Below are 80,853 nucleotides of genomic sequence, written 5' to 3' on the forward strand. Positions count from 1 at the left end.
CCATCTTGACCATCGGCACCGTCCGCGCCTTTTAGATACTTGATTAAGTCCTGTACTGTCGAGCCTACAGGTAATTCACCCGCTTCAATCAACACTTCAAGCGCTGACTTTCCATCTGCTCCAGTAGCGCCTGTTCCACCAGTATCACCAGTAGCGCCCGTTGAACCCGTTCCACCTGTAGAGCCTGTTTCACCCGTCGCACCCACTTCCCCTGTAGTACCAGTAGGTCCTGTTTCACCTGTGGCACCAGTAGGTCCTGTTTCCCCAATAGAACCCGTTATATCTGCGGTAATTGTTTCTTTGCCTGTATTGCCTGAGCCATCTGTAACTTCAACAGTGACTTCTTCTCCATCAATTAATGGTCGTGTTAAATCAATATCAACACTACCATCTTTAGTTACATTCCCTTCACCAATAACATGACCGTTTTGATCTTTAATGACAACTTTACCGTTTTCATTTGACTCGACACTAATTGTATCTTGATCTTTTTGGGTCACATCAATGACTGGCGGCGTTGTATCAAGAATTGGTGAAGTCGTATTGTTCGCTTGATTATCATTATTGTTATCGTGGTCGCCAGCCCAAGCGACAATTCCTGCAGCAGCTAATGGTATTGCTGCCCATAATAAAGGATTCGCTATACCATCAGAATATAATAAAAGTTCAACTTCCTCTAAATTGCTATAAACAATAGGGTCTAAAAACACCCCTTGTTCATCTGTAAACCGAACCCAGAGCAACTCATTCTGATCAGAATGTAATACCAAGCTATGATCTGCTTTAAAAAAGCCATTTAAGGTAATAACTTCGCCATTTTTTAAAACAATGACAGCATTATCATATTCTTTTCGTATCTCTAAAATGTCCTCTTTTGATAGGTTCAACCTGACGACTGTTGGCGTGTTAGTAAGATTAATATTTTTTATATCTGCTGATAAGTTGCTTTCTATATGAGAAATCTTATCAATTAAGACATTTTCATTCATACATCTACCCTCTTTTAAAAATTATTATTTAGAAATGTAGTTTTATTAAAATTAAAATGATTAACAGAAAACATACCATTTCAGTCAGGTTTTAAAACGGTTTTTAACAATAATTTACATTTGTAAATTTTAAAAATAAGATATTGATTTTTATTATTAATTTAAAAAATAATCAGTTAAAATAAAATTTTAAATAACCAAATATTTTATTTTTATATCCAAAAGTAAAAAAAATTAGTCAAAATATTTACGATAAATTCCTTCTCATGCCACTTAAATTCGCTCTATTTATGCTCAATAGATTGCTCTTTAAATAAAAAGTTCGATGAGATTTTGAAAGAGAGTCATTTCATCATCTGACAAAGCACCCCATCAATTTTCGCCATAAATAATGACGGACTCATAGGAAGGGATCTAAACGATTGAAAAAAGAAAATGATCAAATAATGACTGAGGGTTCAATACAATAATTTCATCAAAAAATAGCCCGTATGCTTATTCCGCGTTTTATACAAAAACAGCTTAAAATCGGACAAAGCATTATTATTTTGCATAAGCTTGTCATTATTTATGCATTTCAAATGTTTAAAGATTAGTCACAATGTCGTCTTTTTAAAATAAAGCCCTCTTTTCAAGCATTCTACGACTGTGTATAACAATGGGCTGTTTAGGGAAAACTGATAAGCATAGGCAAAGAACGTCAAAACACGTTAGACTATGCAACAATCAATACAAGCAAAATGTCGTTTGAGACAAAAAGAAGGTGAAGATTGATGCCGCTCAATACCGTTGAAGAGCTCGTAGCAGATATCCGTGCAGGAAAAATGGTCATCCTGATGGATGATGAAGATCGTGAAAATGAAGGTGATTTAGTTATTGCTGCGACACATGTACGTCCAGAAGATATCAACTTTATGATCACCCACGCACGTGGTTTAGTTTGCTTAACGCTTAGTCGCGACCGTTGTCAGCAACTGAATCTTCCTCTTATGGTCGATGCGAACGGCGCACAGCATGGTACGAATTTCACGCTTTCTATTGAAGCAGCAGAAGGGATTTCAACAGGTATTTCACCTGCTGAGCGTGCACACACCATTCAAACAGCTGTTGCAGCGCATGCTAAACCTGCTGACATTGTTCAGCCGGGTCATATTTTCCCACTCATGGCACAACCCGGTGGCGTATTGCACCGTGCAGGTCATACCGAAGCTGGTTGTGACTTATCTCGTCTTGCAGGGCTTGAACCAGCCTCTGTGATTTGTGAAATCATTAATGAAGACGGCACCATGGCGCGTCGTCCAGACCTTGAAGTTTTCGCAGAAAAACATGGTTTGAAAATAGGGACAATTGCGGATTTAATTCATTACCGCATGACCAATGAACAAACGGTTGAACGTATTGATCAACAAACCCTAGACACTGAATACGGTACTTTTGATTTGTACCGTTACCGTGAATTGGGTAATCCAGATATTCATTTGGCTTTAGTGAAAGGTCAGCCTGCTGAGGGCGTAACCACAGTTCGTGTACATGGCTTTAGCCCAGTTCGTGATTTATTGAAACTCAATAAACAAGATGGTGAACCCGCATGGAACTTAGACCGTGCATTAAAAGAAATTGCCAACAGTGATCGTGGTGTTTTGGTGTGGATTGGTCAACGCCATTTACAAGATTTAGGTCCTGCTTTAAGCAACTTAACGGCACCCAAACCAAGCAAATCAAATGCAGCACTTTCTCAGCAATATCAAACGATTGGTGTAGGTGCGCAAATTTTACGTGATTTAGGCGTAGAAAAGATGAAGCTGCTCAGCTCACCTTTACGCTTCAATGCCCTATCAGGCTTTAATTTAGAAGTGGTGGAATATATCACCGCAAATCAAACAACTTAAGAAATCATCGAGGTTGCTATGGCAGTTCGCCGTATTGAAGGTATGTTACATCTCGCGAGCGAAGGCCGTTACGCGATTTTAGTGGGCCGTTTTAATAGCTTTGTTGTCGAACATCTATTAGAAGGTGCAATTGATACATTGAAACGTCATGGTGTATCAGAGGATAATATTACTGTTGTTCACGCGCCTGGCGCATGGGAACTTCCTGTGGTTGCAAAAAAACTTGCCGCTTCAGATCGTTTTGATGCGATCATTGCACTTGGTGCTGTGATTCGTGGCAGCACACCGCACTTTGATTTTGTTGCTGGTGAATGTGCTAAAGGTTTAGGCGTTGTTGGTCTAGATACTGGCTTACCAGTGATTAACGGTGTACTCACTACGGATAGTATTGAACAAGCGATTGAACGCTCTGGTACAAAAGCAGGTAATAAAGGTGGCGAAGCTGCCCTTACTGCAATTGAAATGGTTAACTTGTTAAAGGCTATTTAAAGCATGTCGCAAACACTTCAAGCTACTTATGCAGCGAAACGTAAAGCACGTCGCTTTGCTGTACAAGGAATTTATGAATGGCAGATGAGCCACAATCCGGTCCATGAAATTGAAGCACGCACGCGTGTGGAAAATGCCATGCACAAAGTGGATCTCGGCTATTATCATGAATTGTTAACTCAAGTGGTTGCCAATCATGAAGCATTGGATGCGCTCCTCATCCCTGTGCTTGACCGTGAACTTAATGCCTTAGATGGTGTTGAGCTGGCGGCACTTCGTCTAGGCGCATATGAACTCAAGGATCATCTTGAAATTCCATATCGCGTTGTTTTAGATGAATCGATTGAGCTTGCTAAACACTTTGGTGGTGCTGACAGCCATAAATACATCAATGGTGTATTAGACCGTTTAGCAACCAGCTTACGTGCAGCAGAAAAGCAACAAGCCGACTAATTTTTCAGTAGATTTGTTGTATGGCTGAGTTTTCCATCATTGACACTTATTTCAATCGACAGACTGTTACATCTAAAGATGGCAACACTGTCGACTTAGGTGTCGGTGATGACTCAGCCCTGCTCACTCCCCCACCCAACCAACAATTGGTCATCTGTGCCGATACTTTGGTTGCGGGTCGACATTTCCCTTTAGACACCTCTCCCCATGCCATTGGCTGGAAATCTGTTGCCGTCAATTTATCCGATATTGCCGCAATGGGTGCCAAACCGCATAGCATTTTGCTGGCCTTGAGCTTACCCCAAATTGATCATGACTGGCTCAAAGGCTTTAGTCAGGGTTTATATGAGTGTTGCGATCAATTTGGGGTCAGTTTAATTGGTGGTGATACCACGCAAAGTCCACATCTCACCCTTTCGGTGACCGCACTGGGCTGGATTGAAACAGGTCAAGCAGTAACGCGTTCAGGCGCGCAAATCGGTGATTATATTTGTGTCAGTGGTCATGTTGGTGATGCTGCTTTTGCTTTACAGCACCTTGGTCATGCACTGCAAAAACGTTTGGATTATCCGACACCGCGTTGTCAACTCGGACAACAGCTGAAAGGCTTAGCCTCAGGCATGATTGATGTATCGGATGGTTTAGCCCAAGATTTAGGTCATATTCTCAAAGCATCCGATGTCGGTGCTCAAATTCAATTGGATCAACTTCCAATCAGCGAAGCACTTCGTATTTTACCTCAAGAAAAACAATGGCATCACGCTTTGGCGGGTGGCGATGATTATGAATTATGTTTTACAATCAGTGCACAAAATTATCATCGACTTTTGCAACAACAATTAGATATTAATATTACGATGATTGGACAAATTACCAAACAAAAGGGATTAACTTTTGAGCTGGATGGTGCACACTATCCACTGCAATTTCATGGATACCAACACTTTGCATAAACCCGCAATCAATTTTAAAAACATGTCTTGGTTCAACCGCTGTATCGTGTTTTGCGGTGTTGGATTTGGCTCTGGACTGCTTCCAAAAGCACCAGGCACCTTTGGTTCTGCTTTCGCATTGTTGTTTATTCCCATTTGGCTGACATTGGGGTTTTTGAACGCCACATTAGCTATAATCCTCATGTCTGTTGTTGGCATCTATATTTGCGGGCAAACTGCGAAAGTGATGGGGGTTCATGATGATGGGCGTATTGTTTGGGATGAGTTTGCTGGACAATCGATTACCTTTTTACCGCTCATTTATTTAGGGGCAATGAACTGGTATTGGGTCTTGATTGGATTTGCTTTATTTCGTTTGTTTGATGTATGGAAACCTTGGCCTATCAGCGTGATTGATCGTCAAGTTGCTGGTGGTTTCGGCATTATGCTGGATGATATTATCGCTGGCATTTGGGCCGCTCTCTGCATCTGCATTTATTTATATTTTGTGATTGGCTTAAGCTAAAACTTGTAGGATTGCATATGTCTACTAACGTTATTATTCTTGCTGCAGGTAAAGGAACACGTATGCGTTCAACTTTACCGAAAGTATTACAACCGCTTGCAGGACGTCCTTTATTGGGACATGTGATTGAAACTGCAAAAAAACTCAATGCCGCAAATATTATTACCATCTATGGTCATGGTGGAAATCTGGTTCAACAAGCCTTCGCCCAAGAAAATATAGAATGGGTTGAACAAGCCGAACAACTCGGTACAGGTCATGCAGTGAAAGTGACTTTGCCCGTGTTACCTACGGACGGCGTATCGCTGATCCTCTCGGGTGACGTGCCGTGTATTACTGAGGCGACCTTAAAAAAACTACTACAAGCATCCGTAGAAACGGGGATTGGTATTGTCACCCTGACAATGGATGACGCCACAGGTTATGGCCGTATTGTGCGTAAAAATGGTGAAATTCAAGCCATTGTTGAACATAAAGATGCCAACGATGAACAACGAAAAATTAAAGAATTTAATACCGGTATTTACTGCGTCAATAATGCCAAATTGCATGAATGGTTACCCAAACTTTCCAATGAAAATGCGCAAGGTGAATATTACCTAACGGACATTATTGCCATGGCAATTGCCGATGGTTTAAGCGTCGCTTCGGTTGAACCGGAATTGGCTTTTGAAGTTGAAGGCGTCAATGACCGCGTGCAACTGGCAACATTGGAACGTGAATTCCAAAACCACCAAGCCAAAAAACTGATGCAGCAAGGGGTACATTTAATGGATCCTGCACGTTTTGATTTACGTGGTCAGTTAAGCGCCGGTCAAGATGTGCGTATTGACATCAACGTGATCATTGAAGGTGATTGTGAATTTGGTGATCAGGTCGAAATTGGTGCTGGTTGCGTGATTAAAAATACTAAAATTGCAGCAGGCACAAAAGTGCAACCGTATAGCATTTTCGATAATGCTGTTGTCGGTGAAAATGCCCAAATTGGACCATTTTCACGTTTACGCCCGGGTGCTAAACTTGCTAATGACGTGCATATTGGTAACTTCGTTGAAGTAAAAAACTCCAGTATTGGTCTAGGCTCTAAAGCCAATCACTTCACTTATTTAGGTGATGCTGAAGTCGGTGCAGGTTCAAATATTGGTGCAGGTACGATTACCTGTAACTACGACGGTGCGAATAAATTTAAAACCATTATTGGCGACTCGGCTTTTATCGGTTCAAATAGTTCGCTGGTTGCTCCAGTTAATATTGGCAATGGTGCAACGGTTGGTGCCGGATCGGTAATTACCCGTGATGTTGCAGAAAATAGTTTAGCTTTCGAGCGTTCAAAACAAGTGGCCAAAGAAAACTATCAACGCCCCGAAAAAGTGAAAAAATAAGAGGATTTAAATATGTGCGGAATTGTTGGTGGCGTTGCTGAACGTAATATTATCAATATTTTAATTGAAGGTCTTAAACGCCTTGAATACCGTGGCTATGATTCAGCAGGGGTTGCGCTGATTAATCAAGGCCAAGTTTTACGCGAACGTCGTGTCGGTAAAGTGGTTAATTTAGAACAAGCCGTCAATGAAGCAAATATCGAAGGTTCATTAGGCATTGCCCATACCCGTTGGGCAACGCATGGCAAACCGACTGAAAATAACGCCCATCCGCATATTTCCGGTACAGTTGCAGTGGTGCATAACGGTATCATTGAGAACTATCAAGAACTTAAAGATGAGCTTGAAGCCCTCGGTTATGTCTTCACCTCGCAAACAGATACCGAAGTGGTTGCGCATTTAATCAATGATGCCCTGAAATCGACTTCTAGTCTTTTAAGCGCAGTGCAACAAGTCGTGCCACAACTCAAAGGGGCTTATGCGCTCGGAATCGTGCATACAGATCATCCTGATGAATTGATCACAGTGCGTGAAGGCTCGCCGCTGGTGATTGGTGTTGGTATTGGCGAAAACTTTATTAGCTCGGATCAATTGGCTTTGCTGCCGATCACGAATCGTTTTATTTACCTTGAAGAAGGTGATATCGCACGCTTAACCCGTAGCAGCATTGAAGTCTTTGTTGAAGGTCAATTGGTTGAGCGTCCCGTGAAAGAATTAGATGCAACCGTGAGCACGGTGTCTAAAGGTGAATATAAACATTACATGCTCAAAGAAATTTATGAGCAACCCGAAGCCATTCAACAAACCATTTCCCAAGCGCTCAATAGCAATGCATTACGTGCCGATTTCTTAGCCGAAGCGGTTGCCGATTTTGAAAGCATTCAACAAATACAAATCATTGCCTGTGGTACCAGCTACCATGCAGGCATGATTGCAAAATATTGGTTTGAACAACTGATTGATTTACCTTGTCAGGTGGAAATTGCCAGTGAATTCCGCTATCGCACACCAGTCATTGTCAATCACACGCTGTATGTGTGTATTTCTCAATCAGGTGAAACCGCCGATACTTTAGCCGCGCTACGTGATACGCAAAAACGTGCATTGGCAAAAAATTTAGACATTGTCACCATGACTATTTGTAATGTGGCAACCTCTTCAATGGTGCGTGAAACCAAGCATAGTTTACTGACTTTGGCAGGACCTGAAATTGGGGTGGCTTCAACCAAAGCTTTCACCACGCAACTTGCCGCACTGATGCTGTTGGTTTTAAAAATTGGTCAAGTCAAGCAAAGTATTGCTGCTGAACAAATGACAAAAATCATTACTGATCTATGGCATACACCGAAAGTTATTTTAGATACCTTGCAGCAAAATAAAGATATTTTACGTTTATCTGAATTGTTTGTTGAAAAACAACACTGCCTATTCCTTGGCCGTGGCACCGAATTCCCGATTGCACTTGAAGGTGCATTAAAGCTGAAAGAAATTTCTTATATTCATGCAGAAGGCTATGCAGCAGGCGAACTGAAACATGGCCCGCTTGCACTGGTCGATAATGACATGCCTGTGGTAATTCTTGCACCGCAAGATGACATGCTGGATAAGCTGAAATCGAATATGGAAGAAGTCCAAGCCCGAGGCGGAGAGTTGTTTGTCTTTGCCGATGAGAACAGCGGTATTAAAGGCAAAGACCGTCAACACGTGGTCCATGTTCCGAGTATCAATCCAATTCTTGCGCCAATTGTTTACAGCATCCCAGTGCAATTACTGTCTTACCATGTCGCTGTACTTCGTGGTACCGATGTTGACCAGCCACGTAATCTGGCAAAATCAGTCACTGTAGAATAACTTCAGATCAAAAGGCCAGTTTAAACTGGCCTTTTTCTTCTGTCTCAATGAGAAAAAGTCATGACCCAACTTACCTGTTTTAAAGCCTACGATATTCGTGGCAAACTTGGTACAGAACTGAATGAAGACATTGCCTATAAGGTTGGTCGCGCTTATGGTCAAATTTATCAGCCCAAAACAGTGGTGATTGGTTGTGATATCCGCCTCAGCAGTGAAACATTAAAACAAGCCACCATCCGTGGTTTAAATGATGCAGGCATTAATGTCCTCGATTTAGGCATGACAGGCACAGAAGAAGTCTATTTCGGTGCATTCCATCTCGATGTTCAAGGTGGCATTGAAATTACTGCGAGCCATAATCCAATGGATTATAACGGCATGAAATTGGTCCGTGAAAATGCACGACCGATTGGTGCCGACTCAGGTTTAAAAGAAATTCAAGCACTGGCTGAATCTGGTACATTTATAGACGTTGAAAACAAAGGCACTGTGCAAAATTATAATATTTTGCCTGAGTTTATTGAATATCTGATGACCTATATTGAGCCTGAAAAAATCAGTCCTTTAAAACTGGTGGTCAATGCAGGTAATGGTGCGGCAGGCCATGTAATTGATGCCATTGAAGAAAAATTTAAGCACCTTGATATCTCGGTTGAATTTATCAAAATCAATCATCAGCCAGATGGCACTTTTCCAAATGGTATTCCCAACCCTATTTTAGTGGAAAATCGTGCCAGCACTTCTGAAGCAGTGATCGCACATCAAGCCGATATCGGTATTGCGTGGGATGGTGACTTTGACCGTTGCTTCCTTTTTGATGAAAAAGGTCAATTTATTGAAGGCTACTATATTGTCGGTCTACTGGCTCAAGCCTTCCTATTGAAGCAGTCAGGCGAAAAAATCGTGCATGATCCACGCTTGGTTTGGAATACCTTAGCCATCGTCGATGAACTGCAAGGCATTGCCGTGCAATCGCAATCTGGGCATTCATATATTAAACAGAAGATGCGTGAACACAATGCCATATATGGCGGTGAAATGAGTGCACACCATTATTTCCGTGATTTTGCCTATTGTGATAGCGGTATGATTCCATGGTTATTGGCGATTGCCGTGTTATCAGAAACCAAACAGTCTCTTTCTACCTTGGTAGAAAACATGATTACTAAATTCCCATGTTCAGGTGAAATCAACTTTAAAGTTGCTGATACTCAAACTACGATTCAAAAGATTTTTGATCACTATGCCGAGCAAAATCCTGAAATAGATCAAACCGATGGGGTCAGTCTTAACTTTGGCACATGGCGTTTTAATGTCCGCGCCTCCAATACTGAACCCTTACTGCGTTTGAATATTGAAAGTCGCTTAGATCACAATCCTAAACCGATGCAAAATTATGTAGATGAACTAACCCTATTAATTCAGGGCTAATCCTAGAGTTGAAATTAAAATGGGAGCAACTTTGCTCCCATTTTTAATGGATATCGCTAGTTTTTATAACCTGTTGGGTTTTGTTTTTGCCAATTCCAACTGTCTGCCAACATATCCTCTAGGCCATATTGCGGCTGCCAGCCCAATTCTGCTACAGCACGTGCATTATCCGCAAATGACGTTGCCACATCACCTGCACGGCGTGCTACAAATTCAAAAGCAACGGCTACACCCGTGACCTGTTCAAAGGTATTTTTGACTTGTAAAACCGATGAACCATTGCCTGTACCAATATTCCATGCACGACAACCGTGAGCATTTAAACGATTATTCAACGCACATAAATGCGCACGGGCTAAATCGACCACATGGATATAATCACGCACGCCAGTCCCATCAATCGTATCGTAATCATTGCCAAAAATAGCCAATTTTTCTCGACGACCGACTGCAACCTGAGTCACATAAGGCATCAAATTATTCGGAATGCCTTGTGGATCTTCGCCAATGCGACCACTTTTATGTGCACCAACGGGATTAAAATAACGCAGTAATGCAATCGACCAATGCTCATCTGCGATGCACAGCTTTTGTAATAATTGCTCAACAATCAGCTTGGTATAACCATAATTATTATTGGGTATGCCTGTTGGCATATCTTCATTTAAAGGCGATATATTGGCTTCATCATAGACCGTTGCCGATGAGCTAAACACTAAATTAAATACCTTTGCGCGTTGCATGGCTTGTACTAAACAAATCGAACCCGCAATATTATTGTCAAAATACTTGAGTGGAATCTGCTGACTTTCACCTACGGCTTTTAAACCAGCAAAGTGAATGACGGCATCAATCTGATGTTCAGCAAAGACTGTATCCAAAGTTTGAGCATCTCGAATATCCCCTTGCATAAAGGTCAACGATTTTTCTGTCAGTTCTTGCACACGTGTTAAAGACTCGGCAGAACTATTAGATAAATTATCCAGCACCACAACCTCATGCCCTGAATTTAACAGTTCAACACAGGTGTGTGAGCCAATATAACCTGCACCACCCGTCACTAAAATTTTAGCCATGTGCTTTTCCTAATAATATTTGAATTAAACCTTGCGTAGAAACATCTAAAGTTGAAAGATCTTTCTCATCACCATTTAAAATTGGCAACAGTTGATTGGCAATTTCTTTACCCTTTTCTACGCCCCATTGGTCAAATGGATTAATATTCCAAAGTACTGATTGCACAAATACTTTATGTTCATACATGGTAATCAGCATACCCAAACTATAAGGATTCAATTCTTGTAATAAAATAGTGGTACTTGGTTGATTGCCACTATATTGTTGATATAGCGGTAAATCTGCTAATTCTTTTTGATCCAAAGCTTGATTGCCAAATGCCAATAAACGTGATTGTGCCAAGCAATTCGATAGTGCTAAATGGTGCTGTTCAATTAAGGCCTCTGCATTTTCAACATAGGTAAATTGATTGGCATTATAGCGTTTCACAGGTGCAATAAAGTCACAACTGACTGAATGGCTGCCTTGATGTAACAATTGATAAAATGCATGTTGCGCATTCGGTCCAACCTCCCCCCAAACAATCGGGCAAGTATCCAGTTGTACTTTTTCCCCATTACGCTGAACCGACTTACCATTCGATTCCATTTCTAATTGTTGTAAATAAGCTGCAAAATATTTTAACCGGCCATCATAAGGCAAGACTGCATGGGTTTGAATATTCAGAAAATTATTATTCCAAACCCCCAGTAAGCCCATCAACACTGGTATATTTTTTTCAAACGGGGCATTTTGAAAATGCTCATCCACCGCATAAGCACCGGCAAGCAACTGCTTAAAGCCCTCAACCCCAATACTTAATGCAATAGGCAAACCAATACACGACCACAGTGAATAACGCCCCCCCACCCAATCCCAAAGCAACAACTGGTTTTCAGCAGCAATCCCCCACTCGGTCATTTTTTCAGGCTTGGTCGATATACCAATAAAATGATTTTTTAACAGGCTCTCGCTTTTTCCAAGCGACTTTTCCAACCATTGTCGCACCGTTTGTGCATTTGAAAGTGTATCAATGGTGCCAAAAGATTTTGATGAAATAATAAATAAGGTAGTTTCTGGGCGCAGCTGATGCAGCAACTCAGAAAGCTGGCTGCCATCCATGGTGGATACAAAATGTACCGCCAATGGCTTAACTGTCTTCACTTTATAATCCGAAAGCGCATGACTGACCATGAGCGGACCTAAATCGGAACCACCAACACCAATATTGACCACATCTTGAATCACTTCACCCGTTGCACCACGATATTGACCAGCGTGAAGTTTATCCACCAAAGCATACATACGGTCTAACTGTTGATGCACTTGCCGATTGATCTGTGGAAATTTTTTATGATCCACGGGTTGGCGCAATGCCCAGTGCATGGCTGCACGCTGTTCTGTATAGTTGATTTTTTCTTCAGAAAAAAATCGCTGAATCCAAGCCGCTAATTCATTGGATTGAGCAAAAGCCAATAAACTATCTAAAACCTGTTGATCCATACGATGCTTGCTATAATCAAATACGATTTGATCGCACTGCACTGAAAATTTTTCAAAGCGATTTTTCTGAGTAAACAATTCATTTAAATGAAGACTATTATGCCGATTTGCAGCATCACGTAATTGTTGCTTTAGGGCTGTTTTACGTTTTGAATCGTGTTCAATATTTTCACTCATACACGACCTACGCCTTGGTAAGCAAAGCCCTGTGCTTTGACAAATTCAGGGTTAAATATATTTCGGCCATCCAAAATCAATGGATGCCTCATTTTCTGTTGTATCTGTTTAAAGTCAGGACTCCAATACTGCTTCCATGCGGTCATGACACATAAAGCATCGGCATGTTCAACCGCCTGGTATTGTTCATCACATAGAATTAAATCGTCTCGATGACCATAAACTTTATGTATTTCATCCAGTGCTTGTGGGTCATGCAATTGAACTTTCACGCCCTGCGCCCATAATGCAACCAGCATAGTATGAATTGGAGAATTATGAATACTCGACGTGTTCTCTTTAAAAGATGCACCCCAGATAGCAACCGTTTTGGCTTTTAAATTACCATGATAGTAATTCCAAAGTTTCCGAAACAAGATTTCTTTTTGTTGTTGGTTAATTTCCCAGACTTGTTCTAATAGTTGGCTCCGCACCCCAGTATCCGATACCGTATGCGATAAAGTCAGAATATCATGTGAAAAATTCTCACCACCAAAACCCACACCAGATGACAAATATGCCGCACCGATACGGCTATCCGCAGCTAAACCTTGTCTAACATTGGCAATATCAATTCCCAGCTTTTCTGAAACGAGAGCAAGATCATTCATATAACTAATACGAGTTGCCAACATGCCGGAAATACTGAGTTTGGTAAATTCAGCATCTAAAATGGGCATTATCAAAAATTGCTGTTTGAATTGAAAAAAAGGACGCAGCAACTCTTGCATGAGTTGTGCAGTTTGATCCTGATCGACCCCAACGATCACTTGTTTGGAATCTGTAAAGCTGCGAATCGCATTGCCTTCTTGAATAACATCAGGTAAATATGCCCAGTGATCCAAAGGAAGTTTCTGCTTTAACTGATCTGTACCACGTAAACCAAAAGTTGAGCCATTGATCATTAATTTTGGATGAATAATCGGTAATAAACTAATTTTTTCAGCAATCGTTAAAGCTTGATTTAACTCAGATGGGCTATAAGAAAATAAATAAGCATCCTGATCATGAAAGAGTTGATCAATCGAGATCATCTTTAAAAAATCAGTGTGCAGCTGCTTTAGAATCAAACGATTGACTGAATCATCTTGATATTGTGGTGCTTTGGGTACTGGTAAATCTGATGCCAAACACCAAGACACTTGATGTCCAAAATCGGCCATCAAGCCAGCTAATACACCCGCTTGTAGGGTGGTGCCAAAAACACTAATTTTCATGATTCACCCAAATTTAATCTAAGTTTAAATCTTGAATTAATTGCTTAAATTCAGCACCCAACTGGGGGTGTGCAAGACCATAATGCAATACCGCTTTTAAATAACCCAACTTACTTCCACAATCAAAAGTTTGACCTTTCATTCGGTAAGCTTCAACCGCTTCCGTTTTCTGTAACATCGCAATTGCATCAGTTAGTTGAATTTCATTGCCTGCACCTTTAGGCGTTTGTTCCAAAATTTGCATAATGTGAGCAGGCAGTATATAGCGCCCCACCACCGACAAATTGGATGGTGCAGTACCCACTGCTGGTTTTTCCACAATCCCTTGCATGACTATGCTTTCACCCTCAACAGGCGATACTTGTACATCGACTATACCGTACTGATCAACGAGATGCTCGGGTACTGCTTCCACCATAATTTGTGCAGCTTGATTTTGATTAAAACGATCAATCATCAAAGATAAATCATTCTCAGCAGCTTTATTTTGCACCAGTACATCCGGTAGCAGTACAGCAAAAGCATCATCACCAATCACAGATTTAGCACACAGTACAGCATGTCCTAAACCTAAAGGTTGCGACTGACGAACACTAATAATACTGACATTTTCTGGTAAAATTTCAGTGATTTCTTTAAGTAAATCAAACTTTTTCTTTTGTACTAAAGTGGTTTCAAGCTCAAAATTGCGATCGAAATAATTTTCGATCGATGCTTTCGATGAATGCGTCACCAAAATAATTTGCTCAATACCCGCTGCAATTGCTTCTTTAATGACATATTCAATAGCTGGACGATCAACCACCGTCACCATTTCTTTAGGAATCGATTTACTTGCAGGTAAAAATCGTGTCCCTAAACCAGCAACGGGAAGAATGGCTTTTTTGATCATCGTCATACCTAAACACTAATTTACTTTAACTTCTTTACCACGTTGATAGCCATCAACATAATGTTCTAATTGTGCCAATGCCCAATCCACATCACTATCAATTGCTGTTAACGCATTTAAACGCTCAAAAATTTCAACTAACTCATCCAAAGGATAATGTTTTTCTATCGAACGTAAAATACGACTATGTTGGGTAATTTCTGTATCTTCATGGTCGATCAATAACTCTTCATACAGTTTTTCACCCGGACGTAAGCCTGAATATTGAATTTCAATATCGCCATTATTAGAGCTTTCTTCACGAACTTTCAAACCACTGAGTGAAATCATTTGGCGTGCAAGATCTTGAATACGAACAGGTTCACCCATATCCAACAAGAACACATCACCTCCTTGTCCTAAAGCCCCCGCCTGAATCACCAACTGTGATGCTTCTGGAATCGTCATAAAGTATCGTGTGACATCAGGATGGGTCACCGTAATGGGACCACCTTTGGCAATTTGTTGCTTAAACAATGGAACAACGGAGCCTGATGAACCCAAAACATTACCAAAACGTACAATACTGACCTGAGTCTGGTTTTGTGCCTCAGCCATAGCCTGACAGTACAGTTCAGCCATGCGTTTTGACGCCCCCATGACATTGGTTGGGCGTACTGCTTTATCGGTTGAGATTAAAACGAAGGTCTCAACCCCTTTTTTAACTGCTGCATTAAGGCTAAATGCGGTACCAATTGAATTATTTTTCAACCCAGCCAGTGGATTACACTCAACCAAAGGCACATGCTTATATGCCGCTGCATGATATACGGTTTGTACTTGATATTGTTCAATCACACGTTCTAATTTACGTTGATCCAGTACCGTACCTAATATGGGAATAATTTCAATATCACTATTTAAATTCAATTCTTTATCAATAGCATACAGTGCAAATTCCGTAAGCTCATAAATCACTAATTTATTTGGCTTATTTTTAACAATTTGTCGACAGAGTTCTGAACCGATTGAGCCACCAGCCCCTGTGACCATGACCACTTTATTTTGAATATTTTTAGCCAATAATTCTTGAATTGGCGGTACAGGGTCGCGGCCTAATAAATCAATAATATCTACTTCTTGGATATCTGAAACGCGAATTTCACCATCCACCAATCTGGTCAAACCTGGAATTTCCGTGATTTTAAGATGTGCTGGCTCTAAAAACTTAATAATTTCGCTTTTTCGCACCCGCCCTACCGAAGGTAACGCAATTAATATTTCATCAACATTTTGTTTAGAAAGTAAATTTAAAGCATAGGTAGGATTATAAACTTTAAGTCCACCCATCATTTGACCGAATAATGATGCATCATCATCAATAAAAAATATCGGTAAATGTTCGTCTGACCGATAGAGTGTAGCAGCGACCTGCTGCCCAGCATACCCAGCACCATAAATTGCCACCCGCTTACGTGGAATATCCGATTGGAGATATGATTTTACCACTGAACGAATGATCACTCGACTAAACCATACCCACATAAACATCAAAAAACCAAACATAAATGGAATAGATGTGGGAATAAAAGCATGCGTCCAATAGGCCATCGCATATAAACCGACCACTGTCAGCGTCGTAGCAAGTGCCAATTTAGCAATAAAAACTTCGTTAAATGTACGAACAATAAAACTATAAACACCACAAATCAATAAGGCAAAAACCGCCAAAAAACTGACCCATAAGGAGCCAAAAGCTAAGTTGGGAACAACTTCTGTACCCAAATTAAATGCACGAAGGGCGTAACAAAGCCAAATTAAAATAGGAAAGACCATGAAATCTAAAGCGATTAAAAAACTTTGCTTCAAGTGTCTAGGCGCAGCAGCAAATGGAACTATCATTGATTTCACAGGAAAAACTTCTTTTTTAAATTCGATTATTTATCTAGATGATATAAAAGTTGATTTCATCTAAATCCCCTAGCATTTAAATCATATATATCGAATGTGAAGCAGTATCTTTATACATGCGTCACTTAGTCAAAATTATTTTAAAGCTGGTTAATCACTTGCTGAATACTCGCTACAGTTTTATTCAGACTATCTAGACTCAAAGTCGGGTGAACTAAAAACATCAAGCTGGTTTCACCTAACATCTGGGCATTGGCTAAACGCTTTTCAGGTCGCCATGCTGTATGATCAAATGCATGCTCTAAATAAACTTCTGAACATGAACCACTAAAACATGGTACACCTGATGCATTAATTTCCTGCATGATGCGATCACGCGACCAACCTTCCGGCAATTTTTCAATATTCACTTGAACATAACATTTATAACATGCATGCACATAATTATTTGACGGACGATGCACAGTAAAATAGGGGCTATTTTCAAACGCATTTAAAATAATATCGGTATGATCCTTACGCTTTTTTGTCCATTCTGGCATTTTTGTCAACTGGATACGCCCAATCACCGCTTGCATTTCCATCATGCGCCAATTGGTACCAAATGAGTCATGTAGCCAACGGAATCCCGGTGGATGCTGCTTATTGTAAATGCTGTCAAAATTTTTACCATGGTCTTTATATGACCACATTTTTTTCCATAACTCTTCATCATTGGTGGTGACCATACCACCTTCTCCACCCGTGGTCATGATTTTATCCTGACAAAATGACCATGCCGCAATATGACCAATTGAGCCTGCAAGTTTGCCTTTATATTGTGCACCATGCGCTTGCGCACAGTCTTCTATGACATAAAGACCTTTATCGTGAGCCAATTGCATGATTGGGTCCATATCACACATCCAACCTGCCAAATGCACACAAATAATCGCTTTTGTATTAGGCGTCAGCACAGCTTGAATGGTTTGCGCTGAAATATTCTGTGAATCGAGTTCTACATCAGCAAAAATAGGGTTCGCCCCTGCTGTCACAATTGAACTGGCTGAAGCCAAAAAGGTCCGCGAGGTGACAATCACATCATCCCCTTCACCAATACCTAATGCTTTTAATGCGACATCTAAAGCAACCGTGCCATTGGCTAATGCTACTGCATATTGAGTACCTGCGAACTGTGCAAATTCTTTTTCAAATTCATGGCATTCTTGACCTGTCCAATAATTCACTTTATTTGAAAGTAAAACATTAGAAACAGCATCTGCTTCTTCTTTGGTAAAACTTGGCCATGGTTCAAATGCAGTATTGAGCATAATTCATTCCTAATTTTTTAAATATGAAACTATTTTTTCTCTAAAATTTTTGCGGGGTTCCCGACAACAGTCACACCTGCGGGTACACTTTTCGTTACCACAGCACCCATACCCACAATAGCACCTTTACCAATCACTAAAGGTTTATCTGGCGTGCCTTGTTTAATGACTGCACCCGTTCCAATGTAAGCATGGTCTTCAATATGAATATTTCCATTACATTTTACCCCTGGGGCAAAGGTCACATAGTCACCAATAACACAATCATGCTCAACATAACTATATAAATTGGCATGAAAACATTTACCAATTTTAATATTTGATGTAATTGTTACAAAAGGACTCAGTGCAGCTCCTGAAGCAATCTGTACATCATCCATAACTATTGTAGTATTAGAGCGTACTGACCAAAGATTTATGTCATCATTTAATAACTGATTCGTAATTTTTTCACGAATGCGACTATTAGCAATAGCGATCAAAACATATTTTTGTTCATGTGGTAATGCCTTGAAATGGGTATAATTCATGGCCTTATGTGTATTGACCTCTTCAATCGTTGTAAGAGCATCATCAATAAAATAAATTTCTGCTTGAATACCTAAACGGACCAAATGCTCACGTGCGACTGGCATTAAACTACGCCCACAGCCTGAAGCACCGTAAATCGCATAAAGATTATTCATCTGTATGGCTCGGCTTAGAGCCTGTGAATTTTGTCATTGTTGCCTCGCCTTCCGCACTAATATCATCTTTGGCGAGAACTTTATGCACGGTTTTAAACATGATTTTAAAATCTAAAAGCGTAGATTGATTGTCTACATACCATGTATCGAGTTTAAATTTTTCTTCCCAACCAATCGCATTTCGTCCATTGACTTGGGCATGTCCTGTCATACCCGGACGTACATTATGTCGTTTAGCTTGTTCTTGATTATACAATGGTAAATATTCTGTCAGCAGCGGACGTGGTCCAACGATACTCATGTCCCCTTTAATTACATTCCAAAGCTCAGGCATTTCATCCAAACTGGTTGAGCGTAACATTTTACCAAATGATGTTAAACGTTCACTGTCTGGAAGTGGTTGACCATTCGTATCTACAGCATCCTTCATAGTCCGAAACTTAATCATTTCAAAAGGTTTACCATGTAAACCTGGACGAACTTGGCGAAATAAGACAGGTGAGCCTAAGTTCTTTTTTACTTTGTAAGCAACAAAAAAATAGAGAGGTGAAAGTAGAATTAAGGCTATTGAAGCGATAATAATATCAAGTAAACGTTTTAACATTTATAGACCTAAAATATTGAGTAAGCGTTGATTGACTTTATCAGCATCAAATTTGTCTTGAGCGATTTTATAACTTTCATAACCCATCTTTTCAATTTGTTCAGGGTGTTCTATAAAATAAATCATTTTTTCAGCTAAGGCTTTTGGGTTCCATTTAGGTACAAGAAAACCGTTCACACAATTTTGAACTGTTTCACGACAACCTGGTACATCTGTAGTAATGACTGCACGCCCGATTGCCATTACTTCTTGTGTACTACGTGGCACACCTTCGCGATAGGATGGCAATACAAAAACATGACTATTAGCTATCCAATCTTTTACGTTATTTACATGGCCCAGATAATGAATAATATTTGAAGAAATTAACTCATGCAATTCAGACTGTGTTAATGCACCTAAATTATGAGGATCAATTGCACCTAAAACAGTAAATTGCGTTTCAGGATATTTTTCTTTTACAATTTTTGCTGCGGCAAGAAAATCATGAATTCCTTTTTCTTTAAGTAACCGACCAATAAATAGAAAATTAATTGGTTGCTGAATAATGGTCATAGGTTGGTAAGAATACTCTTTTAAATTTAGACCAATACCGCCTAAAACCTCAGTTTTTTTTATATTAATAGAGTATTTATTAATTAAATCTAAAGGATCATCAGGGTTTAAAAAAATTAATTTATCTAATTGAGGCAAAGAAATTTTATACAGTAAAATTTGAAGTTTTTTTATAAGTTTAGTCTTTTTACTTAAGCCTTCAGGTTGTTCTGTAAAGGTATAACCTAAACCTTCTAGCATACCAATCACTTTCGGAGTCTTTGCTAATTTTGCAGCAATTGTTCCAAAAATAACGGGTTTACTAAAATATGAAAAAACTAAATCAGGTTTAATTTTTCTGATTTTTTTTGAAAGATTATAAGTCGCTATAATATCTGAAAATGGATTTAGACCACCACGGTTTAATTCATAAGTAATAGGAATAGCACCTAAAGATTCTATTTTTTTTAGGTCTATATCTGTATATTCAGAAGTAAAGGCATAAATCTGATGTCCTCGCTTTAAAAGCATGGCAATTAAATCTGCACGAAAACCATAGAAGCTTGAAGCAACTGTACCTATTAGTATAACTCTTGACATATATAAACCTAATTTTACTTATTAAAGTAATTGTATAAATTCATTACTAATTTTTCCTTACTAATATATTCATTTGCCTCTCTTTCTACAGTAATACGATTAGTACCTCTCATTTTTTCGGCATATGATAAAATAGATTTTATATTTGCTTCACCAAAATAGTAATATTCAAAATTAGTAGGAAAAACATCTTTATGACCTGAATATACAGGTAATCCTATACTTAAATATTCTCTTACTTTAAGAGTACATGCTTCTTGCATCCCTTTTCTATCTAAAGAAAAAGAAGAAAGACCTAGCCAACATTTTTCAGAAATACTCTGTATTTCATGAGTTGTTTTCAAACCATGAAAAACTACTCGTGGATCACCCTTGACTATATCTTTCTGCCAATCATCTACTTTACCAATGACATGTAAGATAAATTCACTATTATCTTTCTGAACACTTTTTAAAAGTAAATCAAGACCATGCCAATCAAAAAAATAGCTAGCTAAAAATAATAACTCAGGTATATTCCCTCTATTATCATTTAAAATTCTATTATCCTCTAATAAAATACCATTAGGATATATATATGAAGGTTTTTCAATTTTATTTAATGATATTCTTTCTAATTCAAATTCTTTAATTTCATTTGTCACACAAATAAGACCATAAGAATGTGCAATACATTTATTTCCAATACTTCCCTCTAAGAAAGCTCTTATTTTACCTATAGTGTTAAAGCTATTTAGCTCTGGTAGCTCTAGAGTATGATGAACTAAATAAACAGGTATTTTAGTTTCTTTAAGAAACTTTAATAAAAATGGATCATGGACACTATATCTTAACAAAATAATATCAAAATTCTTTTGTTGATCCATTAACCAATTAAAATACTCTAACCTTAGCTTAATCCAACAAATAAATTTATCTACTATATTTTTTGGCTTTTGAAAACTAGAAAATTCTACAATATCACCCTCTGGATATACATCTATAGGGCAAAAAATTTTAGAACTAAAATCTATCCCTAATTTTAAAGCAGACTTATTTTCCCAAGACATTTGTTTATAAATACCTGGCGAAAAAGATAGCATTGCAGCACTATGTAAAATTCTCACTGATTTACCTTTTAAAAAATTTTTATTCTTTCTTTGAAAAGAATAAAAATTTTGACAATAGTATAGATGTAGATAAAAGAATAAAAAGATCTTTTCTAAATTCCCAATTTAGGGTGAATAATCCCCCTAGCATTGCTAAAAAAGCAATAAAAAACAAAACCAGAATAACATTTTTTGTTTTTATATAAAAATATACTATATTCAAATAATGAGAAAATATAAAAACAAACCATAATATAAATGCTATAAATCCACCTTCAAAAAAATTTGAAACAAATGTATTATGTGCATTATATCCAAAATAAGGGACAACAGTACCAATACCATGACCGAATATAAATCTAATACCATCTACTGAAGCAACTATCTGTTTCCAAAACATAAACCTACTTTCATCTTCAACATTAACACCTGAAAAAGCTCTCTCCAATGAATTAGCAGGTATAAAATCAAATAAAAAATAACCAAAAACTAGAAATCCAATCATAAATATTGGTAAAAATAAAGGTTTACGCCATGTAAATAAAGATAAAACCAATATTAAACCTAATAAAAAGATTCCAAGTGAGGCTCTAGACCCAGTAGACAATATTAGAAAACTTAGTAAACAAACAGATAAAAAACCGAATAAAATATTTATTTTTTTATTAAATATTAATATATAAACAAATATAGTAGTTATATTTAATATAATACCAAAATTATTGGGATCAAAACCATCAGCAGAATATCGATTTGATAAATCCTGATAAGTAATACCTGAAAAAACATTCAATAGTGCATTTATACCTATAGGTAATACTCCTAATACGTATGCATATATAACTTTAAAAACCCTATCTAAATTAGAAACCAGATCATTTATAATAATATATAATAAAAAAACACTAAAAAATCTAAAAAAATAATCAATAGAATAATCTATATAATTACTCCAAATACACGTAAATAGCATATATAAGCAATAAACAAAACCTACATAAGAAAGTTTATAAAAATTTAATTTTTTATTAACTAAAGTTTCAAAAAACCAAAAAGCTACTAAAGGTAGTGCTAAAAAATATGTTCCTACTTGGACTAAAGAATTTGAATAACTTTCCATAAAGTGAAAAAATAAAATATATAAAATCAAAAAACCAAAAGATATATTTTTATAGTTCATATTTAGTGCTCTTAATTTCTATATAACATCTAATTAAATATTTCACCATAAGGAAAAATGATGCCATCATTAAAAACCATGAAGTCCATACATTAGTATAATCAAAAAAATAAGAAAAACTAAAAACCACTAATATTAAAACTAAAAATAAAGATAAATTGATTGAAAATCTCTCATTTACTATCCTTGCTAAAAATAGTTTCAAAATAAGTGCCAAAATATTACCTAAAAAGAAAATTAAAAAAAAGTATTCAAAACCATTATTCTTTAAAATAGGTATACACAAAACAACTAAACCTAAATTAAATAATGCCGCGACTAGATTATATATACTTTTATTCTTCAATAAAATAATAGATGATGGTATTTCAGACCAAGTATATACAATACAATTAATCAAAATAAAATAAATAAACTTAATTAAACCACCATATTCTTGTGGAAATATAAAACTTATATAATCTTTAATTAAGAAAAATGCGCTAGCAGAAAAAATAGCAGCGTATCCAATTAATGACAAAAACCTATTAATAACTTCAATTATATTTTTATTTTGGTTTTTAAATACAAATGGCATCCATATAATATTCACCAAACTTGTAAAATATGAAAATATCAAACCAGCATTATAAACAACCACATATTTACCCAAATCATTCAGACCATACCACTTTGATATCAAAAATTTATCTAGAAAACCCAGTAAACCAATAATAAAAGTTGAAAACAGCAATGGAATAGCATATTTAAAATATTTTTTATCAAAGTATAAAGACTTATCAAAAGTCAAATACTTATAAACACTTCTTAGCAAGAAAATATTACATATTAATATACTCGCTAACAATCCATAAATTAAAGAAAAAACTTTAGATTCTAAAGAGAAGATTATAAAAACTAAAATATACAATATATAAAAAAATTTATTTAATATATTATTGATAGCAAAATTTTTACTTTCTCCGTCACATCTAATTATTAGAAGGAAAAACCGCTGAATTAACATTAAGAATATCAAACAACAAGTTAATATAATAAAGAGTAAACTACTTTCTCCATATAATATTTTAGAAAAATAAGAGTAATTTAATAAAAAAACTGAAGATCCTATAATAAAGAAAATCAAGCATGGTAATAAACAATTATATAAAGTATTTTTCTTATTTTCTGATGTGTTAAAATTTCTAACTAATGCCTGATCCAACCCCAAATAAAATACTAATAAAAAAAATGCAGCTGTGCTAGAAACTAAACCGTACACACCAATATATTTAGAATCAAAATTCCAAGTCATCAGAAAAGTAATGAGTACACTCATAACCCCAGTAATAAGTGTACTAGCAATGTACCATTTCATTATTTAACACCTAAAACTCTTTCAACAATTTTGATCAAATTTGTATAATTTATCTGAGAATTATAACTTTCTTTCACTTTATGATAAGCAGATATTTTTTGAAGCTGCTGTTCATCTGACTGTTTATAAATATAATCAAGTACAGCATCCGATATTTCTTCAACTTTAGCTGCACTTGATATTAAATAACCATTTTTTCTGTCTACTAAATGTTTAATTCCACCAATATTCGGCGCTATTGGTACTACATATTTAGACATTGCTTCCATTAAAGAAACTGGTATTCCTTCACTTTCACTTGAATTTATAATCAAATCATATGAGTTTTCTGAAATATTTTTCTGTAGTACACTATTACTCACCTGCCCCTTAAAACTATAACTAATATATTGTGTATTTAATTTTCGACGCGCTTGATTCTCTAAATCACCTCTTAAAATGCCATTACCATAATGATGCCAAATAATTTTAACATCAGGATTTTTTTTATTGATTAAACAGAGAGCATCAATAATTTTATCTATTCTTTTAACTTGGATACAATTTGATACACTTACTATTTTTATAGTATTTTTATTTGTTAAATTTAAGGCTGAATCTTTATTGATAAAAACACCTAATGGAATTATTTTTATTTTATTCTGATCATAATTAAAACTACTTACTAAATATTGTTTTGCAGAATCTGATAACAATAAAATTGCGTCATATTTATTAATAAACTGACGTTTGTAAGGCATATAGTTTTTCTCATATAAATTCTCATATAAATCATAACCATGCATTCTAGTTAAAACTTTTATAGATTTATGTTTTTTGAGTAATAAAGCACCATAGGAAAAAAAATCAGACCAATAACTGTAATATAAATCACAGCTAGAGTTATTCTTTTTCAATTTTCTAAAAGATGTATATATAAGTAATCCGAATTTAACAGCTCTCATTAAATTTACAATAGAAATTTTTTTACTTGAAATTAAATAAAATAATTCCTTCCAAAAAAATGATTGAAATATCAAAATAAAAATATAAAAATAATTTATAGAAAAACTGAAATCTTTATTTATTATCACTTTAGCAGGTACAGGCCTTTGAGAACCTTTACAATTATAAGGGAGAAGTGAAACCTCTAAAGAAGTTTGCTCTCCCCAAAATAGAATTTCCTGCTCTAAAAATTGTTCCCCAACACCATAAGGATAATTTGTAGTTAAAATTCCTACTTTATTCACACTATGAACTCTTTTACAATTTTTTTCTGTGCCATTTCATCTAGATATGGATGCATTGGCAAACTCATCACACACTCAGCGAGAGCATCACCTACAGGTAAAACTGCATTTTCATCTGCAACCGCAGGTTGCTTATTTAAAGGAATTGGATAATGCACTGCTGTCGGTATACCCTGCGCTTTTAGTTTTTCCTGAACATCTGCACGGTTTTCTACTTGAATGGTATATTGCGCCCAAGCACTTTGGTTGTGCTCTTCAATAAATGGTGTAGTTAAAATACCTACTTCATTGAAAAGTTTCGTATAAGTTTCAGCTACACGCTGACGCGCCTGCATTTCATCATCTAAAATTTCAAGTTTTGGTAATAAAATAGCCGCTTGTAGCGTATCTAAACGGCTGTTTACCCCGATACGAATATGGTGGTAACGACGGTCTTGTCCATGACGGGCAATCTGGCGAATGACTTTTGCAAGCTCCTCATCATTGGTAAAAATAGCACCACCATCGCCATAACAACCCAATGGTTTACTTGGGAAAAAGCTGGTACATGCCACTGTACTTAAATTGCAACTTTTACGCCCTTTATAAGTAGCACCAAAGCTTTGTGCTGCATCTTCAATCACCGGAAGATTATATTTAGCTGCAATGGTATTAATTGCATCGAAATCTGCACATTGACCATATAAACTAACAGGGATAATGGCTTTAGTCCGTGGCGTAATCGCAGCTTCTAATTTTTCAACATCTAAATTATATGTTCTCGGATTCACATCTACATAAACAGGCGTTGCACCTAACACAGCAACGGTTTCTGCTGTTGCAATATAGGTGAATCCTGGGGTGATCACTTCATCACCCGGACCAATACCAAATGCCATCTGAACAATTTGTAAAGCATCTGTGCCATTCGCACAAGTAATGCAATATTTTGCACCCACATACGCAGCTAATTTTTCTTCAAGCTCAGAAACTTCTGGTCCTAAAATATATTGCCCATGTGACAATACATTTTGAATACCTGCATCAATTTTTTCTTTTAAGCGTGCTTGCTGTGCTTTTAAATCAATAAATTCAATCATTTTTATGCCTGTTGTTTACTGACAATTTGACCTTCTAAACGATAAATCGCCCCTGTATGCTCACAAACAGCTTTGGCCTGACCGTTTAATGGTAAATCTAATTGCTCACCAAAATCACTCATCCAACCAATTTGTTTTGCAGGAACACCCACTACAAGTGCATAAGCAGGAACATCTTTATTGATGACTGCACCAGCACCTACAAAGGCATATTCTCCCACTGTCACACCACACACGATTGTGCAGTTTGCACCTAATGTTGCACCTTTTTTAATCAAGGTATTACGATACTGATCTTTGCGCTCAATTAATGACCGTGGATTATAGACATTTGTGAAAACCATACTTGGGCCACAAAAAACACCTTCTTCTAAAGTCACATTATCATAGACGGAAACATTGTTTTGCACTTTACAATGGTCACCAATAACAACTTTATTGCCTACAAAAACATTTTGACCTAAAGAAACCCCTTGTCCAATGTTGGCTCCGCCACATACATGGACAAAATGCCACACACGAGAGTTCTCACCAATTTGAGCACCCTCATCGACAATTGCACTTTCATGCTGATAAAAACTCATTCTCATCCTCCTTATTATTTTACTTTAGCCAATAAAGGATGCGGATTCGCGGGGTTTTCAACAATTGGCGTTATACGAATAACTTCAACAGTCTCAATAGCAGCACGGTTTTCTTCTACCCCGTAGCCATTACCATTTAAAATGCGTTGATAACTTTGAGTATGTAAATCGGTGAAACCACCTGAAAACTCTAATTCTTCATTTTCAATGGTAATACTACGATATGTTAATTTTTCGCCTTTTACTGCATTTGATGGCAAGTTATTCACGTCAATCGACAAGAACCAACGCACACGTGCACGTTCATATTCCAAATAACCTGAAGCTGTCTTTTCATCACGAAAATGCACTTCATTTTTAACAATGTCGCCAAAAATAAAATGCAGCATGTCATAAAAATGCACACCTATATTGGTTGCAACACCACCAGACTTTTTATCTACACCTTTCCATGATTTTAAATACCACTTTCCACGAGAAGTTAAATAAGTTAAATCAACATCAAATACCTTACCTTCAGGCGCAGCTTGTACTTTGTCACGCAATGCAATAATCGAAGGGTGAAGACGCAATTGTAGAATTGAGTTTACTTTTGCACCATATTGTTGTTCATATTCAGAAAGCATATTTAAATCTTCTGAACTCAGAACCAATGGTTTTTCACAAATCACATCAATGCCATTTTTAAGTGCATATTTCATGTGAGGCGCATGTAAATAGTTAGGTGAGCAAATTGCTACATAATCTAATTTTTCACCTTTTAATTTTTGATCCTCTACATACGCTTCAAACTCTTCGAATTCAGTGAAAAATTCAGCTTCAGGAAAATGGCTATCCATAATTCCAACAGAATCATTAACATCCATCGCAACAGCTAAAGTATTACCTGTTTCTTTTATTGCTTTTAAATGACGTGGAGCAATATAACCAGCCGCACCTATAAGGGCAAATTTTTTCATAATTAAAACTTCTTCAAATTATTAAGTTTAGAGACGAAAGACTGTAAAACCTTGTGCTTGTATTTCTGCACGATCAAACAGGCTCTTAACATCAATAAATACAGGGTTTTCACCACGTACAAAACCACGTAACTCTTCTGCAGAAAGCGAGCGAAACTCATTATGCCCAACCGCAACGACCAAACTATCTACAGGATGCTCTACACTAACAAGACCAAGCTCAATCCCGTACTCTTCTTTTACTTCTTCTGGATTCGCCCACGGGTCACAAACAACAACTTTTATACCCCATTGATCAAATTCTTTAATAACATCAATAATTTTACTATTACGAATATCAGGACAGTTTTCTTTAAAGGTAATACCCAAAACGCCTACAGTCGCTTTAGTAACATCTATATTATTCTTAACCATACGTTTAATAGTTGCTCTTGCTACATAGCGTGCCATATTGTCATTAATACGACGACCAGCAAGAATCACTTGAGGATTATATCCAACCTCTTCTGCCTTATGGGTTAAATAATATGGATCTACACCAATACAATGCCCGCCAACCAAACCTGGGCGGAAGGGTAAGAAATTCCATTTACTCCCAGCAGCCTCTAAAACATCTAGAGTATCAATACCAATGCGATCAAAAATAACCGACAATTCATTGACTAAAGCAATATTTAAATCACGCTGTGTGTTTTCAATCACTTTTGCCGCTTCTGCTACTTTAATACTAGATGCTTTATGCGTGCCTGCTTCAATGACCAAGTTATAAACTTGGTCGACAAAATCGGCAACTTCAGGCGTAGAACCTGAAGTGATTTTCTTAATTTTGGTTAATGTATTTACCTTATCACCCGGATTAATACGCTCAGGACTATAACCTGCAAAAAAGTCTTGGTTAAACTTCAGTCCAGAAACTTGCTCTAATACAGGAATACAAACTTCTTCTGTTGCACCTGGATATACTGTCGACTCATAAACTACAATATTTCCCGCTTTTAGCACCTGACCAATACTAGTAGATGCTTTGACTAAAGGTGTTAAATCTGGACGGTTTACAGAATCAATAGGCGTCGGAACAGTAACAATAAAGAAATTACAATTTTTTAAATCTTCTAAATTTGCGGAATAGCTCAGTTGACTGGCTTGAGCCAATTCTTCTTTTGACACTTCTAAGGTATGGTCCTGCCCACTTTTTAACTCATCAATCCGTTTTTGATGAATATCGAAACCAACCACGGGTACTTTTTTACCGAACTCGACCGCTAAAGGAAGCCCGACATAACCCAACCCAATAATTGCAATTTTTAGTTCCGCGAGTTGTAACATGTTACAAGCCTTATATTGTTTATTCATGTGTATAATCAGTAGGCTTAAAGCCGAGCTATAATATAGCAGAAAAAATATATTTATACTTATTCAGAATCAAAAACATTTTTAAATTCCGCATTAATTTTAGAAAAAAAAAGCATTAAATTCTAAAAACCACAGGCATATATTATAATTAAATATTACATCTATAAGAAATTTAATAAACAATTACAATATTAATTTATGTGTAATTTTAACATTATCAACTCTAAATCAAATATCAAGCAAAATAAAATTTAACAATTAATAAATTTTATTATTATCCATTTTAAGCATCATATTAGAAACACTACTTTTAGTTAAAATACAGAGAACCACATCTCACTTAATCTATAAAAATCTGTTTTGAACATCAAAAACATCTTCCCCACACCAAACTTATGAAGAAAAGCTATACCCCAGCGATGATCTTGGTATAAAATAACAATTACAATTTATTATTAATATTTTACGTATTACAGGGTAAAATGCCGACTATTTTTAAAATCAGATTATTTTTATAAACGGGATTTCGAGTGAGATATTACCAATTTTTTTTACTTTGCGCGCTAGCTGCAGGTACGACAGGATGTGCAATTACATCGGGGCTACAAACATTTGATTTACCAAGTGAAGGTGTTTATCAAACTGAACTTGGCACTCCAGTTAATGTACTTAAACTCACTCAAGAATCACTCCCTGCTCTACAACCTGCGCAAGTTAACATTCAACAAGATTATGCTCATTTATTTAGCTCACCGCATAAAAATTATAAATTAAGTGCGGGTGATATTCTCTCTATTTATCTTTGGGCTTATCCCGATATTACCCCCCCACCACAGCAATTAATAATGAACAATCTGTACAAGCCAATGGCTATCAAATTGATCAAAATGGCTATATCCAATTCCCCATGATTGGTCGTTATAAGGCTGCGGGAAAATCATTAACACAAATCAACCAAGAATTACGTAGCCAACTTTCTCGTTATTTAAAAACGCCCGATGTGATTGCACGGGTACTCTCCTATCAGGGACAACGCTTTTCAGTGCAGGGCAATGTTATGAAAGGTGGGCAATTCTACTTAAGTGATCAACCGGTCAGCGTTTATACGGCTTTAGGTTTAGCAGGTGGTGTGAATCCTCAATTGGGTGACCATGCTTCAATGACCCTAGTCCGCCAAGGTCGTAGTTATAAACTCAACAGTATTGAACTGGAAAAATTAGGCTATTCTTTACACAACCTACTGATTCAACCCAATGACACGCTTTATATCAATGCGAGAGAAAATCAAAAAATTTATGTCATGGGTGAGTCTGGTAAGAATCAATCCCTACCCATGCGTGATCAAGGGATGAGTCTAAGCGATGTTCTCGGTGAAAGTTTAGGTTTAAATCCACTGTCTGCCAGCCGTAGTAAAATTTATGTGGTGCGCAGCAACCGAAATGATTCCAGTACAGAAGTTTATCATTTGGATTTAACCAGCATTGCCGACTTTGGCTTGGCCAATCAATTTAAAATGCACAGTAATGATATTGTCTATGTGGATGCTTCAGGGCTTGCACGCTGGCAACGTGTGATCAATCAGATGGTTCCTTTTTCTAGCGTCATTTATCAACTTGATAGTTTGGGACAATAATGCAGATCAAAAATCTTCTGGTTATTTGTGTGGGTAATATCTGCCGCAGCCCGATGGCTGAATACTTGTTAAAACAGGAATATCCAGAGCTGAATATCGAATCTGCGGGTATTTCTGGTTTAATCGGTCATGCAGCAGATCAAAAGGCTATACTCTGTATGCAGCGTTTAGGTATAGATATGCAGCCTCATATTGCCAAAAAACTCAATGCTGAGTTAATTAAAAAGGCAGATCTGGTTTTGGTCATGAGTCAAAATCAGCAAAAGCATTTAGAACAGACTTGGCCTTTTGCAAAAGGAAAAACATTTCGATTAGGCTATTGGCAAAGTAAAAATGTGCCTGATCCTTTTCAACATGAGCAATGGGTCTTTGATGAAACCTGTCAATTAATACAAGATTGTATAGCTGACTGGAAAAAACATATTTAACTTTTTGATAGCAAGATTATGAGCCAAAATAGCAATACCGAAGATACCATTGATTTAAAAGAGCTGTTTTTTTCACTCATTGCGCAATGGAAACTGATTGCACTATGCGTCATTTTAAGCTTGGTCTGCGCATTACTCTATTTAAGAACCACGCCTGATACTTATGCGGTGGATGCATTGGTACAAGTTGAAGAAAGTAAGGGCACATCGGCAGCTTTACTGGGTGATCTATCCAGCATGATTGAGCAGAAACAACCCGCTCAAGCTGAAATTGAGTTGCTTAAATCACGCTTAGTACTGGGTTCTGTCATTCAAAATCTAAATTTAGATTTAAAAATTTCCGGCACAGAAAATAGTTTTTTTAATCGTTTACTCAGTCCACATGACTATCAAACCACATATAATAAAAACGCCGTTATTTTTAAAGATGATGCCAAGTCTTTTGATGTTCGAAAATTTGAAATTCCAACCTATTACCTAGATAAGAATCTACTGCTTAATTTTAATGGCAATAAATACACATTAACTGATGCAAAAACCAAGCAAATCGTTTTTAGTGCAGTAACCAACCAAGAAAGCCAGCATACATCGGAATATGGTACTTGGAACATTGCCCTCTATACGCAAAATCAATTCAAAAACACTTATAATATTCAAAAAATGTCTTTACCTGCGGCAATGGGCTCGATCACAAATAATTATTCTGTGGCTGAAAAAGGTAAATTGACCGGTATTTTAGGTTTAAATTACCAAGGTCAAGACAAAGAACACATTACCAATGTTCTCAACTCGATTCTTGTGGCTTATAGTCAACAAAATATTGAACGTCGTTCTGCCGAAACAGCACAAACGCTAAAATTTCTGGATGAACAACTTCCTGAGTTAAAACAACAACTGGATGTTGCTGAACGCGAGTTTAATAAATTCCGTCAACAATATAATACTGTTGATGTGACTAAAGAATCTGAACTGTATTTAACCCAAAGTATTCAGCTTGAAACATCAAAAGCTGAAATTGAACAGAAATTGGCAGAAGCTGCTGCGAAATACACCAATGAACATCCAGCCATGCAGCAAATGAATGCACAGCTGGGAGCGATCAATAAAAAAATTGGCGAGTTAAATGATACCTTAAAACAACTTCCTGATTTACAACGCCGTTACCTACAACTGTACCGTGAAGTTGAAGTAAAAACTCAGCTCTATACTGCACTGTTAAACTCTTACCAACAACTGCGTATTGCCAAAGCCGGTGAAATTGGCAATGTGCGTATTGTGGATACTGCAGTACTACCAATTGAACCGATTAAACCGAAAAAATTGCAAATTTTAATCCTTGCCATTTTCCTTGGTGGTTTCCTTGGAACCTTATTGGCTTTATTACGTAATATGATGCATTCAGGGATTAAAGATTCCAATCAAATTGAAAATGAGTTGGATTTACCGGTATATGCTACCGTGCCTCGCTCACCGGCTCAGGAAAGCCGCATCAAGTTATTGAAAAAGAAAAAGAGTATTCCTATTTTAGCCATTAAAAATGGTGATGATATTGCCATTGAAAGCTTGCGTAGTATGCGTACTGCAATTCATTTTGCTTTAAATAATGCAAAAAATAATATCATTATGATTTCAGGTCCTGCACCAGAAGTCGGTAAATCTTTTATTTCAACCAACTTAGCCGCGATTTTGGCGCAAAGTAATAAACGGGTACTGATTATTGATGCGGATATGCGTCGTGGTTATTTACATAAATACTTCAACCATGACAACCTCCCTGGTTTAGCTGAATATTTAAATACCCAGCAAACGCTCGACAGCATTATTAAGCCAACAGAAATTCCTCATTTAGATGTCATTACTCGAGGTAAAAGTCCGGTCAATCCTTCAGAACTTTTAAGCTCAGCAAAGTTTGCTGCGATGTTTGAGCAACTTTCCCCGATGTATGATCACATTATTATTGATACACCGCCTGTGCTTGCAGTAACGGATGGGATTATCATTTCGCAATATGCTGGCGTGAATCTGGTCATTGCGCGCTATGCAAAATCGCAGATGAAAGAACTTGAATTGACTGTAAATCGTTTTGAACAAGTTGGGGTTAAAGTCAATGGCTTTATTCTAAATGATATTCAACGCGGCTCTGGTGGTTACGGCTATGGTTACGGCTATAACTATGCCTATGGCTATAAAGCATCAAAAAATAATGATTAAAAATTTATAATTAAAAAAAGTCAGAGATCTGCTCTGACTTTTTTAATCTTAGGGTCTGTTGACATTTCAGCAGCCCCTATTTACTGCTAAAAAAAATTTGATCGATAAATAACATTTAAAACAAAAGTTTATCATTGATTATCTAAATGAATAAAAATTTGCTATTTTAATGTATTAAAAATGTTTTTATTATTCAGCCAATTATAGAATAATGAGGTTAATCAGAATATATTGGATTTCTACACAATACGGATCGCTCGGAACGTGTTGGATAGAAAAGTCTGCTAAAATTAATGCAACTTTTTTTATATAAAATGAATTTGGGAAAACCTATGAGTAAAGCCTTACCCATCGCTGTCGCTGTTCTTTTAGGCGGTGCTGCACTTGTACCTGTTTACTATGCAACTCAAAACCCTGCGACTGTGACATCTAAAGCGTCAAAAAATGCTTCTGCTGTTGAAAAAATTAGTTACGCATTGGGCTATGAAGTTGCACATCAAACACCTCCTGAATTAGATATTAATAGCTTTGTTACAGGCGTACGTGAAGGTCATGCCCGAAATAAACCGGCTTATAACGAAGAAGAATTGCAAAAAGCATATGAGCAATTCCAAAAAGAAATGCAGCAAAAGCAAGTTAAACAAGAACAACAAGTCCAAACTGCCAGTGATTCTTTCTTAACTGAAAATGCGAAAAAACCCGGTGTAAAAACGACGGCTTCTGGATTACAGTACAAAATCATCACAGAAGGTACAGGCAAACAACCTGCTGCGAACTCTATGGTGACCGTACATTACAAAGGCCAACTGGTTGACGGCAAAGTATTTGATAGCTCAATTGACCGTGGTGAACCAATTGAGTTCCCATTGAATCAAGTTATTCCGGGTTGGACTGAAGGTCTGCAATTGATGAAAGAAGGTGGCAAAGCCACACTTTATATCCCTTCGCAATTAGGCTATGGTGAACAAGGTGTTCCAGGCATGATTCCTGCAAACAGCACCCTTATTTTTGATGTTGAACTGATCAAAGTAAAATAAAAATTGAAGGAGAGCTTTTGCTCTCCTGATTTATCTTGAGATAAGCGTATGAAAACACCGATGACATTGCTTTGTTTATGCATGTTTACCACAACAGGTTTTGCAAAAACTGTGACCAACAGCAGCAGTTTGAATGAACAAGTCGGCTACAGCTTTGGTTATTTAATGGGACGCAGCAATGCCGAATCGGTCAAAGATTTGGACTTAGATGCATTCATACTGGGTTTAAAAACAGCAGCTCAAGGCGGTAAATCGGCACTGACTGATGAAGAAATGGCACGCGTTCTAACTCAACATAAAAAGCAAAGTGATGCAAAACAACTCATTGAGTTAAAAAAGAAAGCAGATGCCAATGCCAAAATTGGAGCTGAATTTTTAGCCGCCAATGCAAAAAAACAAGGCGTTCAAACCACTAAATCGGGTTTGCAATACCAAATACTCAAACAAGGTACAGGTCAATCACCTAAAGTAAATTCTATTGTTAAAGTGAATTATGAAGGTCGTTTAATTGATGGCACTGTTTTTGATAGTTCAATTGCACGAAATCAAGCGGCTGAATTTCAAGTCAGCCAAGTCATTCAAGGCTGGACTGAAGGCTTACAATTAATGAAAGAAGGCGCTGAATATCGTTTCTTCATTCCAGCACAACTTGGCTATGGTCAAATTGGCTCTGGTGATGTGATAGAACCGAATAGCACGTTAATTTTTGATGTAGAACTAATTGAAATTTTAGCTAAACCGAGTAAATAACCGAGTAAATGCATATAAAAGAATAGCGATCAGATCAATTTGAAGCATAAAAATGCTTATTTTGACTCGCTATTTTTTTATATTTTAATCCATTCAATAGCAAATCTTACTTTCAATATCAACAACATTCGTGCGTTAAAGTGTATAGATCACCTGCTTTTTCTGCTCAATATAATAAAAATATATTTAATATTTATGAATCACTTAAACTTCAAAAACCCGCTGATTAAAAGCCTATTTCAATTTATTTAGAATAGTGTAAAGTCAAAATAGATCAATCTTACACAACCAGTAAAGAAGTCAATTTCGATGTTTTAATTCGTATATTTTTCACTTAATACAACATACAAGGATAAAATAAATGGCGCTCAGCATCAAAACTCGCGAAATCCAATACACGGCCCAAGATGGAACAACTTTAATTGGCTATTTTGCAGCACCTGAATCAGAAAAACCTGTCGCGGGGGTGATTGTCGCGCCTGAATGGTGGGGACGAAATGAGTACACTGAACAACGTGCGCGTGAACTTGCTGAACATGGCTATGCAGCCCTCGCCATTGACATGTATGGTGATAAAAAAGTAACCACCAACGTCCCACAAGCCAGTGAATGGATGATGCAAACCTTTAATGACCCTGAAACGATTGTGACTCGTGCGTCTGCGGGTTTAGCAGCATTAGCAGCGCAAGAAGAAGTAAATGCAGATAAACTGGCAGCAGTAGGCTTCTGTTATGGTGGCAAAGTGGTTCTTGATCTGGCACGTTCTGGCGCGCCTTTACACGCAGTGGTCACGTTCCATGGCACATTGACTCCGAAAGCACCTGCTCAACCGGGAACCGTTAAAGCTGAGATTTTGGTTCTTCATGGAGAACTCGACAGCATGGTTAGCTTAGATGATGTTGCGCGCTTTAAAGAAGAAATGTATGCCGCTCAGGTGGAACATGAAGTGATTATCTTTGAAGATGCGAAGCATGGTTTTAGTAATCCCCTTGCAGATGAACGTGCTAAAGCCAATGGTATTGATCTGGGCTATAACATCGATGCAGAACAAAAAGGTTTAGCTGCCATGTATGTATTATTCGAAAACCGACTGGGCGAATAACAACGAGGTCAATCTAGTTATGCTATATTGACCGATCCAATGACATGAATATTTTAAAAACTATATTTTTGAAGAGGATACAACAATGACTGAAAACAACTGCCCATATTGCAACTTTGATGAATATGACATCATTGATAAAAATGACTTTGGTGTAATTTTACCCGAGCCAAATGCATTATCTAAAGGTCATTGTGTCATTGTCCCGCTACGCCATGTGAGCTCTTTTTTTGATATCACGGACAAAGAACGTAAAAGCTTAATGTCTTTACTTGAGCTTGCGCGCAATGAACTGCAACTGCGCCATCAACCCTCAGGCTTCCATATTGGATTTAATGATGGAAAAGTCTTTGGTGAAGCATCTGAGCACTTACACCTGCATATTATTCCACGCTATGAAGGCCAAAGCTTAAAGCTAGATGAACGCTGGGGTATGCTGAGCGAATAAAACCTTCGACTCAAAACCAATTCAAAAATGATGCTGCGGCATCATTTTTTATGTCTTTATTTTTGTCACTGTTCTGAGCCGCAGCCTGACCCAGTTTTCGCTATACTATTCATCTATTCCAAATATGCGGTTCGTATGTCACAGTTTTCTTTTGCCGAAGCCCTTCTTGCTTGGTTTGATGTTCATGGTCGCCATGACTTGCCATGGCAAGTGATCGATGATCCCTATCAGGTTTGGGTGTCTGAAATTATGTTACAGCAAACTCAAGTTAAAACAGTGCTGCAATATTTTGAACGCTTTATCTCCCGATTTCCAACCGTTGAAGCTTTAGGGCAAGCCAGCTGGGACGATGTTGCACCTTATTGGGCTGGACTAGGCTATTACGCACGAGCACGCAATTTGCATAGAGCTGCGGGTATCGTCAGCCAACAAGGACACTTCCCCAGCACATTGGAACAATGGATTGAGCTTCCCGGAATTGGCCCATCAACGGGTGGCGCATTGATGTCACTGGGGCTGCGTCAATATGGCGTAATTATGGATGGCAATGTAAAACGGGTTCTGGCACGTTTTTTTGCCATTGAAGATGACTTGTCTAAACCCGTCCATGAACGTGCCATGTGGCAATTGGCTGAAACGTTATGCCCAACCGAACGTAATCATGATTATACCCAAGCAATTATGGACTTAGGTGCTACGGTCTGCACACCGAAAAAACCGCTGTGCTTATATTGCCCAATGCAACAACACTGCAAAGCACATCAACAAGGGCTAGAAACAGAGCTACCGTTTAAAAAACCGAAAAAAGCCGTACCGATCAAATCAGCACAGGTATTAGTGATTCAATCGAATCAACAATGGTTATGGCAACAACGTCCAAATAGTGGCTTATGGGGCGGTTTATGGTGTTTACCGATTATTGAAAATCCCGCCGAATTTGTAACACAGTGCCAAGCTTTAGGACTGAAAAAAGTCATTCAACGCACTGAAATTAGCCATAGCTTTACCCATTTCACTTGGCAACTTGAAGCCATCTGCTTTGAGGTCACTGCTGATCAACAAGAACATCTTGCGATTGAATTAAATGGCACATGGCTCGCGACACAAATTGCAACAGAAATAGGAATTCCCACAGCCATGAAAAAATTGATCTCTGCCCTTAGTTTATGACATAGTCAGGCACTGCGATTCAAAGAATTTTCACGCCTATTAGAATGAAAAAAGGATCAACAGTGCTGCGTTTTATTTCGACATTATTATTGGGGTTGAGCATCCTCTGGATTGCAGCATGTACCTCAACGCCTAAAAAACCCGCCACTAAACCGCTTCCCCTTGATCAAGTGCAAAAGCTGAAAAATATGCAGTTCAAATCGTCACTGCCCATCCCCGTGCACAATATAAAAGCTAAACAGTTACGTGATACCTGGGCTGCCGCGCGGAGTCACGGACGCAAACATGAAGGCATTGACATTATGGCTCCACGTGGAACAAAAGTGTTCAGTGCCACAGAAGGCCTCATTGCTGACTTACGCAATAACAATTTGGGTGGTAAAGTGGTTTGGATTATGGGGCCTGCTGGAACTTGGCATTATTATGCCCATCTTGATGCGCATAAACGCGGCTTAAATGTCGGGGATTATGTCAAAAAAGGTGATCTGATTGGTTATGTTGGTAATACTGGCAATGCACGTCATACTGAGCCACATTTACACTATGGCATTTACCTCGACGGTAAAGGGCGTGGTGTGGTCAACCCCTATCCTTATTTACGTTAATTTTTAGGAACTATTCATGTCAGAAGCGCTGATCAATCGTTTGGTCGAATTTGCTGAATCAGGCAATCAACAAAAAATTGTTTTGGCTGGACAAAGCCATCAAGGCTGGGTGATGGAAATCACTGAACAAGCGCTTTTGATTAGCACAGGGTTTGCAGAAAAAGCGGGAAAAGATATGTGGATTCAATTCACAGATTTACCGCAAGCTGAACTATTTTATTGGGATAATCAACAAGATCAGTGGGCTGAATTTAAACTTTAAGTCACTTCAGGAGCATAAAAAATGTCGTTACAACGCTGTGGTTGGTGCTCTAACGATCCGCTTTATATGGCTTACCATGATCATGAATGGGGAAAAGCTGTTCATGATGAAGGCCATTTATTTGAAATGCTCTGCTTAGAAGGACAACAAGCGGGTTTGTCTTGGATTACCGTGCTGAAAAAGCGTGACAGTTATCGGCAGCATTTCTTTCAATATTCTATTGCAGAGATTGCCCAATTTAGTGATCTCAAATTAGAACACATGCTACAAGATGCGGGCTTGATTCGACATATTGGCAAGCTCAAAGCCATCCGTGACAATGCCATTGCTTGGCAACATTTAAAACAACAACAGATTGATGTCAGCCACTGGTTATGGAGTTTTGTCGAACAGCAAAGCATCCACAATGATGTTGCTGATTATCGACAAGCACCTGCTCAAACCGACATCAGCCAAAGCCTGTCAAAAGCTTTAAAAAAGAACGGTTTTAAATTTGTTGGACCGACCACCTGTTATGCCTTTATGCAGGCGGTGGGTATGGTCGATGATCATGAAAATCACTGTGCTTTTAAATCAAATTAATATTTCACCACAATAATAAAAGGATTCCACCATGAATGACAACATCATCCATGCCTATGCCGCCATGCAAGCGGGTGCTGCACTTGAACCCTATCAGTTTGATGCCGGAGAACTCCCCCCCCACCAAGTTGAAGTCAAAGTTGAATACTGTGGTTTATGCCATTCTGATGTTTCGGTGATTAATAATGAATGGAATTCTTCGGTTTATCCTGTGGTCGCAGGACATGAAATTATTGGCATCATCACGCAGCTGGGTTCAGAAGCCAAAGGGCTAAAAGTGGGACAACGTGTTGGCATTGGCTGGACAGCAGAAAGTTGTCAGTACTGTGATCCGTGTATTTCAGGACAACAAGTCCTTTGTACAGGTGGTTCAACCGCAACGATTGTCGGGCATGCCGGTGGTTTTGCCGACAAAGTACGTGCTGGCTGGCAATGGGTGATTCCTTTACCCGAAGATTTAGATGCAGAAAGTGCAGGTCCATTACTCTGCGGGGGGATTACCGTATTCGACCCACTTTTAAAACATCAAATTCAAGCGACTCACCATGTAGGCGTGATTGGAATTGGTGGTTTAGGGCATATGGCGATTAAACTACTCAAAGCTTGGGGCTGTGAAATTACCGCATTTACTTCAAGTTTAGATAAAACTAACGAGCTTAAAGCCATGGGTGCAGACCATGTGGTCAATAGCCGTGATATTGAGGCCATCAAAACACAACGTGGCAAATTTGATTTACTGCTCAGCACCGTCAATGTCACGCTCAATTGGCCTGCCTTTATTAGTACACTGGCACCGAACGGCAAGGTTCACATGTTAGGCTTAGTGCTTGAACCACTGAAAATTAATGCCGGCAGTTTAATTGGCGGTTCGAAATCCATTACAGGCTCACCAACGGGTTCGCCTGCCGCGTTACGTCAATTATTAAAATTTGCAGCACGTAAAAATATTGCACCGCAAATTGAAGTCTTTCCGATGTCACAATTAAATGCAGCACTACAACATTTACATTCTGGCAAAGCCCGTTACCGAATTGTGTTAAAAGCTGATTTTTAATCGAAGAGGATTAGGCAGCAGATCTGCTGCTTTTGATCTGAGATGTACGATGCTCAAAGCCACAAATTATATTGTGGCTTTGAATTCGGTAAAGACCAAACCTTTAGATAAAACACTGCAACTAACGATGCGATCAGGCAAAATAGTCAAGCCGTAGCCTCCTTTCTTCTGGGAAATTTAAGCAACATACACCGACGTTAATTGTTCTCTGGTCCAATCTGCCAAGAGCACAATCGCATCACGAATTTCATCTGACAATTCATGCCCCGCATTTAAGCGAATACAATTCTTATAGCGTCCATCTTCACCAAAGACCTCACCGGGTACAATGTTAATCCCCTGCTGTTGCGCAAAATGATACATCTCTAAACCATCAATCTGCTCAGGCAATTGAATCCAGAACGCATAGCCACCACTGGGTTGATTTAAACCAATATCCACCTGATGAAAAGCAGTAATGATGAATTGTCGATATTGTTCAACCTGTGCCATGAGAATCGGTTTGAGCGTGGTTAAATGCTCACGATAAGCCCGACTATAAATTAAGTCGGCAAGCCCTAATTGCAGCGGTGTATTGACGGCCACATTTTGCATCAGCAACTGAGCGCGTAAATGTTGTAATCGTTGTGGAATACAAAACCAGCCCACTCGATAGGCGGTAGACAATGATTTAGACACCGATCCACAGAAAATCACATAGCCTTGTTGATCCCAGTATTTAATCGGCAGGGGTCGTTTTAAACTAAAACTGCATTCGGCATAAATATCATCTTCAATCACATAACATTGGTAGCGACTGGCTAACTGTGCAATTTTTTCTTTCTGTGCATTGGTTAAACTAAAACCTAAGGGATTCTGAAAATTTGCCGTCAGCAAACAGGCTTTTGCACCCGTACTTTGCATGGCTTGCTCTAAACGTTCTAAATCAAATCCATTGGTATCCGCTGGAATTTCTACAATTTTGCGCTTTAAAACCGCCAAAAGTTGCAACTGACCATTAAAATTAGGCGTGGGTACAATAATACTATCGCCCATTTCGGTCAGACTTTGAATCATCACCGACAACGCAGGCATGCAACCATTGCTGATATAAATATCATTCTTCGCAATATAAAAACCATCTTCTGCCCAATGTTCAGATAAGGCTTCTCGTAAGCGAATATGTCCTTGCTTATCACTATATAAAAAATCTTCAGGCTTGCTATGCTTTAAAGCACGCTGAATGGAACGGCGCAAAGCTTCGACGGGAACCAAATTTGGCGAGATTTGAATCGCACCCAAATGAATCAATTTATTATTGATCGAGTCTTGTTGAATCTCAATTTGTAATTCTAAATTAGACACATCCCTGGGCTGAGATTGAAAATCGGGATGGGTCGGGCGCTGCGTGTGCTGTACAAGCGATTTTTTCGCACTGACAAAATAGCCCGATTTATTTTTCACAAAGATCAGCCCTTGCGCTTCTAATAATTCATAGCAATTTTTGACTGTATTGATGCTGACATTTTGCTGCTCGGCACATTGCCTGAGTGAAATTAACCGTTGCCCTGCTTCTAATTCACCTTGCTGAATTTTATCGGCAATTTGTTCTGCCAAAATTTGATATTGAAATGCCATACATCTGTACTCATTTTTTAAAATTCTGTGTATCTGTATCCATCAACATAACAGATTTATGCTGCATTTACCGTCCATCAGCATAAAAAGGAGTCATCCATGAAAATAATGAAACGCAGTACAGCCATCTTGAGTATCAGTTTTTTATTAATGGCTTGCCAACCTCAAGCGAACAATGCCTTGGCACAAAAACAGAACTTTATTTGTAAGTCTTTAATTGAAGGATTTTTAAAAACCCAGCAACTGGGGCAATACCAATTACAGCATCTTCAACCGACATTGCACCAAACATCCGCACAACGTCTGTACCAATATCACGTCAGTTCAGACCATGAGATGCGAATCCATATGCCACAACAGCAAAATTTAAACTTTCAGTGCAGTCAAACCTCTGCACAACATTTTGAATTAAAATTGCTGAATCATGAACAGCAAGAAATTCAAACCTTGCTCAGTTTAGATCTGCTGCCACAGAAAACGATGGATAATTTGACAGCTTTTGCACTAAAAACTCAATAAATAAACGGACACGCTTTGGCAAATGTTCTTGTTGATAGTAGACAGCATGGATGCTCTGTTCATATCGCTCAATTTGATCTTCGAATAAAGCAACCAGTCGGTTTTGTTGAAGATCTTGCTGCACTAAAAAAGCAGACAAACAGGTGATGCCTAAACCATCCAATGCCATTTGACGTACGGTTTCGCCATTGGATGCTTTAATTTTGGGCTGAACCGTCAGCTGTTCTCCATTGACACGAATGGGCCAAGTATTTAAATGATTCACTTTGCTAAAGCCAATTTGCGCATGCTTCGAAATATCGCTGGGCATTTTCGGATAGCCATAATTTTCTAAATATTCAGGGCTGGCGACAATATACAAACGACTTTTACATAATAATTTGGCATGTAAACTTGAATCATTCAGCTGCCCAAAGCGAATGGCAACATCCGTTTTATGTTCCAACAAATCGATAATTTGATCATTACTGTTCAATTCAATTTCAATATTGGGATAAAGCTGCATAAATTCGCGCATCAATGGCACGATCACATGCAGGACAAAAGGTGTCGCTGAATCGACTCGAATTAGCCCCGAGGTATCGGTATCGGATTTTAATAACGCATCTTCGGCTTCGGTTAAATCATTTAAAATTTTGCGTGCTCGATCTAAAAACAATTGTCCCTCTTGCGTGAGTTTCAATTTACGCGTGGTGCGTTCGAGTAAGGTCACATGCAACTTATTTTCAAGGCGTTGTAAAGCACGGCTCACCCCAGATGTGGTTTGTGCTAAACGCTCTGCGGCCATCACAATCGAACCACTATCCACAATCGTGACAAAAGCATGTAATTCTTCAATGGTCGATTTCATCTTCCATCCATTTATTGATTTATAGTCAATAATATTTTGCAAATTAGCGCATTTTTTAGCAACAATAAAATCATCAAAATGACCCCATCTTAAAAACTAAAGATTGAGTCAAGCATGAGGGTTCCCCAATCGGGTGTTATGACATTTCGCTTCGCTGGACAAACGGTGATTAATGTCATCAAGACCACATTTGCAATCAGTGACCGCCTTGTAATACTGCGCAACTTGATGCAAATGCAGCAAAAGTTGCACCGCTATGCAATGAAGGCCCACTGATGAAAATTAATTTCCCGTTACTGGCGCTTGCAATCGGTGCCTTTGCCATTGGCACCACAGAGTTTTCCCCAATGGGCTTTTTGCCCGAAATCGCTCAAGATTTTGATATTTCTATCCCACGCGCTGGCATGCTGATTAGTGCTTATGCTTTGGGGGTGATGTTAGCTGCACCGCTCATGACTTTGTGGCTGAGTCGTTACTCAAAACGTCAATCCTTAATTTTATTGATGGCTATTTTTAGCATTGGCAATATTTTGGCCATGCTCGCACCGAGTTATTTGGGGCTGATCGGTGCACGAATCATCACCAGTTTAAACCACGGCGCATTCTTCGGCATTGGTTCAGTGGTGGCTGCCAGCGTTGTACCCCAAAATAAACAAGCCAGTGCTGTCGCCATGATGTTTATGGGACTCACCATTGCCAATATTGGTGGTGTTCCCCTCGCCACTTGGGTTGGACAACATCTGGGCTGGCGCATATCTTTTCTGGGAATCTCTCTACTGGGCCTCATCACCATGTTTGCACTATGGAAAGCCTTACCTGAAGGTACAGCCAGTCATCAGCCCAATATAAAACAAGAGCTTAAAGTCTTAACCCGTTTGCCCATTGTCTTGGCATTATTGACCACGGTGATGAGTGCAGGAGCCATGTTCGCGTTATATACCTATATTGCACCCAGTTTAAAAGCCTTTATGCATGCTTCACCCGCGCAAATTACGCTGATGTTAGTTTTCATTGGTCTGGGTTTTTCAATTGGAAATTATTGCGGTGGAAAATGTGCAGATCTGTCCTTAGATAAAACCTTGATTGGTTTTTTACTGCTGCTGATGGTGATGATGTTGCTGTTCCCACTATTAGCCACCACCAGCATCGGTGCTGCACTGGCCTTAATCATTTGGGGTGCAGCGGCTTTTGCAGTCGTTCCACCACTGCAAATGCGCGTCATGTCGGTCGCCCATGATGCACCGAGTCTCGCTTCTTCGGTGAATGTGGGTGCATTTAACTTAGGCAATGCTTTGGGTGCTATTGCGGGTGCAAGTGTGCTGAATATGGGACTGAGCTATAGTGCCGTTTCATTTGTCGGAGCGGGACTGAGTCTGTTTGCACTTGTTTTACTGCTAATTCAAATGAAACTGGCCACGCAAAAAGCATTGCACTATCAACAATGCTGATCTCATGGTGGTGAGAAAAAGTCCGCAATATGCGGACTTTTTTAATTTTTAACCTTAACGCAAAGCTTCGGGCAAAGCAGGAATGCTACTCCGTTGAGCCAATTCCAGCTTCATTTTCTGGAGCATCTGATACGGTTGTTGTTGCACAAACATATTCACAAAGGTTAAAGGAATTGAGCCTTCAGGATTGGCATAACCATAGGTCGAGACTTTGACTTTATTATTGGCTAATTTTTGAAAGCTCCAATCCCCTTCATAATGAGTCAAACGGACATAATCTGGATTTTTAGCATAACCCTTATCGATGGCTTTATTTTTAATGCTAATCACGCCTTGAGCATCTTTGACCATTTTGCCTTGTACCACTAAATCTCGGTCTTTTAGTGGAAAAGGAAAGTCGAGCACCATATACAACAAAAATTCGCCTTTTTTATCATCACGTGACAGGACTTTGACACTGCCCATATACGGCACCCATTGCACCGCATGATCGACATCTAAAATCAGCCCAACGGCTTTTTCTAAAGGCGTGTCGTAGATGGTTTCCGCTTTGTATAAAAAGACGGGGTTTTGACTATTTTGATAGGTCCAAACTTTTATATTGTTTTTATTCATACTGAGCTTAGCATTATCAAGCGGTTTAGCCTGTGCTGTAGCAAACATTGCTACAGCACAAGTCATCAAGATCACTTTTTTCATTCCATTGAACTTCTTATTTTAATTTTGTTAACTTGTTATAAATGATTTTGCTGAATTTTTATACTTGAATATCATTAAAACCAAGTACATCTTTCATGTCATATTTACGTGCTTCACGGCCAACCACCCATGCAGCAGCGCGTATTGCACCCGCAGCAAAGTTCATGCGATTGGTGGCTTTGTGGGTAATTTCAACACGCTCACCATCTGCAATAAACATTGCGGTATGCTCGCCAACAATGTCACCACCACGAATGGTTTGGAAACCAATACTTTTGCGCTCACGCGGACCCGTATGACCTTCACGGCAATACACTGCATCTTCTTTAAGATCACGACCCAAAGCCCCTGCAATCGCTTCACCCATCATCAGTGCAGTACCCGATGGTGCATCGACTTTATGACGGTGATGCGCTTCAATCACTTCAATATCAACCGTGTCGCCAAAGACTTTAGAGGCAAGTTCTAGAAGTTTAATCGATACATTTACACCCACTGAATAGTTCGCGGCATACACTACAGGCGTTTGCGTTGCACTTTCATTCAGGAATGCTTTTTGTTCATCGTCCATCCCTGTGGTGCCAATCACAATCGCAACACCCGCTTCACGGCACAATTTCAAATGCTGTTGAGTCGCCACTGGTGCAGTAAAATCCACCACCACATCGCAATCTTTTAAGACATCTTGTAGCTGACCCACCACCTTGACACCCACAGCCCCAATACCTGCAAGCTCACCGGCATCTGCACCTATCAAGCTACTTTCAGGGCGTTCAACTGCGGCTGCAAGTTGATAACCGGCCTCATGAACGGCCTGAATAAGGATGCGTCCCATACGACCGCCTGCACCCAATATACCAATGCGTGGAGCTGCTGACATAACATATTCCTAATGTTGCTTCTAAATTGTCCTTACTATAGCAAAACTCTGTACAGAGACTAAGTTGCAAGGCTAAATATTTCCTCAAAAATAGATCAATTCAGCCGACTGATTTTGAAATCCATACTCAATTCAATGCAGCAAGCGTGGCATACACGCAAACAAATTAGGTAGACAAATTGCAACCTGAAAAATAAATGCTTTGGGCTGCTTATTTTCATCTGATTGTAAACATCGCGACGCAGACTACGCATCACGAATGATAAAAAGATGAATTATAAGGAGATCAGGATGCATTCGAAAAAAATCGCGTTAACTGTTTTTATGGCAACCCTCGTGACCACAGCGTGGGCAGAACCGGCAATTCAAGCGGGAGATACGGTAGAAAGCTTGTCGCAAGTCAAAATTAGTGTTCAGACCCGTAGCACTACAGCCACTCAAGCGGACAATACTCAGGCAACCACCAAGCAAGCATCGACTGACGAAGCAGCGGCGCAAATGGTCGATGTGAATGCCATTGATCAGCCCATCATTGAATAACCGATGAAGCGGGCATAAAAAAAGGGGAATATTGAATATTCCCCTTTTTTACATCTTGATGATTTGAATTAATCAAACAAACCAAAGAATGATTTTTTCTTCGGTGATGATTTATTGTCATCGCCGTCCATGGTGTCTTGCAATTCTTTTAATAACTCACGTTGACGTGCGGTTAAATTCACCGGTGTTTCAACCACAACGCGGCAGAGTAAATCACCTTGCATACTGGTACGTACAGGTTTAACCCCTTTACCACGTAAGCGGAACATTTTGCCGGTTTGAGTTCCCTCAGGAATTTTCAAACTCACGCGGCCTTCCAGTGTTGGAATTTCAATTTCTTTACCCAACGCAGCATCAGCAATGCTGACTGGCACGTCCATATAGAGGTCTGCGCCATCACGTTGGAAAATTTCGTGTTCACGGACCACAACTTCGACGTACAAATCACCAGACTGGCCATCACGAATGGCTTCGCCTTTACCGGTTAAACGGACGCGGTCACCATTGTCTACGCCAGAAGGAATCGTTACTTCAAGCGTTTGTTGACGATCAGACACACCCGAACCATGACATTTCGTACATGGGTTCTTAATGATAGTACCTTGACCACGACAGCTGCCACAGGTTTGCTGCACCGAGAAGAAACCCTGTTGCATACGCACTTGGCCAGCACCATGACAGGTCGGACAAGTTTGAACATCTTTCGGATTTTTTGAACCTTTACCATCACAGACATCACACGGTGCTGGTGCAGTAAAGGTAATGGTTTTTTTCACGCCCTTAACCGCTTCTTCAAGGGTCAGTTCCATCACATAGCGAAGGTCCGAGCCACGACGTGCGCGTTGTTGACCACGTCCACCGCCGCCACCAAACGCACCACCGAAGATATCGCCAAATTGGCTAAAAATATCTTCTGCGCTGAAACCACCACCAAAGCCGCCACCGCCGCCGCCCATACCACCTTCAAAGGCACTGTGCCCCATACGGTCATACATACTGCGTTTTTCGCCATCCGATAAAACTTCATAAGCTTCAGCAGCTTCTTTAAATTTATCTTCAGCTTCAGGGTTGTCTGGGTTACGATCTGGATGATATTTCATCGCCAACTTACGGTAGGCTTTTTTAATTTCATCATCACTAGCGGTTTTAGCGACGCCCAAAACCTCATAATAATCACGTTTAGCCATGTCTGGCGATGCTCCTCACGGAATTTCATTAATACTTAACTGTGGACTGAAATTGGGGGTCAATCCAAATTTTACAAGGGGGACAGTGTAAAAAAGTTGAGTTCGATTAGAAAACAGCTTTATTTTTAACAAAGCGAGACAGACCTTTCAGCCACGCATTGAGCAAAAACAAAAAGGCGATCAGTGAGAATACCACACCGGCAACGGTACAACCGGTGACCCAAAGTGCGCTATTCCAATAAAAGAAAATGAGTGGAATAAACCACAGTGCAGCGAAACAAACCAAAATGGCATAAATCACAATATTACGCATGACCCACAAGGCTTGAGCTTGCAACCAGACTTCCACATCGTCTACTTGTGTGATTTTACGCGCATACCAGTATGCAAATACACCACTAATCACAGTAAATAAAGCGAAAAACATGAAGACATAAGAAATCGCAATGGAACGGCGAAGTCGGCTTAAGTTGTCTTGCTTCATGTGCATTTTAACCCCATTTACTGCACGCTTAGTTTTTTAATCTGCAGTAAATTGCTTTAGAGAAATGTATAACAATGTAAGGTGCTACTATATTGAAATTTTCAATATTTCGCACCTCATTATTGTCACAAATTTAGTGACTCTCGGTATTTTTTCTCACTTTAAAGCATTGTGCATACAATGCGGGTAAGAAGAACAGCGTCAACAGGGTCGCGACAATCAATCCACCCATAATCGCAACAGCCATTGGGCCAAAGAAAATACTGCTCGATAACGGAATCATGGCCAAAACTGCTGCCAATGCAGTCAGTACAATCGGGCGACAACGGCGTGCTGTCGCATCAATAATGGCCGACCAAGGATCCTGCCCCGCTTGAATATCCTGTTCAATCTGATCAATCAAAATTAAGGAATTGCGCATAATCATGCCCGACAATGCAATCGTTCCTAACATCGCCACAAAACCAAAAGGTTTGTTGAACAATAACAAGAACAGCACCACACCAATTAAGCCTAAAGGTGCAGTCAATAACACAATCATGGCACGTGACATGCTCTTGAGCTGAATCATCAACAACGTCATCACCACAGCCAAGAAAAAGGGCATACCGGCATTGACAGAGCTTTGCCCACGGGCCGACTCTTCAACCGTTCCACCCACTTCAACCAAATAACCACTGGGCAATTCAGCACGCAATTGCTCCATTTTTTCAGCCAATTCCCCCACCACGGTCGCAGGTTGTAATTTGCTGCGAATATCCGCCCGTACCGTAATGGTCGGTAAGCGGTTACGATGCCAAATCAAACCATCTTCAAAGCTATATTCAATTTTAGCGATTTGCGCCAACGGTATAGAAGCCCCATTGGCAGTCGGTACGGCTAAGCTGGATAATGATCCAACATCGACTCGTTCAGCTTGGTCACCACGCAAACGAATTTCAATCAATTCACGCTTCTCACGGTATTGATTAATGGTGGCGCCACTAATTGAACTATTGAGGAAGTTTGCCAAATCCAGACTGGACACCCCCATTTGACGGGCACGATCTTGATCAATATTTAAATGAATGATTTTACTTGGCTCACCCCAATCCAAATGCACGTTGCTGGTATTTGGATTATCGCCAATTACGGCTGCAACTTTGTGTGCCCATTGACGGACTAAATTCAAATCTTCACCTGAAACACGGTATTGCAATGGATAACCCACCGGTGGGCCATTTTCTAATAACGATACGCGCGTCCGAACATCCGGCAGTAATTTACGAATTTCTTGATCTAAGGATTGGCGAATTTCATCACGGTCATCTAAAGATGAAGCCAACACCACAAATTGAGCAAAACTGGCCTGTGGCAACTGTTGATCGAGCGGTAAATAGAAACGGGTTGAACCTGTGCCAACATACGCCACATAGTTATCAATGCCATGCTTGGTCGACAAGAATTTTTCGACCTTCTTCACTGCATTTTCGGTTGAAGTTAAAGATGCGCCTTCTTCTAGCTTTAAATCGACCAGAATTTCTGCACGGTTCGATGCTGGAAAGAACTGTTGCGGCACCATTTTAAACATCAAGACCGACAACACAAAAATACCCACGGTGGTCGCAATCACTGTTTTACGATAGGTAATACAAGTATTCACCCACCCTCTAAACGTTTGATAAAACTTGGTTTGATAAGGATCATGCTGTTCACCGACATGCTGCAACACAGGTTTGGGTTCAGGTTGCTTGCGTAGACGTGCCCATAAACGCTGATACCACGGTGCTTTTTGCGGTAAATTGTTAAAATCGGGCAGTAATTTGTCGCCTAAATACGGCACAAAAAGAACGGCGGCAAACCATGACACAATCAGGGCAATGGTCACCACTTGGAAAATTGAACGTGTGTATTCACCTGTACTCGAGGCTGCGGTGGCAATCGGCAAGAAGCCTGCTGCGGTAATTAAGGTTCCGGTCAGCATCGGAAAAGCCGTGGTTTTCCAGGTAAATCCGGCGGCCTCTAAACGGCTATAACCCTGCTCCATCTTAATCGCCATCATTTCAATGGCGATAATGGCGTCATCCACCAATAACCCAAGTGCTAAAATGAGCGCACCCAATGAAATTTTATGTAGCCCCACATCAAATAAATGCATGCCTGCAAAGGTCATGGCAAGCACCAGTGGAATTGAAAATGCCACCACTAAACCGGTACGGAAACCCAGTGAGAAGAAGCTGACCAATAACACGATAATCACCGCTTCGGCCAATACCTTCATGAATTCATTAACACTGCGTTTTACCGCCACAGGCTGATCAGACACTTTTTTCAGTTGCATGCCTAAGGGCAAAGATTTTTGTAATTGAGCAAACTCAGTTTCTAAGTTTTTACCCAGCGCCAGAATGTCTCCACCTTTACGCATGGAGACGGCAATGCCAATACCATTTTCACCCATAAAACGCATCCGCGGCTGCGCGGGTTCACTAAAGCCACGATAGACCTCAGCAACATCGCCCAATTGAATGGTTTTTCCGGCCACCAAAAGCGGCATTTTTTTCAGTTCCTCGACACTTTGCAACTGACCACTGACACGCATTTGAATACGGTCTGTGCCAGTTTCAAAGAATCCTGCACTGGCCACCGCATTTTGTTGTTGCAATGCTTGTTGAATTTCCGTCACTGGAATACCCAGTTGCGTGGCTTTGGTGTTGGAGAGTTCAATCCAGATTTTTTGGTCTTGCAAGCCAACCAAATTAACCTTACCGACATCTTTAACCCGTTGCAGTTGTAACTGTAAACGGTCGGCATATTCTTTTAATATGCCGTAGTCAAAATCTTTGCCGGTTAAAACGTAGATATTACCGAAAGTATCGCCAAACTCATCATTAAAGAAAGGCCCTTGTACACCACTGGGCAGTTGCTGTTTGATATCGCCGACTTTTTTCCGGACTTGATACCACACATCTGGAATTTGACTTGAGCGTAATGAATCTTTCGCAACAAAGGTCACCATCGACTCACCGGGACGCGAATACGCCATGATCCGTTCATAATTGCCCGTGCTCATGAGTTCTTTTTCAATACGGTCGGTGACCTGTAATGACACTTCTTTGGCTGTTGCACCCGGCCAATAGGTTTGAATCACCATCACCTTAAAAGTAAAAGGTGGATCTTCACTTTGTGCAAGTTTGGAATAAGACACGATTCCAACGATTGCCAACAGCAACATAAAATAAAGAATTAAGCCTTTATTTTTCAGTGCCCATTCCGACAAGTTATAGTTCAGGGTTGCCTTGTGGTCTGGCTTCATGATGGTGCTCCTGCCTGAATTTTCACAGTACGGTTTTCACGGTCAATCGGCTGGATTTTTTGTTTTTCACGCAATAGATGCACACCACCAATCACCACATAATCCGTAGCATTTAAACCCGATAATACTGGCACGCTATCACGCCCATAAGCGCCTAAACTGACGGGTACTTTATGAATGCTCTGGTCTGGTTTCACCACCCAAACATAGGCTTGTTGACCATTGGCAGAAACACTCGATAATGGCACGCTCAAAACATTCTGTTGTATTTTATTAAAAAATACGCGTGCACTTTGCCCCAGTTGAATGGCAGCATTGCCTTCACGCAAAGCCACTTTGACACTAAAGGTGCGCGATTGATCGGCTGCGGGTGAAATTTCACGCACATAGGCTGCAAATTTATCTTCAGGTTTTGACCATAAAGTAATCCATGCCGTTTGACCGACTTTAATCTCTGCAATGGCTTGTTCAGGCACACCAATCACCACGTCACGATCCCCGGCAATCGCCACTTGATAAGCAGCTTGTCCGGCAGCAATCACCTGTCCGACTTCAATATTTCGTGCGGTAATCACGCCATTTTTATTTGCCAGCAATTGGTTATAACCGGTTTGATTACGACTGACTTCATAATTGGATTGCGCTTGCTTTAAGGCCGACAGAGCTGATTTATATTGATTATCTACTGCATCGTATTGCGAACGGCTGACCGCATTAATAGGCAGCAATTGCTTAAAGCGTTTCAGTTCATCTTCTGCATTTTTTGCCGCAGATTGAGCATTTTCCAGTTGAGCATTCGCCGCATTGAGTTGTAGTTGTGCATCCTGAACATCCAGTTTTGCCAGCACTTGCCCAACCTTGACTTGATCACCAACATCGACATAACGTTCAACAATTTGTCCCCCCACCCGAAACGCTAAAGCGGTTTGTTGGCGTGCTTGTACATCTCCGGCATAGCTTTTTTGTTCGTTATGGGTACTATTGGGCTGAGTCACCATGACAAATGGGACGGATTCTGTTTCGGCTACATCCTTGCTGCATCCCCATAAGGTCACACTGCAAACGATGATCATACTGGCAACAACGGTCTTACTTATGCTCATGAAGTTCGCTCTTATTTAAAAATGATTTTTAAGGCAAAATAAGGAGTATCTTAAATTGATTATTTTTTAATTAATATACCCATCGGTACATTAATTATAACTTGAAGGTCAAATCAATGACCTTTCTTGATTTTTTTTGGAAAAAATTGTGCAAACACATGTCGGTCGCCCGAAAGACTTAGAAAAACGTCAGCAAATTTTAACTGCGGCAAAATGCGTATTTTTAAAATGTGGTTATCATGGCTCAAGCATGAATCAAATTGCGCAAGAAGCAGGGGTCACTAAACTGACCATCTACAATCACTTTCAAGATAAAGCCAATTTATTTACCTGTGCAATTGAAAAAACCTGCGAAGAATCCATCAGCACGCGCCCAGTAACATTATCTGCGGACAGTGATTTTAAAAAAGAATTTACACAAATCTGTGCATTAGCACTGAATATTGTCAATTTACCCGAAGCGATTAAATTAGAACTGTTATTACTGGAACTAGCGGCTGAACAAAATCCACTGGCACAAAAATTTTACGATGCATCCCATCTTCGCATGAATGCAATCTGGGAAGACTTTTTTCAACAAGCGATTACGCTCGGTTTTATTCGCACTGAAAACTTAAAAACCCTCACTTTGCTGATTTTATCGTTATTACTCGGGATGCGTCATCATGAAGTCCTGCTGGGTATTCGTGCCGTTCCGACTCTAGACGAAAAACAGCAGATTATTTTCGCCAGTATTGATCTATTTCTGATGAAATATAGTACGGCGCAGTAATATTAAGATTCTAAATAACGCAATAGAACAGGTTCAGGCATACTCATAGCAGTAGATTGCGGATTAATTCAGCAAAATGTGCCCTACTTTTGTCTGCCCCTACTAGGAATGTAGGCATTTCACGATATAGTCGAAAGAACAAGAATCGGAGAGTGAAAAATGATTCAACAAATTGATGCTCCACTGCGTGAAGATGTACGCTTACTGGGTAATCTTTTGGGGGAAACCTTAAAGGAACATGCAGGACAAGATTTGTTTAATCAGGTCGAACAAATTCGTGCGCTGTCAAAGGGCGCTCGGGATGGTCAGGTTGAAGCAGAAAAACAACTGGAACAGCTGTTCTTTAGTTTAGAAGATGATGAAATTCTGCCGCTCACGCGTGCCTTTACCCATTTTCTGAATTTTGCCAATATTGCCGAACAATACAATGTGGTTCGCAGTCGGCGTAAAAGTGAATTTGATGAACATGCACCATCACCCAATCCACTCGATCATCTGTTCCAAAAATTCAAAGACCATGACATTTCATCAGATACGCTCTTTCAGCAAATTTGTGAACTGAACATTGAATTGGTACTGACTGCGCATCCCACTGAAGTTAGCCGTCGCACCTTAATTCAAAAATATGATGGCATTAATGAGTGCCTGTTTAAAGCAGATCAACAAAAACTCACGCCGCGCGAACGTAAAGCAATCTTAGAAGAATTAAAACAACTGGTTTGTTCTGCATGGCAAACCGATGAGATTCGTCAACATCGTCCAACGCCTGTCGATGAAGCAAAATGGGGCTTTACCACCATAGAACAAACGCTGTGGAATGCGGTGCCCAAGTTTATTCGTGAACTGGATGAAATGGTGCAAGACCACTGCGGTCAACGTTTACCTTTGACTATTGCACCGATTCGGTTTGCCTCTTGGATGGGCGGTGACCGTGATGGTAACCCGAATGTGACCCATAACATTACCCAAGAAGTGCTTTGGCTGTCACGCTGGAAAGCAGCGGATTTGTACTTACGTGACATTGAAGCTTTACGTTGGGAACTGTCGATTCAAAACTGTAGCGATGAATTGATACAGGCACTGGGACACAAACACCCTGAACCGTACCGTGAGTATTTACGTGATACGCGCGAACGCTTAAAAGCCACGCACTACTGGTTGGCGCAAAAACTGCAAGGACTTGAGGCCGATGACAGTTTGGTCATCAAAAGCAAAGATGAATTATTACAGCCTTTATTACTCTGCTACCGTTCATTAATTGCCAGTAACTTGCCTGAAATTGCCAATGGCAAACTGCTCGATTTTATTCATCGGGTCAATTGTTTTGGCATTGAACTGCTCAAACTGGATATTCGTCAGGAGTCGGGTCGTCATCGCCAAGCGATTTCAGCCATTACCGAATATTTAGGTTTAGGCAATTTTGAAACATGGACCGAACAAGCGCGCCAGAATTTCTTATTGCAAGAATTACAAAGCAAACGTCCATTACTGCCGAAACATTTAAATGAGCCAAAACAAAGCCTGATTGAACATCCCGATGTGCAAGAAGTGTTTGCCACCATGCGCACTTTGGCCGAACAGCCTGAAGAAAGTTTAGGCGCCTATATTATTTCCATGGCGGAATATCCAAGTGATGTTTTGGCGGTGTTATTGCTACAAAAAGAAGCCGGCATTAAACATCCACTTCGCGTTGTGCCTTTGTTTGAAACCCTAAAAGACTTAGATGGCGCAGCCGACACCATGAACACCTTGTTCAATATGCATTGGTACAAACAGCATATTCAAGGCAAACATGAAGTCATGATTGGCTACTCAGACTCGGCCAAAGACGCGGGCTTTATGTCGGCCAACTGGGCGCAATATCGTGCACAGGAAGAACTTACCGCTGTAGCGCAAAAACATGCGGTACAATTGACCCTGTTTCATGGTCGCGGCGGGTCGATTAGTCGCGGCGGTGCACCAACTCAACAGGCGTTATTTTCCCAGCCGCCGGGGTCTATTTCCGGTGCGATTCGCGTCACCGAACAAGGCGAAATGATTCGCTTTAAGTTTGGACTTGAAGGCATTGCACTGCAAAATTTAGAAATTTATACCGCAGCGACTTTGGAAGCGACCTTACTGCCGCCACCGGTGCCTAAAGATGAATGGCGTGACTTGATGCATCGCATGACCGATTTATCGGTACAGGTGTATCGTGAAACCGTACGTGAAAATCCACATTTTGTAAAATACCTGCGTACCGTCACCCCTGAACTTGAATTACAAATGTTACCGCTCGGTTCGCGCCCAGCCAAACGCAAAGTCAGTGGCGGGATTGAATCCTTACGTGCCATTCCTTGGGTTTTTGCTTGGACACAAATTCGCTTAATGCTGCCGGCTTGGCTCGGGACAGGTGCAGCGATTAATCAAGTACTTGATCAAGGGCAAAAACCCTTGCTTGATGAAATGTTGCAACAATGGCCCTATTTCCAAACCCTAATTGATATGTTGGAAATGGTATTGTCTAAAGCCGATAGTCATGTTGCCTTATATTACGAATCGCATTTAACAGATGATGAAGATTTAAAAATATTGGGCGAACAACTGCGTCAACGCTTAAAAGATGCCGTACAAACCTTATTGGCATTAAAAGGCGAATCGCAACTGCTCAGTAGCAATGATGTACTGGATCAATCCATGAAAGTGCGCAAACCTTATTTGCTACCGCTACATTTATTGCAAGCTGAACTGATGAAACGTCGTCGTCGCTATTTGGCAGAACGTCAGGCAGAACATACCCCTGTCGATCACGCACTGATGGTCAGCATTGCCGGAATTGCAGCAGGATTACGTAATACCGGTTAAGCCTTCAAAGCTCTCTAACTCAGAAAAGCACATCTTTGGATGTGCTTTTTATCTTTCAGTAGCAATTGGCAAAATAAATCATCTTTTTTGATAAACATCATAAAAAAAATTATTCATTATTCCAACGCAAGTCAGCCAAATTAATTGCATGATTTAACTTTAATTTTAAGTAAAAAAACATTTACCAATTGGTAAAATACCTAAAAAAGTCAGCAGATTAATTTTAATAAAAGTAGAGTGGCATAGCTTAAATCTTACAAAAACAAGAGTATGATGTGCTCAATTTGTTTTTAGAGTGCTCATTTTATGTCCAATTGGTTCCCCAACTGGCGCCCATATGAAGGCAGTATCGATGCCCGTCCTGTAGGTACAAATGAATACCTCCCTCCTGCACAAAGCGTTGTGTTGGGCATACAGCATGCCTTTGCCATGTTTGGTGCAACAGTCCTTGCACCCTTCTTGATGGGTTTTGACCCCAATCTGGCCATTTTAATGTCAGGGATTTGTACCATCCTGTTTTTCTTGGTTACGGGTGGTCGTGTACCGAGTTATTTAGGTTCCAGTTTTGCCTTTATTGGCGTGGTGATTGCAGCCACCGGTTATGCGGCTTCAGGCACAGGCGCACCAAATGCCAATATTGCTTTAGCTGCTGGCGGCATCATGGCGTGTGGCGTGTTATATGCCATTTTTGGTTTTATTGTCATGGCCACAGGCACCAACTGGATTGAAAAACTCATGCCTCCAGTGGTTACGGGTGCAGTGGTCATGATTATCGGTTTAAACCTTGCACCTGTAACGGTTAAAGGTGTGGCTGGTAATAACTTTAATATGTGGATGTCACTGGTCACTGTACTGTGTATGGGGTCAATTGCCGTATTCAGCAAAGGTTTATTACAGCGCCTGTTATTATTGGTTGGGTTATTGCTTGCTTACTTGATCTATTACATTGTTGCAAATGTCATGGGGTATGGTAGCGCCATTAATTTCACCCCGATTCAACAAGCGTCATGGTTTGGTGTTCCCACTTTCCATTCACCTGTATTTGATTTTAATGCCATGCTGATTATTGCGCCGATTGCATTAATTTTAGTGGCTGAAAATTTAGGCCATATTAAAGCAGTCAGTGCCATGACTGGTGAAAATCTGGATCCACAGATTGGTAAAGCCTTCGTGGCCGATGGTATTGCAACCACCTTATCTGGTGGTGTCGGTGCGCCGGGTATGACGACTTATGGTGAAAATATTGGTGTCATGGCAGTGACCCGTGTGTATTCCACCATTGTCTTTGTGATTGCTGGTGTATTCGCAATTTTCTTAGGTCTTTCACCAAAATTTGGTGCGGTGATTCACACCATTCCAACCGCAATTTTAACCGGTGCTTCAATTGTGGTCTTCGGTTTAATTACCATTGCCGGTGCGAAAATCTGGATTGAAAATAAAGTCGATTTCTCAAAAAACAAAAATTTAATGGTGGCTGCGGTAACCATTATTTTAGGTACGGGTGACTTTGCCCTGCAATTTGGTAACTTCAACCTTGGTGGTATTGGTACGGCAACTTTTGCAGCACTCATTCTAAACTGGTTCTTTAGCTTGGCCGATAAATCATAACGATAAATCTCCATTTTTAGGCAGCCGACAGGCTGCTTTTTTTATGTTTGATCTTGAGCAAATTTGAGTATGATGAGATCAATTTCACTGAGATAACACAGCGCATGCGCCTCGACTTTTTTGACCTGCAACTGTTCTTAAATATTGTCGACACAGGCAGTCTCACCAAAGGTGCTGAGCGCTCGGCTCTTTCTGTACAAGCCGCCAGTGAACGGATTAAAAAACTCGAACAACAGTTTTTGGTCAATTTATTTACTCGCCATGCCTCTGGGGTCAAGTTGACCATTGCAGGACAAACTTTTGCCGAACAGGCGCAGTTAATGATCCAGCAAAGTCATCAGTTACAACAGGTTATGGCAGTGTATGCCGAAGGCATACCTTCACAAATCACCCTGTGGTGCAATTCATCTGCCCAAAGTGAATATCTGCCTTTATTATTACCGCCCTATCTGGTCGAAAATCCGAATATACAGATTGATTTAAAAGAAGCGGAAAGCAATGACATTATTCAAAGCTTAGACAAAGGCACGGCGCAATTGGGCTTAATCTCAAGCTTTTTTAATTCAGAACATTTACAAACTTTAGAATTTAGCGATGACCCCTTAGTGTTAATTTGCCCCATCCAACATGAATTAAAGCACAAAACCCAGTTGCCACTGGCAGAGGTGATCCATTATCCCTTTGTCGGTTTAATGCCCTATCACTCCCTCCAACAATCCATTGAAACCCAAGCCAAATTATTAGGTTATGCCATTCAGTATCGTTTACGCTTACCCAATTTTGCCGCAATTGCACAAGTGGTTGCCAATGGTGTCGGCATTGCCATTATCCCGAAACGGGCAGCACACCGTTTAAATTCTACTTACCCATTACATCACATTGAATTAACCGGAGAATGGGCGAACCGGAAGCTGTTATTGGCAGCAAAGAACTTTGACCAGCTGCCTATTGCCTATCAGCATTTCAGTCAGTTTTTACTGTCGAAAAAGTCTAAATCATCTATTTAGACGACTTGCTTAACTTTTTAGGCAGGCCGTTTTAAATCACGCCAAACTGATGCAGCACCATGTAGCCACCAAAAATGACCAAGCCACAAAAGAACACTTTACGGAATTTTTGCTCAGGAATACGATAACGGATTTTGGTTCCTAACCACATGCCCACGAGTGCAGGGAATAATGCAATCAAGGCCATTTTATAGTCGAATGACATAGCTTCGATGCGGTTTTGCTGTAAAAATACAGCCAAGCAAAGGGTTGAAACTGTAAAAGCCAAACCTAAAGATTGCACCAGATCATCACGTTTTAAATGTAAGGATTGCAAAAAAGGCACCACGGGAATCACGATTACACCCGTTGCCACCGTTAATGCCCCTCCTAAATAGCCCATCACAGGAGATAAGTATTTTTCATAGGGTGCCAAGTTGGGCATGTTTTTAGCAAATAGACCGTACAGACCATATAGCGTGAGCATACCTCCCAGCAAGGCTTCACTTTGGAATTCACCATGTCCTAAAGTCGGGAACACACTCCAGATCGAACCCACGATAATACCGATCAATAACGACCAGAAACGGCGAACCAATCGTAGAACATGCCCTTCTGCAAACAGTTGCCAGACATTGGTGACCATTGAAGGAACAATCAGTAAAGTTGCAGCTTGAAAAGGACTGATAAAAAGCGTGAGTAAGCCCATAGCAACAGCGGGTAAACCTAAACCAATGGTTCCTTTGATCATCCCTGCAAGCGCAAATACTCCAATTACAAACCCAACCATATGCGCTGCACTCTTTAAACTGTGAACGCTATGCTAGATGAAGCGTGCTAAGAGGAAAATCATTGTTTTTGGAAGGCAGCTTCAATCTTTGCTTGAGGCTATCCGCCATATTTCTATATTTTGATGGTGAAAAAATTTACGCTCTTTTTACGTTACTGTTGAGATCAATATTTCTATACTTTTTTGATCTCTACAGCGATGTTAAAAATATGAATATGCCGCTTTATCATCCAGCTTCAAGTTCAACCAATACGCTTTATTTGGAATCTAAAGATGCTGATCAATTCTTATTGGAAGTGGAGCAATATTTAAAGCAATACCCTGCGACCGAGCATATTGATATTTGCCTGCATGATTTAAATGGACATCTGCGTGGTAAAAGAATTGATATCAAAAGCCTGAAAAATCTCTCTAAAGGTTGTTATTTTCCGTTATCGGTTTACGCCATGAGTTTAGAAGGCAAAGTGATTGAAGAAAGTGGACTTGGAAAATATATTGGGGAACCAGACCAGCTTTGCTTACCCATTTTAGGCTCTTTACGTCCTTGCGCAAACCAATCTGAAAAACATGCGCAACTCTATTTAAGCATGAAATCTGACAATGGTGCAGACTGCAAATTTGAACCCAGAAATATCTTAAAAAGAATCCTGTTAAGCTTAAATCAAATGAATTATTTCCCCGTTATGGCAGGAGAAATCGAGTTTTATTTATATACCCAACCAAGCCATCCCGAACACAAAGCGGAGCAAACGCAATGTTTTGATGTCGATGCTCCCAACCGTTATCAAACGGTGTTAGAAAACATTGAAATCGAAGCTAAAAAACAAAATATCCAGATCACTGCCATTGTTGCAGAGAGTTCATCGGGTCAATTCGAAATTAACCTGCAACATCGTGCCGATATCTTAAAACTCTGTGATGAGATAATGGCTATTAAACGCATTGTGAAACAGAGTGCCAATATGCATGGTCTAAATGCCAGCTTTATGGCCAAACCCAATATGTCGAGTGCGGGTAGCGGCTTGCACTTTCACATGAGCCTTTTAAATCAATTTCAACAAAATATCTGTGCAACGGATGAGCTTAAAAAGCCCAATCAACGCATGGGGCAAGTGATTGCTGGTCTGCTTCAGTTAATGCCTGCATCGATGGCCATTCTGGCGCCGAATATTAATTCTTTTCGCCGCTTTCAATTTGCGCATCATGTGCCTTTAGAAGCCAATTGGGGCGTGAATAATCGCAATGTGGCTATTCGACTGCCCTGTGCAGATCCAGAAAATTGTCGTTTAGAATATCGGGTTGCAGGTGCCGATGCGAATCCCTATTTATGTATTAGTGTGATCTTAATTGGTGTGTTACATGGCTTAACCCATGATGCACTTCAATTACCCAAAGCCAGCCATGAAATGAAAGCGCATGATGCAAGAACATTATTGCCCAATCATCAACTCGAAGCGTTAAAACGCTTTGAAAAAAATGCAGTACTTAAACAATATTTAGGTGCCGATTTTATGCAATTATGGGTGGCTTGCAAAAAATATGAATACCAATTGGTCAGCAATACAATTACTGACTTAGAATTACAATGGGGACTGTAAAAACGCGATTTCAATAATCCGTTTAAGGGCGAATTTCTTTCAATTCCCTTTGAATAAAACGTTGGATCATTTCTCGATATAAGTGTTCAACCAAATCTGGATCTGTTCCCAATGCAATGGCTTGGGTACGGACCTTGTTAATCACTTGCTCGACGCGCTCGGGTGATTGCACATCTTGCACGCTATTCTTAAAACGGACAGCTTGATCCACATAAAATTGACGTGTGGCAATGATTTCAATCAGTGCCGTATCAAGGACATCAATCTTTTCACGCGCTTGTTCTAAAGACTCACATTTTTCTTTCTTCATCGTTGCTATCATCATTTTCACTTTTATATTGGTCTTCTAAAACATTACTAAAAATACTTTCAATCATCCAGACTCGATACAAACTATTAAAGACATAACTTTGACCATCAATACGTAGTTCAAGTACCGGAAAATCAGGCTGTGATTTCATTTCACAGAGTATGTCATTTTCTTGCAGTTTGGCAGTAATATCTTCATGGGTTAATTCATTAATCTCTAAATCACGCTTAAGCTGTTCAAAATGTGCTTTGAACGACATGTCCTGCCCTTTGGTCCATACCGCTTGTAAAATGCGATACATCGCCTCAACCCGTTGCTCTTCAGGCACACTATAAAACAGCCGTGCCATGTCACAGGTTGCAGACTGGGTAGGACGGCAAAATGGAGTAAAGGTCACTTCTGTACGTTTGGAAAGACGCGTCGCCAGACTCCAATCAAATAAGTCACGTCCATGATAAGAAAGCGGATAGACATTCAGGTGAATATTATAATAATTGGCCAATTCTTCTTTAATATACGCCAACAATAGCCATGAAATCGGATCTTCCAGTGCAATATATAAATCCAATTCAGGGTCTAAGGCCTGAATTTCATTCAGTTCCTCGGCATCGCTAATCAGATGTTCACGCCAATCAATATGATTAATCAAAAAGATAGGATTTCCCGTTAATTGTTTTTGCTGTTTTAAACGGCGCACCAAGCGCAGTAAATCATCAACCGCATGATATTTACGATCACTCAATTCAAAATAACTGGCCAGTACAGCATCATCGTTAAAAATACGTTCTGGAAAATCTTGCGCTGGATGATGTCGACTGGCCATGGCATATAAAGTGCGTAATTTTCCATACTGTTTTTGCCACAGTATGTGAAATACATCTTCCAGTAAATACAGGAAATCTTGTCCACGGAGTGGCGTGTTGCGAAGGATGGTTTCTGCTTGTTGGATGGCTTCAGTGGGCGGTTGTTCGGGGGTCTCATGAAAACTAAAACGGTGCTGTTTCGATAAAATTTTCGCATCGTTTAAGCAGTAGTTTTGCCACTCCACCTGTGACATATCATTAGGAGGCTCTGCCTTTTGGCTGGAAATGATCACTTTTAAAGGTTTGAGTTCATCACTCAAAATTTCCTCAAGCTCAGGTAACTGCTGTACAGCCAAATAGCTATACACATCATCTAAACGCAAGTGAATAGTTAAACCGTGTTCCGTAGATAATACCACTTGACGCATCGGCTTTTGGTAAAACCAGCGCGATCGAAGTGGATCAAACCAACGGCGTAACAGTGACATGAGATAAACCTCGAAAAAAAAACCCTTGTAGTGCTACAAGGGTTTATAACAATTTGTTAGAGAATGATCAATTATACATCTAAATTTAGATCCGTAACTGCCCCTTTTTCCGCCCCTGTGGTCAATTTAGCAAACTTGGCTAAAGCACCATAGGTATAATTAGGTTTTGGTTTTACCCAAGCGGCTTTACGCGCGGCCATTTCCGCATCAGAAATATGTAAAGTCATTTCACGGGTTTCGGCATTAATCGAAATTTTGTCACCATTTTTGACCAATCCAATCGGTCCACCTTCATAGGCTTCAGGCGTGACATGACCAATCACAAAACCGTGACTGCCACCAGAGAAACGACCATCGGTCAGCAATGCCACAGATTTACCTAATCCTTTACCAATAATCGCCGAAGTTGGTTTCAGCATTTCTGGCATACCCGGCCCACCTTTAGGACCTTCACCGCGAATTACCACCACTTCGCCTTCTTGTACTTCACCATCCAAAATCCCACGCATAGCGCCAATTTCGCCTTCAAATACCCGTGCAGGACCTTCAAAATATAAACCTTCTTTACCAGTAATTTTAGCCACGGCACCTGTAGGGGATAAGTTGCCTTTCAACACCACAAGGTGCGAGTCTTTTTTAATCGGGGCATCAAAAGGTAAAATAATCTGCTGACCTGCGGGATAATCTTCCACATCGGCCAAGTTTTCCGCCAAGGTTTTGCCCGTCACGGTTAAACATGAGCCATCAAGCATTCCTGCATCTAACATACGCTTCATTAACGGTTGAATGCCACCAATGGCAATCAGTTCAGACATCAAATATTTGCCTGATGGGCGAACATCCGCCAGCACTGGAATATATTGACCAATACGGACAAAATCATCCAGTGTGAGTTCAACGCCTGCGGTATGTGCCATCGCAAGCATATGCAGCACCCCATTGGTCGAACCACCCAGCGCAATCAGCACTTTAATCGAGTTCTCAAATGCCGCTTTGGTCATAATGTCGCGCGGCTTGATATCCAGACGTAATAGGTTCATGACCGCCTCACCAGCACGCAGACAGTCGATTTTTTTCTCGTCGGAAACAGCTTCTTGCGCAGATGAACCCGGTAGGCTCATACCGAGTGCTTCAATCGCCGATGCCATCGAGTTCGCGGTATACATCCCGCCACAAGAACCCGGTCCCGGTAATGCCACCTCTTCAATTTGCTTGACTTGAATGGCGCTGATTTCACCTTTGGCATGCTGCCCAACCGCTTCAAACACAGAAATCATGTCGGTATGACCTGCGCCCGGTTTAATGGTTCCACCATAAATAAACAGACCCGGACGGTTTAAACGCGCCAAGCCCATAATGCAGCCCGGCATGTTTTTGTCACAACCACCAATGGCAATCACCCCATCATAGGCCTGACAGCCCACCACGGCTTCAATCGAATCGGCAATAATTTCACGAGAAACCAACGAGTATTTCATCCCTTCGGTGCCGTTCGAGATCCCGTCAGAAATGGTAATGGTATTAAAGATAATGCCCTTACCGCCTGCGGCATTCACACCCTTTTCAGTTTCACGTGCCAAACCATCGATGTGCATATTACAGGGCGTGACATTGGCCCAAGTCGAGGCAATGCCAATAAAGGCACGCTGAAAATCTGCATCTTTAAAACCGGTAGCACGCATCATGGAACGTGCTGGGGCATTTTCTATGCCTTCATAAACAGGGGCTGAATGTTCGCGGATATTGTCTTTACTCATGAAGCGCTCCGTGGCTTAGACTCATTCTGATTTAAATGAAGTCATGGCGAATTATTATTCTTTTGATTGTATAGAAAGCAGCTAGTATGTAAACGTCTAACGCTGCTTCAGCAAATTTATCTTTTAAAGCCGTTGCACTGAAATTTAATCACATGACCAAGCGACATGGATGTCGCTGTTGCCCTATGCAGCAAGGATGCTGCATTAGGGCAACAAAGCGTTTTGTTACTTTTGCGCTGTCAAAAGTAAGGAAGTATCTATGCATTACCATTTTTAAATCTCAAAGCAAAATGTGATCGTGACATTTTCTAGCAACATTAAAAAAGCACCCCATTTGGAGTGCTTTTTTCAATCGGTAAAACTACACATTAGATGTCACGTACCGCACCTTTCGAAGCACTGGTGGTGTGCTTGGCATAGGCTCTCAATGCTTTAGACACTTTACGTGGACGTGCTTCAGCAGGCTGCCAACCTTTGGCTTCTTGCACTTCACGGCGCGCTGCCATGGTGGCTTCATCCACAGCAAGGTGAATGGTACGGTTTGGAATATCAATTTCGATACGGTCGCCATCTTCAACCAAACCAATTGCACCACCTTCAGCCGCTTCAGGCGAAACGTGACCAATAGAAAGACCTGATGAACCGCCAGAGAAACGACCATCGGTGAGTAAAGCACAGTCTTTACCCAAACCTTTTGATTTTAAGTAACTGGTTGGATAGAGCATTTCTTGCATCCCCGGCCCACCGCGTGGCCCTTCATAACGAATGACAACCACGTCGCCTGCAACAATGTTGCCCGCTAAAATTGATTCTACCGCAGCATCTTGGCTTTCAAAAACCCGTGCTGTTCCATTAAATTTAAGAATAGAATCATCTACCCCTGCTGTTTTCACAATACAACCATCGAGTGCGATGTTGCCGTAAAGTACCGCCAAACCACCATCTTGCGAGAAGGCATTGGCTGCATTACGAATCACACCCGATTCACGGTTACCATCCAAAGTTTGGTAATAACGGTTTTGTGAAAATGCGGTTTGCGTTGGTACACCACCCGGTGCTGAACGGAAAAACTCATACACGTCTGCATCTTCAGTACGGATGATGTCCCATTTGTCCAAGGCATCTTTTAAGGTTTTTTCATGTACCGTTGGTACTGAGGTATCCAATAGACCTGCACGGTCTAATTCGCCCAAAATCGACATGATCCCGCCGGCACGATGCACGTCTTCCATATGCACGTCTTGTTTTGCCGGTGCAACTTTACACAGCACAGGAACTTTACGCGAAAGACGATCAATATCGGTCATGGTAAAATCAACACCCGCTTCATGCGCAGCTGCCAATAAATGCAATACCGTATTGGTTGAACCGCCCATCGATACATCAAGGGTCATGGCATTTTCAAAAGCCGCTTTGGTGGCAATTGAACGCGGTAAAATGCTGTAGTCATCTTGTTCATAATGACGTTTTGCCAGTTCTACAATCAACTGACCTGCACGTTCGAATAATTTTTGACGATTCGCATGGGTTGCTAAAGTTGAACCATTGCCCGGTAAAGATAAACCTAAAGCTTCGGTCAAGCAGTTCATTGAGTTAGCTGTAAACATGCCTGAACATGAACCACAAGTTGGACATGCAGAGCGTTCATACTCAGCCACTTCTTCATCAGTAAAGCTGTCATCTGCGGCCACAATCATGGCATCAACCAAATCGATGGCTTTTTCATTGCCACGGATTTTAACTTTACCGGCTTCCATTGGGCCGCCAGAAACAAAAACCACTGGAATATCGAGGCGCATCGCCGCCATCAACATGCCCGGAGTGATTTTGTCACAGTTGGAAATACAGACCATGGCATCGGCACAATGCGCATTGACCATATATTCAACCGAGTCCGCAATCAAATCACGTGAAGGCAATGAATACAGCATGCCGTCATGCCCCATCGCAATACCATCATCCACCGCAATGGTGTTGAATTCTTTGGCTACGCCACCTGAAGCTTCAATTTGTCTTGCGACCAGTTGACCTAAATCTTTCAGATGTACATGACCCGGAACAAATTGGGTAAAGGAGTTGACCACCGCAATAATCGGTTTACCAAAATCTTCATCTTTCATGCCTGTCGCGCGCCATAAGCCACGTGCGCCAGCCATATTTCTTCCGTGTGTCGATGTTTTTGAACGATAGTCAGGCATTGTGTATTTCCAACAAAGTTTGTGCTCGAAATGAATTCTACGATTCACTCTGGCTGAATGATACTGATATATAACGCTAAAGCAGTCGAAATATAGACCCATCCTATAGCCTGTTTTTAGCCAAGTCCTATAGCGATGATGTCTTATGCGATAAATCTAGTGATATTTCGACAATTTATATCAAAAAAATAGCTACTAGAAACTAATATAACGCTATCACATCGATTTAAATACAAAACTTTCATGAATAATATTTAAATTTTATATAAATTAAATTTATTAATAACAATTAAATCAAGCACGGCTATTAAGGTGTTCATGCTGATTAATTTCAGTTTTTTACAGTTCAAGAACGCGTTTTACAGCTATTTTTGATTCTGATCAAGATATGCATTTTCAGTTTGCTATAATAAGAAAACATTTTACGAATTGAGCCAAATAAAGTTGAAAATCATCTTTGCGGGTACTCCTGAATTTGCAGCAGTCGCTTTAGACGCACTTCTCAAAACAGAACATGAAATTGTCGCTGTTTATACCCAACCTGACCGCAAAGCAGGTCGTGGGCAAAAATTAACGGCATCGGCAGTGAAACAATTGGCTTTAGCCCACAACATTCCGGTTTATCAGCCGCTGCATTTTAAATCCTCTACTGAAGAAGGCTTAGCAGCACAAGCTGAACTCAAAGCCTTAAATGCGGATGTGATGGTGGTGGCTGCTTATGGCTTAATCTTGCCGCAAGTGGTTTTAGACACGCCGAAATATGGCTGTCTCAATATTCATGGTTCACTGCTTCCACGCTGGCGTGGTGCAGCACCCATTCAGCGTGCCATTGCTACAGGTGATCGCGAAACGGGTGTGACCATCATGAAAATGGCGGCAGGCTTAGACACAGGCGATATGATGTATAAAACCTTGTGTCCGATTGAAGCCACCGATACTTCTGCCAGCCTACATGACAAATTGGCCATTCAAGGTGCAACCGCCATTGTGGCGGTGTTAGAATCGACAGAAAAATTACAACACTATTTAGCAACACGTGAAGTGCAAGACGAAGCACTCACAGTCTATGCGCATAAATTATCCAAAGCTGAAGCACAAATTGATTGGTCTTTAGACGCCGTACAGATTGACCGTAATATCCGTGCTTTTAATCCTTGGCCTGTGGCATTTATCGCACTGGATGAGCAAAATAACTTAAGAGTCTGGAATTCGGTCTTATCGCATGAAACCACGGAAAATGCCCAAGTCGGTGAAATTATTGCCATTGATAAACACGGTGTACATGTGGCCTGTGCAAATCATACAGTCATCACGCTAACTGCTTTACAATGGCCGGGTGGTAAACCGCTTAATGCCGTACAAATTTTACAAACCCAAAAACTGAATATTGGACAAATTTTATAATGAGACAATCTCCCCATGCCTCTGGTAAGACTTTAAACTTACGTGCTCAGGTTGTTAAAACGTTATTGGCTGTCCAAAATGGTCAATCACTGGCATCGGTGCTTCAGCAACACATGGCGATTGTGTCTGACAAAGACCGTGCCTTGTACCATGAATTAGTTCTTGGCTGTTTACGCCAATGGCATGCGCTCAAACAAGTGACTTTACCGTTGTTGACTAAACCACTGGAAAACCAAGTCGTTGAAACCTGTTTATACGTTGGCTTATACCAATTGCTGTGTACCCGCGTTGCAGCCCATGCCGCTATTTCTGAAACGGTAGAAGCAGCCAAACAACTGGGTATGGAAAGCTTAAGTGGTGTAGTCAATGCCATTTTGCGCCGCGCAACACGTGAAACAGAACAGTTCTACGATGTTCTAGAACAAGCATCGAATTTGCCAAGCTGGTTAGCAAAACGTTTGAAAAAAGACTGGGGCGAGCAACTGGCTGAAATCAGCTACGAGCTGAAACAAGTTGCACCCTTAACCTTGCGCGTCAACACCTTACAAGTCAGCCGTGACGAATATCTTGAAATTTTAGAAGATGAAGGCATTGAAGCACACGCGTGTGAACTTTCGAATGTCGGTATTGTGCTAGATGAAAGTCTTCATGTCCCAAGCCTTCCCGGTTTTGAAGCGGGTGGTTTTTCAGTACAAGATGAACATGCGCAACTCTGTGCAACCTTGTTACCCGACTTGAATGGCAAATTCGTGATTGATGCCTGTGCAGCACCCGGCGGTAAAACCGCACATATTTTAGAGAAATATCAGCCGAAAAAACTGATCGCGCTCGACCAAGATGAAAAACGTTTAAAACGTGTGTCTGAAAACTTAGAACGTTTGGCTTTAAGCGAAAAGCATGTTGAAATTATCACTGCCGATGCTGTGAAATGGACGTCGCCTGAACTTGCGGATTGTATCGTTCTGGATGCACCTTGTTCAGCGATTGGTGTGATCCGTCGCCATCCCGATATTCGCTTACTGCGTCAATCTGGCGACATTGCCAAAACGGTACAGCTGCAAAAGCAAATTCTTGAAAATATGTGGCAACAACTCAAAGTGGGCGGCACATTGCTGTATATCACCTGCTCCATTTTAAAAGCAGAAAATGAACAGCAAATGGTCGACTTCTTTGCCCAACATGCCGATGCGAAAGAAATTAAAATTGATGCCGATTGGGGCATTGAGCAGATTCATGGTCGCCAATTACTACCACAGGTAGGGCGTGGCGATGGTTTCTTCTATTGCCGTATTCAAAAAACTGCATAAGCCTTAAAGATAGTGTGCCATTCTGAAATAGAGTGAGCATATGTGCATGGAAACCGAGTTAAGCCATTAACTCGGTTTTTTCTTTTTTATAACTTTTGGCTGATCTTAATTAAGGTTGACACTAAGTTTTCAATTTAGTAGCGCAAAATTATAAATACTTGATAGATGATTAAAAAAGAATTGATCTGAGCAAGCGATTAACTGACAAATTTAAACAGTACCAGACTGATGGCCAAAGATGCCATGCCAATCACCAACCCGTAAACTGTTTCATGACCTTGGGCATAACGCTTTGCTGTGGGCAATAATTCATCCAATGCTAAAAACACCATCACCCCACCAATCACGCCAAATACCGCACCATAAACACTAAAACTCATAAAAGGTGCCAAAATAAAGTAACCCAATGCGGCACCAAAAGGTTCAGCTAAAGCAGAAACAAAACTCGCAGCTAAAGCTAAATCTTTACGTCCTGTGGCCATATATACAGGCAAGGCTATCGCAACACCTTCGGGAATATTATGAATAGCAATTGCTACAGCTAAGGGTGCACCTAAAGTGGGGCTTTCTAAAGTGGCAAAAAATGTGGCCAAACCTTCGGGTAAGTTATGTGCAGTAATCGCAAATAAAGTCAGTAAAGCCGTGCGCATTAATTGTTGTTGTTCTAAAGCGACAGTATTGTTTTGTTCAATGGTTTGGTGCGGATTTGGAATAAAACGATCCAATAACACCACCAAAATCACGCCCAATAAAAAGGAAAACGTACCAAAAGCAAAACCCCATTTAGGCTCAAAAGCTTGGCTAAAAGAAGCAATCGATTTATTTAAAATTTCAGTCAGTGCAACATAGACCATGGCCCCAGCAGAAAAAGCCAAGCCGAAGGATAAAAAACGATAGCTCGGTTGCTTAAAAAACAAAACCAATGCACCACCAATCACGGTGGCCAATCCAGCAAGCAACGTCACTGCAAATGCGATTAAAACTTGATGAGGCAAAATGGTGTGCATCGCCATGCTCCATTTTAGAAACAAGAAAGCCATCATCATAAATGATAATGACTTTCATTTACATATTTTATCAGTATGGACTGAATTATTTTACTTAGAGCGTATGTTGATCTTTGACATCCTCAAGAACATCATCAAGTTCCTCAGGGTTTTTCATCAAGTGAAGAATCGACAAAGCCAAGCCGCCCCACAAAAACACCATCGAGATAATCATCATTACGATTGCTGAAGTATTCATCTTTGCTCTCCTAGCGGTCTTTGACACGAGTCAAAATAAAGGCAATGACTGCACAGAAAATGACACAGCCCCATCCAAATAACCACTGTAGACTTAAACTATAATCTCCATAACCTTTTAACAGCAAGTTATAAATGGTCATGCCTAAAGTAACCAACAAAATCAAAGAGGTAATCACTGTTAGCGTAAAATTCCAGCCTTTGCCTAATTGCACGGTTGAAATGGCATTAACATGATTTCTGATCTCAATCAAAGCTGAACGCTTGAACCACGCCACACAAATAATCGACAGCAATGCACCACCAATGATGCCAATGTTATTGATGAAATGGTCAATAATATCAACCAATTTAATCGAATTAACACTTGAAAAGAGCACGATTGAAACCAACGCACTGCCCCCACCGATAATCGAAACGGCTTTTTTACGGCTCCATTTCAACTTATCCATCATGGCTGAAATTGGAACTTCCAAAATACTCACCATCGATGAAATACCCGCAACAAATAATGAGGTAAAGAATAAAATTCCGAATAAATCAGCACCGGCACCCAAGCTAGAAATGATTTTAGGGAAGGCAATAAAGGCCAGACCAATACCACCGCTTACCACATCTTGCACATTGCTATTTGCAGCATGTGCCATAAAACCAAGTGCCGCAAAAATACCAATACCAGCTAAGATTTCAGTTGAAGCATTGGCAAAACCAACAATTAAGCCTGAACCGGTTAAATTGGTCTTTGGTTTTAAATAAGACGCATAGGTCACCATGATCCCGAAGCCCACTGAAAGCGAGAAGAAGGTATGACCATAGGCTGCCAACCAAACTTTATAGTCCATCATCGCAGACCAGTTTGGGGTAAAGAAGGCGTTTAAACCTTGCACCGCACCCGGTAATCGAAGTGCTTGAATCACCAAAAGTACGAATAAAATAAATAACAACGGCATGCAAATCTTGTTGGACAGTTCAACGCCTTTTTTCACACCACCGTATAAAATGATTAAAGTTAATGCCCAAATACCAGCCAAGGGCCAGAAAATATGGCTTACAAAACGTGGGTCAAAACCTGTGGCTTCTGAAGTCTGTAAATACGTTTTAAAGAAAAATGCTTCTGGGTCACTGCCCCACATTTGACCAATCGAGAAGTAGATATAACTCCCGGCCCAAGTCAAAACACTGGCGTAGTACAAACCAATGATGATACACACACAAACTTGCCACCATCCCAGTGTTTCGCCGCCTTTAAAAATGGCACGATATGCTTTTGGAGGGGAACGATTACTTTTATGTCCGACTGCATAATCTAGAAATAAAAGCGGTAAACCTGCAGTAATTAATGCAATCAAATAAGGAATTAAGAATGCCCCACCGCCATTTTCATAAGCGACATATGGAAAGCGCCAAATATTACCTAAACCAACTGCGGATCCGATCGCTGCAATAATAAAGCCCGATCGTGACGTCCAATTTTCACGAGTATCTGTCATAGAACACCTAAACTTAGGCACTTTTTAATGCTGCTTGTTATCTGGTTATCTCGCAAGCAAAAAAGTACCATTCAAAAATAATTTGTGTGTTTGACGTTAGAGGTCACCTTTTGAGCGTCTTGTTCTAAAATACAAACAGGCAATCATTACAAAATCTTGCTTAAAGTCTTTTGCTGATTTTTGCCTTTCAATGTTTGAACAATACCCATTTTTTGCGCTTTTTTCTGTAGTTTTTACGGAAATTATTTAATTTAATAATCTATATTTTATGAATTGATCAAAAAATCGCTTTTTTTGCCAGTCATAACTCGTATCTTGCACTTTTCACAACCCAAAGCTGGCTTTTTACAGCGGCATGCGACAGCACATCATTGCCATAAACAAACGGCATATCATGAATCTGACACGAGCTATTTTAAAAATAACAGCAATGCAATTTGCTTTCATTCGCTATATGATTTGATCAATTCAGCATCCACTGACTCTATTTTAAGCACAACATTATTTTGCAAAATAATCGACCTCATTTTCAGGATTTCCATGCAAGCACTCAAATTATTTTGTTTTGTACTCGGACTCAGTACATTTAACACCGCACAAGCCGATATTATTGCAGTCAAAGGCGGTATTGATTATTGGCATTATAATGCTGATTTACAGCAGCCAACCTCTGTAGGCGCACAAGCAGAGCTTGAAAATGATCACAGCATGTCATTTTCGATTGCAGTGGAACATCCAGTGCCCTTTTTACCCAATATCAAAGTTAAACATACCGATCTACAAGCTGAAAGTGATCAAAGCTTTTCAGGGCTAAAGCGCCATCAGGTCGATCTCGATTATTCAGATTTCATTCTATATTACGAAGTACTGGATAATATTATATCGGCCGATATTGGCTTTGGTGCTAAACGTCTAGAGGGTACTATCCGTCAAAATGATACCCAAACTCAGGATATCAGTGGGACTATACCTATGATCTATGCGCAAGCGGGTGCAAAACTACCATTTACAGGATTAAGTGCTGGGGCTGAGGTCAGTTTTTCTTCATTAGATCATGATAAAATTACCGATGCACAGGCTGAACTTAAATATAATTTTGTCGACACTTTGCTTGTGGATGTCGGTGCTAAAGTAGGTTATCGCATTTTAGATATTCAGCTCGACGAGGGTTCCAACCAAGAAGCCAAATTAAAATTTAAAGGGCCTTATTTCGGCATAGACATACATTTCTAACCTGACTGTAAGCCTGAGCTTACATAAAATATGGAAAATGACTGCTGTTCAAGCACAGTAATCTTCACTATATTTAACTTATAGAGAAACAGGATGTTTCTAAAAAACAAAAATGATAAAAGTACAAAACAGCAGGATGCTGAGGTAGCACAAAAGTAATACCTTTAAACGAATACGAAAAAGCCTCGACAGGATGTCGGGGCTTTTTTCATGTACATGATGAATATTATCCGAAAATAAAAACAGTTTCATCGATGAACAAGCAGCGAATAAACATTAGTATTCTAGATACGATCAACCATTTTAAGCCCTCAAGATTATCATGGCATGAGCAGGATACGATGCTTATTATTCAGAAAATGATGATGTTCAAGAAAGTCTGTCATTGATAATGGGTGTACTGACTGCCTTGATCAAAATAAGTCAAGACTGCGTGCTTTAGGTTTCTTCGCCATAAAACCATCAATCAAACCTCTAATACCAAAGCCATCGTAATTCCAGTTCATCGACCAAACAACTATATAAATCCAGAAACAATCACAATAACAAGATACAACCCTTACCTTCATGAGTACCAATCTAACTAATACCAGATGCCCCCACAGTTGATTAAATTGAGTTAGATTAAACTATCGATCCAGAGTATTTACAATAACGATGGAGACCAGCATAAGCTCTAGGCTTGGATAACACCATAAACTCCCCATATTTTAGCCCAAACTAGCTAATGAGGCCTGAAAGCGACTGTCGCTTGGGACAATTTTACTAATAGCTCAGCTAGATAAACATCTAAAGTCGGACATAAGTGATGGACAGGCCATATGTGTAATTAGCCTAAATAATGGACACTTTCATTTAGGCTGGCTTGCAACCGCAGCTTTTTTTGAATATATCCCGTTTTTCGGTGACTCTTCGTTACAATTCTTTTTAAGATTGCCAATTCTGCAAGTGAATCGCTAGACTCTGTAGTCTTGAGTTATTGGATCGTAACGTTTGAAACCAAACATAAAGATATGACCCGTTGATAGGCACTGAACCACCTCAGCCAAACTATGTGACCATTTTCAGTAATTTTTTACTGCTGCTCATAAGCACCTAATTAGTTAGCCCTTTTATTTAGCTAAAAGATATCTACCAAATTAGTCACTATTCAATTTTAAAAGCGGATACGCACTACACATCTTAATCGTAGCGTGTATAAAGGCTCATTTTAAGGCCTATATTTTTATTTAATTTTTCCCGCACATAAAAAAACACCCTCTTCTAACGAAGAGGGTGTTTTTAGTAATAATGAGCTGGCGATGACTTACTCTCACATGGGTAACCCCACACTACCATCAGCGCGAAGAGGTTTCACTTCTGAGTTCGGGAAGGGATCAGGTGGTTCACTCTTGCTATTGTCGCCAGCACAACTGTTTATGGACTTTTTCGGGTCTTATTTACGCTGTTTATTTCGTATGCCTTACTTTGTACCAAATGAGTTATTAACAGATTATGCTAAATTTGAGTTGGTATTGTAACTAGCTTTTAAACTAAATCAAGTATTTTGTATCGAATTAGATGAGCAATACAACTGTTTGGGTGTTGTATAGTCAAGCCTCACGAGCAATTAGTATTGGTCAGCTTCATGCATCACTGCACTTCCACATCCAACCTATCAACGTCGTAGTCTTCAACGGCTCTTTAGAGGACATAAAGTCCTTGGGAAATCTTATCTTGAGGTAGGCTTCCCGCTTAGATGCTTTCAGCGGTTATCCCTTCCGAACATAGCTACCCGGCGATGCGACTGGCGTCACAACCGGTACACCAGAGGTTCGTCCACTCTGGTCCTCTCGTACTAGGAGCAGATCCTCTCAAATTTCCAACGCCCACGGTAGATAGGGACCGAACTGTCTCACGACGTTCTAAACCCAGCTCGCGTACCTCTTTAAATGGCGAACAGCCATACCCTTGGGACCTGCTTCAGCCCCAGGATGAGATGAGCCGACATCGAGGTGCCAAACACCGCCGTCGATATGAACTCTTGGGCGGTATCAGCCTGTTATCCCCAGAGTACCTTTTATCCGTTGAGCGATGGCCCTTCCATACAGAACCACCGGATCACTAAGACCTACTTTCGTACCTGCTCGACTTGTGGGTCTCGCAGTTAAGCGCGCTTTTGCCTTTATACTCTACGCGTGATTTCCGACCACGCTGAGCGCACCTTCGTACTCCTCCGTTACTCTTTAGGAGGAGACCGCCCCAGTCAAACTACCCACCAGACATGGTCCTCGCTCCAGATAATGGAGCAGAGTTAGAACCTCAATATTACCAGGGTGGTATTTCAAGATTGGCTCCACTCGAACTAGCGTCCGAGTTTCAAAGCCTCCCACCTATCCTACACAAGTAAGATCAAAGTTCAATGTCAAGCTGCAGTAAAGGTTCACGGGGTCTTTCCGTCTAGCCGCGGGTACACCGCATCTTCACGGCGAATTCGATTTCACTGAGTCTCTGCTGGAGACAGCGCCCCCATCATTATGCCATTCGTGCAGGTCGGAACTTACCCGACAAGGAATTTCGCTACCTTAGGACCGTTATAGTTACGGCCGCCGTTTACTGGGGCTTCGATCAAGAGCTTCGCTTACGCTAACCCCATCAATTAACCTTCCAGCACCGGGCAGGCATCACACCCTATACGTCCACTTTCGTGTTTGCAGAGTGCTATGTTTTTAATAAACAGTTGCAGGGGCCTGGTTTCTGTGGCTGCCAACCGCTCAGGGAGTAAATCCCATCACCGTCGGCAGCGTACCTTCTCCCGAAGTTACGGTACCATTTTGCCTAGTTCCTTCAGCAGAGTTCTCTCAAGCGCTTTGGTCTACTCGACCTGACCACCTGTGTCGGTTTCGGGTACGATTCCTGTGTAACTGAAGCTTAGAGACTTTTCCTGGAAGCATGGTATCAGCCACTTCACTGTACAAGTACAGCTTGCTATCAGTTCTCAGCATAGAGTACCCCGGATTTGCCTAAGATACATGCCTACAACCTTTCACCTGGACAACCAACGCCAGGCTGACTTAACCTTCTCCGTCCTCTCATCGCATTACACAGAAGTATTGGAATATTAACCAATTTCCCATCGACTACGCCTCTCGGCCTCGCCTTAGGGGTCGACTCACCCAGCCCCGATTAACGTTGGACTGGAACCCTTGGTCTTTCAGCGTGCGAGTTTTTCACTCGCATTGTCGTTACTCACGTCAGCATTCGCACTTCTGATACCTCCAGCAGACTTCTCAATCCACCTTCATCGGCTTACAGAACGCTCCCCTACCACTTGCAATAAATTGCAAATCCGCAGCTTCGGCATATAGTTTTAGCCCCGTTACATCTTCCGCGCAGGCCGACTCGACTAGTGAGCTATTACGCTTTCTTTAAAGGGTGGCTGCTTCTAAGCCAACCTCCTAGCTGTCTATGCCTTCCCACATCGTTTCCCACTTAACTATAATTTTGGGGCCTTAGCTGGCGGTCTGGATTGTTTTCCTCTTGACTACGGACGTTAGCACCCGCAGTCTGTCTCCCGGATAGTACTCATTGGTATTCGGAGTTTGCATCGGTTTGGTAAGTCGGGATGACCCCCTAGCCGAAACAGTGCTCTACCCCCAATGGTATTCGTCCGAGGCGCTACCTAAATAGCTTTCGGGGAGAACCAGCTATCACCAAGTTTGATTAGCCTTTCACCCCTATCCACAAGTCATCCCCTGGCTTTTCAACGACAGTGGGTTCGGTCCTCCAGTTAGTGTTACCCAACCTTCAACCTGCTCATGGATAGATCACCTGGTTTCGGGTCTATACCCAGCAACTAATTCGCCCTATTAAGACTCGATTTCTCTACGGCTCCCCTATTCGGTTAACCTCGCTACTGAATATAAGTCGCTGACCCATTATACAAAAGGTACGCAGTCACCGGACGCAATGCCGGCTCCCACTGCTTGTATGCATGCGGTTTCAGGATCTATTTCACTCCCCTCACAGGGGTTCTTTTCGCCTTTCCCTCACGGTACTGGTTCACTATCGGTCAGTCAGGAGTATTTAGCCTTGGAGGATGGTCCCCCCATATTCAGACAAGGTTTCACGTGCCTCGCCCTACTCGACATCATTATCTAAGCCCTTTCGTGTACAGGACTATCACCCACTATGGTTGCACTTCCCAGAGCATTCCACTAGAACTTAGATAACTTAATGGGCTTTTCCCCGTTCGCTCGCCGCTACTAAGGGAATCTCAATTGATTTCTTTTCCTAAGGGTACTGAGATGTTTCACTTCCCCTCGTTCGCTTCGCATGACTATGTATTCATCATGCGATACCTACCTTATGGTAAGTGGGTTTCCCCATTCAGAAATCTCCGGATCACAGGATATTTGCCGCCTCCCCGGAGCTTTTCGCAGGCTATTACGTCTTTCATCGCCTCTGACTGCCAAGGCATCCACCACATGCACTTAATTACTTGACTATACAACCCCAAACAGTCGTTTCAACACTACAAGTTAATGTTGATGACCTTGCTTCGAGTTTTGTGGATTTAACCACAGTACAGCTTCAATCTAGTTCGTTTTCCAAAACGCTTGATTCAGTTAATCGCTAGTGCTCAGTTCTTTATTTTCATTTCTTCGTAACACTTGCGTGATACAAATTAATGTCAATTCAGTTCTGAGTTTAAACAATTTATTTCAACTCAAATTTATAATCTGTTAATGATTAACTACGTCTTCGTCAGATCGTAGGTAACTGTGATAAATCACAGAATTTAATAAACTAAAAACTTAATTAAGTTTTTATATTCACTAAATTCTGTAATCACCTAGCTTTATATATGGTGGAGACTAACGGAGTCGAACCGTTGACCTCCTGCGTGCAAAGCAGGCGCTCTACCAACTAAGCTAAGTCCCCAGCTTATCATTAGATTCGATATATCTTCTTCTCTGTCTCTCAATGAATTTCTTCATCTTCGTTCGTTAGATTGGTGGGTCTGACAAGATTTGAACTTGTGACCCCACGCTTATCAAGCGTGTGCTCTAACCAACTGAGCTACAGACCCTCAGATACATCTTCATGAAGAACAACTTGTTGTGGATTCTTACCGATCGTCAATCTTTCGTTAAGGAGGTGATCCAGCCGCAGGTTCCCCTACGGCTACCTTGTTACGACTTCACCCCAGTCATCGGCCACACCGTGGTAAGCGTCCTCCTTACGGTTAGACTACCTACTTCTGGTGCAACAAACTCCCATGGTGTGACGGGCGGTGTGTACAAGGCCCGGGAACGTATTCACCGCGGCATTCTGATCCGCGATTACTAGCGATTCCGACTTCATGGAGTCGAGTTGCAGACTCCAATCCGGACTACGATCGGCTTTTTGAGATTAGCATCCTATCGCTAGGTAGCAACCCTTTGTACCGACCATTGTAGCACGTGTGTAGCCCTGGTCGTAAGGGCCATGATGACTTGACGTCGTCCCCGCCTTCCTCCAGTTTGTCACTGGCAGTATCCTTAAAGTTCCCGGCTTAACCCGCTGGCAAATAAGGAAAAGGGTTGCGCTCGTTGCGGGACTTAACCCAACATCTCACGACACGAGCTGACGACAGCCATGCAGCACCTGTATGTAAGCTCCCGAAGGCACCAATCCATCTCTGGAAAGTTCTTACTATGTCAAGACCAGGTAAGGTTCTTCGCGTTGCATCGAATTAAACCACATGCTCCACCGCTTGTGCGGGCCCCCGTCAATTCATTTGAGTTTTAGTCTTGCGACCGTACTCCCCAGGCGGTCTACTTATCGCGTTAGCTGCGCCACTAAAGCCTCAAAGGCCCCAACGGCTAGTAGACATCGTTTACGGCATGGACTACCAGGGTATCTAATCCTGTTTGCTCCCCATGCTTTCGTACCTCAGTGTCAGTATTAGGCCAGATGGCTGCCTTCGCCATCGGTATTCCTCCAGATCTCTACGCATTTCACCGCTACACCTGGAATTCTACCATCCTCTCCCATACTCTAGTCTCCCAGTATCGAATGCAATTCCTAAGTTAAGCTCAGGGATTTCACATCCGACTTAAAAGACCACCTACGCACGCTTTACGCCCAGTAAATCCGATTAACGCTTGCACCCTCTGTATTACCGCGGCTGCTGGCACAGAGTTAGCCGGTGCTTATTCTGCGAGTAACGTCCAAGCATCTAGAGTATTAGTCTAGAGCTCCTCCTCCTCGCTTAAAGTGCTTTACAACCAAAAGGCCTTCTTCACACACGCGGCATGGCTGGATCAGGGTTCCCCCCATTGTCCAATATTCCCCACTGCTGCCTCCCGTAGGAGTCTGGGCCGTGTCTCAGTCCCAGTGTGGCGGATCATCCTCTCAGACCCGCTACAGATCGTCGCCTTGGTAGGCCTTTACCCCACCAACTAGCTAATCCGACTTAGGCTCATCTATTAGCGCAAGGTCCGAAGATCCCCTGCTTTCCCCCGTAGGGCGTATGCGGTATTAGCATTCCTTTCGAAATGTTGTCCCCCACTAATAGGCAGATTCCTAAGCATTACTCACCCGTCCGCCGCTAAGATAAGGTGCAAGCACCTCATCTCCGCTCGACTTGCATGTGTTAAGCCTGCCGCCAGCGTTCAATCTGAGCCATGATCAAACTCTTCAGTTTAAAATCAGTAGTAGCTTAAAGGCTACCAATCTTGGCTCATCAATTTTCTGACAAATATTTCTCAAATAAACTTCGAGTAATTTCTACCATCAATCAATGAAAATAATTTCGATCAATCAACCAGTAAAAATCCACACAAGTTGTTCTTCATAATCTCTTAATGATCTTCTT

At 40.5% G+C, this 80,853-nt stretch carries 64 protein-coding genes, 2 tRNA genes, 3 rRNA genes and 1 pseudogene; 31 read left to right on the top strand and 39 right to left on the bottom strand.

What is annotated here, in order from left to right; genetic code table 11:
- A partial coding sequence (locus tag F994_RS17615) for a BapA/Bap/LapF family prefix-like domain-containing protein (protein ID WP_004649639.1) occupies positions 1–989 on the bottom strand: 989 nt, incomplete at its 3' end.
- Positions 990–1,762: 773 nt separating this feature from the next.
- On the opposite strand from F994_RS17615, the gene ribBA reads away from it, so the two are divergent.
- Genes ribBA through F994_RS07450 form a run of 8 tightly spaced genes read left to right on the top strand, consistent with a single transcriptional unit; the run spans position 1,763 to position 9,942 of the window.
- Complete coding sequence (gene ribBA / locus F994_RS07415; protein WP_004649640.1) at positions 1,763–2,878, top strand: bifunctional 3,4-dihydroxy-2-butanone-4-phosphate synthase/GTP cyclohydrolase II; 1,116 nt, start codon at positions 1,763–1,765, stop codon at positions 2,876–2,878.
- Between the two features lie 18 nt (positions 2,879–2,896).
- Positions 2,897–3,367 carry a 6,7-dimethyl-8-ribityllumazine synthase gene (ribH, locus tag F994_RS07420; protein WP_004649641.1) on the top strand — a complete coding sequence of 157 codons (471 nt, stop codon included), beginning with the start codon at positions 2,897–2,899 and terminating at the stop codon, positions 3,365–3,367.
- 3 nt (positions 3,368–3,370) lie between these two features.
- The gene (nusB, locus tag F994_RS07425) at positions 3,371–3,820 is read left to right on the top strand and encodes a transcription antitermination factor NusB (protein ID WP_004649642.1); all 450 of its coding nucleotides are present in this window, start codon (positions 3,371–3,373) and stop codon (positions 3,818–3,820) included.
- A 20-nt stretch (positions 3,821–3,840) separates the two neighbouring features.
- A complete protein-coding gene (gene thiL, locus F994_RS07430) occupies positions 3,841–4,773 on the top strand; it encodes a thiamine-phosphate kinase (RefSeq protein WP_004649644.1) in 933 nt (310 codons plus the stop codon).
- Entirely contained in the window at positions 4,751–5,278 is a 528-nt protein-coding gene (locus F994_RS07435) for a phosphatidylglycerophosphatase A family protein (RefSeq protein WP_004649645.1), read from the top strand. Before thiL ends, F994_RS07435 begins: the two co-directional genes overlap by 23 nt.
- A gap of 17 nt (positions 5,279–5,295) precedes the next feature.
- Positions 5,296–6,660, top strand: coding sequence for a bifunctional UDP-N-acetylglucosamine diphosphorylase/glucosamine-1-phosphate N-acetyltransferase GlmU (gene glmU, locus F994_RS07440; RefSeq protein ID WP_004649646.1), 1,365 nt, complete (start codon positions 5,296–5,298; stop codon positions 6,658–6,660).
- Positions 6,661–6,672: 12 nt separating this feature from the next.
- Positions 6,673–8,511: a glutamine--fructose-6-phosphate transaminase (isomerizing) gene (glmS, locus tag F994_RS07445; protein WP_004649647.1), complete on the top strand. Its 1,839-nt coding sequence runs from the start codon at positions 6,673–6,675 to the stop codon at positions 8,509–8,511.
- A gap of 60 nt (positions 8,512–8,571) precedes the next feature.
- Positions 8,572–9,942: a phosphohexomutase domain-containing protein gene (locus tag F994_RS07450; RefSeq protein WP_004649648.1), complete on the top strand. Its 1,371-nt coding sequence runs from the start codon at positions 8,572–8,574 to the stop codon at positions 9,940–9,942.
- A 56-nt stretch (positions 9,943–9,998) separates the two neighbouring features.
- Here the strand turns inward: F994_RS07450 and galE are convergent, their stop codons facing one another.
- The 17 genes from galE to tviB all read right to left on the bottom strand — a co-directional run bounded on the left by galE (position 9,999) and on the right by tviB (position 29,252).
- Positions 9,999–11,018 carry a UDP-glucose 4-epimerase GalE gene (gene galE / locus F994_RS07455; protein WP_004649649.1) on the bottom strand — a complete coding sequence of 340 codons (1,020 nt, stop codon included), beginning with the start codon at positions 11,016–11,018 and terminating at the stop codon, positions 9,999–10,001.
- Positions 11,011–12,678, bottom strand: coding sequence for a glucose-6-phosphate isomerase (pgi, locus tag F994_RS07460; RefSeq protein WP_004649650.1), 1,668 nt, complete (start codon positions 12,676–12,678; stop codon positions 11,011–11,013). Before pgi ends, galE begins: the two co-directional genes overlap by 8 nt.
- On the bottom strand, positions 12,675–13,934 hold the full coding sequence (locus F994_RS07465; protein WP_004649652.1) for a nucleotide sugar dehydrogenase: 1,260 nt from the start codon (positions 13,932–13,934) through the stop codon (positions 12,675–12,677). The genes pgi and F994_RS07465 overlap by 4 nt, the downstream gene beginning before the upstream one ends.
- 13 nt (positions 13,935–13,947) lie before the next feature.
- Positions 13,948–14,826 carry a UTP--glucose-1-phosphate uridylyltransferase GalU gene (galU, locus tag F994_RS07470; RefSeq protein WP_004649653.1) on the bottom strand — a complete coding sequence of 293 codons (879 nt, stop codon included), beginning with the start codon at positions 14,824–14,826 and terminating at the stop codon, positions 13,948–13,950.
- A 15-nt stretch (positions 14,827–14,841) separates the two neighbouring features.
- Positions 14,842–16,707, bottom strand: a complete 1,866-nt coding sequence (locus tag F994_RS07475; protein ID WP_004649654.1) for a polysaccharide biosynthesis protein — start codon at positions 16,705–16,707, stop codon at positions 14,842–14,844.
- 149 nt (positions 16,708–16,856) lie between these two features.
- Entirely contained in the window at positions 16,857–18,026 is a 1,170-nt protein-coding gene (locus F994_RS07480) for a DegT/DnrJ/EryC1/StrS family aminotransferase (protein WP_004649655.1), read from the bottom strand.
- Positions 18,027–18,055: 29 nt separating this feature from the next.
- Complete coding sequence (locus F994_RS07485) at positions 18,056–18,712, bottom strand: acetyltransferase (protein ID WP_004649656.1); 657 nt, start codon at positions 18,710–18,712, stop codon at positions 18,056–18,058.
- The gene (locus F994_RS07490; RefSeq protein ID WP_004649657.1) at positions 18,705–19,316 is read right to left on the bottom strand and encodes a sugar transferase; all 612 of its coding nucleotides are present in this window, start codon (positions 19,314–19,316) and stop codon (positions 18,705–18,707) included. The genes F994_RS07485 and F994_RS07490 overlap by 8 nt, the downstream gene beginning before the upstream one ends.
- Complete coding sequence (locus F994_RS07495; RefSeq protein WP_004649659.1) at positions 19,317–20,450, bottom strand: glycosyltransferase family 4 protein; 1,134 nt, start codon at positions 20,448–20,450, stop codon at positions 19,317–19,319.
- A 14-nt stretch (positions 20,451–20,464) separates the two neighbouring features.
- Complete coding sequence (locus F994_RS07500) at positions 20,465–21,556, bottom strand: glycosyltransferase family protein (RefSeq protein ID WP_004649660.1); 1,092 nt, start codon at positions 21,554–21,556, stop codon at positions 20,465–20,467.
- Positions 21,557–21,578: 22 nt separating this feature from the next.
- Positions 21,579–22,718, bottom strand: a complete 1,140-nt coding sequence (locus tag F994_RS07505) for an O-antigen ligase family protein (RefSeq protein WP_004649661.1) — start codon at positions 22,716–22,718, stop codon at positions 21,579–21,581.
- Positions 22,708–24,075, bottom strand: a complete 1,368-nt coding sequence (locus F994_RS07510) for a lipopolysaccharide biosynthesis protein (RefSeq protein ID WP_004649662.1) — start codon at positions 24,073–24,075, stop codon at positions 22,708–22,710. Before F994_RS07510 ends, F994_RS07505 begins: the two co-directional genes overlap by 11 nt.
- Positions 24,075–25,304, bottom strand: coding sequence for a glycosyltransferase (locus tag F994_RS07515; protein ID WP_004649664.1), 1,230 nt, complete (start codon positions 25,302–25,304; stop codon positions 24,075–24,077). Before F994_RS07515 ends, F994_RS07510 begins: the two co-directional genes overlap by 1 nt.
- Positions 25,301–26,383 carry a DegT/DnrJ/EryC1/StrS family aminotransferase gene (locus F994_RS07520; RefSeq protein ID WP_004649665.1) on the bottom strand — a complete coding sequence of 361 codons (1,083 nt, stop codon included), beginning with the start codon at positions 26,381–26,383 and terminating at the stop codon, positions 25,301–25,303. Before F994_RS07520 ends, F994_RS07515 begins: the two co-directional genes overlap by 4 nt.
- 2 nt (positions 26,384–26,385) lie before the next feature.
- Positions 26,386–26,967 (bottom strand): UDP-2-acetamido-3-amino-2,3-dideoxy-D-glucuronate N-acetyltransferase, encoded by a 582-nt coding sequence (wbpD, locus tag F994_RS07525; RefSeq protein WP_004649666.1) that lies wholly within the window; start codon positions 26,965–26,967, stop codon positions 26,386–26,388.
- A 14-nt stretch (positions 26,968–26,981) separates the two neighbouring features.
- Positions 26,982–27,926: a Gfo/Idh/MocA family oxidoreductase gene (locus F994_RS07530; RefSeq protein ID WP_004649667.1), complete on the bottom strand. Its 945-nt coding sequence runs from the start codon at positions 27,924–27,926 to the stop codon at positions 26,982–26,984.
- A gap of 27 nt (positions 27,927–27,953) precedes the next feature.
- Entirely contained in the window at positions 27,954–29,252 is a 1,299-nt protein-coding gene (gene tviB / locus F994_RS07535) for a Vi polysaccharide biosynthesis UDP-N-acetylglucosamine C-6 dehydrogenase TviB (protein ID WP_004649669.1), read from the bottom strand.
- A 557-nt stretch (positions 29,253–29,809) separates the two neighbouring features.
- On the opposite strand from tviB, the pseudogene F994_RS07540 reads away from it, so the two are divergent.
- From F994_RS07540 to ahr, 12 genes and pseudogenes are all read left to right on the top strand, one after another.
- Positions 29,810–30,912: pseudogene (locus F994_RS07540) on the top strand (polysaccharide biosynthesis/export family protein).
- On the top strand, positions 30,912–31,340 hold the full coding sequence (locus F994_RS07545; RefSeq protein ID WP_004649672.1) for a low molecular weight protein-tyrosine-phosphatase: 429 nt from the start codon (positions 30,912–30,914) through the stop codon (positions 31,338–31,340). Before F994_RS07540 ends, F994_RS07545 begins: the two are co-directional and overlap by 1 nt.
- An 18-nt stretch (positions 31,341–31,358) precedes the next feature.
- Complete coding sequence (locus F994_RS07550) at positions 31,359–33,551, top strand: polysaccharide biosynthesis tyrosine autokinase (protein ID WP_004649673.1); 2,193 nt, start codon at positions 31,359–31,361, stop codon at positions 33,549–33,551.
- A 332-nt stretch (positions 33,552–33,883) separates the two neighbouring features.
- Positions 33,884–34,588: a BamJ family beta-barrel-assembly machinery protein gene (locus F994_RS07555; protein WP_004649675.1), complete on the top strand. Its 705-nt coding sequence runs from the start codon at positions 33,884–33,886 to the stop codon at positions 34,586–34,588.
- Between the two features lie 48 nt (positions 34,589–34,636).
- Positions 34,637–35,338, top strand: a complete 702-nt coding sequence (locus F994_RS07560; RefSeq protein WP_004649676.1) for a BamJ family beta-barrel-assembly machinery protein — start codon at positions 34,637–34,639, stop codon at positions 35,336–35,338.
- A gap of 361 nt (positions 35,339–35,699) precedes the next feature.
- Positions 35,700–36,440 (top strand): dienelactone hydrolase family protein, encoded by a 741-nt coding sequence (locus F994_RS07565; RefSeq protein ID WP_004649677.1) that lies wholly within the window; start codon positions 35,700–35,702, stop codon positions 36,438–36,440.
- Positions 36,441–36,525: 85 nt separating this feature from the next.
- A complete protein-coding gene (locus F994_RS07570) occupies positions 36,526–36,888 on the top strand; it encodes an HIT family protein (protein WP_004649678.1) in 363 nt (120 codons plus the stop codon).
- Positions 36,889–37,023: 135 nt separating this feature from the next.
- Positions 37,024–38,058, top strand: coding sequence for an A/G-specific adenine glycosylase (gene mutY / locus F994_RS07575; RefSeq protein WP_004649679.1), 1,035 nt, complete (start codon positions 37,024–37,026; stop codon positions 38,056–38,058).
- Between the two features lie 62 nt (positions 38,059–38,120).
- Positions 38,121–38,663, top strand: coding sequence for a M23 family metallopeptidase (locus F994_RS07580; protein ID WP_004649680.1), 543 nt, complete (start codon positions 38,121–38,123; stop codon positions 38,661–38,663).
- A gap of 16 nt (positions 38,664–38,679) precedes the next feature.
- A complete protein-coding gene (locus F994_RS07585; RefSeq protein WP_004649681.1) occupies positions 38,680–38,925 on the top strand; it encodes a hypothetical protein in 246 nt (81 codons plus the stop codon).
- Positions 38,926–38,946: 21 nt separating this feature from the next.
- The gene (locus tag F994_RS07590; protein ID WP_004649682.1) at positions 38,947–39,507 is read left to right on the top strand and encodes a DNA-3-methyladenine glycosylase I; all 561 of its coding nucleotides are present in this window, start codon (positions 38,947–38,949) and stop codon (positions 39,505–39,507) included.
- Between the two features lie 31 nt (positions 39,508–39,538).
- Entirely contained in the window at positions 39,539–40,561 is a 1,023-nt protein-coding gene (gene ahr, locus F994_RS07595) for an NADPH-dependent aldehyde reductase Ahr (RefSeq protein WP_004649683.1), read from the top strand.
- Between the two features lie 177 nt (positions 40,562–40,738).
- Here ahr and F994_RS07600 read toward each other — a convergent pair whose 3' ends face one another.
- Positions 40,739–42,178: an aminotransferase-like domain-containing protein gene (locus F994_RS07600; protein ID WP_004649684.1), complete on the bottom strand. Its 1,440-nt coding sequence runs from the start codon at positions 42,176–42,178 to the stop codon at positions 40,739–40,741.
- A gap of 99 nt (positions 42,179–42,277) precedes the next feature.
- Between F994_RS07600 and F994_RS07605 the strand changes: the two genes are divergently transcribed.
- Complete coding sequence (locus tag F994_RS07605; protein WP_004649686.1) at positions 42,278–42,697, top strand: hypothetical protein; 420 nt, start codon at positions 42,278–42,280, stop codon at positions 42,695–42,697.
- Here the strand turns inward: F994_RS07605 and F994_RS07610 are convergent.
- On the bottom strand, positions 42,630–43,547 hold the full coding sequence (locus tag F994_RS07610) for a LysR family transcriptional regulator (protein ID WP_004649687.1): 918 nt from the start codon (positions 43,545–43,547) through the stop codon (positions 42,630–42,632). The two genes, F994_RS07605 and F994_RS07610, sit on opposite strands and share 68 nt — an antisense overlap.
- A 275-nt stretch (positions 43,548–43,822) precedes the next feature.
- Here F994_RS07610 and F994_RS07615 point away from each other — a divergent pair, with 275 nt between their 5' ends.
- Positions 43,823–44,995 (top strand): MFS transporter, encoded by a 1,173-nt coding sequence (locus tag F994_RS07615; protein ID WP_004649689.1) that lies wholly within the window; start codon positions 43,823–43,825, stop codon positions 44,993–44,995.
- 54 nt (positions 44,996–45,049) lie between these two features.
- Here the strand turns inward: F994_RS07615 and F994_RS07620 are convergent, their stop codons facing one another.
- Together F994_RS07620 and dapB are read right to left on the bottom strand one after the other, a co-directional pair.
- Positions 45,050–45,694, bottom strand: a complete 645-nt coding sequence (locus F994_RS07620; protein ID WP_004649690.1) for an START domain-containing protein — start codon at positions 45,692–45,694, stop codon at positions 45,050–45,052.
- 58 nt (positions 45,695–45,752) lie between these two features.
- A complete protein-coding gene (gene dapB / locus F994_RS07625; RefSeq protein WP_004649691.1) occupies positions 45,753–46,574 on the bottom strand; it encodes a 4-hydroxy-tetrahydrodipicolinate reductase in 822 nt (273 codons plus the stop codon).
- Positions 46,575–46,865: 291 nt separating this feature from the next.
- Here dapB and F994_RS07630 point away from each other — a divergent pair, with 291 nt between their 5' ends.
- Positions 46,866–47,114 carry a hypothetical protein gene (locus F994_RS07630; RefSeq protein ID WP_004649693.1) on the top strand — a complete coding sequence of 83 codons (249 nt, stop codon included), beginning with the start codon at positions 46,866–46,868 and terminating at the stop codon, positions 47,112–47,114.
- A 68-nt stretch (positions 47,115–47,182) separates the two neighbouring features.
- On the opposite strand, the gene dnaJ is transcribed toward F994_RS07630, so the two are convergent.
- From dnaJ to F994_RS07650, 4 genes are all read right to left on the bottom strand, one after another.
- A complete protein-coding gene (gene dnaJ / locus F994_RS07635; protein WP_004649694.1) occupies positions 47,183–48,301 on the bottom strand; it encodes a molecular chaperone DnaJ in 1,119 nt (372 codons plus the stop codon).
- Positions 48,302–48,407: 106 nt separating this feature from the next.
- Positions 48,408–48,785: a hypothetical protein gene (locus F994_RS07640; RefSeq protein WP_004649695.1), complete on the bottom strand. Its 378-nt coding sequence runs from the start codon at positions 48,783–48,785 to the stop codon at positions 48,408–48,410.
- 133 nt (positions 48,786–48,918) lie between these two features.
- A complete protein-coding gene (locus F994_RS07645) occupies positions 48,919–52,053 on the bottom strand; it encodes an efflux RND transporter permease subunit (RefSeq protein WP_034696924.1) in 3,135 nt (1,044 codons plus the stop codon).
- A 20-nt stretch (positions 52,054–52,073) separates the two neighbouring features.
- Positions 52,074–53,180: an efflux RND transporter periplasmic adaptor subunit gene (locus F994_RS07650; protein WP_004649698.1), complete on the bottom strand. Its 1,107-nt coding sequence runs from the start codon at positions 53,178–53,180 to the stop codon at positions 52,074–52,076.
- Positions 53,181–53,328: 148 nt separating this feature from the next.
- On the opposite strand from F994_RS07650, the gene F994_RS07655 reads away from it, so the two are divergent.
- From F994_RS07655 to F994_RS07670, 4 genes are all read left to right on the top strand, one after another.
- On the top strand, positions 53,329–53,952 hold the full coding sequence (locus F994_RS07655) for a TetR/AcrR family transcriptional regulator (protein WP_004649699.1): 624 nt from the start codon (positions 53,329–53,331) through the stop codon (positions 53,950–53,952).
- Positions 53,953–54,111: 159 nt separating this feature from the next.
- Positions 54,112–56,796: a phosphoenolpyruvate carboxylase gene (gene ppc / locus F994_RS07660; RefSeq protein WP_004649700.1), complete on the top strand. Its 2,685-nt coding sequence runs from the start codon at positions 54,112–54,114 to the stop codon at positions 56,794–56,796.
- 306 nt (positions 56,797–57,102) lie between these two features.
- Positions 57,103–58,404, top strand: a complete 1,302-nt coding sequence (locus F994_RS07665; RefSeq protein WP_004649701.1) for a solute carrier family 23 protein — start codon at positions 57,103–57,105, stop codon at positions 58,402–58,404.
- Positions 58,405–58,508: 104 nt separating this feature from the next.
- The gene (locus F994_RS07670; protein ID WP_004649702.1) at positions 58,509–59,411 is read left to right on the top strand and encodes a LysR family transcriptional regulator; all 903 of its coding nucleotides are present in this window, start codon (positions 58,509–58,511) and stop codon (positions 59,409–59,411) included.
- A gap of 31 nt (positions 59,412–59,442) precedes the next feature.
- Here F994_RS07670 and F994_RS07675 read toward each other — a convergent pair whose 3' ends face one another.
- The gene (locus F994_RS07675) at positions 59,443–60,180 is read right to left on the bottom strand and encodes a sulfite exporter TauE/SafE family protein (RefSeq protein ID WP_004649703.1); all 738 of its coding nucleotides are present in this window, start codon (positions 60,178–60,180) and stop codon (positions 59,443–59,445) included.
- Positions 60,181–60,395: 215 nt separating this feature from the next.
- Between F994_RS07675 and F994_RS07680 the strand changes: the two genes are divergently transcribed.
- The gene (locus F994_RS07680; RefSeq protein WP_228128044.1) at positions 60,396–61,778 is read left to right on the top strand and encodes a glutamine synthetase family protein; all 1,383 of its coding nucleotides are present in this window, start codon (positions 60,396–60,398) and stop codon (positions 61,776–61,778) included.
- A 22-nt stretch (positions 61,779–61,800) separates the two neighbouring features.
- Here the strand turns inward: F994_RS07680 and F994_RS07685 are convergent, their stop codons facing one another.
- From F994_RS07685 to ilvD (F994_RS07700), 4 genes are all read right to left on the bottom strand, one after another.
- Positions 61,801–62,088 carry a chorismate mutase gene (locus F994_RS07685; protein WP_034696899.1) on the bottom strand — a complete coding sequence of 96 codons (288 nt, stop codon included), beginning with the start codon at positions 62,086–62,088 and terminating at the stop codon, positions 61,801–61,803.
- Entirely contained in the window at positions 62,069–63,379 is a 1,311-nt protein-coding gene (locus F994_RS07690; RefSeq protein ID WP_004649706.1) for a PX domain-containing protein, read from the bottom strand. Before F994_RS07690 ends, F994_RS07685 begins: the two co-directional genes overlap by 20 nt.
- Positions 63,380–63,450: 71 nt before the next feature.
- Entirely contained in the window at positions 63,451–65,136 is a 1,686-nt protein-coding gene (ilvD, locus tag F994_RS07695; protein WP_004649708.1) for a dihydroxy-acid dehydratase, read from the bottom strand.
- 368 nt (positions 65,137–65,504) lie between these two features.
- On the bottom strand, positions 65,505–67,334 hold the full coding sequence (gene ilvD, locus F994_RS07700) for a dihydroxy-acid dehydratase (protein WP_081399745.1): 1,830 nt from the start codon (positions 67,332–67,334) through the stop codon (positions 65,505–65,507).
- A gap of 444 nt (positions 67,335–67,778) precedes the next feature.
- Between ilvD (F994_RS07700) and fmt the strand changes: the two genes are divergently transcribed.
- Positions 67,779–68,738, top strand: a complete 960-nt coding sequence (gene fmt, locus F994_RS07705; RefSeq protein ID WP_004649710.1) for a methionyl-tRNA formyltransferase — start codon at positions 67,779–67,781, stop codon at positions 68,736–68,738.
- Positions 68,738–70,045: a 16S rRNA (cytosine(967)-C(5))-methyltransferase RsmB gene (rsmB, locus tag F994_RS07710; RefSeq protein WP_004649711.1), complete on the top strand. Its 1,308-nt coding sequence runs from the start codon at positions 68,738–68,740 to the stop codon at positions 70,043–70,045. Before fmt ends, rsmB begins: the two co-directional genes overlap by 1 nt.
- Before the next feature lie 197 nt (positions 70,046–70,242).
- Here the strand turns inward: rsmB and zupT are convergent, their stop codons facing one another.
- The 3 genes from zupT to F994_RS07720 all read right to left on the bottom strand — a co-directional run bounded on the left by zupT (position 70,243) and on the right by F994_RS07720 (position 72,779).
- Positions 70,243–71,052 (bottom strand): zinc transporter ZupT, encoded by an 810-nt coding sequence (zupT, locus tag F994_RS07715; protein ID WP_004649713.1) that lies wholly within the window; start codon positions 71,050–71,052, stop codon positions 70,243–70,245.
- Between the two features lie 94 nt (positions 71,053–71,146).
- On the bottom strand, positions 71,147–71,290 hold the full coding sequence (locus tag F994_RS17190; RefSeq protein WP_004649714.1) for a methionine/alanine import family NSS transporter small subunit: 144 nt from the start codon (positions 71,288–71,290) through the stop codon (positions 71,147–71,149).
- A gap of 10 nt (positions 71,291–71,300) precedes the next feature.
- A complete protein-coding gene (locus tag F994_RS07720; RefSeq protein ID WP_004649715.1) occupies positions 71,301–72,779 on the bottom strand; it encodes a sodium-dependent transporter in 1,479 nt (492 codons plus the stop codon).
- A gap of 540 nt (positions 72,780–73,319) precedes the next feature.
- Here F994_RS07720 and F994_RS07725 point away from each other — a divergent pair.
- Positions 73,320–74,012: a TIGR04219 family outer membrane beta-barrel protein gene (locus tag F994_RS07725; protein ID WP_004649716.1), complete on the top strand. Its 693-nt coding sequence runs from the start codon at positions 73,320–73,322 to the stop codon at positions 74,010–74,012.
- A 1,293-nt stretch (positions 74,013–75,305) separates the two neighbouring features.
- On the opposite strand, the gene rrf is transcribed toward F994_RS07725, so the two are convergent.
- The 5 genes from rrf to F994_RS07750 form a co-directional block, all read right to left on the bottom strand.
- Positions 75,306–75,420 (bottom strand): 5S ribosomal RNA (rrf, locus tag F994_RS07730).
- Positions 75,421–75,600: 180 nt separating this feature from the next.
- A 23S ribosomal RNA gene (locus tag F994_RS07735) occupies positions 75,601–78,498 on the bottom strand.
- Between the two features lie 361 nt (positions 78,499–78,859).
- A tRNA-Ala gene (locus F994_RS07740) sits at positions 78,860–78,935 on the bottom strand.
- 71 nt (positions 78,936–79,006) lie between these two features.
- Positions 79,007–79,083 (bottom strand) — tRNA-Ile (locus F994_RS07745).
- 61 nt (positions 79,084–79,144) lie between these two features.
- A 16S ribosomal RNA gene (locus tag F994_RS07750) occupies positions 79,145–80,682 on the bottom strand.
- The 16S, 23S and 5S rRNA genes sit together here with 2 tRNA genes alongside, the layout of an rRNA operon.
- Positions 80,683–80,853: the final 171 nt, after the last annotated feature.

It is taken from the genome of Acinetobacter bohemicus ANC 3994 (assembly GCF_000367925.1).
Classification (GTDB): domain Bacteria; phylum Pseudomonadota; class Gammaproteobacteria; order Pseudomonadales; family Moraxellaceae; genus Acinetobacter; species Acinetobacter bohemicus.

Excerpts from the sequence above, each read along its gene's own strand:
- ribBA (WP_004649640.1), top strand. The coding sequence starts at position 1,763 with ATGCCGCTCAATACCGTTGAAGAGCTCGTAGCAGATATCCGTGCAGGA.
- ribH (WP_004649641.1), top strand. The coding sequence starts at position 2,897 with ATGGCAGTTCGCCGTATTGAAGGTATGTTACATCTCGCGAGCGAAGGC.
- nusB (WP_004649642.1), top strand. The coding sequence starts at position 3,371 with ATGTCGCAAACACTTCAAGCTACTTATGCAGCGAAACGTAAAGCACGT.
- thiL (WP_004649644.1), top strand. The coding sequence starts at position 3,841 with ATGGCTGAGTTTTCCATCATTGACACTTATTTCAATCGACAGACTGTT.
- F994_RS07435 (WP_004649645.1), top strand. The coding sequence starts at position 4,751 with ATGGATACCAACACTTTGCATAAACCCGCAATCAATTTTAAAAACATG.
- glmU (WP_004649646.1), top strand. The coding sequence starts at position 5,296 with ATGTCTACTAACGTTATTATTCTTGCTGCAGGTAAAGGAACACGTATG.
- glmS (WP_004649647.1), top strand. The coding sequence starts at position 6,673 with ATGTGCGGAATTGTTGGTGGCGTTGCTGAACGTAATATTATCAATATT.
- F994_RS07450 (WP_004649648.1), top strand. The coding sequence starts at position 8,572 with ATGACCCAACTTACCTGTTTTAAAGCCTACGATATTCGTGGCAAACTT.
- galE (WP_004649649.1), bottom strand. The coding sequence starts at position 11,018 with ATGGCTAAAATTTTAGTGACGGGTGGTGCAGGTTATATTGGCTCACAC.
- pgi (WP_004649650.1), bottom strand. The coding sequence starts at position 12,678 with ATGAGTGAAAATATTGAACACGATTCAAAACGTAAAACAGCCCTAAAG.
- F994_RS07465 (WP_004649652.1), bottom strand. The coding sequence starts at position 13,934 with ATGAAAATTAGTGTTTTTGGCACCACCCTACAAGCGGGTGTATTAGCT.
- galU (WP_004649653.1), bottom strand. The coding sequence starts at position 14,826 with ATGATCAAAAAAGCCATTCTTCCCGTTGCTGGTTTAGGGACACGATTT.
- F994_RS07475 (WP_004649654.1), bottom strand. The coding sequence starts at position 16,707 with ATGATAGTTCCATTTGCTGCTGCGCCTAGACACTTGAAGCAAAGTTTT.
- F994_RS07480 (WP_004649655.1), bottom strand. The coding sequence starts at position 18,026 with ATGCTCAATACTGCATTTGAACCATGGCCAAGTTTTACCAAAGAAGAA.
- F994_RS07485 (WP_004649656.1), bottom strand. The coding sequence starts at position 18,712 with ATGAATAATCTTTATGCGATTTACGGTGCTTCAGGCTGTGGGCGTAGT.
- F994_RS07490 (WP_004649657.1), bottom strand. The coding sequence starts at position 19,316 with ATGTTAAAACGTTTACTTGATATTATTATCGCTTCAATAGCCTTAATT.
- F994_RS07495 (WP_004649659.1), bottom strand. The coding sequence starts at position 20,450 with ATGTCAAGAGTTATACTAATAGGTACAGTTGCTTCAAGCTTCTATGGT.
- F994_RS07505 (WP_004649661.1), bottom strand. The coding sequence starts at position 22,718 with ATGAACTATAAAAATATATCTTTTGGTTTTTTGATTTTATATATTTTA.
- F994_RS07510 (WP_004649662.1), bottom strand. The coding sequence starts at position 24,075 with ATGAAATGGTACATTGCTAGTACACTTATTACTGGGGTTATGAGTGTA.
- F994_RS07520 (WP_004649665.1), bottom strand. The coding sequence starts at position 26,383 with ATGATTGAATTTATTGATTTAAAAGCACAGCAAGCACGCTTAAAAGAA.
- wbpD (WP_004649666.1), bottom strand. The coding sequence starts at position 26,967 with ATGAGTTTTTATCAGCATGAAAGTGCAATTGTCGATGAGGGTGCTCAA.
- F994_RS07530 (WP_004649667.1), bottom strand. The coding sequence starts at position 27,926 with ATGAAAAAATTTGCCCTTATAGGTGCGGCTGGTTATATTGCTCCACGT.
- tviB (WP_004649669.1), bottom strand. The coding sequence starts at position 29,252 with ATGTTACAACTCGCGGAACTAAAAATTGCAATTATTGGGTTGGGTTAT.
- F994_RS07545 (WP_004649672.1), top strand. The coding sequence starts at position 30,912 with ATGCAGATCAAAAATCTTCTGGTTATTTGTGTGGGTAATATCTGCCGC.
- F994_RS07550 (WP_004649673.1), top strand. The coding sequence starts at position 31,359 with ATGAGCCAAAATAGCAATACCGAAGATACCATTGATTTAAAAGAGCTG.
- F994_RS07555 (WP_004649675.1), top strand. The coding sequence starts at position 33,884 with ATGAGTAAAGCCTTACCCATCGCTGTCGCTGTTCTTTTAGGCGGTGCT.
- F994_RS07560 (WP_004649676.1), top strand. The coding sequence starts at position 34,637 with ATGAAAACACCGATGACATTGCTTTGTTTATGCATGTTTACCACAACA.
- F994_RS07565 (WP_004649677.1), top strand. The coding sequence starts at position 35,700 with ATGGCGCTCAGCATCAAAACTCGCGAAATCCAATACACGGCCCAAGAT.
- F994_RS07570 (WP_004649678.1), top strand. The coding sequence starts at position 36,526 with ATGACTGAAAACAACTGCCCATATTGCAACTTTGATGAATATGACATC.
- mutY (WP_004649679.1), top strand. The coding sequence starts at position 37,024 with ATGTCACAGTTTTCTTTTGCCGAAGCCCTTCTTGCTTGGTTTGATGTT.
- F994_RS07585 (WP_004649681.1), top strand. The coding sequence starts at position 38,680 with ATGTCAGAAGCGCTGATCAATCGTTTGGTCGAATTTGCTGAATCAGGC.
- F994_RS07590 (WP_004649682.1), top strand. The coding sequence starts at position 38,947 with ATGTCGTTACAACGCTGTGGTTGGTGCTCTAACGATCCGCTTTATATG.
- ahr (WP_004649683.1), top strand. The coding sequence starts at position 39,539 with ATGAATGACAACATCATCCATGCCTATGCCGCCATGCAAGCGGGTGCT.
- F994_RS07600 (WP_004649684.1), bottom strand. The coding sequence starts at position 42,178 with ATGGCATTTCAATATCAAATTTTGGCAGAACAAATTGCCGATAAAATT.
- F994_RS07605 (WP_004649686.1), top strand. The coding sequence starts at position 42,278 with ATGAAAATAATGAAACGCAGTACAGCCATCTTGAGTATCAGTTTTTTA.
- F994_RS07610 (WP_004649687.1), bottom strand. The coding sequence starts at position 43,547 with ATGAAATCGACCATTGAAGAATTACATGCTTTTGTCACGATTGTGGAT.
- F994_RS07615 (WP_004649689.1), top strand. The coding sequence starts at position 43,823 with ATGAAAATTAATTTCCCGTTACTGGCGCTTGCAATCGGTGCCTTTGCC.
- F994_RS07620 (WP_004649690.1), bottom strand. The coding sequence starts at position 45,694 with ATGAAAAAAGTGATCTTGATGACTTGTGCTGTAGCAATGTTTGCTACA.
- dapB (WP_004649691.1), bottom strand. The coding sequence starts at position 46,574 with ATGTCAGCAGCTCCACGCATTGGTATATTGGGTGCAGGCGGTCGTATG.
- F994_RS07630 (WP_004649693.1), top strand. The coding sequence starts at position 46,866 with ATGCATTCGAAAAAAATCGCGTTAACTGTTTTTATGGCAACCCTCGTG.
- dnaJ (WP_004649694.1), bottom strand. The coding sequence starts at position 48,301 with ATGGCTAAACGTGATTATTATGAGGTTTTGGGCGTCGCTAAAACCGCT.
- F994_RS07640 (WP_004649695.1), bottom strand. The coding sequence starts at position 48,785 with ATGAAGCAAGACAACTTAAGCCGACTTCGCCGTTCCATTGCGATTTCT.
- F994_RS07650 (WP_004649698.1), bottom strand. The coding sequence starts at position 53,180 with ATGAGCATAAGTAAGACCGTTGTTGCCAGTATGATCATCGTTTGCAGT.
- ppc (WP_004649700.1), top strand. The coding sequence starts at position 54,112 with ATGATTCAACAAATTGATGCTCCACTGCGTGAAGATGTACGCTTACTG.
- F994_RS07665 (WP_004649701.1), top strand. The coding sequence starts at position 57,103 with ATGTCCAATTGGTTCCCCAACTGGCGCCCATATGAAGGCAGTATCGAT.
- F994_RS07670 (WP_004649702.1), top strand. The coding sequence starts at position 58,509 with ATGCGCCTCGACTTTTTTGACCTGCAACTGTTCTTAAATATTGTCGAC.
- F994_RS07675 (WP_004649703.1), bottom strand. The coding sequence starts at position 60,180 with ATGGTTGGGTTTGTAATTGGAGTATTTGCGCTTGCAGGGATGATCAAA.
- F994_RS07680 (WP_228128044.1), top strand. The coding sequence starts at position 60,396 with ATGCCGCTTTATCATCCAGCTTCAAGTTCAACCAATACGCTTTATTTG.
- F994_RS07685 (WP_034696899.1), bottom strand. The coding sequence starts at position 62,088 with ATGAAGAAAGAAAAATGTGAGTCTTTAGAACAAGCGCGTGAAAAGATT.
- F994_RS07690 (WP_004649706.1), bottom strand. The coding sequence starts at position 63,379 with ATGTCACTGTTACGCCGTTGGTTTGATCCACTTCGATCGCGCTGGTTT.
- ilvD (WP_004649708.1), bottom strand. The coding sequence starts at position 65,136 with ATGAGTAAAGACAATATCCGCGAACATTCAGCCCCTGTTTATGAAGGC.
- ilvD (WP_081399745.1), bottom strand. The coding sequence starts at position 67,334 with ATGCCTGACTATCGTTCAAAAACATCGACACACGGAAGAAATATGGCT.
- rsmB (WP_004649711.1), top strand. The coding sequence starts at position 68,738 with ATGAGACAATCTCCCCATGCCTCTGGTAAGACTTTAAACTTACGTGCT.
- zupT (WP_004649713.1), bottom strand. The coding sequence starts at position 71,052 with ATGCACACCATTTTGCCTCATCAAGTTTTAATCGCATTTGCAGTGACG.
- F994_RS17190 (WP_004649714.1), bottom strand. The coding sequence starts at position 71,290 with ATGAATACTTCAGCAATCGTAATGATGATTATCTCGATGGTGTTTTTG.
- F994_RS07720 (WP_004649715.1), bottom strand. The coding sequence starts at position 72,779 with ATGACAGATACTCGTGAAAATTGGACGTCACGATCGGGCTTTATTATT.
- F994_RS07725 (WP_004649716.1), top strand. The coding sequence starts at position 73,320 with ATGCAAGCACTCAAATTATTTTGTTTTGTACTCGGACTCAGTACATTT.